This window comes from Sulfitobacter sp. 1A12056 (assembly GCF_043558125.1).
Lineage (GTDB): Bacteria > Pseudomonadota > Alphaproteobacteria > Rhodobacterales > Rhodobacteraceae > Sulfitobacter > Sulfitobacter faviae.
This window is the reverse complement of the sequence record NZ_JBIFFY010000002.1, coordinates 272,758-385,312: the sequence shown is the minus strand read 5'-3', so window position 1 is coordinate 385,312 and position 112,555 is coordinate 272,758. Positions and strand designations below refer to the sequence as shown.

Annotated in this window: 107 protein-coding genes (2 of these 107 running past the window's edge); 62 read left to right on the top strand and 45 right to left on the bottom strand. The window is 61.9% G+C overall.

Features of this window, described 5'->3' with window-relative positions:
* Positions 1–110: the beginning of a Tim44/TimA family putative adaptor protein gene (locus ACGYLD_RS06210; protein WP_394401681.1), read on the bottom strand. It extends 550 nt beyond the left edge of the window; only the first 110 of its 660 coding nucleotides appear in the window; it begins with the start codon at positions 108–110; the stop codon falls past the left edge of the window.
* Between the two features lie 104 nt (positions 111–214).
* On the opposite strand from ACGYLD_RS06210, the gene ACGYLD_RS06205 reads away from it, so the two are divergent.
* Both ACGYLD_RS06205 and secB read left to right on the top strand, forming a co-directional pair.
* Complete coding sequence (locus ACGYLD_RS06205) at positions 215–712, top strand: FxsA family protein (protein WP_394401678.1); 498 nt, start codon at positions 215–217, stop codon at positions 710–712.
* Between the two features lie 65 nt (positions 713–777).
* A complete protein-coding gene (gene secB / locus ACGYLD_RS06200) occupies positions 778–1,260 on the top strand; it encodes a protein-export chaperone SecB (RefSeq protein WP_067267736.1) in 483 nt (160 codons plus the stop codon).
* Positions 1,261–1,263: 3 nt separating this feature from the next.
* Here secB and dnaQ read toward each other — a convergent pair whose 3' ends face one another.
* Genes dnaQ through ACGYLD_RS06180 form a run of 4 tightly spaced genes read right to left on the bottom strand, consistent with a single transcriptional unit; the run spans position 1,264 to position 3,965 of the window.
* The gene (dnaQ, locus tag ACGYLD_RS06195) at positions 1,264–1,953 is read right to left on the bottom strand and encodes a DNA polymerase III subunit epsilon (RefSeq protein ID WP_271688639.1); all 690 of its coding nucleotides are present in this window, start codon (positions 1,951–1,953) and stop codon (positions 1,264–1,266) included.
* Positions 1,946–2,539 (bottom strand): dephospho-CoA kinase, encoded by a 594-nt coding sequence (gene coaE / locus ACGYLD_RS06190; RefSeq protein ID WP_271693870.1) that lies wholly within the window; start codon positions 2,537–2,539, stop codon positions 1,946–1,948. The genes dnaQ and coaE overlap by 8 nt, the downstream gene beginning before the upstream one ends.
* On the bottom strand, positions 2,536–3,369 hold the full coding sequence (locus ACGYLD_RS06185; RefSeq protein ID WP_394401675.1) for a shikimate dehydrogenase: 834 nt from the start codon (positions 3,367–3,369) through the stop codon (positions 2,536–2,538). The genes coaE and ACGYLD_RS06185 overlap by 4 nt, the downstream gene beginning before the upstream one ends.
* The gene (locus tag ACGYLD_RS06180; protein WP_394401672.1) at positions 3,366–3,965 is read right to left on the bottom strand and encodes a Maf family protein; all 600 of its coding nucleotides are present in this window, start codon (positions 3,963–3,965) and stop codon (positions 3,366–3,368) included. Before ACGYLD_RS06180 ends, ACGYLD_RS06185 begins: the two co-directional genes overlap by 4 nt.
* A gap of 406 nt (positions 3,966–4,371) precedes the next feature.
* Here ACGYLD_RS06180 and ACGYLD_RS06175 point away from each other — a divergent pair, with 406 nt between their 5' ends.
* The 7 genes from ACGYLD_RS06175 (at position 4,372) to ACGYLD_RS06145 (ending at position 11,716) form a co-directional block, all read left to right on the top strand.
* Complete coding sequence (locus tag ACGYLD_RS06175) at positions 4,372–4,821, top strand: CopD family protein (RefSeq protein WP_271692675.1); 450 nt, start codon at positions 4,372–4,374, stop codon at positions 4,819–4,821.
* Between the two features lie 124 nt (positions 4,822–4,945).
* The gene (rho, locus tag ACGYLD_RS06170; RefSeq protein WP_067267859.1) at positions 4,946–6,217 is read left to right on the top strand and encodes a transcription termination factor Rho; all 1,272 of its coding nucleotides are present in this window, start codon (positions 4,946–4,948) and stop codon (positions 6,215–6,217) included.
* 32 nt (positions 6,218–6,249) lie between these two features.
* Positions 6,250–7,536: a tRNA uridine-5-carboxymethylaminomethyl(34) synthesis GTPase MnmE gene (gene mnmE, locus ACGYLD_RS06165; RefSeq protein WP_271692674.1), complete on the top strand. Its 1,287-nt coding sequence runs from the start codon at positions 6,250–6,252 to the stop codon at positions 7,534–7,536.
* Positions 7,537–7,549: 13 nt separating this feature from the next.
* Entirely contained in the window at positions 7,550–9,412 is a 1,863-nt protein-coding gene (gene mnmG, locus ACGYLD_RS06160; protein WP_271692673.1) for a tRNA uridine-5-carboxymethylaminomethyl(34) synthesis enzyme MnmG, read from the top strand.
* The gene (gene rsmG / locus ACGYLD_RS06155) at positions 9,409–10,014 is read left to right on the top strand and encodes a 16S rRNA (guanine(527)-N(7))-methyltransferase RsmG (protein WP_271692672.1); all 606 of its coding nucleotides are present in this window, start codon (positions 9,409–9,411) and stop codon (positions 10,012–10,014) included. The genes mnmG and rsmG overlap by 4 nt, the downstream gene beginning before the upstream one ends.
* Complete coding sequence (locus tag ACGYLD_RS06150) at positions 10,007–10,804, top strand: ParA family protein (RefSeq protein WP_271692671.1); 798 nt, start codon at positions 10,007–10,009, stop codon at positions 10,802–10,804. Before rsmG ends, ACGYLD_RS06150 begins: the two co-directional genes overlap by 8 nt.
* A gap of 12 nt (positions 10,805–10,816) precedes the next feature.
* The gene (locus ACGYLD_RS06145) at positions 10,817–11,716 is read left to right on the top strand and encodes a ParB/RepB/Spo0J family partition protein (RefSeq protein WP_067267864.1); all 900 of its coding nucleotides are present in this window, start codon (positions 10,817–10,819) and stop codon (positions 11,714–11,716) included.
* Here the strand turns inward: ACGYLD_RS06145 and hemW are convergent.
* Genes hemW through rph form a run of 3 tightly spaced genes read right to left on the bottom strand, consistent with a single transcriptional unit; the run spans position 11,713 to position 14,181 of the window.
* On the bottom strand, positions 11,713–12,867 hold the full coding sequence (gene hemW / locus ACGYLD_RS06140) for a radical SAM family heme chaperone HemW (RefSeq protein WP_271692670.1): 1,155 nt from the start codon (positions 12,865–12,867) through the stop codon (positions 11,713–11,715). The genes ACGYLD_RS06145 and hemW overlap by 4 nt on opposite strands.
* A complete protein-coding gene (rdgB, locus tag ACGYLD_RS06135) occupies positions 12,860–13,471 on the bottom strand; it encodes an RdgB/HAM1 family non-canonical purine NTP pyrophosphatase (protein WP_271692669.1) in 612 nt (203 codons plus the stop codon). The genes hemW and rdgB overlap by 8 nt, the downstream gene beginning before the upstream one ends.
* Positions 13,468–14,181, bottom strand: a complete 714-nt coding sequence (rph, locus tag ACGYLD_RS06130) for a ribonuclease PH (protein WP_271688630.1) — start codon at positions 14,179–14,181, stop codon at positions 13,468–13,470. The genes rdgB and rph overlap by 4 nt, the downstream gene beginning before the upstream one ends.
* 110 nt (positions 14,182–14,291) lie before the next feature.
* Here rph and hrcA point away from each other — a divergent pair, with 110 nt between their 5' ends.
* Together hrcA and ACGYLD_RS06120 are read left to right on the top strand one after the other, a co-directional pair.
* The gene (gene hrcA / locus ACGYLD_RS06125) at positions 14,292–15,356 is read left to right on the top strand and encodes a heat-inducible transcriptional repressor HrcA (RefSeq protein ID WP_271692668.1); all 1,065 of its coding nucleotides are present in this window, start codon (positions 14,292–14,294) and stop codon (positions 15,354–15,356) included.
* A gap of 9 nt (positions 15,357–15,365) precedes the next feature.
* The gene (locus ACGYLD_RS06120) at positions 15,366–15,929 is read left to right on the top strand and encodes a nucleotide exchange factor GrpE (RefSeq protein WP_067267873.1); all 564 of its coding nucleotides are present in this window, start codon (positions 15,366–15,368) and stop codon (positions 15,927–15,929) included.
* Positions 15,930–15,960: 31 nt separating this feature from the next.
* Here the strand turns inward: ACGYLD_RS06120 and mutS are convergent, their stop codons facing one another.
* On the bottom strand, positions 15,961–18,582 hold the full coding sequence (gene mutS / locus ACGYLD_RS06115; RefSeq protein ID WP_394402043.1) for a DNA mismatch repair protein MutS: 2,622 nt from the start codon (positions 18,580–18,582) through the stop codon (positions 15,961–15,963).
* A gap of 192 nt (positions 18,583–18,774) precedes the next feature.
* Here mutS and ACGYLD_RS06110 point away from each other — a divergent pair, with 192 nt between their 5' ends.
* Positions 18,775–21,033, top strand: a complete 2,259-nt coding sequence (locus ACGYLD_RS06110) for an NADP-dependent malic enzyme (RefSeq protein ID WP_394401664.1) — start codon at positions 18,775–18,777, stop codon at positions 21,031–21,033.
* Positions 21,033–21,908 carry a ribokinase gene (locus ACGYLD_RS06105; protein WP_271692666.1) on the top strand — a complete coding sequence of 292 codons (876 nt, stop codon included), beginning with the start codon at positions 21,033–21,035 and terminating at the stop codon, positions 21,906–21,908. Before ACGYLD_RS06110 ends, ACGYLD_RS06105 begins: the two co-directional genes overlap by 1 nt.
* A 15-nt stretch (positions 21,909–21,923) precedes the next feature.
* Here ACGYLD_RS06105 and msrA read toward each other — a convergent pair whose 3' ends face one another.
* Positions 21,924–22,589 carry a peptide-methionine (S)-S-oxide reductase MsrA gene (gene msrA / locus ACGYLD_RS06100; RefSeq protein ID WP_271692665.1) on the bottom strand — a complete coding sequence of 222 codons (666 nt, stop codon included), beginning with the start codon at positions 22,587–22,589 and terminating at the stop codon, positions 21,924–21,926.
* Positions 22,590–22,743: 154 nt separating this feature from the next.
* Here msrA and ACGYLD_RS06095 point away from each other — a divergent pair, with 154 nt between their 5' ends.
* The gene (locus ACGYLD_RS06095; RefSeq protein WP_271692664.1) at positions 22,744–23,442 is read left to right on the top strand and encodes an HAD family hydrolase; all 699 of its coding nucleotides are present in this window, start codon (positions 22,744–22,746) and stop codon (positions 23,440–23,442) included.
* A 66-nt stretch (positions 23,443–23,508) separates the two neighbouring features.
* Positions 23,509–23,922 (top strand): hypothetical protein, encoded by a 414-nt coding sequence (locus ACGYLD_RS06090; RefSeq protein WP_067267884.1) that lies wholly within the window; start codon positions 23,509–23,511, stop codon positions 23,920–23,922.
* Between the two features lie 141 nt (positions 23,923–24,063).
* On the opposite strand, the gene ACGYLD_RS06085 is transcribed toward ACGYLD_RS06090, so the two are convergent.
* Positions 24,064–25,290, bottom strand: a complete 1,227-nt coding sequence (locus ACGYLD_RS06085) for an argininosuccinate synthase (RefSeq protein WP_271692663.1) — start codon at positions 25,288–25,290, stop codon at positions 24,064–24,066.
* Between the two features lie 124 nt (positions 25,291–25,414).
* Between ACGYLD_RS06085 and ilvA the strand changes: the two genes are divergently transcribed.
* Together ilvA and ACGYLD_RS06075 are read left to right on the top strand one after the other, a co-directional pair.
* Positions 25,415–26,647, top strand: coding sequence for a threonine ammonia-lyase IlvA (ilvA, locus tag ACGYLD_RS06080; RefSeq protein ID WP_271692662.1), 1,233 nt, complete (start codon positions 25,415–25,417; stop codon positions 26,645–26,647).
* Positions 26,648–26,725: 78 nt separating this feature from the next.
* Positions 26,726–27,982 (top strand): PP2C family protein-serine/threonine phosphatase, encoded by a 1,257-nt coding sequence (locus ACGYLD_RS06075; protein WP_271692661.1) that lies wholly within the window; start codon positions 26,726–26,728, stop codon positions 27,980–27,982.
* Here the strand turns inward: ACGYLD_RS06075 and ACGYLD_RS06070 are convergent.
* Positions 27,979–28,416, bottom strand: a complete 438-nt coding sequence (locus ACGYLD_RS06070; RefSeq protein ID WP_271692660.1) for an NUDIX hydrolase — start codon at positions 28,414–28,416, stop codon at positions 27,979–27,981. The genes ACGYLD_RS06075 and ACGYLD_RS06070 overlap by 4 nt on opposite strands.
* A 76-nt stretch (positions 28,417–28,492) precedes the next feature.
* Between ACGYLD_RS06070 and ACGYLD_RS06065 the strand changes: the two genes are divergently transcribed.
* The 7 genes from ACGYLD_RS06065 to ACGYLD_RS06035 all read left to right on the top strand — a co-directional run bounded on the left by ACGYLD_RS06065 (position 28,493) and on the right by ACGYLD_RS06035 (position 36,927).
* Positions 28,493–29,467: an Hsp33 family molecular chaperone HslO gene (locus ACGYLD_RS06065; RefSeq protein WP_067267891.1), complete on the top strand. Its 975-nt coding sequence runs from the start codon at positions 28,493–28,495 to the stop codon at positions 29,465–29,467.
* Between the two features lies 1 nt (position 29,468).
* Positions 29,469–30,065 carry a CoA pyrophosphatase gene (locus ACGYLD_RS06060; protein WP_271692659.1) on the top strand — a complete coding sequence of 199 codons (597 nt, stop codon included), beginning with the start codon at positions 29,469–29,471 and terminating at the stop codon, positions 30,063–30,065.
* A complete protein-coding gene (locus ACGYLD_RS06055) occupies positions 30,062–31,222 on the top strand; it encodes a CCA tRNA nucleotidyltransferase (protein WP_276153766.1) in 1,161 nt (386 codons plus the stop codon). Before ACGYLD_RS06060 ends, ACGYLD_RS06055 begins: the two co-directional genes overlap by 4 nt.
* Positions 31,223–31,388: 166 nt before the next feature.
* Positions 31,389–33,227 (top strand): ABC transporter ATP-binding protein, encoded by a 1,839-nt coding sequence (locus ACGYLD_RS06050; RefSeq protein WP_271692657.1) that lies wholly within the window; start codon positions 31,389–31,391, stop codon positions 33,225–33,227.
* Positions 33,224–35,056 carry an ABC transporter ATP-binding protein gene (locus ACGYLD_RS06045; protein WP_271692656.1) on the top strand — a complete coding sequence of 611 codons (1,833 nt, stop codon included), beginning with the start codon at positions 33,224–33,226 and terminating at the stop codon, positions 35,054–35,056. Before ACGYLD_RS06050 ends, ACGYLD_RS06045 begins: the two co-directional genes overlap by 4 nt.
* Before the next feature lie 37 nt (positions 35,057–35,093).
* The gene (locus tag ACGYLD_RS06040) at positions 35,094–36,317 is read left to right on the top strand and encodes a class I SAM-dependent RNA methyltransferase (RefSeq protein WP_394401655.1); all 1,224 of its coding nucleotides are present in this window, start codon (positions 35,094–35,096) and stop codon (positions 36,315–36,317) included.
* 112 nt (positions 36,318–36,429) lie between these two features.
* Positions 36,430–36,927 (top strand): murein L,D-transpeptidase family protein, encoded by a 498-nt coding sequence (locus tag ACGYLD_RS06035; RefSeq protein ID WP_168612924.1) that lies wholly within the window; start codon positions 36,430–36,432, stop codon positions 36,925–36,927.
* 62 nt (positions 36,928–36,989) lie between these two features.
* Here ACGYLD_RS06035 and ACGYLD_RS06030 read toward each other — a convergent pair whose 3' ends face one another.
* Complete coding sequence (locus ACGYLD_RS06030) at positions 36,990–37,487, bottom strand: CAP domain-containing protein (RefSeq protein WP_168612925.1); 498 nt, start codon at positions 37,485–37,487, stop codon at positions 36,990–36,992.
* A 168-nt stretch (positions 37,488–37,655) separates the two neighbouring features.
* Between ACGYLD_RS06030 and ACGYLD_RS06025 the strand changes: the two genes are divergently transcribed.
* On the top strand, positions 37,656–38,267 hold the full coding sequence (locus tag ACGYLD_RS06025) for a L,D-transpeptidase (protein ID WP_271692654.1): 612 nt from the start codon (positions 37,656–37,658) through the stop codon (positions 38,265–38,267).
* Between the two features lie 141 nt (positions 38,268–38,408).
* Positions 38,409–38,591, top strand: a complete 183-nt coding sequence (locus ACGYLD_RS06020; protein ID WP_067261136.1) for a hypothetical protein — start codon at positions 38,409–38,411, stop codon at positions 38,589–38,591.
* Between the two features lie 103 nt (positions 38,592–38,694).
* Here the strand turns inward: ACGYLD_RS06020 and hemH are convergent, their stop codons facing one another.
* Complete coding sequence (hemH, locus tag ACGYLD_RS06015) at positions 38,695–39,771, bottom strand: ferrochelatase (protein ID WP_271692653.1); 1,077 nt, start codon at positions 39,769–39,771, stop codon at positions 38,695–38,697.
* 54 nt (positions 39,772–39,825) lie between these two features.
* Positions 39,826–40,644, bottom strand: coding sequence for a methyltransferase domain-containing protein (locus ACGYLD_RS06010; protein ID WP_271692652.1), 819 nt, complete (start codon positions 40,642–40,644; stop codon positions 39,826–39,828).
* A gap of 14 nt (positions 40,645–40,658) precedes the next feature.
* Between ACGYLD_RS06010 and ACGYLD_RS06005 the strand changes: the two genes are divergently transcribed.
* From ACGYLD_RS06005 to ACGYLD_RS05990, 4 genes are read left to right on the top strand one after another with little or no spacing between them, the layout of a single operon-like run.
* Positions 40,659–41,390, top strand: coding sequence for a ComF family protein (locus ACGYLD_RS06005; protein WP_271692651.1), 732 nt, complete (start codon positions 40,659–40,661; stop codon positions 41,388–41,390).
* 37 nt (positions 41,391–41,427) lie between these two features.
* A complete protein-coding gene (gene grxC / locus ACGYLD_RS06000; protein WP_271692650.1) occupies positions 41,428–41,688 on the top strand; it encodes a glutaredoxin 3 in 261 nt (86 codons plus the stop codon).
* A complete protein-coding gene (locus ACGYLD_RS05995) occupies positions 41,685–42,515 on the top strand; it encodes a carbon-nitrogen hydrolase family protein (protein WP_394401651.1) in 831 nt (276 codons plus the stop codon). Before grxC ends, ACGYLD_RS05995 begins: the two co-directional genes overlap by 4 nt.
* 11 nt (positions 42,516–42,526) lie before the next feature.
* Positions 42,527–42,967, top strand: coding sequence for a MarR family winged helix-turn-helix transcriptional regulator (locus ACGYLD_RS05990; protein ID WP_067265366.1), 441 nt, complete (start codon positions 42,527–42,529; stop codon positions 42,965–42,967).
* On the opposite strand, the gene ubiG is transcribed toward ACGYLD_RS05990, so the two are convergent.
* A complete protein-coding gene (gene ubiG, locus ACGYLD_RS05985) occupies positions 42,942–43,700 on the bottom strand; it encodes a bifunctional 2-polyprenyl-6-hydroxyphenol methylase/3-demethylubiquinol 3-O-methyltransferase UbiG (RefSeq protein WP_394401648.1) in 759 nt (252 codons plus the stop codon). The two genes, ACGYLD_RS05990 and ubiG, sit on opposite strands and share 26 nt — an antisense overlap.
* A gap of 48 nt (positions 43,701–43,748) precedes the next feature.
* Here ubiG and pip point away from each other — a divergent pair, with 48 nt between their 5' ends.
* The 6 genes from pip (at position 43,749) to infB (ending at position 51,042) form a co-directional block, all read left to right on the top strand.
* Entirely contained in the window at positions 43,749–44,720 is a 972-nt protein-coding gene (gene pip, locus ACGYLD_RS05980) for a prolyl aminopeptidase (protein WP_271692647.1), read from the top strand.
* On the top strand, positions 44,717–45,580 hold the full coding sequence (locus tag ACGYLD_RS05975) for an ABC transporter substrate-binding protein (RefSeq protein ID WP_394401645.1): 864 nt from the start codon (positions 44,717–44,719) through the stop codon (positions 45,578–45,580). Before pip ends, ACGYLD_RS05975 begins: the two co-directional genes overlap by 4 nt.
* A 136-nt stretch (positions 45,581–45,716) precedes the next feature.
* Entirely contained in the window at positions 45,717–46,295 is a 579-nt protein-coding gene (gene rimP, locus ACGYLD_RS05970; RefSeq protein ID WP_067265355.1) for a ribosome maturation factor RimP, read from the top strand.
* The gene (gene nusA / locus ACGYLD_RS05965) at positions 46,295–47,923 is read left to right on the top strand and encodes a transcription termination factor NusA (RefSeq protein ID WP_067265353.1); all 1,629 of its coding nucleotides are present in this window, start codon (positions 46,295–46,297) and stop codon (positions 47,921–47,923) included. Before rimP ends, nusA begins: the two co-directional genes overlap by 1 nt.
* A gap of 20 nt (positions 47,924–47,943) precedes the next feature.
* Positions 47,944–48,564, top strand: coding sequence for an RNA-binding protein (locus ACGYLD_RS05960; protein WP_271688604.1), 621 nt, complete (start codon positions 47,944–47,946; stop codon positions 48,562–48,564).
* 9 nt (positions 48,565–48,573) lie between these two features.
* Entirely contained in the window at positions 48,574–51,042 is a 2,469-nt protein-coding gene (gene infB / locus ACGYLD_RS05955; RefSeq protein ID WP_271692644.1) for a translation initiation factor IF-2, read from the top strand.
* A 9-nt stretch (positions 51,043–51,051) separates the two neighbouring features.
* Here infB and ACGYLD_RS05950 read toward each other — a convergent pair whose 3' ends face one another.
* From ACGYLD_RS05950 to ACGYLD_RS05925, 6 genes are all read right to left on the bottom strand, one after another.
* Positions 51,052–51,858, bottom strand: coding sequence for a metallophosphoesterase (locus ACGYLD_RS05950; protein ID WP_271692643.1), 807 nt, complete (start codon positions 51,856–51,858; stop codon positions 51,052–51,054).
* The gene (locus ACGYLD_RS05945) at positions 51,855–52,772 is read right to left on the bottom strand and encodes a diacylglycerol kinase family protein (protein ID WP_271692642.1); all 918 of its coding nucleotides are present in this window, start codon (positions 52,770–52,772) and stop codon (positions 51,855–51,857) included. Before ACGYLD_RS05945 ends, ACGYLD_RS05950 begins: the two co-directional genes overlap by 4 nt.
* 79 nt (positions 52,773–52,851) lie before the next feature.
* The gene (locus tag ACGYLD_RS05940) at positions 52,852–52,974 is read right to left on the bottom strand and encodes a hypothetical protein (RefSeq protein ID WP_271688600.1); all 123 of its coding nucleotides are present in this window, start codon (positions 52,972–52,974) and stop codon (positions 52,852–52,854) included.
* 117 nt (positions 52,975–53,091) lie between these two features.
* Entirely contained in the window at positions 53,092–53,490 is a 399-nt protein-coding gene (mutT, locus tag ACGYLD_RS05935) for an 8-oxo-dGTP diphosphatase MutT (protein WP_067264286.1), read from the bottom strand.
* 4 nt (positions 53,491–53,494) lie between these two features.
* On the bottom strand, positions 53,495–54,721 hold the full coding sequence (argJ, locus tag ACGYLD_RS05930) for a bifunctional glutamate N-acetyltransferase/amino-acid acetyltransferase ArgJ (RefSeq protein ID WP_271692641.1): 1,227 nt from the start codon (positions 54,719–54,721) through the stop codon (positions 53,495–53,497).
* Between the two features lie 3 nt (positions 54,722–54,724).
* Positions 54,725–55,573 (bottom strand): peptidylprolyl isomerase, encoded by an 849-nt coding sequence (locus ACGYLD_RS05925; RefSeq protein WP_271692640.1) that lies wholly within the window; start codon positions 55,571–55,573, stop codon positions 54,725–54,727.
* Positions 55,574–55,746: 173 nt separating this feature from the next.
* Here ACGYLD_RS05925 and secA point away from each other — a divergent pair, with 173 nt between their 5' ends.
* The 3 genes from secA (at position 55,747) to ACGYLD_RS05910 (ending at position 61,102) form a co-directional block, all read left to right on the top strand.
* On the top strand, positions 55,747–58,449 hold the full coding sequence (gene secA, locus ACGYLD_RS05920) for a preprotein translocase subunit SecA (protein WP_394401639.1): 2,703 nt from the start codon (positions 55,747–55,749) through the stop codon (positions 58,447–58,449).
* 102 nt (positions 58,450–58,551) lie between these two features.
* Positions 58,552–59,523 (top strand): hypothetical protein, encoded by a 972-nt coding sequence (locus ACGYLD_RS05915; RefSeq protein ID WP_271692638.1) that lies wholly within the window; start codon positions 58,552–58,554, stop codon positions 59,521–59,523.
* Between the two features lie 19 nt (positions 59,524–59,542).
* Positions 59,543–61,102 (top strand): phosphate ABC transporter substrate-binding/OmpA family protein, encoded by a 1,560-nt coding sequence (locus ACGYLD_RS05910; RefSeq protein WP_394401636.1) that lies wholly within the window; start codon positions 59,543–59,545, stop codon positions 61,100–61,102.
* A gap of 10 nt (positions 61,103–61,112) precedes the next feature.
* Here the strand turns inward: ACGYLD_RS05910 and radC are convergent, their stop codons facing one another.
* The 3 genes from radC to dnaK all read right to left on the bottom strand — a co-directional run bounded on the left by radC (position 61,113) and on the right by dnaK (position 65,136).
* Positions 61,113–61,874, bottom strand: a complete 762-nt coding sequence (gene radC, locus ACGYLD_RS05905) for a DNA repair protein RadC (protein ID WP_271692636.1) — start codon at positions 61,872–61,874, stop codon at positions 61,113–61,115.
* A 108-nt stretch (positions 61,875–61,982) separates the two neighbouring features.
* On the bottom strand, positions 61,983–63,131 hold the full coding sequence (gene dnaJ, locus ACGYLD_RS05900; RefSeq protein ID WP_067264268.1) for a molecular chaperone DnaJ: 1,149 nt from the start codon (positions 63,129–63,131) through the stop codon (positions 61,983–61,985).
* An 82-nt stretch (positions 63,132–63,213) separates the two neighbouring features.
* Positions 63,214–65,136, bottom strand: coding sequence for a molecular chaperone DnaK (gene dnaK, locus ACGYLD_RS05895; protein ID WP_271688593.1), 1,923 nt, complete (start codon positions 65,134–65,136; stop codon positions 63,214–63,216).
* A gap of 207 nt (positions 65,137–65,343) precedes the next feature.
* Here dnaK and ACGYLD_RS05890 point away from each other — a divergent pair, with 207 nt between their 5' ends.
* Positions 65,344–65,946, top strand: a complete 603-nt coding sequence (locus ACGYLD_RS05890; RefSeq protein ID WP_271692635.1) for an alpha-ketoglutarate-dependent dioxygenase AlkB — start codon at positions 65,344–65,346, stop codon at positions 65,944–65,946.
* 51 nt (positions 65,947–65,997) lie between these two features.
* Here the strand turns inward: ACGYLD_RS05890 and ACGYLD_RS05885 are convergent, their stop codons facing one another.
* Together ACGYLD_RS05885 and ACGYLD_RS05880 are read right to left on the bottom strand one after the other, a co-directional pair.
* Positions 65,998–66,423 (bottom strand): hypothetical protein, encoded by a 426-nt coding sequence (locus ACGYLD_RS05885; RefSeq protein WP_394401633.1) that lies wholly within the window; start codon positions 66,421–66,423, stop codon positions 65,998–66,000.
* A gap of 179 nt (positions 66,424–66,602) precedes the next feature.
* Entirely contained in the window at positions 66,603–67,427 is an 825-nt protein-coding gene (locus ACGYLD_RS05880; RefSeq protein WP_067264256.1) for an ABC transporter permease, read from the bottom strand.
* 116 nt (positions 67,428–67,543) lie between these two features.
* Here ACGYLD_RS05880 and cysQ point away from each other — a divergent pair, with 116 nt between their 5' ends.
* From cysQ to ACGYLD_RS05830, 10 genes are all read left to right on the top strand, one after another.
* Positions 67,544–68,341 (top strand): 3'(2'),5'-bisphosphate nucleotidase CysQ, encoded by a 798-nt coding sequence (cysQ, locus tag ACGYLD_RS05875; protein ID WP_394401630.1) that lies wholly within the window; start codon positions 67,544–67,546, stop codon positions 68,339–68,341.
* The gene (locus ACGYLD_RS05870; protein WP_271692631.1) at positions 68,341–69,141 is read left to right on the top strand and encodes a 3-deoxy-manno-octulosonate cytidylyltransferase; all 801 of its coding nucleotides are present in this window, start codon (positions 68,341–68,343) and stop codon (positions 69,139–69,141) included. Before cysQ ends, ACGYLD_RS05870 begins: the two co-directional genes overlap by 1 nt.
* Entirely contained in the window at positions 69,138–70,415 is a 1,278-nt protein-coding gene (locus tag ACGYLD_RS05865) for a glycosyltransferase family 2 protein (RefSeq protein WP_394401627.1), read from the top strand. Before ACGYLD_RS05870 ends, ACGYLD_RS05865 begins: the two co-directional genes overlap by 4 nt.
* Positions 70,416–70,475: 60 nt before the next feature.
* Positions 70,476–71,369, top strand: a complete 894-nt coding sequence (gene galU / locus ACGYLD_RS05860) for a UTP--glucose-1-phosphate uridylyltransferase GalU (protein WP_271692629.1) — start codon at positions 70,476–70,478, stop codon at positions 71,367–71,369.
* A 17-nt stretch (positions 71,370–71,386) separates the two neighbouring features.
* A complete protein-coding gene (locus ACGYLD_RS05855; RefSeq protein ID WP_271692628.1) occupies positions 71,387–72,592 on the top strand; it encodes a glycosyltransferase family 1 protein in 1,206 nt (401 codons plus the stop codon).
* 68 nt (positions 72,593–72,660) lie between these two features.
* Positions 72,661–73,647 (top strand): glycosyltransferase family 2 protein, encoded by a 987-nt coding sequence (locus tag ACGYLD_RS05850; protein WP_271692627.1) that lies wholly within the window; start codon positions 72,661–72,663, stop codon positions 73,645–73,647.
* Positions 73,644–75,341 carry a beta-1,6-N-acetylglucosaminyltransferase gene (locus ACGYLD_RS05845; RefSeq protein WP_394401622.1) on the top strand — a complete coding sequence of 566 codons (1,698 nt, stop codon included), beginning with the start codon at positions 73,644–73,646 and terminating at the stop codon, positions 75,339–75,341. Before ACGYLD_RS05850 ends, ACGYLD_RS05845 begins: the two co-directional genes overlap by 4 nt.
* Positions 75,342–75,344: 3 nt before the next feature.
* Positions 75,345–76,772, top strand: coding sequence for a nodulation protein NodH (locus tag ACGYLD_RS05840; RefSeq protein WP_271692624.1), 1,428 nt, complete (start codon positions 75,345–75,347; stop codon positions 76,770–76,772).
* Positions 76,773–76,856: 84 nt separating this feature from the next.
* Positions 76,857–77,513 carry a YitT family protein gene (locus ACGYLD_RS05835; protein WP_067264229.1) on the top strand — a complete coding sequence of 219 codons (657 nt, stop codon included), beginning with the start codon at positions 76,857–76,859 and terminating at the stop codon, positions 77,511–77,513.
* 150 nt (positions 77,514–77,663) lie between these two features.
* On the top strand, positions 77,664–79,853 hold the full coding sequence (locus ACGYLD_RS05830; protein ID WP_394401619.1) for an NADP-dependent isocitrate dehydrogenase: 2,190 nt from the start codon (positions 77,664–77,666) through the stop codon (positions 79,851–79,853).
* Between the two features lie 108 nt (positions 79,854–79,961).
* Here ACGYLD_RS05830 and gyrB read toward each other — a convergent pair whose 3' ends face one another.
* The 8 genes from gyrB to mutM all read right to left on the bottom strand — a co-directional run bounded on the left by gyrB (position 79,962) and on the right by mutM (position 89,523).
* A complete protein-coding gene (gyrB, locus tag ACGYLD_RS05825) occupies positions 79,962–82,376 on the bottom strand; it encodes a DNA topoisomerase (ATP-hydrolyzing) subunit B (protein ID WP_394401616.1) in 2,415 nt (804 codons plus the stop codon).
* A gap of 79 nt (positions 82,377–82,455) precedes the next feature.
* Positions 82,456–83,076, bottom strand: coding sequence for a LysE family translocator (locus ACGYLD_RS05820; RefSeq protein WP_271692621.1), 621 nt, complete (start codon positions 83,074–83,076; stop codon positions 82,456–82,458).
* Positions 83,073–84,170, bottom strand: a complete 1,098-nt coding sequence (gene recF, locus ACGYLD_RS05815; protein WP_271692620.1) for a DNA replication/repair protein RecF — start codon at positions 84,168–84,170, stop codon at positions 83,073–83,075. Before recF ends, ACGYLD_RS05820 begins: the two co-directional genes overlap by 4 nt.
* A gap of 59 nt (positions 84,171–84,229) precedes the next feature.
* Positions 84,230–85,348, bottom strand: a complete 1,119-nt coding sequence (gene dnaN / locus ACGYLD_RS05810) for a DNA polymerase III subunit beta (protein WP_271692619.1) — start codon at positions 85,346–85,348, stop codon at positions 84,230–84,232.
* A gap of 162 nt (positions 85,349–85,510) precedes the next feature.
* Positions 85,511–86,872, bottom strand: coding sequence for a chromosomal replication initiator protein DnaA (gene dnaA, locus ACGYLD_RS05805; RefSeq protein ID WP_271692618.1), 1,362 nt, complete (start codon positions 86,870–86,872; stop codon positions 85,511–85,513).
* Positions 86,873–87,393: 521 nt separating this feature from the next.
* On the bottom strand, positions 87,394–87,657 hold the full coding sequence (gene rpsT, locus ACGYLD_RS05800) for a 30S ribosomal protein S20 (RefSeq protein WP_067261164.1): 264 nt from the start codon (positions 87,655–87,657) through the stop codon (positions 87,394–87,396).
* 173 nt (positions 87,658–87,830) lie between these two features.
* The gene (locus ACGYLD_RS05795) at positions 87,831–88,607 is read right to left on the bottom strand and encodes an enoyl-CoA hydratase (RefSeq protein ID WP_067261165.1); all 777 of its coding nucleotides are present in this window, start codon (positions 88,605–88,607) and stop codon (positions 87,831–87,833) included.
* A gap of 64 nt (positions 88,608–88,671) precedes the next feature.
* Positions 88,672–89,523 carry a bifunctional DNA-formamidopyrimidine glycosylase/DNA-(apurinic or apyrimidinic site) lyase gene (mutM, locus tag ACGYLD_RS05790; RefSeq protein ID WP_209216843.1) on the bottom strand — a complete coding sequence of 284 codons (852 nt, stop codon included), beginning with the start codon at positions 89,521–89,523 and terminating at the stop codon, positions 88,672–88,674.
* A 100-nt stretch (positions 89,524–89,623) separates the two neighbouring features.
* On the opposite strand from mutM, the gene ubiE reads away from it, so the two are divergent.
* Positions 89,624–90,376 carry a bifunctional demethylmenaquinone methyltransferase/2-methoxy-6-polyprenyl-1,4-benzoquinol methylase UbiE gene (ubiE, locus tag ACGYLD_RS05785; protein WP_067261168.1) on the top strand — a complete coding sequence of 251 codons (753 nt, stop codon included), beginning with the start codon at positions 89,624–89,626 and terminating at the stop codon, positions 90,374–90,376.
* Positions 90,376–91,908 carry a 2-polyprenylphenol 6-hydroxylase gene (gene ubiB, locus ACGYLD_RS05780; protein WP_271692617.1) on the top strand — a complete coding sequence of 511 codons (1,533 nt, stop codon included), beginning with the start codon at positions 90,376–90,378 and terminating at the stop codon, positions 91,906–91,908. The genes ubiE and ubiB overlap by 1 nt, the downstream gene beginning before the upstream one ends.
* A 28-nt stretch (positions 91,909–91,936) precedes the next feature.
* Here the strand turns inward: ubiB and ACGYLD_RS05775 are convergent, their stop codons facing one another.
* A complete protein-coding gene (locus ACGYLD_RS05775) occupies positions 91,937–93,118 on the bottom strand; it encodes an acetyl-CoA C-acyltransferase family protein (protein ID WP_271692616.1) in 1,182 nt (393 codons plus the stop codon).
* 115 nt (positions 93,119–93,233) lie between these two features.
* Here ACGYLD_RS05775 and ACGYLD_RS05770 point away from each other — a divergent pair, with 115 nt between their 5' ends.
* From ACGYLD_RS05770 to tdh, 3 genes are all read left to right on the top strand, one after another.
* Positions 93,234–93,800 carry a helix-turn-helix domain-containing protein gene (locus tag ACGYLD_RS05770; protein ID WP_209216998.1) on the top strand — a complete coding sequence of 189 codons (567 nt, stop codon included), beginning with the start codon at positions 93,234–93,236 and terminating at the stop codon, positions 93,798–93,800.
* A gap of 94 nt (positions 93,801–93,894) precedes the next feature.
* Positions 93,895–95,079, top strand: coding sequence for a glycine C-acetyltransferase (locus ACGYLD_RS05765; RefSeq protein WP_271692615.1), 1,185 nt, complete (start codon positions 93,895–93,897; stop codon positions 95,077–95,079).
* Entirely contained in the window at positions 95,079–96,119 is a 1,041-nt protein-coding gene (gene tdh / locus ACGYLD_RS05760) for an L-threonine 3-dehydrogenase (protein WP_271692614.1), read from the top strand. Before ACGYLD_RS05765 ends, tdh begins: the two co-directional genes overlap by 1 nt.
* 5 nt (positions 96,120–96,124) lie before the next feature.
* Here tdh and ACGYLD_RS05755 read toward each other — a convergent pair whose 3' ends face one another.
* The 3 genes from ACGYLD_RS05755 to ACGYLD_RS05745 form a co-directional block, all read right to left on the bottom strand.
* The gene (locus ACGYLD_RS05755) at positions 96,125–96,853 is read right to left on the bottom strand and encodes a metallophosphoesterase family protein (RefSeq protein ID WP_271692613.1); all 729 of its coding nucleotides are present in this window, start codon (positions 96,851–96,853) and stop codon (positions 96,125–96,127) included.
* A 135-nt stretch (positions 96,854–96,988) separates the two neighbouring features.
* On the bottom strand, positions 96,989–98,584 hold the full coding sequence (gene serA, locus ACGYLD_RS05750; protein WP_209216830.1) for a phosphoglycerate dehydrogenase: 1,596 nt from the start codon (positions 98,582–98,584) through the stop codon (positions 96,989–96,991).
* A gap of 95 nt (positions 98,585–98,679) precedes the next feature.
* Positions 98,680–99,843: a phosphoserine transaminase gene (locus ACGYLD_RS05745; RefSeq protein ID WP_271692612.1), complete on the bottom strand. Its 1,164-nt coding sequence runs from the start codon at positions 99,841–99,843 to the stop codon at positions 98,680–98,682.
* Positions 99,844–99,997: 154 nt separating this feature from the next.
* Between ACGYLD_RS05745 and serB the strand changes: the two genes are divergently transcribed.
* Complete coding sequence (serB, locus tag ACGYLD_RS05740) at positions 99,998–100,873, top strand: phosphoserine phosphatase SerB (RefSeq protein WP_271692611.1); 876 nt, start codon at positions 99,998–100,000, stop codon at positions 100,871–100,873.
* 54 nt (positions 100,874–100,927) lie between these two features.
* Here serB and ACGYLD_RS05735 read toward each other — a convergent pair whose 3' ends face one another.
* A complete protein-coding gene (locus ACGYLD_RS05735; protein ID WP_271692610.1) occupies positions 100,928–101,908 on the bottom strand; it encodes an asparaginase in 981 nt (326 codons plus the stop codon).
* A 186-nt stretch (positions 101,909–102,094) separates the two neighbouring features.
* Here ACGYLD_RS05735 and ACGYLD_RS05730 point away from each other — a divergent pair, with 186 nt between their 5' ends.
* Complete coding sequence (locus ACGYLD_RS05730; RefSeq protein WP_082851954.1) at positions 102,095–102,619, top strand: invasion associated locus B family protein; 525 nt, start codon at positions 102,095–102,097, stop codon at positions 102,617–102,619.
* A 299-nt stretch (positions 102,620–102,918) separates the two neighbouring features.
* Here the strand turns inward: ACGYLD_RS05730 and ACGYLD_RS05725 are convergent, their stop codons facing one another.
* From ACGYLD_RS05725 to ectA, 4 genes are read right to left on the bottom strand one after another with little or no spacing between them, the layout of a single operon-like run.
* Positions 102,919–104,355 (bottom strand): aspartate kinase, encoded by a 1,437-nt coding sequence (locus ACGYLD_RS05725; RefSeq protein ID WP_067261587.1) that lies wholly within the window; start codon positions 104,353–104,355, stop codon positions 102,919–102,921.
* A gap of 5 nt (positions 104,356–104,360) precedes the next feature.
* Positions 104,361–104,753, bottom strand: coding sequence for an ectoine synthase (locus tag ACGYLD_RS05720; protein WP_271692608.1), 393 nt, complete (start codon positions 104,751–104,753; stop codon positions 104,361–104,363).
* Between the two features lie 5 nt (positions 104,754–104,758).
* On the bottom strand, positions 104,759–106,051 hold the full coding sequence (gene ectB, locus ACGYLD_RS05715) for a diaminobutyrate--2-oxoglutarate transaminase (protein ID WP_271692607.1): 1,293 nt from the start codon (positions 106,049–106,051) through the stop codon (positions 104,759–104,761).
* Between the two features lie 54 nt (positions 106,052–106,105).
* A complete protein-coding gene (gene ectA / locus ACGYLD_RS05710; RefSeq protein WP_394401604.1) occupies positions 106,106–106,639 on the bottom strand; it encodes a diaminobutyrate acetyltransferase in 534 nt (177 codons plus the stop codon).
* A gap of 235 nt (positions 106,640–106,874) precedes the next feature.
* Between ectA and ACGYLD_RS05705 the strand changes: the two genes are divergently transcribed.
* Complete coding sequence (locus tag ACGYLD_RS05705; protein ID WP_271692605.1) at positions 106,875–107,375, top strand: MarR family winged helix-turn-helix transcriptional regulator; 501 nt, start codon at positions 106,875–106,877, stop codon at positions 107,373–107,375.
* 89 nt (positions 107,376–107,464) lie between these two features.
* Entirely contained in the window at positions 107,465–108,646 is a 1,182-nt protein-coding gene (gene rlmN, locus ACGYLD_RS05700; protein ID WP_271692604.1) for a 23S rRNA (adenine(2503)-C(2))-methyltransferase RlmN, read from the top strand.
* On the opposite strand, the gene ACGYLD_RS05695 is transcribed toward rlmN, so the two are convergent.
* Entirely contained in the window at positions 108,643–109,773 is a 1,131-nt protein-coding gene (locus tag ACGYLD_RS05695; protein WP_271692603.1) for an FAD-binding oxidoreductase, read from the bottom strand. The genes rlmN and ACGYLD_RS05695 overlap by 4 nt on opposite strands.
* Before the next feature lie 235 nt (positions 109,774–110,008).
* On the opposite strand from ACGYLD_RS05695, the gene ACGYLD_RS05690 reads away from it, so the two are divergent.
* The 3 genes in view from ACGYLD_RS05690 to ACGYLD_RS05680 are tightly spaced (at most 50 nt apart) and all read left to right on the top strand, a layout consistent with a single transcriptional unit that may run on beyond the window.
* Entirely contained in the window at positions 110,009–111,496 is a 1,488-nt protein-coding gene (locus ACGYLD_RS05690) for an ABC transporter substrate-binding protein (RefSeq protein WP_271692602.1), read from the top strand.
* A 50-nt stretch (positions 111,497–111,546) separates the two neighbouring features.
* Positions 111,547–112,491 carry an ABC transporter permease gene (locus ACGYLD_RS05685; RefSeq protein ID WP_271692601.1) on the top strand — a complete coding sequence of 315 codons (945 nt, stop codon included), beginning with the start codon at positions 111,547–111,549 and terminating at the stop codon, positions 112,489–112,491.
* Positions 112,488–112,555 carry the 5' portion of an ABC transporter permease gene (locus ACGYLD_RS05680; protein WP_271692600.1) on the top strand. Its footprint extends 751 nt past the window's final position, so the window shows 68 of its 819 coding nt (coding positions 1–68); its start codon is at positions 112,488–112,490; its stop codon lies beyond the right edge, outside the window. The genes ACGYLD_RS05685 and ACGYLD_RS05680 overlap by 4 nt, the downstream gene beginning before the upstream one ends.

Below are 112,555 nucleotides of genomic sequence, written 5' to 3'. Positions count from 1 at the left end.
ACCGGGGGCTTTTCAAAACCCTCACGCGTGCCAAGCACGTTTTTCAGCCGCAGGATCAGGAATACGGCGATACCGGCAAGCACCAGAAGCTGTATCAGGGGAGAATTCATCGAAACCTCATTCAGGGGTGGCATGGAAACATGCGAGTTAAGCTCTTATGTAGGTGTTCGACCGGGGCAAGTCCACTCTGCCCCCAGCGAAAGGACTCCGCCGCATGTGGCTATTGATCGCATTTATCGCCGTGCCTCTGATCGAGATCACGCTTTTCATCCAAGTCGGTGGCGCCATCGGCCTTGGCTGGACGCTGGCCGTGGTGGTTTCGACCGCCATTTTGGGCACATGGTTGGTGCGGTCTCAGGGTGCGCTTGCACTTGGGCAGTTGCGCAGTTCCTTCAATGATTTGCGCGACCCGACCGAACCTTTGGTGCATGGCGCGATGATTTTGTTTTCCGGCGCGCTGCTGCTGACGCCGGGGTTCTTCACCGATGCTGTCGGCTTTGCCTTTCTGGTGCCGCGCTTCCGCGCCGCCGCCTATCGCGCGATCCGCGACCGGGTGAAGGTGCAAAGCTTTGGCACGCCGGGCGGCATGGGCCCACGCCCCGGCCCGCAGGGCAGGCGCGACCCGCGCGGCGATGTGATCGACGGCGATTTCCATGAGATCCCCGAACAGCCGCGCCAGACCAAGGGCCCCTCGGGTTGGACTAAGGATTGAGCGGCCCGTGCCGACCTGTTAAGTCCGGGTAGATTTAAGAAATTCACCACAACAGGACACAGAAAATGGCAGAAAACGAAACCGCACAACCCAAGCAGCCGCAGATGCGCGTGCTGGGCCAGTTCATCCGCGACATGTCGTTCGAAAACATCATGGCGCAGAAGGGTGCCCCGGCGGATGTACAGCCCGACGTGCAGGTTCAGGTCAACCTCGACGCGAAAAAGCGTTCGGGCGAGAACCAGTATGAAACCGCGATCAAGCTGAACATCACCTCCAAAGCGAAAGACGGCGACGCGACGCTTTTCGTGCTGGAAATCGACTATGTCGGTATCTTCCAAGTCGAAAACGTGCCGGAAGAGCAGATGCACCCCTATCTGCTGATCGAATGCCCGCGCATGATCTTCCCCTTCCTGCGCCGCATCGTCAGCGACGTGACCCGTGACGGTGGCTTCCCGCCGCTGAACCTTGAGAACATCGACTTCCTGTCGCTCTATCGCAACGAAGTGGCACGCCGTCAGGCCGAAAACCCGCCAAAAGCCGACGCTTAAGCGTCAGCCAAGCTGTTTCCACAGCGCGTCGTCGCCCAGTTTACCGACAAATTCGGCATGGGCGGCGGCTTCGGCCTCTGTCAGACGCGAGGGCAGGGGCGTGGGCCGCGGTTTCGGGGTCCAGCGCGTCTCCGGCTCGCCCGTCTTGCGCTCCGGCGCCGAGGACAGCGCGAAGTCCGGCTGCCGCCCCCCAATCAGTTCCAGATAGACTTCGGCCAAGATCTCACTGTCGAGCAAGGCGCCGTGCAGCGTCCGCGAGGTGTTGTCGATGCCAAAGCGACGGCAGAGCGCGTCGAGCGAAGCGGGTGAGCCCGGAAAGCGTTTGCGCGCAATCTCCAGCGTGTCGAGCGCTTGTTCCCACGGGATCTGCGGCAGGCCCATCCAGCGCAGCTCAGCATTCAGGAATTTGATGTCGAAGGCCGCGTTGTGGATGATCAGCTTGGAATCGCCAATGAAATCCAGAAACTGCCGCCCGATCTGCGCGAACTTGGGCTTGTCGCGCAAAAAGTCATCGCCCAGCCCGTGCACCTGAAAGGCTTCCTCGGGCATGGAGCGTTCGGGATTGATATATTGGTGATAGGTCTCGCCCGTGGCCATGTGGTTCATCAGCTCGACCGCGCCGATCTCGACGATACGGTCGCCGCTTTCGGGGTCAAAGCCGGTGGTTTCAGTATCGAGCACGATTTCACGCATGGCGCAGTCTTTCCCTGATGTCGCGGATCACCGCCCGCACCTGCGCGCGGGCATGGTCGAGCGTGTCGGTCACTATCACATAGTCCGAGCGGGCGCACTTCTCTTCGGCGGGCATCTGCTTGGCGCGGATGGCGTCGAATTGCGCCTCTGTCATCGTGCCGCGCGCCAGTACCCGGTCGCGCTGGACCTCTGCCGGGATCGACACGCAGGCCACCGCGTCCATCGCAGCCTCGCCGCCGGTCTCGAACAGCAGCGGAATGTCCAGCACGGCAATGTCGCTATCCGCCTGCGCCAAAAACGTCGCCCGGTCTTCGGCCACCAGCGGATGCACGATGGCTTCGATCCGGGGCAGGGCGGTCGGATCGGCGGCGATGACCTCTTTCAACGCGGCACGAGAGACGCCACCGCCCTCGATAGCCTCCAGGAAAGCCGCCTGCATCGGCGCCACGGCAGCCCCGCCCGGGGCATAAAGCCGGTGCACCGCCGCGTCGGCATCCCATACAGCGCAGCCTTCCTCGGCAAACATCTTTGCCGTGGTCGATTTGCCCATGCCGATGGAGCCGGTGAGCCCGAGGTGGAACATCAGCGCAGCACCGCCGTTCGCGTGGCGCGGTCGACCTCGGGCCGCTGGCCGAACCAACGCTCGAACGCCGGGACCGCCTGATGCAACAACATGCCCAGCCCGTCGACCGTGACGCAGCCCATATTCTCAGCCGTTTCAAGCAGATGGGTGCGCAGCGGAGCGTAAACGAGATCCGTCACCACGGTGCCGGGGCGCAGCCCATCCAGCGGCACCCGCAAGGCGCCTTTGCCGATCATGCCAAGCGATGTGGTGTTCACCAACAAACTGGCGTGATCGATCATATTGCCCGCCTGCACCCAATCGACGACTTTAACCCGGCCGCCGAAATCGCGCTGCAACTGCTCCGCCCGGACGCGGGTGCGGTTTGACAGGCAGATCTCAGGCACGCCAGTATCCAAAAGCGAGGAGACAACCGCCCGCGCCGCGCCCCCCGCGCCCAAGACCGCCGCCGGTCCGGCCTTCGGATCCCAATCCGGCGCACCGGCCTTGAGATTCTCGATGAAGCCGTAGCCATCCGTATTATCCGCATGAATCTTGCCATCGGCGCGAAAGATCAACGTATTGGCCGCGCCGATCAGAGTGGCCCGGTCAGTGATGAGATCCGCAATCTCCATCACCGCTTCTTTATGGGGGATCGTCAGGTTCACCCCAACAAAGCCCATCTTGGGCAGCGTTCTCAGCACCTCTTCCAGATCATCGGGGGCGACATCAAGCGGCACATAATGCCCGGCGATGCCATAGGTCTCCAGCCAATGGCGATGCAACTGCGGGGATTTGGAATGCGCGATGGGCGATCCGATCACACCGGCGAGGGGGATTTTGGGCAGGCTCATGTCGTGAGGTCTCCGCGCAGCGTCAGGAAATTCAGCAGTTCAAGAAATGGCATACCGAGGACGTGAAAGTAATCCCCCTCAATCTGGGTGAAGAGCCGCACACCTTCCTCTTCCAGCTTGTAGCAGCCCACCGCGTGGCGAATGCTCTCCCAGTTTCGCGCGACGTAGTCTTCTATATAGGCGTCGCTGGCCTCGCGCATACGCAGCCGCACCTGACCTACGTGCCGCCAGAGCGGTTCACCGTTTTCATAAAGTACGGCGGCAGAGAGCAACGAATGCCGATCCCCGCGGAGCCGGTGAAGCTGCGCTATCGCCTCGTCCTGATCATGCGGCTTGTGCAGCATCTCTCCGCGATGTTCCAACACCTGATCGCAGCCCAGAACCAGCGCGCCGGGGTGTCGCTCGCTCACTTTTCGGGCTTTCATCTCGGCCAAGGTATCGGCGATGTCGCGCGGCTTGGCCTCTTCGGCCCGCAGCGCGGCAGTTATCATCTCTTCGTCGATCTTGGCTGGGATCACCTCATGCGGGATCGCGGCCTGCGCCAAGAGCTGCGCCCGGATCTCCGAGCCGGAGGCGAGGATGATTTTCTGCGGCATGTGGATAACCCTGTGATGATCTGGCGCAAATCTTGAGGATTTGTTCTGCGAGATAAAAGTTGACAGCACAAGCCCGCAGATCTCGCCCCGAGTCGCGGTTTTTGTCGCCGATTCCCACCCCGATGAATAGGGATAAGCCGCTTGTGCGTATAACCACGAGACTTCACCGGTTATCCCCGCTTTGATACATTTTGTCCCCCGGAAAATACGCTAGCAAGATCCTGAGAAAATTTAATATTCGCGAATCGGGGCCAGCTTATCCACAGGGGGCCGCGAAGTTTGTTCACCTGTTGATAAGCGGCGGTATAAATCATTAATCCACAGGATTCAGGCGCCCTACAATCAACTACATCTTTTCTCTTTTCTTATTTATTAAGAAAGAAGCACGCACACCGGAGCCTTCCCCATGTTCGATCTTCTCAGCCTCGCTTATCCATGGATCAAAGCGCTCCATATCGTGTCGGTCATCAGTTGGATGGCGGCGCTCTTCTACCTACCGCGGCTCTTCGTGCATCATGTCGAACAGGCGGGCTCCGGCGGGCGGATGCACAAGACTTTCGCGATGATGGAATTCAAGCTCGCTCAGTTCATCATGCGGCCTGCGATGATGGCGACATGGGTTTTCGGCCTCGCCCTCGTTCTGACGCCCGGAATCGTGGATTGGACGATGATCTGGCCATGGACCAAGGGGGCCAGTGTCATCGCCATGACGGTTTTCCATGTTTGGCTGAAAAAACAGGTCAAATCCGTCGAAAGCGGCGACAGTACCGTCACGGGCCGTCAGTTCCGGCTTTTGAACGAAGTGCCGACACTGCTGATGATCGTGATCGTCTTCTCAGTGGTCGTGAAATTCTGAGGCAATTGACTCAAGCCGCGCTGCCGCCTATATCTGCGCCACTGTCCCGTCCGGGGCGGTTTCTGCTTGCCACATTCAAATGATCGACCAGCCCGCATTCTGCTGCGGCTGAACAGGATGCTCCATGACAACCGAAACGCTGAACCTCGCTGATCTCAAGGCGCAGACGCCGAAAAACCTGCTCGCCATGGCCGAAGAGCTGGAGATCGAAAACGCCTCGACCATGCGTAAAGGCGAGATGATGTTCCAGATTCTCCGCGAACGTGCGGATGACGGTTGGGAGATCTCGGGCGACGGCGTGTTGGAAGTGCTGCAAGACGGATTCGGTTTTCTGCGCTCTCCCGAAGCGAACTACCTGCCGGGCCCCGATGACATCTACGTCTCGCCCGACATGATCCGCAAATGGTCGCTGCGCACCGGGGACACTATCGAGGGGCTGATCAAGGCGCCCGATGACACCGAACGCTATTTCGCGCTGACCGAGGTCACCAAGATCAACTTCGAGGCGCCCGAGAAGGCGCGCCACAAGGTTGCCTTCGAGAACCTCACGCCGCTTTACCCCGACGAGCGTCTGACGATGGAGGTTGATGACCCCACGATCAAGGACCGCTCCGCGCGGATCATCGATCTGGTCTCGCCCATCGGTAAGGGCCAGCGCTCGCTGATCGTGGCCCCGCCGCGCACCGGTAAGACCGTGCTGCTGCAAAACATCGCTAACAGCATCGAGAAAAACCACCCGGAGTGCTACCTGATCGTCCTGCTGATCGACGAACGGCCCGAGGAAGTCACCGACATGCAGCGGTCGGTGAAGGGGGAGGTCGTCTCCTCCACCTTTGACGAGCCGGCCACGCGCCACGTCGCCGTCTCCGAGATGGTCATCGAAAAGGCCAAGCGCCTCGTCGAGCACAAGCGCGACGTTGTTATCCTGCTCGATTCGATCACCCGTCTGGGTCGCGCCTTCAATACCGTGGTGCCGTCCTCGGGCAAGGTCCTGACCGGTGGTGTCGACGCTAATGCCCTGCAACGCCCGAAGCGTTTCTTCGGGGCCGCGCGGAACATCGAAGAGGGAGGCTCGCTCACCATTATCGCCACCGCGCTGATCGACACCGGCAGCCGCATGGACGAGGTGATCTTTGAAGAGTTCAAGGGCACCGGCAACTCCGAGATCGTGCTGGACCGCAAGATCGCCGACAAGCGCGTTTTCCCGGCGATCGACATCCTCAAGTCCGGCACCCGGAAGGAGGATCTTCTGGTCGACAAGGTGGACCTGCAGAAAACCTTCGTCCTGCGCCGCATCCTCAACCCGATGGGCACCACCGACGCCATCGAATTCCTGCTCGGCAAGCTCAAGCAAACTAAGTCGAATTCTGACTTCTTCGACTCCATGAACACCTGAGTTATTAAGTAATAACAATAGGTTAGTGAAATATGGACACGATATTCGCCCAAGCGTCAGCGCCGGGCCGTGCCGGGGTTGCGGTGATCCGCATTTCCGGCCCACAGTCCTTCGCGATTGCGCAGGAGATTTCCGGCAAACGTCCTGAAGGACGCGAAAGCGTGTTGCGAAACCTCCGCGGCACGGGCGGAGAGGTTATCGACCAAGCTCTGGTCCTAAGCTTCCCCGGGCCAAATTCCTTTACAGGCGAAGATGTAGTTGAATTTCAACTCCATGGCTCCATCGCCGTGGTCCGGGCGATGCTTTCCCTGCTGTCGACCTTCCCCGAAACTCGGATGGCCGAAGCGGGGGAGTTCACCCGCCGTGCGCTAGAGAATGAAAAGCTGGATCTCGCGCAGGTCGAAGGGCTGGCAGATCTCATCGAAGCCGAAACAGAAGCACAGCGAAAGCAAGCGCTTCGCGTTTTGTCGGGCCACCTCGGCGCACGGGTCGAAGATTGGCGAAAAGACCTGATCCGCGCCGCTGCGCTTCTGGAGGCCACGATCGACTTCGCGGATGAAGAAGTGCCCGTCAATGTCACCCCCGAGGTAGAGGCGCTGCTCTCGAAGGTCGGCAAGGAATTGCAGGCCGAAGCGGAAGGCACCTATGTCGCTGAACGGGTTCGAAATAGCTTCGAAGTCGCGATCATCGGTGCGCCAAATGCGGGTAAGTCGACGCTCTTGAATGCGCTAGCGGGACGCGACGCAGCGATCACCTCTGAAATCGCGGGCACTACCCGCGACGTAATCGAAGTTCGAATGGACCTCGGCGGGCTGCCGGTCACCCTGTTGGATACGGCGGGTCTCCGCGAGAGCGAAGATAAAGTTGAAACCATCGGGATTGAACGCGCAATCGAACGCGCCGGGGCGGCGGATCTGCGGGTGTTTCTCGCGGCGCCGGATGAGGCCTTGGCCCTTACGCCAGAGGAAGAGGATATTGTTCTCCACCCCAAGGCAGATCTCGTTGGTATTGAGGCGAACGGTATCTCAGGGAAGACCGGGCAGGGCGTGTCAGAGCTCATCGACCGCATTCAATCTACGCTCTCGGAACGCAGCTCAAGCATCGGACTTGCGACCCATGAGCGGCATCGCGTCGCCTTGCAGCAAGCCGTCTCGTGTTTGGCTGAAGTAGATGTTATCCTGACTCGGGGACCTGATTTCTATGATTTGGCCGCTGCGGAGCTTCGGTTCGCCATTCGCGCGCTGGAAACTCTAGTGGGCCGCATAGACGTCGAGAACCTGCTGGATGAGATCTTCACCAGCTTTTGCGTTGGTAAATGATGGAGTGTTTCACGTGAAACATTTTGATGTGATCGTGATCGGTGGCGGCCACGCGGGCGCGGAAGCAGCGCACGCTTCGGCACGGCTAGGCGCACCCACAGCGCTCGTCACGATGAGCCGCGATGGGATCGGCGTCATGTCCTGCAATCCGGCCATCGGCGGACTGGGGAAGGGCCATCTGGTACGAGAGATTGACGCGATGGACGGCGTCATGGGCCGCGTTGCCGATAAGGCCGGCATTCAATTCCGTCTCCTAAACCGCCGGAAAGGCCCCGCGGTTCAGGGCCCCCGTGCGCAAGCTGATCGGAAAATCTACCGGACAGAGATGCTCCGCGAAATCGACGCGCAAGCGAACCTCGACATCATTGAAGGAGAGGTTACCGACTTCGTGATGGATGGAGAAGCCGTTGCCGGCGTAGTCTTGGCCGACGGAACGACCATCAAAGCAGCGTCTGTAATTCTCACAACTGGGACCTTCCTCCGAGGTGTCATTCATATCGGAGACGTATCGCACGAAGGCGGCCGCATGGGGGACAAAGCGTCGGTCAAACTGGCCGAACGGATCGATTCCTTTAATCTCCCGATGGGCCGACTAAAGACGGGGACGCCGCCCCGTCTGGATGGCCGCACGATCAACTGGGATATATTGGAAGGGCAGCCCGGGGACGATGACCCCGTCCTGTTTTCCTTCCTCTCCGACAAGGTTTCAGCCCCTCAGGTCGCCTGCGGTATTACCCATACGAACGAGAAAACTCATGAGATCATCAGAGAGAATCTCGATAGGTCCGCAATGTATGGCGGGCATATCGATGGCGTAGGCCCGCGCTATTGTCCGTCGATCGAAGATAAGGTCGTCCGTTTTGCCGACAAAGAGTCGCATCAGGTTTTCCTAGAGCCCGAGGGCGCGGATGATCATACCGTCTATCCAAACGGCATTTCGACCTCTCTTCCGGCAGATGTGCAGGAAGCCTATGTCCGAAGCATGGTTGGCCTTGAGAACGCAACTATTCTGCAACCCGGGTATGCCATCGAGTACGACTACGTCGATCCGCGCGCTCTTTCATCAACGCTTGCGGTCCGTACCGTACCCGGCCTCTATCTCGCCGGACAGATCAATGGTACGACGGGCTATGAGGAAGCGGCCGCGCAGGGACTCGTAGCCGGCTTGAATGCCGCTCTGCGCGCCCAAGGCCGGGATGCGGTGACATTTACCCGTTCCGAAAGCTATATTGGGGTTATGGTCGATGATCTGACGACACGGGGCGTTACGGAACCCTACCGGATGTTCACTTCTCGGGCCGAGTTCCGCCTGTCGCTACGGGCGGACAATGCGGATCAGCGGCTAACTCCATTGGCGATTCAATTAGGCTGTATCTCTGACGCGCGCCGAGATAGATTCGAGGAGAAGGTTTCCTCCCTAGAGGAGACAAAGGCGAAGCTGGAAGGTACGGAGTATACGCCGAAAGAGCTTGCGAGCGCCGGTATCAAAGTCAACCAAGATGGTTCAAAGCGTAGCGGCTATCAGGTTCTCGCGTTTCCCGATGTGAAGTTTGAGGATTTGCTGCCACTTGATCGCAGCCTGGAAGAAACTCCATTCGAGATACGTCGGCAGATTGAACGGGACGCGCTCTACGCAACCTACATCGCTCGACAACAGAAAGAGATCGATGTGCTTAAGAAAGACGAGAACGTTCGTATACCGTCTGATTTTTCCTTCGATGATCTTGCAGGCCTTTCTAACGAGCTGAAGTCGAAGGTATCTTCCGCGCGTCCGGAAACAATAGCACAGGCGGCTCGCATTGATGGAATGACACCAGCCGCGCTGACTTTGATTCTTGCTCGTGTGAAGCGCGGGGCCGGAAAGAAGTCAGCATGAGCACCGAAAATGACCTCGATGTTTCACGTGAAACATTTGAAAAGCTGAAAGCCTTTGCCGAATTGGTGAGGAAATGGAATCCGAAGATTAATTTGGTTTCCAAGAGCAGCTTGGACGACCTTTGGTCTCGCCATATTCTGGATTCCATCCAAATCTTTGAGCTTGCTCCAGGGCCAGGGAATTGGGTAGACCTCGGTAGCGGCGGAGGTTTCCCGGGCATCGTTATTTCGATCCTCAATCAAGAAGAACGCAAATTCGATGTAGTCATGGTTGAAAGTGATCAAAGGAAATCGGCTTTCCTGCGGACGGCCATTCGAGAACTTGATCTTGCCGCAAAGGTGAAAACCGAGAGAATCGAAGAACTCGAATGTCTCGAAGCAGACGTGCTATCTGCCCGCGCTTTAGCCGATCTGACGAAGCTGCTAGGGTTCGCCGAGTTGCATCTTAAACTTGGAGGCATTGCACTTTTCCCTAAAGGTCAAAGCTGGAAGCGTGAAGACCTAGAGGCGCGGCAGGATTGGACCTACGACCTAGAGACGGTAACCAGCAAGACCAATTCGGACGCTGCCATTCTAAAGATTAAGGATATCGCCCGTGTCTGACCTTTCTCGTCCAGCTGGACCGAAAATCATTGCCATTGCAAACCAGAAGGGCGGCGTTGGTAAAACGACGACGACTATCAATCTTGCCGCTGCGCTTGCGGAAGCTGGGAAGCGTATTCTGGTGGTTGATCTGGATCCGCAGGGCAATGCTTCTACAGGTCTTGGGATCGAAGTCGAAGATCGCGAATTTACGACATATGATCTCTTGCTGGACGATAGCCTTCCGCAGGATGTCATTCAGCGCACCGAAACGGATGGGTTACTTATCGTTCCGGCGACGGTTGACCTCAGCTCTGCGGACATCGAACTCTTTTCGAATGAGAAGAGAAGTTTTCTTTTGCACGACGCGCTGCGGCAGACGCAGATGGATCAGTTCAAGTTCGACTATATCTTGATTGATTGCCCGCCTTCACTCAACCTATTGACGGTGAATGCGATGATCGCGGCGCATTCGGTCTTGGTGCCTTTGCAGAGCGAATTTTTCGCACTGGAAGGACTTTCTCAGCTTATGCTGACGATAAGAGAGGTCCGGCAAACCGGGAATAAAGACCTGCGAATTGAGGGCGTTCTACTGACCATGTATGATCGCCGCAATAATCTGTCGCAACAGGTTGAGAATGACGCGCGGGCGAACCTTGGTGAACTGGTGTTCCAAACCGTGATTCCGCGCAATGTTCGGGTGAGCGAGGCGCCGAGCTTTGCCATGCCCGTTTTGAGTTATGATCCCACATCGAAAGGGGCCCAAGCCTACCGCGATTTAGCGGCGGAGCTGACAAGAAACAATGGTTAATAAGGTGGCAGTATGGCAGACAAACAAGAGCGCAAACGGGGCCTTGGCCGGGGGCTTTCGGCACTGATGGCAGACGTAGCGGAGACAGAGAGCGTGGCCGCCAAGGGGGCCGCGGCGGCGGAGCAGTTCGTTCCGATCGAGCGAATTAAACCGAACCCGGATCAGCCTCGTAAGCGGTTTGAGCAAGAGCATCTTGATGATCTCGCGGCCTCAATCAAAGAAAAGGGGGTCATTCAGCCTCTGATTGTCCGCGCTTTGGCCGACGGAAACTTCGAGATCGTTGCGGGTGAGCGGCGCTGGCGGGCCTCGCAGATCGCGAAGGTCCATAGCCTTCCGGTGATCGTGCGCGAGTTCACCGATGTCGAAGTGCTTGAAGTCGCGATCATTGAGAACATCCAGCGGGCAGATCTGAACTCGGTCGAAGAAGCGGCGGGCTATCGTCAGTTGATGGATAAGTTCGGCCATACGCAGGAGAAGATGGCCGAAGCCCTCGGGAAAAGCCGCAGCCATATTGCGAACCTATTGCGTCTGCTGAACCTGCCAGATCCGGTGCAAGAGATGGTGCGCCAGAATGAATTGAGCGCGGGCCATGCGCGGGCGCTGATTCCGGCGAAGGATCCGCTGAAACTGGCGCAGCAGGTCATCAAAGGAGGCCTTTCCGTCCGCGCGACCGAGGCGTTGGTCAAGAAAGATCAGGCCGGTGAGCGCGGTAATATGGTAAATAAAGAGCGTCTCTCGCAGCGCCCAGAGAAGGATGCCGATACACAGGCGCTTGAAGGCGACCTGTCAGCCAACCTAGGTATGAAGGTTAGTTTGGACCATAAACCGGGTCAGGAAGCGGGGAAGGTGACGTTGCACTATACCACGCTTGACCAGTTGGATGAGATCTGCCGTCTCTTGGGCGGCTCTTAAGGCAGAAGCGTTTCGATCACGGCGTTTAGGACGATAACGCCCTGATCTGAAACGATTAACCTGTCTTTCTTACGCGTGGCCATGCCGATGTCTTGCAGGTGATTGACGGCTTTGTCGTCGATCTCATGCCCGGCAATATCGGCGTAACGGGTAAGGTCGACGCCTTCTTTTAGGCGCAGGCCCATCAGGAGAAACTCGGTCGCCTGTTCGCTTCGGCTCAGGGCGGTGCGGGGTTTCTCCGCTTCGCCTTTTGCGACGCCGTCGAGCCACCGCTGTGGATTGCTATAAGCAACCGTCGCGAGTTTCTCTCCGTCCAGCGTCAACCGCCCATGAGCGCCGGGGCCGATGCCGATATAGTCCCCATAGCGCCAATAGATCAGGTTGTGACGCGATTGGGTGCCATCCCGGGCGTGGTTTGACACCTCGTAAGCAGGCATTCCCATGTCATTGCAGATGTCTTGGGTCAGGGTGAACATATCCGCGCCGAGATCTTCGTCGGGCAGGCCGAGAAGTTTTCCGCGGGCGTAACGGTCGCCAAAGGCGGTGCCTTGTTCGATGGTCAGCTGATAGAGCGAAATGTGGTCTATCGCGAGGGATAGAGCCTGTTTCAACTCGGCTTCCCATTCCACGGCGGATTGGTCTTGCCGCCCATAGATTAGATCGAAGCTCACGCGGTCAAAGGTATTACGGGCGATGTCGAAAGCAGTCATCGCTTCTTTCGCCGTATGCAGACGGCCCAAACGTTTGAGATCCGGATCGTTCAGCGCCTGAATGCCCATTGAAACGCGGGACACACCAGCCTGCCGATAGGCGGCGAAGCGCCCGGCTTCGACCGAGCCGGGATTGGCTTCGAGGGTGATTTCCAGATCGTTCGCCGTAGGCCAATGGCGCCGGATCGCGCTGATGATGTCTGCAACGACATCGGGATCCATCAAGCTGGGCGTGCCACCGCCGAAGAAGACAGCATTAAGTACGCGGCCCGGTGTCTCATCCGCAGCGCGCTGAAGCTCGGCAAGATAGGCATCCCGCCAAGCGGCTTGGTCGATCTGGCGGCTAACGTGGCTGTTAAAGTCGCAATAGGGACATTTCGCCTCGCAAAATGGCCAATGGATATAGAGGCCGAAGCCGCCCTGTTGCCAATCTTCAGCCAAAACAGCCCGCAATCAGTTTCGCAAAGGCATCCGCGCGGTGGCTGATGCTGTTTTTCTGCTCGGCGTCCATTTCGCCAAAGGTGACCTCATGGCCGTCAGGTTGGAACATCGGGTCATAGCCGTGACCCTGTTCGCCGCGCATCGGCCAAACCAGCGTGCCGTTCACCTTGCCCGCGAAAACCTCATCATGGCCGTCGGGCCATGCCAGCACCAGCGTTGCGCAGAAACGCGCGCGGCGGGGGTGAGGGGCGTTCTTTTCTTCTAGCAGATTGCGCGTCTTGGTCATGGCCATGACGAAGTCGCGGCCATTCTCTGTTTCGGCCCAATCGGCGGTATAGACGCCGGGTGCATTGTCGAGCGCTTCGACCTCGATGCCGGAATCGTCGGCCAATGCGGGCAAGCCGGTCGCCTTGGCGGCGGCATGCGCCTTGATCCGGGCGTTGCCGACGAAGGTCGTCTCGGTCTCTTCCGGCTCGGGCAGGTTCATCTCTGCCGCGCCGACCACTTCAACCCCGTGGGGGGCGAAGAGCTGGCGCATCTCTGCGAGTTTGCCGGCGTTATGGGTGGCGATCAGAATGCGATTTTCGGTGAACTTGCGGGTCATGCGGTAACCGATTTTTGGATGGTGGCCAGTTCGCCGACGCCTTTTTCGGCCAGGTCCATTAGCTGGTTCATCTGGTCGCGGGTATAGGTTGAGCCTTCGGCGCTCATCTGCACTTCGATCAGCTTGCCGGATCCGGTCATGATGAAGTTGCCATCGACGCCCGCCTCGGAATCCTCGGGGTAGTCGAGGTCGAGCACCGGTTGGCCTGCGTAGATGCCGCAGCTTACCGCCGCGACCGGATCGACCAGCGGGTCAGAAACGACATCGCCCGCTTTCATCAGTTTGTTCACGGCCAGACGCAGGGCAATCCAACCGCCGGTGATGGACGCGCAGCGGGTGCCGCCATCGGCTTGCAGCACGTCACAATCGACGGTGATCTGACGCTCGCCCAAGGCTGAGCGGTCGACCCCGGCCCGCAGGGCACGGCCGATTAGGCGCTGGATCTCGACCGTGCGACCCCCTTGTTTGCCGGAGGCGGCTTCGCGGCGCATCCGCGTGTTGGTGGCGCGGGGCAGCATGCCGTATTCGGCGGTGACCCAGCCCAGACCGGAGCCTTTGATGAACGGCGGCACGCGATCTTCGATCGTCGCGGTGCAGAGCACATGGGTATCGCCCATCTTGATCAGGGCCGACCCTTCGGCATGTTTGGTGAAACCTGTCTCGATCGAGACGGCGCGCATTTCATCGAGTTTCCGGCCAGAGGGACGCATGACATATCCTTTTTGATGTTGCCCGGGGATACCGCCCCACAAGGCTTTGATGCAACCCCGATTGACGTTTGCCCGGCTTGTACCTTTATTAGACAAGAGAGCGAGCACCGATGAAAAACACGCCTGAATTGCTGAAAGACATGAATGACCGATCCCGCGAAGTGTTTCGCCGGGTGGTCGAAGGCTATCTGGAAAGTGGCGATCCGGTTGGGTCGCGCACCTTGACGCGGGACTTCAGCGAAAAGGTCTCGGCGGCGACGATCCGCAATGTAATGCAGGATCTTGAGTATATGGGTCTGCTGGACAGCCCCCATGTCTCAGCGGGGCGCATTCCAACGCAGTTAGGGTTGCGGATGTTCGTCGATGGCATGATCGAGATCGGTGATCCGACCGAGCTCGACCGGGAGAAGATTGACGCGACGCTGGGGAATAATTCCTCTGATGTAGGCGGGCTGTTGGATCGGATCGGATCGGCCCTGTCGGGCGTCACGCATGGTGCGTCGCTCGTGTTGACGCCGAAACATGAAGCGCCGATCAAACATATCGAATTCGTTTCTCTCTCGCCTGATAGAGCCTTGGTGGTGCTTGTTTTCTCTGACGGCCATGTGGAGAACCGGCTATTCACGCCGCCACCCGGGCAGACCCCCAGTTCGATGCGCGAGGCGGCGAATTTCCTGAATGCTTTCGTCGAAGGCAAAACCCTCAGCGAGTTGCAGCGCAGCATCAAGCAGGAGATCACCAAGCGCCGTCAGGAGATCGACGTGCTGGCACAGCAGCTTGTCGAAAGCGGGGCGGTGCTGTGGGACGCGGAAGGGGAGCATTCAGAGCGTTTGATCGTGCGCGGTCGGTCGAATCTGCTGGGCGGAGAGGCGGAGGCCGAAGACCTTGACCGTATCCGCAGCCTTTTCGATGATCTTGAGCGCAAGCGGGACATCGCCGAATTCCTCGAACTGGCCGAAGATGGGGACGGTGTGCGCATTTTTATCGGCTCGGAAAACAAACTTTTCTCACTTTCGGGTTCCTCTCTGGTCGTTTCCCCTTATATGAACGCTGATCGTAAGGTGATCGGCGCCGTGGGTGTCATTGGCCCGACACGCTTAAATTATGGACGTATCGTGCCGATTGTGAACTACACGGCACAACTGGTGGGAAAGCTGATTTCCGACCGGAACTAGAGGTGGAACATGGCAGAGCCGAAAGAAAACGACTTTTTGGACGAAATCGACAGCGCCGAAGCTGAAGAATACGCCGAAGACATGGCCGAGATCGACGAAGAAGCCCTTGCAGTTGAGGAACTGCGCGCCGAGCGTGACCAGTACCGCGACCGTTTCATGCGCGCGCTCGCCGATGCCGAGAATGCGCGCAAACGCTCCGACAAGGACCGTCGCGAGGCCGAGAACTATGGCGGCTCCAAGCTGGCCCGTGACATGCTGCCCGTTTATGACAACATGAAACGTGCGCTGGAAACCACCACCGATGAGCAGAAAGAGGCCTTTGGCCCGCTGCTTGAAGGTGTGGAACTGACGATGCGCGAGCTGCTGAACGTCTTCAAAAAGCACGGCATCGAAGTGATCGCGCCCGAGGTTGGCGACAAGTTCGACCCCAAGCATCACGAAGCGATGTTCGAGGCCCCGGTGCCCGGCACCGTAGCGGGCGAGATCATTCAGGTCGCCGCCGAAGGCTTCATGCTGCACGACCGTCTGCTGCGCCCGGCGCAGGTTGGGGTGTCTTCGACCCCGGCGAGCTAAGCGCGCAATCAGTCACTTTCGAAGGAGGCGGTCAGGATTTGGCCGCCTCTTTCAGTTTATAGATCAGCTCAAGCGCTTCACGTGGGGAGAGTTCATCGGGGATGATCTCAGCTAATTTCTCTTCGACCGCCGAGGTTTTCGCGGGGGCCGGTTGCGGCGGCGGGCTGGCTGCGAAGAGCGGCAGATCGTCGATCAGCGTCTTTTGTGTCGCGCCGCCTTCGCGTTCGCCTTTCTCCAATGCCTCCAGCACCACGCGGGCGCGGGCGATCACCGGGGCGGGCAGGCCCGCCAGTTGCGCCACCTGCACGCCATAAGAGCGGTCCGCAGCGCCCTTGCGCACTTCGTGCAGGAAGACGACCTCACCCTCCCATTCTTTGACCGCCACCGTGGCATTGTCGACCCCCGGCAGTTTGCCGGCCAGCGCCGTCATCTCGTGATAATGAGTGGCGAAGAGCGCCCGGGTCCGGTTCACGTCGTGCAGATGTTCCAGCGTGGCCCAAGCGATGGAGAGGCCGTCGTAGGTGGCCGTGCCGCGCCCGATCTCGTCGAGGATCACCAGCGCGCGGTCATCGGCTTGGTTCAAGATCGCGGCGGTTTCGACCATTTCGACCATGAAGGTCGAGCGGCCCCGCGCCAGATCGTCTGAGGCACCGACGCGGCTGAAGAGCTGGCTAACAACGCCGATATGCGCCGAACTCGCAGGCACGAAACTGCCCATCTGCGCCATCAGAGCGATCAGCGCGTTCTGGCGCAAAAAGGTCGATTTACCGGCCATGTTTGGGCCGGTGAGGAGCCAGATGTTCGCGGCTTCACCTTCGGCACTCAAGTCGCAGTCATTGGCAATGAAAGGCTCGCCCGATTGCTGGGTCAGAGCGCGTTCCACGACCGGATGCCGCCCGCCTTGGATGTCGAAGGCGCGGGACATATCCACGCGGGGGCGGGTCCAATTCTCACTCAGGGCGAGGTCGGCCAGACCTGTGGCCAGATCGACTTCGGCCAGCCCGGCGGAGGCTTGGCCGATCTCTGCGGCATGCTCTAGAATAGCACTCCGAAGACTTTCGTAGAGCCGCTTTTCGATCTCCTGCGCGTGGTTGCCCGCGTTGAGGATTTTCGTCTCCAACTCGGACAGTTCGACAGTGGTAAAGCGCACTTGGTTCGCCGTGGTCTGCCGGTGGATAAAGGTCTCTGACAGCGGCGGGTTCAGCATCTTTTCCGCATGGGTCGCGGTGCATTCGACGAAGTATCCCAGCACATTATTGTGCTTGATCTTCAGCGACGAAATCCCCGTGTCAGTGACGAATTGCTGCTGCATGCCCGCGATCACGCTGCGGCCTTCGTCGCGCAGCTCGCGCGCGGCGTCCAGGTCGGCGTCATGGCCGGGGGCGATGAAACCACCGTCGCGCACCATCAGCGGGGGCTCGGCCACCAGCGCGTGATCCAAAAGGTCGATAAGCTCCCCATGGCCCTGCAACCCTTCGGCAGCTTCGCGAAGCAGGTCGGGGAGATCCTGTTGTGTCAGGCTTTGGTGCAAAGCCTCGGCTTCGATCAACCCATTGCGGATCGCGGCAAGGTCGCGCGGACCGCCCCGGTCAAGCGAGAGGCGTGACAGCGCGCGGTCGAGATCAGGCACATTGCGCAGACGCTGGCGGATGTCGTCCGCGAGCCGGGCGTTATCATAGGCAAAGCTCACCGCATCGGCGCGGGAGGTCACCACATCGACAACACGCGAGGGGCTTGAGATCCGCCGCTCCAGCAGCCGCGCGCCCCCGGCGGTGACGGTATTGTCCATGATCGACAGCAAAGACCCGGCGCGGCCACCATTTAGGGAGTGGGTGAGTTCCAGATTGCGCCGGGTTGCCGCGTCAATCTGAACGGTGCGGGCCTCTGCCTCTTTCTGGGGCGGGCGGAGCAGGGGCAGCTTGCCGCGTTGGGTGATAGTGAGGTATTCTATTACCGCTCCCATGGCGGAGACTTCGGCGCGGGTGAAGCTGCCGAAAGCCTCTAGCGTTGCAATATCAAACAGGTCGCAGACCCGTTTTTCCGCACTGGTGCTGTCAAAGGCCGAACGGGCCAGACCCGTCAGTGCGATCCCGAAATCAGAGACAACCTCGTGCAATTCCGTCTCTTTCGCCTCCGAGACGATCAGTTCCGAAGGCGATAGCCGCGCCAGTTCCGGCCCCAACCGGACTTGGGCCAGCGGCATCACGTGAAACGCACCGGTCGAGATATCGACCCAAGCCATCGCACAAGCATCGCGCACCTCGGCAAAGGCCGCGAGGTAGTTGTGGCGGCGCGCTTCTAGCAGGCTTTCCTCGGTCAGCGTGCCGGGGGTGACCAGCCGCACCACGTCGCGTTTCACGACCGACTTGTAGCCGCGTTTCTTGGCCTCCGCGGGGCTTTCCATCTGCTCGCAGACCGCCACGCGAAACCCCTTGCGGATCAGCGTCAGCAGGTAGCCTTCGGCGGCATGCACCGGCACGCCGCACATGGCGATATCCTTGCCCTGATGCTTGCCGCGTTTGGTGAGCGCGATGTCCAACGCCTCTGCCGCGGCCACGGCATCGTCAAAGAACATCTCGTAAAAATCGCCCATGCGGTAGAACAGCAAGGCGTCCTGATGGTCCGCTTTAAGCTCGAGATATTGCGCCATCATTGGCGTTACTTTTTCTGTCTGCACGGCTGCCCCCTGTTGCCGCGCGGACCCTACAAAACCCCCCGGCGCAGCGAAAGGGGGTGCGGGGCCTTGGGCGGTCTTTGTCATGCGATTTGCACTGACGCGGGGCTTGCGTTGTGCTGAACTCGGATCGTGGCTAAGAAGATCCCAAAGCAGAATAAGGGTAATGTCGTGACGAGAAAGAACCGTATCACCTCTGAAGAGGCGCTTGCCTTTCACCTCGAACCGACCCCCGGCAAGTTCGAGATCTCGGCCACCGTGCCGATGACCACGCAGCGCGACCTGAGCCTTGCCTATTCCCCCGGTGTGGCCGTCCCTTGTGAGGCCATCGCCGAGAGCCCCGAGACAGCCTATGACTACACCAACAAGGGCAATCTGGTCGCCGTGATCTCGAACGGGACGGCGGTGTTGGGGCTCGGCAACCTCGGCGCGCTGGCCTCCAAACCGGTGATGGAAGGCAAAGCGGTTCTGTTCAAGCGCTTTGCCGATGTGAACTCCATCGATATCGAGCTTGATACAGAGGATACCGAGGCTTTCATCAACGCCTGCAAGCTGATGGGGCCGACCTTCGGCGGCATCAACCTCGAAGACATCAAGGCGCCCGAGTGTTTCATCATTGAGCAGCGCCTGAAGGAAGAGATGGACATTCCCGTCTTCCACGACGACCAGCACGGCACGGCGGTGATCTGTGCCGCCGGGCTGATCAACGCGTTGCACCTCTCGGGCAAGAAGATCGAGGACGTGCGCATCGTGCTCAACGGCGCGGGGGCCGCGGGCATCGCTTGTCTGGAACTGCTCAAGGCGATGGGCGCGAAACACGACAATTGCATCATGTGCGACACCAAGGGCGTGATCTACCAAGGCCGCACCGAGGGCATGAACCAGTGGAAATCGGCCCATGCCGCCAATACCGAGCTGCGCAGCTTGGAAGAGGCGATGAAGGGCGCGGATGTCTTCCTTGGCGTCTCGGTCAAGGGGGCGGTGACGCCTGCGATGGTGGCCTCCATGGCCGACAACCCGGTGATCTTCGCCATGGCCAACCCGGACCCGGAGATCACGCCCGAAGAGGCGCATGAGGTCCGCATGGACGCCATCGTCGCCACCGGGCGCTCGGATTACCCGAACCAAGTCAACAACGTGCTGGGCTTCCCCTATCTTTTCCGGGGCGCGCTCGACATCCATGCCCGGGCCATCAACGACGAGATGAAGATCGCCTGCGCCCATGCGCTGGCGCAACTGGCGCGCGAGGATGTGCCGGACGAGGTGGCGCTGGCCTATGGCCGCACGCTGAGCTTTGGCCGCGACTACATCATTCCTACGCCATTCGACCCACGCCTCATCCACCGCATTCCGCCCGCCGTGGCCAAGGCAGGCATGGACACCGGGGCCGCGCGGCGCCCGATCATCGACATGGACGCCTATGAGGTCGGGCTGAAGTCGCGGATGGACCCGACGGCGAGCATCCTGCGCGGCATCAACGCCCGCGCCCGGGCCAATCAGGCCCGGATGATCTTTGCCGAGGGGGACGATCCCAAGGTGCTGCGCGCGGCGGTCATGTACCAGCGCGCGGGCTTGGGCAAAGCACTGGTCGTGGGCCGCGAGGACGACGTGCGCGCCAAGCTCGAAGAGGCGGGCATGGCCGACGCGGTGCGCGAGTTGGAGGTGGTGAACGCCGCCAACACCCAGCATCTGGCGACCTACAAAGACTTTCTTTATGGCCGGTTGCAGCGCAAAGGGTTCGACCGCAAGGACATCCACCGCCTCGCCTCGCGCGATCGCCATGTCTTTGCCGCGCTAATGCTGGCGCATGGTCATGGCGACGGTCTGGTGACCGGGGCGACCCGCAAGTCGGCGCATGTCTTGGAGCGGCTCAACCACGTTTTTGATGCCAATGCCGAGGCCGGGGCCGCGGGCATTACGGCGCTGCTGCACAAAGGGCGCATCGTCTTTATCGCCGACACCTTGGTCCATGAATGGCCCGATGAGAACGATCTGGCGAATATCGCCGAAAGCGGCGCGCGCGTGGCGCGGCATCTGGGGCTTGAGCCGCGTGTCGCCTTCGTCAGCTTCTCGACCTTCGGCTACCCTGTCTCGGAGCGCGCCGAAAAGATGCACCTCGCGCCCGAGGTGCTGGATCAGCGCGGGGTGGATTTCGAATATGAGGGTGAGATGACCGTCGACGTGGCGCTGAACGCGGCCAGTCAGGCGAATTACCCGTTCTCGCGGCTGACCGGCCCTGCGAACATCCTCGTGGTGCCAGCGCGGCATTCGGCCAGCATCTCGGTCAAGCTGATGCAGGAGATGGCGGGGGCGACGGTGATCGGGCCGATCCTTACGGGCCTCGATAAGTCGATTCAGATCTGCTCTTCCACCTCGACGGCGAATGACATCCTTAACATGGCCATTCTCGCGGCCTGTAAGGTGGGCTGATGATCTGGAACCTCGGCTCTATCAACGCGGATAACTTCTATCTGCTGCCCCATCTGCCGGGACCGGGAGAGACCATTTCAGCCCGGAATTTCCGGCAGGGGCTGGGCGGCAAGGGGGCCAATATGTCTGTCGCCGCCGCCCGGGCCGGGACGCGGGTGATGCATGTCGGCGCGTTGGGCGCCGATGGCGGCTGGGCGCTGGAACGGCTTTTGGAATATGGGGTCGAAACGGCGCATATCACCTTGATGGAGGGCGTGACCGGTCACGCCAATATCGCCGTGGATCTGGAAGGGGAGAACAATATCGTTATCTTCCCCGGCACCAATTACGAGATTACCGATGAGATGATCGGTGCCGCGCTGAGCGAGGCTTCCTCGGGCGATTGGCTGTTGATGCAGAATGAAACTAACGGGCAGCGGTTCGCGGCGCGAACGGCAAAGACCTTGGGCCTGCGACTGGCCTATGCCGCCGCCCCTTTCGATGCGGATGCGGTGACGGCGATCCTCGAACAGATCGATCTATTGGTGCTGAACGAGGTCGAAGCGGCGCAGTTGCGGGCCGCGACGGGGGGCGAGCTGCGGCAACTGCCGATTGACGACATCGTGGTGACGCTGGGGGCGCGGGGCTGTGAATGGGTCTCTAACAAGGCACATCTGGTCGAGAGCTTCCCCGCCTATCAAGTCGATGCGGTGGATACGACCGGCGCGGGCGATACTTTTACTGGCTATCTGCTGGCCGGGTTGGACCGGGGGATGACCATGCCGCAGGCGATTGATCTGGCCATGCGCGCCGGGGCCTTGATGGTCACGCGTCATGGCACGGCAGATGTGATCCCCGATCTGAAAGAGATCCGGGATCACGATTTTCGCAGCTAGGCTTTTGGAGCGCGGTTACTTCACGAAGGGGGCCGCGCTGCCCCAAAGCTGTTTCACGCGGGCGTCACGGCCACAGCCCTTGCGGTAGCGTTTGTAGGCGACCGATTTTTTCACAGCCACGCCGACACTGCTGAACGCCAGCCGGTCGCTGCTTTTGTAGTAGTCCTGGTGATAATCATCGGCCGGGTAAAAGGGCGCATCGCCAAGGATCGGCGTCACGACCTTGGTCCCAAGGGCGGCCCGCGCTTCTGCCTTGGCAGCCTCTGCCGCGCTTTTCTGGGCGGGGCTGCCCGCGAAAATCGCGGTCCGGTAGCTTTCGCCCCGGTCACAGAATTGCCCGCCCGCATCTGTGGGGTCAATCGAGCGGAAGAAGAGATCAAGCAGTGTCTTGCGGCTGACCACATCCGGGTCGAATTGGATCTGCACCGCTTCGTAATGGCCGGTGTTGCCGCCGGTGACTTCTTTGTAGGTCGGGTTCTTGGTGCGGCCCCCGGCAAAGCCCGAGATGGCCTCTTTCACGCCTTTGACGGATTCAAAATCGGCTTCGACGCACCAGAAGCAGCCGCCCGCTACGGTCAGCACCTCGGTCTCCGCCGCCGCCGCAGGTCGGTTCTGCGCGGCGAGGCCCAGAGTGATCGCAAGGGTCAGTATGGCGGGTTTGAACATTGATTTTTGGAACATTTCGGTCCTCCTCAGGCCTAGGCTTGCCGCTGGGGCGGAGATAGCGCAAGGCCGGGGCGGGGAAAGTCACGCTCTGGTGAAGGCAATTTACTACTTGGCGCGCGGGCGCGTTCTTTCTAGCGTTCCGGGTTCAACGGCAATGGAGAAGCCTTTCATGCGTATTGCGATGTGGTCAGGGCCGCGCAACCTCAGCACTGCGATGATGTATAGTTTCGGAGCGCGTGCGGATTTCACCGCGATGGATGAGCCATTTTACGCGGCCTACCTCAAGGCGACGGGGCTGGATCATCCGATGCGCGACGCGGTACTGGCGGCGCAGGAGCAAGACCCCGCGCGGGTACCTCTTGGCTTTGTCCAACACGGCGGGCGGCATCTTTATATGAAACATATGGCGCAGCATATGATCGACGGGTTTCCGCTTGATTGGGCCGAGGACTGCGTGAACATCCACCTGATCCGCCATCCGGCCCGGGTGATCGCCAGCTATGCGGAAAAGCGCGAAGCACCCCGCCTGGCGGATATCGGGTTTGACCGGCAACTCATGCTGTTCGAGCGGTTGGGCGGACTTGTCATCGACAGCGGTGATATCCGCGCAGATCCGGAGGGGATGCTGCGCAGGCTTTGCGCCGCCATCGACTTGCCCTTTGATCCTGCGATGCTGCATTGGCCCGCCGGGCCGCGGGCGGAGGATGGGGTTTGGGCGCCGCATTGGTATGGGGCGATCCATCGCAGCACCGGTTTCGCGGGGCCGGAGGGGGAACTGCCCGAGCTTAAAGGAGCAGAGGCGGAAGTTCTGGAGGCCGCCATGCCCTACTATGAGCGGCTGTTTGCGGAACGTCTAAAAAATTCCTGAAGACCGCGAAACTATTTCGCGGAGCTGTCGTGACTACGGTGCTATTTCAAACGGAGGGAAAACCAGATGAAAAAATTTGCAAGCACCGCAATCGCCCTGTCCATGATCGCCGGTGGCGCATGGGCGGATGCCCATGCCATGGCCATGGTCGAAGCCTCGGGTCAGGATGTATCGAATGGCGTCGTCACTGCCGATAAGGTGATGGCGGGCGAGAATGGCTGGCTGGTCGTGCACCGGACCGACGCCGACATGAAGCCCGGCCCCGTAGTCGGCTACGCCCCGCTGCGCGCGGGCGAGAACATGGATGTGGTCGCGATCCTGCAAGAGGACGTGGCTTCGGGCGATATGCTGATGTTGATGGTTCATTCCGAAGATGGTGGCATGAAAACCGGCGTGTTCGAATATACGTTGGGCGCCAAGGAAGACGGGCCGATCAAACCGAATGGGGAGCTGGTGATGACGGTCGTCACTGCCGATTGATCCGGTAGGTGGCTAAGAGAAAGGCCCGGGCGGTAGCGTCCGGGCCTTTTGCGTTACTGTTTGGGGCTGGCCGCCGGGGGCGCTGCCCCCGGACCCCCGTGGTATTTGAGAAAGGATGAAGGGGGATTGGGGTCCCGTGCTTCAGCCTTTGCTGCGTTTGTCGCGGGCGGCGAGGAGTTTGAGGCGCAGGGCGTTTAGTTGGATGAAGCCTGCGGCGTCTTTCTGGTCGTAGGCGCCGGCGTCATCTTCGAAGGTCACATGGGCCTCGGAATAGAGGCTGTGATCGGACCAGCGGCCGACGGTGCGGACATGGCCCTTGTAGAGCTTGAGGCGCACGGTGCCGGTGACATGGGTTTGGCTCGCATCGATGGCGGCTTGCAGCATGGTCCGTTCGGGGCTGTACCAGAAGCCGTTGTAGATGAGCTCGGCGTATTTCGGCATCAGCTCGTCCTTGAGGTGCATGGCGCCGCGGTCGAGGGTGATGGATTCGATGCCGCGGTGCGCTTCGAGCAGCAGGGTGCCGCCGGGAGTCTCGTAGATGCCGCGGGATTTCATGCCGACGAAACGGCCCTCGACCAGATCGAGGCGGCCGCAGCCGTGTTTGCCGCCGAGCTCGTTGAGTTTGGTGAGGATCGTGGCGGGCGACATGGCTTCGCCATTGATGCTGACCGCGTCGCCGCGCTCGAAGCCGATCTCGACATATTCGGGCGTGTCGGGAGCGTCCTCGGGGTTCACCGTGCGCTGGTAGACGTAATCGGGTGCGTCGACGGCCGGGTCTTCGAGCACTTTACCCTCAGAAGAGGTGTGCAGCAGATTGGCGTCGACCGAGAAGGGCGCTTCGCCGCGCTTGTCCTTGGCGATCGGGATCTGGTTCTTTTCGGCAAAGGCTAAGAGCTTGGTGCGGCTCGACAGGTCCCATTCACGCCATGGGGCGATGACCTTGATGTCGGGGTTGAGCGCATAGGCGGCGAGCTCGAAGCGGACCTGATCGTTGCCTTTGCCGGTGGCGCCGTGTGCGACCGCGTCGGCGCCGGTTTCTTCGGCGATTTCCACGAGGCGTTTGGAGATCAGCGGACGGGCGATGGAGGTGCCCAGCAGGTAGAGACCCTCGTAGACCGCGTTGGCGCGGAACATCGGGAAAACGAAATCGCGGACGAATTCCTCGCGCACGTCTTCGATGTAGATATTCTCGGGCGCGATCCCCATCATCTCGGCCTTTTTGCGGGCCGGTTCGAGCTCTTCACCTTGGCCGAGGTCGGCGGTGAAGGTCACCACTTCGCAGCCATATTCGGTTTGCAGCCATTTCAGGATGATCGAGGTATCGAGGCCGCCGGAATAGGCAAGCACGACTTTCTTGGGCGCGGACATGACGGGTTTCCTTTCAAGTTCGCCCAGCGAGGTAGCGGTTTTCGCGGGCGCGGGCAAGATTGAAGCCCGCGTTGACCTATGCTGGCTGCGCGCCTATCGACGAATGGCAGCAAGGAGAGCACAGATGGCGGATGAATTTGCACGAAAAGCACAGGCGGCGGCAGAGGCGCTGCGGGCATTGTTCCCGGCGACACCGCTTTTGCGCAATGAGCATCTGTCGGAGCGGTTTGGCGCGGATATCTGGCTGAAACGCGAGGATCTGAGCCCGGTGCGCTCCTACAAGCTGCGCGGGGCCTTCAATGCGATGCGTAAGGTGATCCCGGGGCAGGGGGTTTTCGTCTGTGCCTCTGCCGGGAACCATGCGCAGGGGGTGGCTTTTGCCTGTAGTCATTTCGGGGTGCGCGGCGTGATTTTCATGCCGGTGACGACGCCGCAGCAGAAGGTGCAGAAGACCCGCATGTTCGGCGGTGAGAATGTCGAAATCCGGCTGGTGGGGGATTATTTTGACGCCACGCTGGCCGCAGCGCAGGATTTCTGTCGGGAGGAGGGCGCGCATTTCCTGTCGCCTTTCGATGATGACGACGTGATCGAGGGGCAGGCTTCGGTCGCGGTGGAGATTGCCGCGCAGTTGGGCCGGGTGCCGGACCGGGTGATCTTGCCGGTGGGCGGCGGCGGGCTGTCTTCGGGGGTGGTGAGTTATTTTGGTGAGGCTTGCGATTATACATTCGTCGAACCTTCCGGGGCGCCAAGCTTTGCGAGGGCGTTGGAAGTTGGGGCGCCGGTGGATGTCTCGCCGATCGATAACTTCGTCGACGGTGCTGCGGTGGCCAAGGTCGGTGCGCGGACTTTCGAGCGTTTGCGCGGGGTGAACCCGGCGGATGTGGTGCATCTGCCTGAGGACCGGATCTGCGTAACGATCAACGAGATGTTGAATGTCGAAGGCATCGTGTTGGAACCGGCGGGCGCGCTATCGATCGATGCGCTCGGTGAGGTGGCCGATCAGATTGTGGGCAAGACGGTGGTTTGCGTGGCCTCGGGGGGTAATTTCGATTTCGAGCGTTTGCCGGAGGTCAAGGAGCGGGCGCAGCGCTATTCGGGTGTGAAGAAATACTTCATTCTGCGCATGCCGCAGCGGCCCGGGGCGTTGAAGGAATTCCTGATGCTGCTGGGGCCGGAGGATGACATTTGCCGTTTCGAGTATTTGAAAAAATCGGCGCGAAACTTTGGCTCGGTCCTGATCGGGATCGAGACGCGGCGGCCTGAAAATTTCAAACCGTTTCTCGAGCAGTTGGGGCAATCGGGCTTTACCTATACGGATATCACCAACGACGAAACCTTGGCGCAGTTCGTTCTGTAGGGGCGGAAGACCGGAAGGATTCACCTTCTGGAAAGGCTTGGTAGGTTAACTCGACAGGGTCTGTCAGGATCGTGTCGCATGAAATTGGATATCCCCAGCCTTTCCGAAGCAGTGGCGACACCTGCTGTGGCGTCTTTGGTTTTGGTGGTCGAGGGGGATGAGACCCGGCGGGCCTGTCTTTCGACCGCGTTGAAGGGATGGGGATATGAGGTGGTTTCTGCCGCCTCGGAAGCCGACGCGTTCGCCCTTTGCGTGCAGCGGGGGCCTGATATCGTGCTTTGCAGTTGGGCGATATCGGGACTCGATTTTTGCCGGACTTTTCGGGAGCTCTCGGAAGCGCGCCGCAGTTATCTCATTCTGTTGGCCGACAGTCATGAGCGGGTGGTGGACTGCGCTCTTGATGCAGGGGCTGATGATGTTTTGATACGGCCCGCCGGTCTGCCGGAGCTACGCGCGCGTCTTATGGCGGGGGCGCGTTTTCTGGCCATGCAGCGGGACCTGACGCAGAAAAATCAGCTGATCACCGAGACTTTGGATATTCTGCGGCAGGTGCATGCGCGGATCGACAAGGATTTGGTCGAGGCCAAGAAATTTCAGCAATCGCTGCTTCGCGAGCGTTATCGCGCCATGGAGGGGGGCAATCTGTCGATGATGCTGCGCTCTGCCGGGCATGTTGGCGGGGATTTGGTGGGGTATTTCCCGGTGCGGCCGGGGGTCGTGGGGCTGTTTGGCTTGGATGTGTCTGGGCATGGGATCAGTTCGGCCCTGATGACGGCGCGGCTGGCGGGGTATCTGTCGGCGGCCACGCCGGATCAGAACCTTGCGCTCACGCTTTTGCCCGGGGGGACCTACGCGGCGCGGCCTCCGGGTGAAGTGATCGCGGAACTGAATGACCTCGTTCTTCATGAGATGGAGACGGAGCATTATTTCACCCTGATGCTCGCGATTGCGGACCTTATGACCGGGGAGGTCACTGTCGCCCAGGCGGGGCATCCGCATCCTGCCTTGCTGCGCTCGGATGGGCGGGTCGAACAATCGGGCACCGGGGGTTTTCCTGTCGGGCTGCTCTCTGGGGTGGGGTTCGAGGACTATAAACTTCAGATGGCGCCGGGGGATCGTTTGTTGATCCTATCCGATGGGGTGACGGAATGCCCCGATCCGGATGGGGAGATGTTGGGCGAAGAGGGTTTGGCCCGCATGTTGGGCGAATTGCGCCGGTTCAGCGGCCCGGCGCTGCTGAGTGCGCTGGTTTGGAAGCTGTCGGAATTCGCTGGTAGCCGCGATTTCCCCGATGATGTCTCGGGGATATTGCTTGAGTATCACGGCAACGCCTAGCCTAGGTGGCGTTGCAGAAACAAACGGTCACCTTCATTGGCGAGGGTTGCCAGCGCCTCGCTGGCCGATAGCACCAGCGTGGCGTGATGCGGCTCTGTCGGGGCGGCGATCTGGCGCACGGGATGGGCGACATAGATATGGCAGATCTTCTGCGCCCACAGGTCGTAGTCCTTCATATAGGTAAAGCGGCGGAAGGCCCCCAATCGGCGCGGGCGGGCGATGCGCCAGCCGGTTTCCTCCAGCACCTCGCGGTGCAGCGCTTGAAGCGGGGATTCCCCCGCCTCGATACCGCCGCCGGGGAGTTGCACCTCAGTCTCCTCAGCCATTTCCAGCGTCATCAGAAAGCGGCGTTGCAGCGGCAAAATGGCATAGACGCCGGGGCGCGGCGTGTAGCGTTGACCGGGCTCTGGTGTCTCACCTGTACGTCGGATCATGTGCTGCCCCTTTTTCCATGGGTTGCTGCGCCTATATAGACGCGGTATGCCAAGCGGCCCCCGATAAGGAAACCCGATGACCCAAGGAACTAAAATCGCGTGGGACGATACCGTTCTGCCCTTTCAGCTTGATGATGTCGACATGCGCGGCCGCGTGGCGCGGCTTGATGGCGTGTTGGAAGGCATCCTGAAACAGCACGACTATCCGCCGCAGGTCGAAGCGCTGGTGGCCGAGATGGCGTTGCTGACCGCATTGATCGGCCAGACGATCAAACTGCGTTGGAAGCTGTCGCTGCAGGTGCAGTCCAAAGGTGCCGTTCGGATGATCGCGACGGATTACTACGGCCCCGAGAAGGAAGGCGAGCCTGCGCGCATCCGCGCCTATGCCAGCTATGATGCGGACCGGCTGACCGACGACGCCCCGTTCGAGCAGGTCGGCGAAGGCTATTTCGCGATCATGATCGACCAAGGACAAGGCATGACCCCCTATCAGGGCATCACGCCGCTGGCCGGTGGGTCTCTGGCCGCCTGTGCCGAAGCCTATTTCGCCCAGTCCGAACAGTTGCCGACCCGCTTTTCCCTGAGCTTTGGCAAATCGTCCGGCCCGGATGAACCGGAGCATTGGCGCGCCGGTGGCATCATGTTGCAGCATATGCCCAAAGCCTCGCCGTTGGCAGCGTCGGGCGAGGGGAGCGGTGACATCCTCAAGGCCGATGACTTGGTCGAGGGCGATGAGGCCGAGGATTGGAACCGCGTGAACATCCTGCTCGGCACCGTTGAGGATTTGGAGCTGATCGGCCCCAGCGTTCCGCCGACCGATCTGCTGCTGCGATTGTTTCACGAGGAACAACCGCGAGTCTATGACCCCCAGCCGGTGCGTTTCGGCTGCACCTGTTCCGAAGACCGCGTGCGGCAAAGCCTGTCGATCTACTCGGCCCGCGATATCGAAAAGATGACCACGGACGAAGGTCGGGTTACCGCCGATTGCCAATTCTGCGGCGCGCATTACGACCTTGATCCGGCCACGGTCGGTTTCGACGCCAAGGCCTAAGGTGAGCGACCGGTTCCATTCTTTTCGCAGGGCGCTTGCCCAGACCGGGGTGGAATCCTCTGATTTCGATCTGAACCCAGAGGTTACCCTCCCCGAGGGGCGCGTCCTGCGCCCTGCGGGGGTGCTGGCCCCAGTTGTGGATACCGGTGCGCGGCTGGAGCTGATCCTGACCAAACGGTCTTCGGCGCTGAAACATCACCCTGGGCAGATCGCCTTTCCGGGCGGCAAGCAAGACGGCGGGGATGCGGATGTCATCGCTGCCGCCCTGCGCGAAGCTCGCGAAGAGATCGGCCTGCCGAGCGATAGCGTGGATGTCTTGGGCGTGCTTCCGGCTCATGAGACGGTCACCGGCTTTAGCGTGACGCCTGTGATCGGCTATGTGACGCGCGATTTTACCGTGGTGCCTGAGCCCGGTGAGGTCGAAGAGGTGTTTCGCGTGCCGCTCGACCATGTACTCGACCCCAGCAACTACCTTGTGCATTCCCGGCGTTGGCGCGGCCAGCGGCGGTATTATTACGCCGTTCCCTACGGCCCCTATTACATCTGGGGTGCGACCGCGCGTATGTTGCGGGCATGGGCGACACGAATGAACAAATGATTCCGACCGGCACGCGCTGGCTCCAAGACGAAGACGCACAGCGGGTTTGCCGCGTGGTGCAGGATGGTGGGCATCCTATCTATTTCGTCGGCGGCTGCGTGCGCGATGCGCTGCTGGGACTGCCAGACAGCGACGTTGACCTCTCCACCGAAGCGACACCTGAAACGGTGATGGCGCTGGCAAAGGCCGCCGGGGTCAAGGCCGTGCCGACTGGGATCGACCATGGCACAGTGACGCTGGTCTCGGGTGGAAAACCCTTTGAGATCACCACCTTTCGCCGCGATGTACAGACTGATGGCCGTCGGGCTGTCGTCGCCTTTTCCACCGATATCGCCGACGATGCGCGTCGTCGGGATTTTACGATGAACGCGCTCTATGCCACGCCTGAGGGCCGTGTGATCGACCCCTTGGGCGGGCTGCCCGACCTGCGCGCGCGCCGGTTGCGTTTCATTGAGGACGCAGGTCAGCGTATCCGCGAAGATTACCTGCGCACCCTGCGCTATTTCCGCTTCATGGCGTGGTATGGTGACCCTGAAGTGGGGCCAGAGCCGGAGGCGCTCGATGCCATCGCGTCGAATTTGGATGGGCTCGAGACACTCTCGGCGGAACGTGTGGGGCAGGAGTTCAAAAAACTCCTCCGCGCGCCTGATCCTGCCCCCGCACTGGCTTTGATGCGACAAACCGGTGCTTTGCCCGTGCTTTTGCCGGGGAGTAATGACCGTTGGATTTCCATGCTGGTCCATTTCGAACAAGAGCTTGGCCTTGGCCCCGATTGGCTGGTGCGTCTGGCCGCGCTGGGCGGGGAGGCTGTGGCAGACCGTCTGCGGCTGAGCAAAGCTGAGGCCAAACATCTCACCCAGCTGCAAGAGCAGGTTTTCGCAGGGCCACCATTGCCTGAGCTTGCCTATCGTCATGGGGCGGATGTGGCCATTGGCGCGGCTTTGCTGCGGGGCTGTATGGCGGAACAGATGCCCGAAACCGCCATGTTAGAGACGATAAAAAGCGCCGCGGCGGCTCGTTTTCCAGTAACGGCCACAGACCTAATGCCCGCGTTCAAAGGCCCGGCCCTGGGCCAAGAGCTTGCCCGGCTGGAGCAGCTTTGGATCAACTCAGGCTTCACCTTGACCCGGGCGGACCTATTGGCCCGGCGCAGCTAGGTCGACATCGCGGGGAAATTCGTCTACCCAAAGCGCATTACAAGGGAGATGGGCGAAATGTACCGCGGGATCTGGTTCAGCTAAGCTGGCATAACCATTGCCGCGTTTGCGGCTCTGCTATTGGGCAGCGCCGAACATTTTGCACGTCTATTTCCAAGGTCTTCCCATGTTCCGCTTTTTTGAAAACCTCGTTGATCCCTATGTCTCCTATCGCGAGAAGGATGTGCCGCCCCAAGGGCTGTGGCCCTTCCTGCGGGACTATGCACAGCCGTTCAAAAAGGTATTTGCCCTCGCCGGGCTGATGGCGGTCCTTGTCGCCGGGATCGAGGTTGGCCTGATCTACTACATGGGCCGCATCGTCGATCTGCTGGGCAGCGATCCTGCGCAGATGTGGGCGGAACACCGGACCGAGCTGATCCTCGTGGCGCTGGCCGTGCTGTTGCTGCGGCCCATGGTGCAGGCGGTCGATGTGATGCTTTTGAACAATGCGATCTTGCCGAACTTCGGCACGTTGATCCGTTGGCGGGCGCATCGCCATGTCTTGCGGCAATCGGTGGGCTGGTTCGAGAATGACTTCGCCGGGCGTATCGCCAACCGGATCATGCAGACCCCACCGGCAGCGGGGGAGGTCGTCTTTCAGGTCTTTGATGCGATCTCTTACTCGCTGGCCTATATGATCGGCGCGGCGATCCTGCTCTCTACCTCGGATATCCGGTTGTTAGTGCCGCTTCTGGGGTGGTTCATCCTCTATGGCGGCTTGGTGGCGTGGACGATCAAACGGGTCGGCCCTGCGTCCAAAGCCGCGTCGGACGCGCGGTCGCAGGTGACGGGGCGCGTGGTGGATGCCTATACCAATATCCATTCGGTCAAAATGTTCGCGCATCATGATCTGGAGGTCGATTTCGCGGGTGAAGCCATCGAAGAGGCGCGGCGCACGTTTCAAGGTGAGATGCGTATCTTCACCATCATGGATGTGGTGCTCACCCTTCTCAACGGCATGTTGATCGTGGGCGTCGTCGGCTGGGCCTTGGTGCTGTGGATGGGGGCCGAGGCAAGTGTCGGTGTTGTCGCCGCCGCCGCCGCGCTGGCGCTGCGGCTTAATTCCATGACCGGCTGGATCATGTGGGCGCTGTCGAGCTTTTTCCGCGAATTGGGTGTCGTTGCCGAAGGGATGGAGACCATTGCCCAGCCCCTCGCCCTCACCGACCGCCGCGATGCGCCGCCGCTGAAGCTCACCGAAGGGCGGATCGAAATGGCGGGGCTGAGCCATCACTACGGGCGCGACAGCGGCGGGGTTCAGGACATCAATATCACCGTGCAGCCGGGTGAGAGGATTGGCCTTGTGGGCCGCTCGGGCGCGGGAAAATCGACCCTCGTGAAGCTGATACTGCGGTTCTACGACGCCGAAACGGGCGAAATTCGGATCGACGGGCAGGACATCGCACAGGTCCGGCAAGACAGTCTGCGGCGGCATATCGGTGTGGTGCAGCAGGATTCCTCGCTGCTGCATCGCTCGGTGCGCGAGAATATCCTTTATGGCCTTCCCGACGCCAGCGAGGCCGAGATGATCGCGGCGGCGAAACAGGCGCAGGCGCATAAGTTCATCCTCGATCTGACCGATCCTGAGGGGCGCTCGGGCTATGACGCGCGGGTGGGCGAGCGGGGCGTGAAACTGTCCGGCGGGCAACGGCAGCGCATCACGCTGGCGCGGGTGATCCTCAAGGACGCGCCGATCTTGTTGCTGGATGAGGCGACAAGCGCGCTCGACAGTGAGGTGGAGGCGGTCATTCAGGAAACACTCTATGGCATGATGGCGGGCAAGACCGTCATCGCCATCGCGCACAGGCTGTCGACGATCGCCGAGATGGACCGAATTCTGGTTCTGGATCAAGGTCGTATCGTCGAAGAGGGCAGCCATGACGCGCTTTTGCAAAAAGCTGGCCTATATGCAGCTTTCTGGCACCGTCAGTCGGGCGGTTTTCTCGCATTGGATGACAAGACGTGAGCATTTCGAACTGGATCAACCCGTTTCGCCCCGCCGAGGGGCCCCCACCGCAGACCCTCTGGGCCTTCATCCGCTGGTGCCTTGCTGGCGCTTGGCCGGTGCTCTGGCTCGCCGCCTTTCTATCTGCCGCCGCTGGCGCGATGGAGGCGGGCACAGCGTGGATTTTGGGCAAGGTGATCGATGCCACGGTCAGCGCAGGGCCGGAGCGGTTTTTTGAGGGCAGCAGTCTGGTTCTGGTCTTGGGCGCGATTGCGTTTTTCCTTGTGGCGCGTCCCGTGCTGTTTGGCCTCTCCTCGGCCTCCAACGCGATCATGGTGCAACCCAATGTAAACCCGCTGGTGTTGTCGCGGCTGCACCGTTGGACGCTGGGGCAGAACGTCAATTTTTTTGACGAAGACTTCGCCGGGCGCATTGCGCAAAAGCAGATGCAGGCCGCGCGGGCGGTGACGGATGTGGCCGCCGAAGTGATCAACGTGGTGGCCTTTGCGCTTGCCTCTCTGGTGGGGTCGGTCGCCTTGCTTTTGGCGATCGACTGGCGTGTGGCGGTTGGGTTTTCCGTCTGGCTGGTGATGTATCTGGCGCTGATCAACTGGTTCTTGCCGCGCGTGCGCAAACGGGCCGCGGGGCGGGCCGGGGCGCGGGCGATGGTGTCGGGGCAGGTGGTCGATACGATCACCAACATCAAAACGGTGAAGCTCTTTGCGCATGCCGATCACGAAGACCGCGCCGCACTTTCCGCGATGCAGAGCTTCCGTGCCCGGGCCTTGGAGTTCGGCTATCTCGCCGCCGGGTTCCGTCTGGCGCTGATGAGCCTTGCGGGTCTTTTGCCGGTTCTGTTGCTGGGCGGGACGATCCTGCTGTGGCAGCGCGGATTGGCGAGCGAGGGCGATATCGTCGCCTCCGGCGCCATCGCGATCCGTATCGCGCAGATGACGGGCTGGGTCTCATTCACGCTGATGGCGATCTATTCCAATATTGGGGAGGTCGAAGACGGCATGCGCACCCTGACGCCGCGCGTGCGGCTGGATGATGAGCCTGATGCGCAGGAACTGGTCGTCGAGGCCGGAGAGATCGAGTTGCGCGATCTGGGCTTTGCCTATGGCCGTCAGACTGGCGGCATCGACCGCATCTCGCTGACCATCCAACCGGGTGAGAAGCTTGGCATCGTCGGTGCTTCGGGGGCGGGGAAATCGACCCTCGTGGCGTTGCTCTTGCGGCTCTATGAACCAGAACAGGGCAAGATATTGATCGACGGGGTGGATACCACGACGGTGACCCAAGAGAGCCTGCGCCGCAATATCGGCATGGTCACGCAGGAGACGGCGATGTTCAATCGCTCCGCGCGGGACAACATCCTGTATGGCCGCCCCGACGCGACCGAGGCCGAGGTCATCGCCGCCGCCGAACGCGCCGAGGCGCATGAGTTCATTCAGCAGCTCGAAGATCACAAAGGTCGCCGCGGCTATGCCGCGCATCTGGGGGAGCGTGGGGTGAAGCTTTCGGGCGGCCAGCGCCAGCGCATCGCCTTGGCCCGCGCCATCCTGAAAGACGCGCCGATACTGGTGTTGGACGAGGCGACGAGCGCCCTTGATAGCGAGGTGGAGGCCGCGATTCAGCAGACCCTAGATCGTGTGATGGAGGGCAAAACGGTCCTCGCCATCGCTCACCGTCTGTCGACCCTGACCGAGATGGACCGCATCATGGTGCTGGACGCAGGCCGCATTGCAGAGATTGGCAGCCATGCCGATTTGCTTGCCCAAGACGGGCTTTATGCGCGCTATTGGCACCGGCAGTCGGGCGGGTTTCTGGATGTGAAGGCGGCGGAATAGGCTTTCCCAGTCGCCTTTGCCGCGCTATGGGCAGGCTATGACAGAACATGAAATCTTGCGTCTCGGCCACCACGGCGACGGCATCGCCGAAGGTCCGATCTTTGCCCCGATGACCCTGCCGGGGGAAACCGTCACCGGCGTTGTCGATGGGCAGCAGCTTCGCGATGTGCGGATCGTCACCCCCTCCGACCAGCGGGTCGCACCGCCCTGTCGCCATTTCAAATCCTGCGGCGGCTGCCAGTTGCAGCATGCCACGGATGATTTCGTGGCGGCTTGGAAGGTCGATGTGGTGCGCAACGCGCTTTCGGCTCATGGGGTAGAGGCAGAATTTCGCCCCATCCAAACCTCCCCCGCGCAATCGCGCCGTCGGGCGATCTTTGCCGCGCGGCGGACGAAAAAGGGCGCTATGGCGGGCTTTCATGGCCGCGCCTCTGACGTGCTGATCGAGGTGCCGGGCTGTCAGTTGGTCGATCCCGCCTTGCTGCCGGGGCTGAAGGTCGCCGAAGAACTGGCGCTGATCGGCACCAGCCGAAAGGCCGAATTGGCCGTCACGGTAACACTTTCGGAAGAGGGGCTGGACGTCTCTGTCGCCAATGGCAAACCGCTCGACGGGCCGCTGCGCCAGCAATTGGCACAGGCTTGTGAGGCTCTATCTCTGGCTCGGCTGACATGGGATGGCGAGGTAATTGCGATGCGCGCGCCGCCAGCGCAGCGCTTTGGCGATGCGCCGGTCACGCCGCCGCCGGGCGCCTTCTTGCAGGCCACCCGCCATGGCGAAGCAGCTTTGCTGGAGGCGGTCGGAGACGCCGTGGGCGAGGCGGAGGTCGTGGCCGATCTTTTCGCGGGCTGCGGCACCTTTGCCCTGCCCTTGGCGCAGCAGGCGCGGGTGCACGCAGTGGAAGGCGATGCCGAGATGATCGCCGCGCTGGAAGGAGGCTGGCGTCGGGCCAAGGGGGCAAAACCGCTCACCGCCGAGGCACGCGATCTGTTTCGCCGACCGCTCCTTCCGGATGAACTGGACAAGATCGATGCCGTGGTGCTCGACCCGCCCCGCGCGGGGGCCGAAGCGCAGGTGGCCGAGATCATCCGCGCCGAGGTGCCGCGCGTGGCCTATGTCTCCTGCAATCCGGTGAGCTTTGCCCGCGATGTGCAGAACATGGTCGCGGCAGGCTATCGGCTGGACTGGGTACAGGTGGTCGACCAGTTCCGCTGGTCGTCCCATGTGGAACTCGCTGCCTGTCTGACCCTGCCTGAAAGCTGAGCCACGGCCCCATATGACGCCGCGGATCACCGCTTTTTGAGTGAAATTAATCCCTCTCTATGGTAACGCGGATAAAAAGGGCCGGAATGGCCGGGGCGTTGAGGGCACAGTGATGAAACGCAGGACGATGATACTTGGCGGCACCGCTATGGTGGCGCTTGGCGCGTGCAGTAGCAGTAAGTTCAAACGCTACACCGGTCCCGAAGTGACCTATGTGGTTGTGAACAAAAGCCAACGCCGCATGATGCTGTTGCACCATAACCGCGTGCTCGAAGATTACCGGATCAAACTGGGCTTCGCTCCGGTGGGCCACAAAGCCTTTGAGGGGGATGGCCGCACGCCCGAAGGGCTGTATCGAATCGACCGTCGCAACCCGAACAGTCGTTTCCATCTTTCTGTCGGGATCGATTACCCGAACGCGCGCGATATCGAAAACGCCCGCGCCATGGGCAAAAGCCCGGGGGGCGATATCTTTATCCACGGGCAGAAAGACCCGCGGAAGAAAGAAAAGCACGATTGGACTTGGGGCTGTATCGCGGTCACCAACAAGGAAATCGAAGATGTCTACGCGATGGTGCGTGACGGCACGCCGATCCTGATCACGCCCTAAGGGCCGCTTGATACGACACCGGCCCCCGCAGGGGCCGGATCGGTCGGTTAATTAGACAAAGATCAGTTGCCGACGACCAGCGTCCACCAGATCTTGCCGCCGTTTTCCTGATGCCATGCGAAACCCATCTGGCGGCCATCGGGGGCCATCAGAATGCGGCGCGTGTCGGGCTGTTCCATCCACGCGGCGAGGGTCTCAAGCTCGGTCTCATAGGTTTCCGAGATCACCTCGCCGACCAGACCGCCGGTATAGCCCACGCGCTGGATGCGATCGATGGGCGAGGACCCGTCAGAGCCGAAATGCCAGGGGCGGTTTTGCACCGCCATATCGCGCGAATGGGTGGCGGCCGCGGCGTTCAGCTTGGCATCCAGCGCCAGCGGCGTCACCCCGGCAGAGCTGCGCAGCGCATTGACGGAGTCGAGCATGCGGAATTGGATCGTACCCGCGTCGGAGCGGCTGATACGGTAGGTGCCGCCGGCTTTGCCGCCGGTCGTGCTGGACGGGGTACAGGCAGATAGCGCAACCGTCAGCGCCAGTAGAATGGACAGGATACGGATCATATGAGCGCTCCACGCAATGAAGTTTTTTCTGCCTTACATCGGGGCGCGTTGCAGTTCAAACGCACATAGGCATGACTCTGCCGTGCGGCCCCGGTTTCAATTGAAACTGCGTCTTTCGAGCCATATAACTGGCAATAATTAGCATAATTTCAGTTTTGGAGACGCTCCATGTCCGCTCACCGTTTTTCGATCAAGAGCCGCCGTGGCTTCCTTGCTGGCAGCGCCGCGATGCTTGCCACACCCGCTCTGGCGCAAAGCACCTCTTCCTTCAACTCCACCGCCACGACCGAGACAGAGCGTGACCTGACCGAAGCGGTCAAACGCAATGTCTCGAGTTTCCGGATGCTGGATTGGCGCCCCTATTTCAGCAACACGCGCAACGGCGCGGTGCTGGTCGATATCGACAGCCGGGCGGTGCACTACTGGTCCGAGGACCAGAGCGTTTACAAGCTCTACCCCTCATCGGTTCCGCTGACCGAAGACCTCACACGCCGTGGCCGGACCCGTGTCATCAAAAAGGTCGAGGGGCCAAGCTGGCGTCCCACGCCGTCGATGCTCAAGCGCAATCCCGAATGGCCGCCCTACGTCGGCCCCGGTCCGGACAACCCACTGGGCACCCATGCGCTGTACCTCAGCTGGACCTACTATCGTATCCACGGAACCCACGACACACGAAAAATTGGACGTAAGTCTTCCAATGGTTGCATCGGGCTCTATAACGAACATATCGCCGAACTTTTTGCCCTGACAAAGGTTGGCACGCAGGTGTTGCTTATTTGACGACATCCCCCTGATTCCTTGATGCAATAGCTGATTCCGGGTTTGCAAACTTTTGCCGATACTGTTTAGAACAGGATTACGAGGTAAGTCTTGGGTGCGTGTATGTATATGATACAGCACGCCTATTCTGGAGGTTATGTTATGAAGAAACTCGTTCTCGCCGCTGCTCTGTCCGCTGCTGCATCGACTGCTTTTGCTGGTTCGCTGGCCGAGCCGATCGTCGAAGCACCGGTCATCGTGGAAGAAACAACAGGTTCGTCCTCGGGCATCCTGGTTCCCCTGATCCTGCTGGCCCTGGTTGCCGCAGCTGTTGCTTCCGACTAATCGGAACTGACGATCAAACGGAAAAGGCGGTGCAATGCACCGCCTTTTTTGTTTTCTGCGCGTGGTTCTGAAAAAGGGGCCGCCGCAGCGACCCAAGGCGGGCTTAGTCCAGCCAGCCGCCCAAGTTCTCGGTGATGATCGTGGTCAGCGTTTCGATATGCGCCGCATCGTCGTTCAGGCAGGGAATATAGGTGAAATCCTCGCCGCCTGCCTCTTCAAAGCTTTCCTTGATCTCTTCGTTGATCTCTTCCAGCGTTTCGATGCAATCGGCTGAGAATGCAGGCGCGCAGACGGCGATGCTTTTCTTGCCTGCCTTGGCCTGACGCGCGACCTCTTCAACCGTATAGGGCTGCAGCCATTCCTCGGGGCCGAACTGTGACTGGAAGGTCGTGATGATCTCGCTGTCCTGCCAGCCCAGACGTTCCTTCAGCAGGCGCGTCGTTTTCTGACATTGGCAGTGGTAGGGGTCACCCTCCATCAGATAGCGCTGCGGCAGACCGTGGTAGGAGCAGACCAGCAGATCGGGCTTCTTGTCCTTCGCGGCATAGGCCCGTTCGACCGATTGCGCCAGCGCTTCGATATAGTCAGGCCGGTCGAAATAGGGGGCCACGGTGCGCGAAGCGGGTTGCCATTTTTCCTTCGCCAGAGCGGCAAAGAAAGCGTCATTCGCCGTTGCCGTGGTCGCCCCGGCATATTGCGGATAAAGCGGGAAAAACAAGATCTTCTGGCATCCGGCGGCGACCATCGCCTCGACCTTGGAGCGGGTCGACGGGTTGCCATAGCGCATGGCGTAATCGACCATCACGTCGGCCCCGTATCGTGCTTTGAGCGCCGCTTTGATTTTGGCGGTTTGCGATTTGGTGATCGTCGCCAGCGGGCTTTCGTTCTCTGCCTCGTTCCAGATGGATTTATAGGCCGCGCCGCTGGCAAAGGGGCGTTTGGTGAGGATCACCGTCTGCAACAGCGGTTGCCATTTCCACGGGCTGTAGTCGATCACCCGGCGGTCCGAGAGGAACTCGCTCAGGTAGCGGCGCATCGACCAATAGTCATAGCCGTCCGGCGTGCCAAGGTTGGCGAGCAAAACGCCAACTTTGGGACGCGGGACTTTGGGGTGATCGGTGGGGCCGTGTTCGGGTTGGGTGGCGTCGGCTTGGGCGGATTGGGGCTGGGCTGCCTGCATGGGGGTTTCCTCGCACATGTGATCCGCGCAGAGATAGCCGCTTTGCCGATTGGGTCAATCGGGGAGGGGTTCCTCGCGACTATTCAGCGCATCTGCCAGCCGTTGCTGCGCTGATCCAGGGCGCAAAGGTTTCTGCTGGCTTTCGTCCGGTGCCCAACCGGCAAGGAAGATCATGTCGAAAGTCGCCATGATCCGGCCCGAGGCGGCGGTGAAATGCGTGGCGTAAAGCTCGGCCGCGCGTATCAGCACGGCGCGGCCCGTGGGGCGGCGCAGACGGGCTTGCAGGGCGTTGGTCTCTCCCATTTCGCGCAGGTCGCGCATCAGGGCCCATGCGTCATCATATTCCACGGTCAGCGGTTGGCTATCGGCCACGGGCAGGGCCAGCCCCGCGCGTTGCAACAGCGCGCCGAGATCGCGCAGTTCCCCCATCGGGGCGATGCGGGGCGACAGGCCGCCAGTCACTTCGGCTTCGGCCTGACCAAGGCAGGCGCGCAGCTCATGCAGGGTTTGCCCGCCAAGCGCCACGGCCTGTAACAGCCCGTCAGGACGCAGCGCGCGGCGACATTGGATCAACTGGCCAATGGGGTCATTCGCCCAATGCAGCCCCATGGCGTGGATCACTAGATCATGCGCCTGCGGTTCCAGCGCCAGCACCTCGGCCTCGGCGACGATCTTGGCCTTGGGGAACGCCTCTGCCCAGACTGGGGGGAAGGCGGTCACGATGGCCGGTGCGGTAAACGTTTTCTTAACCAAACTCAGCCGATCCTGAACCTCTTCGGCGGCTGCCTGTTGCAGGAACATGCCCCGTGTCGTCGCGCGGGCGCGGTGCTGGGCGAGGGCCTTGGGGTCGGTCAGGGTGGGCTGTGCTGTCATGGGGAACACATAGAATGCCGCCACGGGGACTTCAAACAGCAGTGTCGCTTATCTACCCGCCGCGTTGTCTGGGCTGCGGGGGGCTTGTCGATGCGGATTTTGGCCTCTGCGGCGCTTGCTGGCGCGACACAGCCTTCCTCGGCGGGACGGTTTGCGATGCCTGCGGTGCGCCCTTGCCGGGGGGCGGGGATGTGGGCTCACCCCATTGTGATGCCTGTCTCGCGATGCCGCGCCCATGGGCGCAGGGACGCACGGCACTGCTCTACCGCGATATGGGGCGCAGGCTGGTTCTGGCGCTCAAGCATGGCGACCGGCAAGAGATCGCCCGCCCCGCGGCCCGCTGGATGGCGCAGGCGGCGCAGGGCATCCTGCCGCAAGAGGCGCTGATCGCGCCGGTGCCGCTGCATTGGCTACGCTTGCTAAAACGGCGTTACAATCAATCGGCTCTGCTGGCCAAGGCGCTGTCGGCGGAAACCGGGCACCGCTGGTGTCCCGATCTGTTGCAGCGGGTCCGGCATACGCCCTCGTTGGAGGGTTTGGGCCGTGCAGCCCGGTATCGGGTGTTGGAACAGGCGATCCGCGTGCATCCGCGACGGCGGCACCGTATCATCATGCGACCGGTGATTTTGGTGGACGATGTCTTTACCTCCGGCGCCACATTGACCGCCTGCACGCAGGCCTGTCTGGCCGCCGGGTCCGGCCCTGTTTTCGTGCTGGCACTGGCGCGCGTGGCCAAAGAGACCTAGATCACTGTGCAACGTTAACTGTTCAAAGGGTGATCCTATGCAACCTGTCGAAATCTACACGTCGCCGCTCTGCGGTTTTTGCCATTCCGCCAAACGCCTGCTGACCCAAAAGGGCGCGGCCTTTGACGAAATCGACGTGCTGTCGGAGCCTGAGCGCAAGAAAGAGATGATCCAGCGCGCCGGCGGTGCCCGCACCGTGCCGCAGATTTTCATCGGCGATGTGCATGTCGGTGGATGCGATGAGCTTTATGCGCTGGACCGTGCCGGCAAGTTGGATGCATTGCTGAGCGACAGATGAAAATCGCGCTGCTGCAACTCAACGTCTCGGATGACCCCGCCGCCAATCTGATCGAGACCCGCGCCCTGCTGCGCGAGGCGGTGGCGGGCGGGGCCGAGTTTGTCCTGACCCCCGAGGTGACGAATTGCGTCAGCACCAGCCGCAGCCACCAGCAGGCCGTGCTGGCCTATGAGGAAGACGATGTCACCCTTGCCGCTCTGCGCGAAGAGGCGGCAAAGGCGGGCATCTGGCTGCTGATCGGCTCGCTCGGTCTGAAAACGCGCGGGGGGGACGGGCGCTTTGCCAACCGGTCTTTCCTGATTTCCCCACAGGGAGAGATCGTCGCGCGCTATGACAAAATCCATATGTTTGATGTGGATATCAACGAAACCGAAAGCTACCGCGAGTCCGCAGGCTACCGCCCCGGCGACAAGGCCGTGGTGGCCGAGACGCCGTTTGGCAAGATCGGCATGTCGATCTGCTATGACATGCGTTTTCCGGCGCTTTATCAGTCATTGGCCGAGGCCGGTGCGCGTATCTTGACCATGCCAGCGGCCTTCTCTCCGGTCACCGGGGCCGCGCATTGGCACAGTCTGCTGCGGGCGCGGGCGATCGAGAATGGCTGTTATGTGCTGGCCCCGGCCCAGACGGGCACCCATGCCAGCGCCGCGCATAAGACCCGCGACACCTACGGGCATTCACTGGTCGTGGCCCCTTGGGGGGAGGTGGTGTTGGATGCCGGGACAGCCCCCGGCGTTTACTTTTGTGACATGGACATGGAAGAATGTGACAAGGCCCGCGCCAAAGTGCCCAGCCTTGCCAACCGCCGCCCCTTTGCCGCGCCCTGACCGGACTGAAAATGACCGACGATAAAAACACCCTTGCGATCATGTTGTTCGGAGAATTGCTGGCCGCCGACCAATCGGTGCGCAGTCGCCTGACACGGGTACTGCCGCGGGGGATGGAGATCTCGCATTTCTCGGTGCTGAACTCGCTTTCATGGCACGGCGGCGAACGCTCGCCCGCGCAACTGGCCGAAACCTTCAACGTCACGCGTGGGGCGATGACGAACACATTGAGCAAGCTCGAATGGGCCGGTTACGTTCATATCCGCCCCGATTGGGACGACGCGCGGCGCAAGATGGTCGCGATCAGCCCCGCCGGGCGGCAGGCGCGGGATGCGGCGGTGAATGCGATCACGCCGATGATCTCGAACGTGGTGGGGGAGCTTGGCGAAGAACAGGTTCGCGCCACGCTCCCGATCCTGCGCGCGCTCAGGCGTCAGTTGAGCCAGGGTTGAGGCTGGCTGTAACGTAGTTCACGCTCAAATCCCGATCCGAAAGCCGCCACGACCATGCGACGGGGTTAAAGACGAAACCTTTGCGGTCCACAGGCTCAAGCCCCGCGCGGCTCAGCAGGTCGAAAAGCTCATCTGGGGTGATGAACTTGTTCCAGTCATGGGTGCCCTTGGGCAGCCAGCGCATCACATGCTCGGCCCCGACAATCGCCATCATAAAGGACTTTGGATTGCGGTTCAGGGTCGAACAGATGTGCAGCCCGCCGGGTTTCAGCAGGCGGCGGCAGGCGATCAGATAGTCGATGGGAGAGGCGACATGTTCGACCACCTCCATGTTCAGCACCACGTCGAATTTCTCACCAGCATCGGCCATGTCTTCGGCGGTGGTGTGGCGGTAGTCGATCTCTAGCCCCGATTGCTGCGCGTGGATCTGCGCCACGGGGATATTCCCCGCCGCCGCATCTGCGCCCACCACTTCGGCCCCGAGCCGCGCCATCGGTTCGGACAGCAACCCGCCGCCGCAGCCGATGTCGAGGATCCGCAGGCCTTTGAACGGCGTCTCGGCCTTCAAATCGCGGTCAAACTCCCCCGCGATCTGGCTGGTGATATAGTCCAACCGGCAGGGGTTCAGCATGTGCAGCGGCTTGAACTTGCCGTTCAGATCCCACCATTCGGCGGCCATCGCTTCGAATTTGGCGATCTCGGCGGGGTCGATGGTTGATTGATCCGCTTGCATTCTGATCTCCCTGTGCTCTTTTGGGTTCAATGACTATATAGGGCGGCAATGGACAAGTATCCCGACCAAAAACGCGGCGCGCCGCATCTTTATCCGCCGGTTGAGCCTTTCGACCAGCGGATGCTGTCCGTAGGGCAAGGGCATCAGGTCTATGTCGAGCAATGTGGCAACCCCGATGGCATCCCCGTTGTCGTGCTGCATGGCGGCCCCGGAGGCGGTTGCAGCCCGGCGATGCGGCGGTATTTCGACCCTAAGGTCTACCGTGTGGTGCTGTTCGATCAGCGCGGCTGCGGGCGTTCCACTCCGCATGCCTCGGTCACGGACAACACGACATGGCATTTGGTCGCCGATATCGAGCTGATTCGCACCACGCTCGGCATCGACAAATGGATGGTTTTCGGGGGGTCTTGGGGGGCGACGCTGTCGCTAATCTACGCTCAAGCGCACCCAGAGGCCGTGCGCCATCTGATCCTGCGCGGCGTGTTCCTGATGACGCAGGCCGAGCTTGATTGGTTCTACGGCGGTGGCGCCGGGCGGTTCTGGCCCGAACTTTGGGCGCGGTTCGTGAACCTGATCCCCGAAGACGAGCGTGACGATCTGATCGCGGCCTATCACCGGCGGCTGTTCTCGGGCGATTTGCGGGTCGAGCAGGACTATGGCCGCGCATGGGCCGCTTGGGAGAACGCGCTGGCCTCGGTGCATTCCGATGGGGTGTCGCATGGCGGGCCATCGGCCTATGCGCGGGCCTTTTCGCGGTTGGAGAACCATTATTTCACCAACAATGGCTTTTTGGAGTTCGACGGTCAGATCCTCGAACATATGGGGCGGATCGCGCATATCCCGGGGGTCATCGTGCAGGGGCGCTATGACATGATCTGCCCGCCTGCGGGGGCCTATGCGCTGGCGGAACGTTGGCCCAATGCCGACCTGCGGATGATCCGGGATGCGGGCCATGCCCTGTCGGAGCCGGGGATCAGTTCCGAATTGGTGCGCACGATGGATAGGATCGGACAGCGATGAGTGGGCGCAACTCTCTGCTGGATCGCCGGGCGCTTTTCACCACCGGTGCGGCGGCGGCCCTGCTGGCCGCGACAGGTGCTAGCGCGGGGGAGCCGCCCCGGCGCGGGGGCCGTCTGCGGCTGGCGCTTTCAGGTGCCACGCGAGAGGATACTTGGGTCCATGGCGATGGGCTCTTCATGCAGGTCGCGCGGCAGGGGATGATCTTTGACACGCTGACCGAAGTCACCAGCAATGGCATCCTCAAGGGTGAGTTGGCGACCGGTTGGCAGGCCAGCGATGGCGCCCGGCAGTGGCAGTTCGACCTGCGCCCCGATGTGCGTTTTCACGATGGCAGCCCCCTGACCGCCCGCGATGTGGTGGCCAGTCTGCGCGGTCTTCTGGCCGGGGCCGAGGTCGCCGTTCAGGACGATCTGCAAGTGCAGGTCACATTGGCGGCGGCGAATCCCGACCTGCCGCTCCTGCTGGCGCAATCGCGCTATGTGATCCGCCCCGCCCATGCGCCCGAGGCCGGGATTGGCACCGGGCTTTACCGTCTGCGGCGCTTTTCCGCCGGACGTCAGGTTTTGGCCGAACGGGTAGAGACGCATTACAAGGACGGCACCGCCGGGTGGTTCGATACGGTCGAACTGGTGTCGCTCCCCGCCCGCGAGGTGCGGGCGCAGGCGCTGAGCGAAGGGCTTGTTGATGCAGCGGATTTACCCGCGCGGCCCCGTTACCACGACCGGGGGGATGTGACCCTTCAGGCCGATAGCGCCGGTGGCGTCAGCGCTCTGTCGGGCGATCTGCGCCAGCCGCCGAACCCCGGACGCCAAGCGCCGATGGACAACCTGCGCGCGCCCGAGCGGTGGTGGTTCGGCTGAGAGGGGTTGCAGTTTCGCCGCATTCGGCCTATATCCCCTTCAACAGCGGCGCTTTCGGGTCCACACCGAAGGCTCCACCGAATTCGTGAACGGGCCGCGCGCCCGTTTTTTTGTGCCCAGTGAAAATGGATGTCTCATGTCGAATGACCTGATCGCCAAAGCCGCCATCGACCGCCGCCTGGCCGAGATCATCACCCCGGTGATCGAGGACATGGGCTTTGAACTGGTGCGCGTGCGCCTGATGTCGGGCAAGTCCACCACCCTGCAAGTCATGGCCGACCGGCCCGAGGGTGGGATCGAAGTGGATGAATGCGCCAAGATCTCGCAGGCCATCGGCGCCGTGCTGGATGTCGAAGATCCGATCTTGGATGAGTATTCGCTCGAAGTGTCGAGCCCCGGCATCGACCGACCGCTGACGCGGCTCAAGGATTTCGACGCTTTCGAAGGCTATGAGGCCAAGATCGAGACGACCGAACTGATTGACGGCCGCCGCCGCTTTAAGGGTGAGTTGGCAGGTGTCGAGGGTGGCGAGGTGCTGATCAACGTCGAAGAGGGCACCATCGGATTGCAGTTCGACTGGCTCAGCGATGCCAAGCTCGTGCTGACCGACGACCTGATCAAGGAAATGCTCCGCCAGCGCAAAGCGTCTGGTGCGATCGACGAAACCGATTTTGATGATATCGAGACTGAAGAGTCTGCTGAGGGAGACACCTAATGGCCATTACATCTGCAAACCAGCTTGAGCTGTTGCAAACCGCCGAGGCGGTGGCGCGCGAGAAGATGATCGACCCCGGTCTGGTCGTCGAAGCGATGGAGGAATCCCTCGCCCGTGCCGCCAAGTCCCGCTATGGCGCCGAGATGGACATCCGGGTCGACATCGACCGCAAGACCGGCAAGGCCACCTTCACCCGCGTCCGCACCGTGGTCGAGGATGATGAGCTTGAGAACTATCAGGCCGAGTTCACCGTAGAGCAGGCCAAGCAGTACATGGCCGACCCCAAGGTTGGCGACACTTTTGTCGAGGAAGTACCTCCGGTTGAAATGGGCCGCATCGCGGCGCAGTCGGCCAAGCAGGTGATCTTGCAAAAGGTCCGCGAAGCTGAGCGTGACCGCCAGTACGAAGAATTCAAAGACCGCGCCGGGACCATCATCAACGGTCTGGTCAAGCGCGAGGAATATGGCAATGTCATCGTCGACGTGGGTGCCGGCGAGGCGATCCTGCGCCGGAACGAGAAGATTGGCCGCGAAAGCTATCGCCCGAACGACCGCATCCGCGTCTATATCAAAGACGTGCGCCGCGAGCAGCGCGGCCCGCAGATTTTCCTGAGCCGCACCGCGCCTGAGTTCATGGCCGAGTTGTTCAAGATGGAAGTGCCGGAGATCTACGACGGCATCATCGAGATCAAAGCGGTTGCCCGCGACCCCGGTTCGCGCGCCAAGATCGCCGTGATCTCGCATGACGGTTCCATCGACCCCGTCGGTGCCTGCGTCGGTATGCGCGGCAGCCGCGTGCAGGCCGTCGTGAACGAGCTTCAGGGCGAGAAGATCGACATCATTCCGTGGAACGAAGACCAGCCCACCTTCCTTGTGAACGCGCTGCAGCCTGCGGAAGTGTCGAAAGTGGTTCTGGACGAAGAAGCCGGTAAGATCGAAGTCGTCGTGCCCGAAGAGCAACTGTCGCTCGCCATTGGCCGCCGTGGTCAGAACGTGCGTCTTGCCAGCCAGTTGACCGGTCTCGACATCGACATCATGACCGAAGAGCAGGAAAGCCAGCGCCGTCAGGCCGAGTTCGAACTGCGCACCAAGCTGTTCATGGACAACCTCGATCTCGACGAATTCTTCGCCCAGCTTCTGGTCTCCGAAGGTTTCACCAACCTCGAAGAAGTGGCCTATGTCGAAGTCGACGAGCTGCTGGTCATCGACGGTGTGGACGAAGACACGGCGGGTGAGTTGCAGGCCCGCGCCCGTGACGTGCTCGAAGCGCAGAACAAAGCGGCGCTTGATAACGCCCGCGCATTGGGTGTCGAAGACAGCCTGGTTGAATTTGAGGGGCTGACCCCCCAAATGATAGAAGCGCTGGCCAAGGACGACGTCAAAACGCTGGAAGATTTCGCCACCTGTGCCGATTGGGAACTGGCTGGCGGCTGGACCACGGTCAACGGCGAGCGTGTTAAAGACGACGGCGCGCTTGAGCCCTTCGATGTTAGCCTCGAAGATGCGCAGGCCATGATCATGACCGCCCGCGTCATGCTGGGCTGGGTCGACCCGACCGAGCTTGAGGACGATGCGGAAGAAGACGACGTAGAAACAGACGGCGAAACCGCCGAGGAGGCCGAGGCCTAAGCGGGCCTCGGGGGTTGCACATGGGACGCGGTGGCGCCTCGAATGACCGCTCAGACGGTGCGGAACGCAAGTGCATCGCCACGGGCGAGGTGCAGCCGAAACATGGGTTGATCCGTTTCGTGGTCGGCCCGGACAATCAGGTTTACCCGGATATTCTGGGTAAACTGCCGGGTCGGGGCATCTATGTCGCGGCGGATCGTGCGGCGCTGGAATTGGCCATCAAGAAAAAGGCTTTTTCCCGCTCGGCGAAACAGCCGGTCACCCTGCCCGACGGGCTGGTCGACGAGGTCGAGCAGCAGTTGGCCCGCCGGGTGGTCGAGCTGATCTCGCTACAGCGCAAGGCGGGCAAGGCGGTCGCCGGTTACGAAAAGGTCAAGGGTTGGTTGCAAACCGAAGAGGCCGAAGTATTGATACAGGCCGTAGACGGGTCAGGGCGCGGTAAGTCCAAGCTGAGCACCCCACACTATGGTCATTACATCGGTTGGTTGACAGCCGATGAATTGGGTTTGGCATTCGGTCGCCAAACTGTGATACATGGGGCGCTCGCCTCTGGTGGACTCACGCAACGTGTTGTAGAGGAAGCCGGTAGACTTAAAGGCGTGCGCGTAAACGAGGGTGGCAACGGCCATCCGAAAGGATAGACGAGCTTCATGAGCGATAGTGACGGCAAGAAAACATTGGGTCTGCGCGGTGGCGCACGTCCGGGGAACGTAAAGCAAAGCTTTAGCCACGGGCGTACCAAAAACGTTGTGGTCGAAACCAAGCGCAAGCGTGTTGTGGTGCCCAAACCGGGTGGCCAGAAATCAACAGGTCCGGGCGCCGGGCCGATTGGCGATCCCAAGAAGCGCCCCGCAGGCATCACCGATGCCGAGATGGAGCGCCGTCTGAAGGCCGTTCAGGCCGCCAAGGCCCGTGAGGCCGAGGAAGCCGCGCAGCGTGAAGCCGAGGAAAAAGCCCGCGCCGAAGAGCGTGAGCGTCGCCGGGCCGAGATTGAGGCCAAGGAACGCGAAGAGCGTGAGCGCGAAGAAAGCCTTAAAGCCAAGGCCGAGGAAGACGCCCGTCGCAAGGCAGAGGCCGAAGCGGCTGCTGCTGCCCCCGCGCCTGAACCTGCCGCTGCACGCGAGCCGGGCAACAAACCTGCGCCCGCCGCGACACCGCGCAAAACCACCGACCGTGACCGTGACGACAGCAAGAAGCGCAGTAAAGGTGGCGACAGCCGCCGCGCGGGCAAGCTGACCGTCAATCAGGCGCTTGCCGGTGGCGAAGGTGGCCGCCAGCGTTCCATGGCGCAAATGAAACGCAAGCAGGAACGTGCCCGTCAAAAGGCAATGGGTGGTCAGGTCGAGCGTGAAAAGATCGTGCGCGACGTGCAACTGCCGCCCGCCATCGTGGTCTCAGAACTTGCCAACCGTATGGCCGAGAAGACCGGCGCGGTGGTCAAGGCGCTGATGCAAAACGGCCTGATGGTGACCCAGAACGAAACCATTGATGCCGATACAGCCGAGCTGATCATCGAGGAATTCGGCCACAAAGTGGTGCGCGTTTCCGACGCCGACGTCGAAGATGTCATCAAAGAGGTCGAGGACGATCCGAAGGATCTGCAATCGCGTCCCCCGGTCATCACGATCATGGGCCACGTCGACCACGGCAAAACCTCGCTTCTGGACGCGATCCGCAACGCCAAGGTTGTGGCGGGCGAAGCCGGTGGCATCACCCAGCACATCGGCGCCTATCAGGTGAAAACCGACAACGGCACCGTGCTGTCCTTCCTCGACACGCCGGGTCACGCGGCCTTCACCTCCATGCGTTCGCGCGGGGCTCAGGTCACGGATATCGTGGTTCTGGTGGTCGCGGCGGATGACGCCGTGATGCCGCAGACGATCGAAGCGATTGCCCATGCGAAGGCGGCCAAGGTGCCGATGATCGTGGCGATCAACAAGATCGACAAACCCGCCGCCAATGCCGACAAGGTCCGTACCGATCTGCTTCAGCACGAAGTCATCGTCGAGAAGATGTCGGGCGATGTGCAAGACGTCGAAGTTTCGGCAGCGACAGGCCAAGGTCTGGACGATCTGCTCGAAGCCATCGCGCTGCAGTCGGAAATCCTCGAACTCAAGGCGAACCCGAACCGGGCCGCCGTGGGTGCGGTGATCGAAGCGCAGCTTGACGTGGGCCGCGGCCCTGTGGCGACTGTGCTGGTTCAGAACGGCACGCTGCGTCAGGGCGATATCTTCGTCGTGGGTGAGCAGTACGGTAAGGTTCGTGCGCTGATCAACGACCAAGGCGAGCGCGTCAAAGAAGCCGGGCCTTCGGTGCCGGTTGAGGTGCTGGGCATCAACGGCACGCCCGAGGCCGGTGACGTGCTGAACGTGACTGAGACCGAAGCGCAGGCCCGTGAGATTGCCGAGTATCGTGCGCAGGCCGCCAAGGACAAACGCGCCGCTGCCGGTGCCGCCACGACGCTGGAACAGCTGATGGCCAACGCCAAGGCGGACGAGAACGTCAGCGAGCTGCCGATCTTGGTCAAAGCCGACGTGCAAGGTTCTGCCGAAGCGATCGTTCAGGCGATGGAGAAAATCGGCAACGACGAAGTCCGCGTTCGGGTTCTACACTCCGGTGTGGGCGCGATCACCGAAACGGATGTCGGCCTTGCCGAAGCCTCCGGCGCGCCGATCATGGGCTTCAACGTGCGTGCCAATGCCTCGGCCCGCAACACGGCCAACCAGAAAGGCGTTGAGATCCGTTACTATTCGGTCATCTATGACCTTGTGGATGACGTCAAAGCGGCTGCAAGCGGCCTGCTGAGTGCCGAGATCAAAGAGAACTTCATTGGCTATGCCAATATCAAAGAAGTTTTCAAGGTTACCGGTGTGGGCAAAGTCGCAGGCTGTCTGGTCACCGAGGGCGTCGCCCGCCGCAGCGCCGGTGTGCGTCTGCTGCGCGACAACGTCGTGATCCACGAAGGCACGCTGAAAACGCTCAAGCGCTTCAAAGACGAAGTGCCCGAGGTTCAGTCCGGTCAGGAATGCGGCATGGCATTCGAGAACTACGAAGACATCCGCCCCGGCGATGTGATCGAGATTTTCGAGCGCGAAGAAGTGACCCGCACCTTGGCCTAAGCCGAGTGCTTACAAGACGAATTCCCCAGAGGCCCGGTCGAATTGCCGGGCCTCTGCTTTTGTGAAGGCCTTTTTGCTGTCGTCGAAACTGATCCGCGCCAGATTGACGTGCAGAGGCGAAATATCGATTAGGTTGAAGTCATTCGGCTCCCCCCGCTGGCGCGAAGACAGGCTGGTGCCCGCGTGCAGTTGGATTGCCAGATGACCGTCATGCTCAGGCGCTGGATGGGCAAAGGTGCCTGCGTGCCAGATGTGCAGATGCCCCGAGAGGATCAAGTCGGCGCCGCAGTCCAAGAGCCGTCTCAGCGCGCGTTTCGCGCCGGGAATGGGCTTTTTGTGAGTCTCGTTGGGGTGATCCAGCGGATGGTGGCAAACGGCGATGCGCAGGGTCTTTTCCCCCCCGCGTGACAGGGCGCGGCAGGCGCGGCCCAAACGGCGCAGGCCCAGTTTGCCGGTCTGCCATTTGAACCGGTCGACGGTGTTGATCCCCACGGCGACAAAATCCGCCCCCTCATGCACCGGCGTAAGGTCGTGATCGATCCAACGCCGGTAATAGCGCCACGGGGCGAAAAACCGGGTAAAGGGGCGGTGCAGCGGAATATCGTGATTGCCCGGCACGCTCAGCACCGGTGCGTTGATCCTGTCGATAAAGGCCCGCGCGGCGCGATATTCCTTTTCCCGCGCCCGTTGGGTCAGGTCGCCCGAGATGATCACTAGATCGGGGTCATAGCCATTCACCGCCTCTAGGAGCGGCACCAATAGGTCGGGGCGGTCTTTGCCGAAGTGCAGGTCGGATAGATGGATCAAACGGCTCATCGCACGGCCTTTCCAGCCGTGGAGGGCACAAAGATATGGATGGGCGAACTGGCGTGGGTGAGCCGATACGGGCCGCGCATCACCGCAATCTCCCCGTCCCGCGCGACATAGCGTTTGCGCTGCTTCATGCGTATCTCAATCTCGGACCCGCAGAGCATTTCATAGTCCGTGTGGTGTTTCGCGCGACCTGTCGCCAACGCCACCGCATGGCGCAGCAGGCCGAAACGATAGGTGTCAGGGGCGACCAGCAGCACCATATCGCCGCGCGCGATGCAGTCCTGCCCATCAAGCCCCATTTGATCCAGTTGAAACGCGTTGTTCACCGCGAAAACGAGCGGGGTGCGCAGCTGGGTCTCTTTCCCGTCGACCACGATGGTCAGTTTGAGCGAGGTGCGGAAATCCATCAAGGCTTTGATCACCGACCAATAGGCGGCGATCCGGCTGCGTCCCCAACGGCGGTAGATGCCTTCGCGGGTTTTGAGGATGGCGGGATAAGCCCCGATGCTGGCGTTGTTCAAAAAGGTCTCACCGTTGATCGTCGCCACATGCACCGGGCGGCTGTCGCCAGCGGCGATGACGTCGACCGCCTCTTCAAGGTTCTCTGGAATGCCCATCGACCGCGCGAAATAGTTGAAGGTGCCTTGCGGGATGATGCCGAGCGGACGGTCGTGGTCAACCATCGCCGAGGACGCGCCCGAGATTGTGCCATCCCCGCCCGCGACGGCGATGATCCCCTCGCCGCTAGACAGCGCCTCCCGCGCGGCGCTGGCAGGGTCGTTGCGTTTGTCGATGTGAATGAATTCCGCCGTGATCCCATGCCGCGCAAAGGCGGATCGGATCGTGTTTTCGGCTTGGTCACCGTCTTGACGGCCTGAACCGCGGTTCAGAATGACGATAGCGCGCTTCGATGACATAAGTTCCCCTGCCAAATGCTCGGGGAAAACGCGGTGGAACGCCTATTTGTTCACCTCAATAGGCGTTCCGATGGGATTTTCAAACAGGCTTGCCTTCGAAAATCTTCCCGTCGACCTGAACGGCCATGCGACCGCCAGCCAACATTTTTACAAAGATACCCTGAACGTAAATGGAACTTCCGATTGCGATGGTTCTCAACATGTCGGCACCCTTTCATACAGATGTTACAACTCTGCCTCAGGATGGTGCGCATTCGGTTAAAAAATCCGCAACATGCTGAGCGATTGGCGATCACTAGTGCAATTCTGCCACTCTGCGCTAGAGCCAATCACGCAATATTGATATGAGCGGCACGTCTGCCTCGGGCATCGGATAGGCGCGCATTTCGTTCGGGCGCACCCATTTCAGGGTCTGCCCCTCGCGCGAAACCGGTGTGCCGCCCCATTTGCGGCAGGCAAACAGCGGCATCAGAAGGTGGAAATCACTGTAGCTGTGGCTGGCAAAGGTCAGCGGGGCAAGACAGGATTCCCATGTCTCGATCCCCAGTTCCTCATGCAACTCGCGGATCAGCGCCGCCTCTGGCGTCTCTCCGGGTTCGATCTTGCCGCCCGGAAACTCCCAAAGGCCCGCCATCGGCTTGCCTTCGGGGCGTTGGGTCAAAAGCACGCGGCCATCGATGTCGATCAAGGCCGCGGCGGAAACCAGCACTGTCTTCATCTGGTCAGGACCGATAATCGGCGTTGATGTCGATATAGCCGTGGGTCAGGTCACAGGTCCATACGGTGCACTGCCCCTCGCCAAGGCCCAGATCGACCCCGATGGTGATGTTCTGACCCTTCATATGCGCGGCGGCATCCTCTTCGGAGTAGTCGGGGCTGCGCCACCCGTCGCGCGCGACTTCGATATCGCCGAAACGGATCGACAGACGGTCACGGTCCGCTGCGGCCCCGGATTTCCCGATGGCCATGACGACGCGGCCCCAGTTGGGGTCTTCGCCCGCGATGGCGGTTTTGATCAGGGGGGAGTTGGCGATGGCCATGGCGTGGATTTTGGCTTCGTCATCGTTGGAGGCACCGGTTACGGCCACTTCGACGAATTTCTGCGCGCCTTCGCCGTCTTTGACGACCTGATGCGCGAGGTCCATCATCACGTCCCGCAGCGCCGCGTCGAAGGCTTCATTGCCCGATACATCGACACCGGAGGCGCCTGTTGCGGCCATGATCAGCGCATCGGAGGTGGAGGTGTCGCTGTCCACTGTGATGCAGTTGAACGTCGTTTCGGTATGGGTCGAAAGGCGTTGCTGCAATTCGTCGGTCGCGAGTACCGCATCGGTAAAGATATAGACCAGCATGGTCGCCATATCGGGCGCGATCATGCCCGAGCCTTTGGCGATCCCTGCGATAGAGACGGTCTTGCCGTCAATCTCGACCGTCGCGCTGGCCCCTTTCGGGAAGGTATCCGTCGTCATGATGGCCCGTGCGGCGTCTTCGATGCCCGCAGGGTCAAGTTGATCGTACAAATCGCCCAGCACGGCAGTGATGCGTTCATGCGGCAGGGGTTCGCCGATGACACCCGTGGAGGAGGTGAAGACCCGAGCTTGCGGCACGCCGCAGGCTTCGGCAGCAGCGGCGGTGATCGCCTCGACCGCGTCGGTGCCGCCCCGCCCGGTAAAGGCATTGGCGTTGCCCGAGTTCACGACAATGGCTGCGCCTTCGTCCGAGGCGCCGCCAATTTTTGCCTGGCAGTCCAGCACCGGGGCCGCGCGGGTGGCGGAACGTGTGAACGCCCCCGCCACGGCGCTGCCCGGCACCAGTTTCGCCAACATCACATCGGTGCGCCCTTGATAGCGCACGCCCGCGGCGATGGTGGCGAAAGTCACGCCGTCGATAACCGGCAGGTCGGGAAAACGGGCCGGGGCGAGCGGCGAGACAGCCAGGGATTTAGCCATGAGTTAGTTCAGCCATTCGATGTTGTTGAGAACGGAAGGGTCGATGCCTTCGGCCGCGCTGCGGTCCACCTCGGCGGAGTTGGTCAGGCTTTCGATGGCCTCTTGCACCTTGGTCTGGCGGATTTGGGTTTCCAGCTCTTCACGCACGTCTTCCAGTGCGGGGGCTTCGGCGGTGCGCGTCTCGTTCAGTTTGATGACATGCCAGCCGAACTGGGTTTCCACCGGTTCCGACACGCTGCCGGCTTCCATGCCAGCGACGGCCTCTTCAAAGGCAGGAACCATCATGCCGGGGCCGAACCACCCCAAGGAGCCGCCACCGGGGCCGGAGGGACCGGTCGATTTCTCTTTGGCAAGCTCGGCAAAGTCCGCGCCACCGTCAAGTTCTGCCTTGATCGCGTCGGCTTCTTCCTTGGTTTCAACAAGGATATGCGAGGCGTTGAACTCGGGCTCAGGCTCTGCGTCGCTGTATTGCGCGTCATAGGCCGCTTGCAGCTCTTCGTCGCTGACCGGCTCTGCCATGACGCCTTCGATCGCCTCACCGGCGGTAAGCGAGCGGGTCTCATTCTCGAGCGACAGGGTCACGCGCGGCGGCAGTTCGCCGGTAAAGCTGTCGGCGAGGGCCGTCTGTTGCACAAGCTGGTCCAGAAGACCTTTGAACAGCACGTCCTCGGGCAGTTGTTGGTACTGCTGGGGCAGGCTCGCGCGGGCGACGATCATATGCCCGAGCGTGATTTCAGTGTCGTTGACGGTGGCAACAACCGTGTCGAGACCCGGTTCGTCCTGGGCGGCCACAGGCAGCGCCACAGCGGCGGCAAGCGCCAAAGACGACAGAAATGTGAGGGGTTTTTGCATGGTTGGGTCCAATCGCTTCCTTCGTAGCAGGGCTGCTACATTGACAGTGTATGGCACGCCCCTTACATCGCCTTATGGCGCTGAGAGGCGCGGGCTCATCCACTATCTATGGGCTGCCATGGCGCTCGGCAACCAGATCGGCGCAAGACATCATAACTTCGGCGGGAGATTACATGCTGGGTATCGGAACAATCGCCAAAAAGGTCTTTGGCACGCCAAACGACCGGAAGATCAAGGCGACCCGGCCGCTTGTGGCTCGGATCAACGCGCTGGAGCCTGAGTTCGAAAAGCTGAGCGACGAAGAGATCAAGACGCGCACCGAGGAGTTGGCCAAACGGGCCGATGCGGGCGAAAGTCTTGACGATCTGTTGCCCGAAGCCTTTGCCAACTGCCGCGAAGCGGCCCGCCGCACCCTTGGCCTGCGCGCCTTCGACACCCAGCTTTTAGGCGGGATTTTCCTGCATCAGGGCAATATCGCCGAGCAAAAGACCGGTGAGGGCAAAACCCTGACCGCGACCTTCGCGGCCTATCTTAACGGGCTCACGCATAAAGGCGTGCATGTGGTGACGGTGAACGAATACCTTGCCAAACGTGACGCCGAATGGATGGGCAAGGTCTTTGCCGCGCTTGGGCTGACCACCGGCGTCGCCTATTCCGGCATGCCCGAAGACCAGAAGCGCGCGGCCTATGCCTGCGACATCACCTATGCCACCAACAACGAACTCGGCTTCGACTACCTGCGCGACAATATGAAGTCGAACCTGTCGGACATGCTGCAACGCGGCCATAACTTTGCCATCGTGGACGAGGTCGACAGTATCCTGATCGACGAAGCGCGGACGCCGCTGATCATCTCCGGCCCCTCGCAGGACCGCTCCGAGATGTACCAGATCATCGACGCGCTGATCCCCTCGCTCACCGAAGAGCATTTCGAGCTGGACGAGAAGACCCGCAACGTCACCTTCACCGACGAAGGCAATGAGTTCCTCGAAGAGCAGTTGCGCGCGCGGGAACTGATCGAAGAGGGGATGACCCTTTACGACCCCGAAAGCACGACAATCGTGCACCACGTCAACCAAGGTCTGCGCGCGCATAAGCTGTTCCAGCGCGACAAGGACTACATCGTGCGCGATGGGGCGGTGACGTTGATTGACGAATTCACGGGCCGCATGATGCCGGGCCGCCGCCTGTCGGACGGTCTGCACCAAGCGATCGAAGCCAAGGAAGGCGTCGACATCCAGCCCGAGAACGTGACCCTCGCCAGCGTCACTTTCCAGAACTACTTCCGCCTATACGACAAACTGGGCGGCATGACCGGCACGGCCCTGACCGAAGCCGAAGAATTCGCCGAGATCTATGGCCTCGGCGTGGTCGAAGTGCCGACCAATGTGCCAATCGCCCGTGTGGACGAAGACGACGCCGTCTATCGCACCGCGCGTGAGAAATACGAGGCGATGATCGAACGGGTCAAAGAGGCCCATGCCAAGGGGCAGCCCTGCCTTGTCGGCACCACTTCGATCGAAAAGTCCGAACAGCTCAGCGCCATGCTGACTGCCGCCGGGATCGAGCACAATGTGCTCAACGCCCGCCAGCACGAGCAAGAGGCGCAGATCATCGCCGAAGCGGGCAAGCTGGGCGCGGTGACCATTGCCACCAACATGGCGGGCCGCGGCACCGATATTCAGTTGGGCGGCAACGTCGAGTTGAAAGTGCTCGACGCGCTGGATGCCGATCCTGAGGCCGACCCGGCCAACATCCGTGCCCAGATCGAAGCGCAGCACGCCGAAGAAAAGCAGAAGGTGCTGGAGGCCGGTGGTCTCTACGTTCTGGCCTCTGAGCGTCACGAGAGCCGCCGCATCGACAACCAGTTGCGGGGCCGTTCGGGCCGTCAGGGTGACCCGGGCCGCACCTCTTTCTTCCTGTCGCTCGAAGATGACCTGATGCGCATTTTCGGTTCGGAACGGCTTGAGAAAGTGCTGACGACGTTGGGCCTGAAAGATGGCGAAGCCATCGTGCACCCATGGGTCAACAAATCGCTGGAGCGTGCGCAGGCCAAGGTTGAGGGCCGCAACTTCGACATCCGCAAGCAGCTGTTGAAGTTCGACGACGTGATGAACGAGCAGCGCAAGGTGATCTTTGGCCAGCGCCGCGAGATCATGGAGGCGGACAACCTCAATGAGATCGTTACCGACATGCGCGAGCAGGTGATCGACGATCTGATCGACACCTATATGCCGCCCAAGACCTATGCCGATCAGTGGGACACCCAAGGTTTCTATGCCGCGGTGATCGAACAGTTGAACGTCGACGTGCCGATCATCGCATGGTGCGAAGAGGACGGCGTGGATGATGAGGTGATCCGCGAACGTCTAATGAAAGCCACGGATGAGCTAATGGCCAAGAAGGCCGAGGCCTTTGGCGAAGAGAACATGCGCAACATCGAGAAACAGTTGTTGTTGCAGGCCATCGACACCAAATGGCGCGATCACCTGCTGACGCTTGAACATCTGCGCTCGGTCGTGGGCTTCCGCAGCTACGCGCAGCGCGACCCGCTGAACGAGTATAAGAACGAAGCCTTCCAATTGTTCGAGACGATGCTCGACAGTCTGCGGCAGGACGTGACCCAAAAGCTGGGCCAAATCCAACCGATGAGCGAAGAGCAGCGCCGCGAGATGATGCAAGAAATGGCCGCCCGTCAAGCTGCCATGCAGGCTGCGGCGAGCGAGGCGGCGGATGAGGCCTCTGAACAGGCGGAGGCCGCAGCCCCCGGCTTTGACGAGAACGATCCGTCCACATGGGGCAACCCGGGCCGGAACGATCCCTGCCCCTGCGGCTCTGGCAAGAAGTTCAAACACTGCCACGGTCAGATCACCTGAGCGGCGTCACCTTTTCGCCCATAACTTGGCGGATCAGGGCCATACCCCGGCCCTGATCCGCGCCCATAAAGTCTCTAACGAATCCGTTGAAGGAGACTTGTCATGTGGCGCACGAAAGAAATTCTGACAGCTGTCGGCACTCTGGCCTGTGCGGCGGGCATTGGCTATGTCATGCAAAGCTCCGACACCGCGCAGCAGCGCTATGGCGCGGCTGAGGCGCAGCGCCCGGTGGCCGACAATGGCGCCTTGCTTGAGGTTGAAGGCATCACCCTGACCTCTGCCGCGCTCGACAGCCCCATCGCGCTGCCGACATTGGATGACCGCGTGGTCAAGGCCGCAGCGCCTCAAAGCCTGCCGCCCGCCCCGGAAAGCCACGGCGCCGCGATCCCCGCGGCCTGCGATATCATTGCCGAAGCGGATGCCGTCGCCGCTGCGATGGTGAAACTCACCCTCGATGCCGCCTGCCTGCCGAATGAGCGGCTGACCGTGCACCACAACGGGATGATCTTTACCGAAGTGACCGATGACCAAGGGCAGTTGTCCGTCACCGTCCCGGCCTTGGCGGAAGAGGCTGTTTTCATCCTCGCTTTCGGCAACGGTGATGGCGCGGTGGCGCAGACTTCGGTCCCTGAACTCTCTGATTTCAACCGCGTCGTGCTACAATGGAAAGGCACCGCAGGGTTCGAGCTTCACGCCCGCGAGTTTGGCGCGGATTACGGTGAGGCGGGCCATGTCTGGTCCGGTGCGCCGCGCGATATGACCGCCGCGGTGCTGGGCGAAGGGGGCTTCATGACCCGCAATGGCGACATTGAGGCTTCTGAGGCGCTGATAGCCGAAGTCTATAGCTTCCCGGTCGCCAAAACGGCGCAGGAGGGCGATGTCGCGCTTAGTGTTGAGGCCGAGGTGAGCGAGGCGAACTGCGGGCTTGAGATCGAAGCACAGGCGCTGGAGCTGCGCGGCGATGATCCGGTGAAAACCCAGAACCTGACCCTCGCCGTGCCGGACTGTGATGCGGTCGGCAACTTTCTGGTGTTGAATAATTTGCTCCAAGACCTGAAAGTCGCGCAGAACTGACGCAACCGGGTAGGTCTAGATGAACGGGTTGAAACGTGCGGCGATCAGCGCCGCACTTTTGCTTTTTACGGCGGGCGCATCCGCGGCGCAGGACATCGCACTGACCTCGCGCGATGGCAGCGTCGAACTCAGCGGCACCCTGCTGGGGTTCGACGGCGAATTCTACCGCGTCGAGACGGACTACGGCGAGTTGACCGTCGACAGCAGCGGTGTGTCCTGCGCCGGGCCGGGTTGCCCCAACCTTGCGGATTTCGTGGCCGAGGTGCGCTTCTCGGGCTCCGCCACCATGGGGGCGGTGCTGATGCCCGCGCTGATCGAAGCCTTTGCCGCGCGGCAGGGCTATACCGTCAGCCGCGAAGAGGGGGACAGCGGGCGCTTCGCGCTGCTGCTCTCGCGTGAGGATGACGGCAAGCTTGCCGCGCGGTTCGATTTCCGGGCGAGCAATACCAACGAAGGCTTTGCTGATCTGCTGGCGGATGAGGCCGATGTCGTCATGGCCCTGCGCGAGGTGCGCCGCGAGGAGCGGATCAATGCCCGTGAGGCGGGCTTGGGTGATCTGACCGGAGCCAATCGCAGCCGGGTTCTTGCGCTCGATGCGGTGGTGCCCGTGGTCGCCCCGTCCAATCCGGTCAAACAAATCTCGCCGCTGACCTTGGCGCGGGTGTTCTCGGGCGAGATCAAGAATTGGCAGCGCCTCGGCGGGCCGGACGCACCGATTGAGTTGCATCTGCCCACCGCCGACAGTGGGTTGAGCCAAGCGATCGTGGATCAGGTGCTCACCCCCGCCGGGCTGGAACTGAGCGCCGATGTCACCCGCCACGCCATGCCCGATGCGCTGGCCGAGGCGGTCGCGCGGGATGTTTTTGCCCTTGGAATCACCAGCTATGCCGAACAGGGTGAGACCGAGGTGCTGACCCTTGGCGGCAACTGCGGTTTTGCGCTGGATGCCGCACGGCGCACGATCAAAACCGAAGACTACCCGCTGACCGCGCCGATGTTCCTCTATTTCCCCGCCCGGCGCTTGCCGTTGATCACGCGCGAGTTTCTGGCCTTCACCCGCGGCCCTTCGGCCCAGATCGTGATCCGCCGGGCCGGTTTCGTAGATCAAACGCCCGAGGAAATCCCGGTTGAGGAACAGGGCAACCGCTTTGCCAATGCAATCATCACGGCGGGGGTCGAAACCCCGCTAGAGGAGTTGCAGCGCATGACGGCGACGCTGGTGCCGATGGCGCGGCTCACCACCTCTTTCCGCTTCGAGGCGGGGTCGATCCGGCTTGATGCGCAGTCGCGGTCCAACGTGCAGCAATTGGCGCGGGCCTTGGAACAGGGGCAGTATGATGCGCGGCGATTGATGTTCGTGGGCTTCAGCGATGGCGAGGGGGCCGCGCGGGCCAACCGCGAAATCGCCTTGCGCCGGGCCGAAGCGGTGCAGCGCGCGGTCAGCGCGGCTGCGGTCACGGCCAATCTGTCGCGCATTGATCTGCGGGTCGATGCCTTTGGGGAGGCAATGCCGATTGCCTGTGACGACAGCGAATGGGGCCGTCAAGCAAACCGGCGAGTCGAGGTTTGGGTGCGCTAACCGCACCCCGCTATAGATGCCCCTCACTGCGAAAGCTGAGCTCGCGCGATTTGCCGATGATCAGATGATCATGCAGGGTCAGCCCCAAGGCGTCACAGGCGGCGGCGACCTGTCGGGTCATGTCAATGTCGGACCGTGACGGGCTGGGGTCGCCCGAGGGGTGATTATGCACGAGGATGATCGCGCTGGCGTTCAACTCAAGCGCACGTTTGGCAACCTCGCGCGGGTAGACCGGCACATGGTCCACCGTGCCCTTCGCCTGTTCCTCATCGGCGATGAGGATGTTTTTCCGGTCGAGGTAGAGGACGCGAAACTGCTCCATCTCCAGATGGGCCATGGTGGTGTGGCAATAGTCCAGCAGCGCGTCCCATGAGGAAACGATATGCCGTTGCAGCACCTTCGCTCGGGCTAGCCGCTGTGCCGCGGCTTCAATGATCTTGAGTTCGACAATCACCGCTTCACCGACCCCTTTGACATCGCGCAGCCGGGCGGCGGGGGCGGTAATGACGCGGTTGAAATCGCCGAACCGGTCGAGCAGTTCGCGCGCCAGCGGTTTTACGTCCCGGCGCGGGATGGCACGGAAGAGGACAAGCTCCAACATCTCGTAGTCCGGCATGGCGGCCGCGCCGCCATCGATAAAACGGCTGCGCAGGCGTTGGCGGTGATCCGCGATATAAGAAGGTTGCTTGCCCGTATTGGACGGCGGGCTGTGCGCTTCGTCCAGCAGATAGGGGAGGGGCTGATCAGCCAAGGTTCTCGGGGCACGGGTCATGCCCGGAGTGTCGCGCCAAAGTGGTTATTATTCGGTTAACGGACGGTTAAAACTTCGTTCACCACGCTGCCTAAAAAGGGGAGCCGCATCCACGGCTCCCCCCAATGGTTAACCCTTCATCGAATCCCAGAAGGATTTGACGGAAGAGAAGAAGTTGCTGCTCTCGGGGTTGTTGTTCTGGGCCTCGCCCTCGAACTCCCGCAGCAGTTCTTTCTGCCTATTGGTCAGGTTCACCGGGGTCTCGACCGCCAGTTCGATGATCATGTCACCCACGCCACCGCCACGCAGCGGCGGCATGCCTTTGCCGCGCAGACGCATCTGGCGGCCCGATTGGCTGCCCGCGGGGATCTGCACGCGGCCACGGCCCCCGTCGATGGTGGGCACTTCGATATTGCCACCCAGAGCGGCAGTGCTCATCGACACCGGAACACGGCAGAAGAGGTTCGGCCCGTCGCGTTCGAACAACTCGTGATCGGCCACCTCGATAAAGATGTAGAGATCACCGGACGGCCCGCCACGCATGCCCGCTTCGCCTTCGCCAGCGAGACGGATGCGGGTGCCGGTTTCGACGCCCGCGGGGATGTTGACCGAGAGCGTGCGCTCTTTCTCAACCCGGCCCGCGCCGCGGCATTTCTTGCAAGGATTCTTGACGATCTGCCCCATGCCGGAACAGGTCGGGCAGGTCCGCTCGACGGTAAAGAAACCTTGCTGCGCACGCACCTTGCCCATGCCCGAACAGGTGGGGCAGGTCGAAGGTTCCGCGCCGCCTTCGGCACCGCTGCCGTCACAGGCGTCACATTGGACGGAGGCCGGGACGGTGATCGACTTTTGCATGCCCGAAAAGGCATCTTCGAGCGAGATGCGCAGGTTATAGCGCAAATCAGCCCCGCGTGCGGCACGGCGTCCGCCGCCACCGCCACGTTGGCCCATGAAGTCACCGAAAAGATCGTCGAAGACGTCGGAAAAGGCCGAAGAGAAATCGCCCTGACCGCCGCCCATACCGCCGCCGGGACGCCCGCCGCCCATGCCACCTTCGAAGGCGGCGTGGCCATAGCGATCATAGGCGGCTTTCTTGTCACCGTCTTTGAGCACGTCATAAGCCTCGCCCACTTCTTTGAACTGGGCTTCGGCTTGGGGGTTGTCTTTGTTGCGGTCGGGGTGGAGGTCCTTCACCTTGCGGCGATAGGCTTTCTTGATCTCGTCGGCAGAGGCCCCTTTGGCAACGCCAAGCACCTCGTAGTAGTCACGTTTTGCCATGGGTTATCATGCTCCTGCGCTGGAACGTGATAGGCCGGCCCGTCTGACGGACCGGCCCTTTCACAGGTTCCGTTTCACACGCTTACGCGCGCTTGTCGTCGTCCAGATCTTCGAACTCAGCATCAAGGATGTCGTCATCGCCACCTTGGGCTTGCTGAGCATCCGAAGGCTGCGCCGTGTCCTCACTGCCGCCCTCTTCCTGAGCGGCCTTATAGATGGCTTCGCCCAGTTTCATGGCGGATTCGGTGACGTTCTGGATGCCGTTCTTGATCTTGTCGGCGTTGTCTGTTTCCAGCTCGTCTTTCAGCGCGGCAATGGCCAGTTCGATCGCCTCGACGGTGGTCGGGTCGACCTTGTCGGAATGCTCTTCCAGCGACTTCTCGGTCGAGTGGATCAGCGATTCCGCCTGGTTCTTCGCTTCGATCAGCTCGCGACGGGACTTGTCCGCCTCGGCATTCTCTTCCGCGTCCTTGACCATCTGTTCGATGTCCGCATCCGACAGACCGCCCGAAGCTTGGATCGTGATCTTCTGCTCCTTGCCGGTGCCTTTGTCGAGCGCGCCGACCGACACGATGCCGTTGGCGTCAATGTCGAAGGTCACTTCGATCTGCGGCATGCCGCGGGGCGCAGGCGGGATGTTCTCAAGGTTGAAGGCACCGAGCATCTTGTTGTCGGCAGCCATCTCACGCTCACCTTGGAAGACCCGGATGGTCACGGCGTTCTGGTTGTCTTCGGCGGTCGAGAAGACCTGAGACTTCTTCGTCGGGATCGTGGTGTTACGGTCGATCAGACGGGTGAAGACACCACCGAGCGTCTCGATACCGAGAGACAGCGGAGTCACGTCGAGCAGGACCACGTCCTTCACGTCGCCTTGCAGAACACCGGCCTGAATGGCGGCACCAAGGGCCACGACTTCGTCCGGGTTCACACCCTTGTGCGGCTCCTTGCCGAAGAATTTGGAGACCTCTTCGGCCACCTTCGGCATACGGGTCATACCACCCACGAGCACGACTTCGTCGATGTCGGACGCGGACAGGCCGGCATCCTTCAGCGCGGCGGCGCAGGGCTTCATCGAGGCTTTGATCAGGTCACCAACGAGGCTTTCCAGCTTGGCACGGGTCAGCTTCATGACCATGTGCAACGGCGAGCCATCCTTGCCCATCGAGATGAAGGGCTGGTTGATCTCGGTCTGGCTGGAGGAGGACAGTTCGATCTTAGCCTTCTCTGCCGCTTCCTTCAGACGCTGCAGCGCCATCTTGTCTTGCGTCAGGTCAACGCCGTTGGCCTTTTTGAACTCTTCCGCAAGGTAGTTCACGATGCGCATGTCAAAGTCTTCACCACCGAGGAAGGTGTCGCCGTTGGTGGATTTCACTTCGAACAGGCCGTCGTCGATCTCAAGAATGGTCACGTCGAATGTACCGCCGCCAAGGTCATAGACCGCGATGGTTTGCGTGTTCTCTTTGTCGAGACCGTAGGCCAGCGCGGCGGCTGTCGGCTCGTTGATGATGCGCAGCACTTCGAGACCGGCGATCTTGCCGGCATCTTTGGTGGCCTGACGCTGGGCGTCGTTGAAGTAGGCAGGCACGGTGATAACCGCCTGAGAGACTTCCTCGCCCAGATAGCTTTCTGCGGTTTCTTTCATCTTGCCGAGGATGAAGGCCGAGATTTGGCTTGGGGAGTATTTCTCACCCTTGGCTTCGACCCATGCGTCGCCGTTGCCGCCGTCGATGACGTTGAACGGCATGTTCTTTTTGTCTTTGGCCAGGTCCGCATCGTCGTTGCGGCGGCCGATCAGGCGCTTAACGCCAAAGACTGTGTTTTCGGGGTTGGTGACCGCCTGGCGTTTCGCCGGCTGGCCGACAAGGCGTTCGTCGTCGGTGAAGGCGACGATCGACGGCGTGGTGCGCGCGCCTTCGGCGTTTTCGATCACACGCGGCTGGCTGCCATCCATGATGGCGATACAGCTGTTGGTGGTGCCAAGGTCAATACCGATTACTTTGGACATGTTTCGATCCCTCTTTGAATCTAAGGCGATGACACGAGGCGCGGACCCGTTTTGGCATCCTGCCCCGATCTGTTGACATCGAAGACCACGTGCCTTCGACGGTTCGGAGCGTATATAGGGAGGGTATTTGCACCCTGCAACCATTGGCTGGTCTGGATGGTCGCGATTCCGTGATGTTTTTGCTAAACGAGTGAGGAAGAACGAAAAATGACTGCTTTGCGCCTCCGGGGCTTTGATATTCACAAGGAATTTCTAGGAAGAGCGGCCCAGCAAGAGGTGCTGGAGGCAGTGCGCGGCGTGGTGCGCAAGGCGCCGTTCTTTCGCCCCGAAGTGCCGCGCGGCGGGCGTATGTCGGTCCGGATGAGCGCGGCAGGGCGCTATGGCTGGTTTTCGGATCGGCGTGGGTATCGTTACGTCACCGAACATCCCGACGGTGAGCCTTGGCCCGAGATCCCGGCACCGATTATGGCGATTTGGGATCAGTTGACCGAGTTGGAGCGCCGCCCGGAATGCTGCCTGATCAACTACTACGATGCCGATGCGCGTATGGGGCTGCATCAAGACCGGGACGAGGCGGATTTTCAGTGGCCGGTCGTCTCAGTCTCTCTGGGCGATGACGGGCTGTTTCGGATCGGCAACCTGACCCGAGGGGGCAAGACGGAATCGATCTGGCTGCAGTCGGGCGATGTGGTGGTGATGGGCGGTGACGCGCGGCTGACCTATCACGGCGTGGACCGGATCAAACCCGGCACCTCGACATTGCTGCCCAAAGGCGGACGGATCAACTTGACGCTGCGCGTGGTGGAGTGACGTTTTCTTTGAAAGAAAACGGAGACGGACTTTTTCAAAAAGTCCGTCGCTTCAGTGGCTAAGCGAACAACACCCTGTCTGATGTTGCCAGCCATCATTTCCCTGCAAAAGGAAGTCGACCGCTAGCCCATAGCCGCGATCCGACATGCCATCGCTACAGGCACGCGCCGCAAGCGTAGCGATGGCCGCGCCCTGCGGCCCCTCGGCGATCATGTGAAAACTGTCACGCCGCCCCTGCGCCGGGCCAGACTGCGTGATGCGGTAATCGCGTGCGCCGCCCGCCATGGCATCGTAGCTCAACGTCTCGCCGGTCACCTCAAAAGACCAAAACGGCTCTGTCCCGCCGCAATGGGCCACGGGTGGTATCGCACCGGCCCATTGGCCCGCTTGCCGGGTAAGGAAACGCAGAGAGACCCAGCCGCTCCCTTCGGCCGTATTTACCAGGCCCCAGCCGCGATGGTCATCGGGGTGGATCACTTCGATGTTCTGGGCGTCAGGCTCGAAGCTGCCGATGATCGGGGCGCTGGCACTCGGGGCTTAGCGAATGTTCAATACATCATCCGCCCCGACACCGCTGACGTCATGCAGGGCGGGCCATGCATCCTGCGTCGCCCAGACAGGTAATGCCCGAAGGCAGAGGAAGAGCGCCAGAAGTCTCATCGCCGGGCGTTCCAACTGATCGACGCATGGCGGCGGGTATAGAATTCGCCCATCAGCCCAATCATCAAAAGCACCAGACCCACCCAAAGCGGATATTCCCAACTGGTGTAGCGCGGGTTGTAATTGATGAAGGCAAAGCCGCGCGCTTGGTCGATGCTGTGAAACAGCGGGTTCCAGTCAAACATCGCCAGCATATAGCCGGGCAGGGAGTTGGCGAGGAACATCTTCCCCGAGGCGATCATATTGGCGCGTTGATAGACGGTAGAGAAAATCGTCACGAAGGACGGAAACCACGGTTTGATCGCCAGCATCACCAGCCCGAGGGCGCAGCCTGTAAACCACGCGGTCAGCATCATCCCGAAAGCGGCAAAGGGCTGGTCTATGGTGATCGGGGTGACTGCCACATGATAGATGAACAGGATCACGAAGAGCGACAGCACTTGGATATAGAGCGAGCCCACTGCCGCCGATGCGATGGCGATGATCGTGTTCATCGGGGCGTGCTGCATCATCGGGCTTGCCGGTCCCTCAGACCCCGCGACCGCGCCCAGAGCCTTCACATGGGTGAGGTAGAGGAAAATCCCCGACATCAGATAGATGAGGAAGTCTCCGCGCACGGCAGAGCCGCGCATCCCGAGGATCGAAAACATCACATAGAAGGCCAGTACGAACATCACCGTTTGCAGCATGTTCATCGCGATGGCGATGAAGGCATTGTTGTGCTGTTTGCGTACGTTGCGCACCACGGAATGGTAGACCAGTTCCGCGATGGCGAGGGCAGAACCGATGCCGGATTTCGGCTTTCTGGAAGACTGGAACATGCGCGCGTCCTTGACGAAGCCCTAGCGTGGCACGGAATTCTTGCTGTTCCGTTAGCTCCGCAGCATAAGGGAAACAGTAAATTGAAGCAACGACAGCCCGCAGGGCCGGAGGCAAAATGGATTACGAGAAACTGGTCGCGGAAATGCGGCGGCTGGCATTGGAAGCCGGGGACAAGATCATGGAGATCTACGGTCAGGACGATTTCGAGGTGAAATCGAAATCCGACGACAGCCCCGTTACCGCCGCCGACGAAGCCGCCGATGCGATCATTTCCGACGGACTCCGCGCGGCTTTCTCCGATGTCATGTTGGTGACCGAAGAGCAGGCTGCGACCCATTCCGCTAAAGGCGATACCTTTCTCATCGTCGATCCGCTGGATGGCACCAAAGAGTTCGTCCACCGCCGCGGGGATTTCACGGTGAACATCGCGCTGGTCGAAGGCGGCGTGCCGACGCGCGGCGTGGTCTATGCCCCCGCCAAAGCCCGGATGTTCTTTACCCAAGCCGACGGCCAGTCGGTCGAAGAGGCCGGCGCATTCGACAAGGGGCAGGTGGGGGAAACCAAAGCGATTTCGGTCTCTAACCCCGACAATGCGGCCCTGATGGTCGTCGCCTCCAAATCCCACCGCGATCAGGCGACCGATGATTATATCGGCAAATACGCCGTGCGGGACATGACCTCGGCGGGGTCGTCGCTGAAATTCTGTCTCGTCGCGACCGGAGAGGCCGATCTCTACCCGCGTCTTGGCCGCACGATGGAGTGGGACACTGCCGCGGGCCATGCGGTGCTGAACGGGGCAGGCGGCGCGGTGGTGCGCTTCGATGACCTCTCGCCCCTGACCTACGGCAAAGAAGATTTCGCGAACCCTTTCTTCATCGCCCATGCCCCGGGCGTTGAGTTGAAGGCGGGCTGATGTCGGTCCTGATCGTCATTCCCGCCCGCTATGCCTCCACCCGCTATCCCGGCAAGCCGCTGGTGGCCCTCACCGGGGCGTCGGGCCAGAAACAGACCCTGATCGAACGCAGTTGGCGGGCCGCCAGCGCAGTGTCGGGCGTCGACCGCGTGGTGGTGGCCACCGACGATGACCGCATTCGGGAGGCCGCCGAAGGCTTCGGCGCCGAGGTCGTGATGACCTCGGAAAGCTGCGCCAACGGCACCGAACGCTGTGCCGAGGCCCATGCCGCATTGGGTGGGGGCTATGACATCGTGGTGAACCTGCAAGGTGACGCCCCGCTGACGCCGCATTGGTTTGTCGAAGGGCTGGTGCAGGGGTTGACAGACAACCCCGAGGCCGAGATCGCCACCCCGGTTCTGCGCTGCGACGGGGCCACGCTGAACAGTCTTCTGGCCGACCGCAAAGCGGGCCGCGTGGGGGGGACCACGGCGGTTTTCGGCGCCGATAATCAAGCGCTCTACTTCTCGAAAGAGGTCGTTCCCTATACCGGAAAGCCCTACGCAGAGACGGATATGACCCCGGTCTTCCACCACGTCGGCGTCTATGCCTACCGCCCCGATGCACTGGCCCAATACCCAAGCTGGCCCGTCGGCCCCTTGGAGCAGTTGGAAGGGTTGGAGCAGTTGCGTTTTCTTGAAAATGGCCGCGCCGTACTCTGTGCGAAGGTCGAGGCCAAGGGGCGCGAGTTTTGGGAGTTGAACAACCCCGAAGACGTGCCAAAGCTCGAAGCCATGATGGCGAAAATGGGTCTGGAATGACCCCCACCCCCGTCAGTGCCACGCTCGAAAGCGGCGTGCCTGTCAGCATCGTGATCGTCAGCCGGAATCGGCCCGAAGCATTGCGGCGCTGCCTGACGGGGGTAGAACAGCTTCAATATACCCCTTTCGAAGTCATCATCGTGGCCGATCCTGCCGGGATTGCCGTGGCCCGTGCCATGCATTTCGCCGGGGCGTTGAAACTGGTCCCTTTCGACAGGCCGAATATCTCTGCCGCGCGCAACCTTGGGATTGCCGAGGCCGCGGGGGAGGTCGTGGCCTTTATCGACGATGACGCGGTGCCGGAGCCGCAATGGCTGCGCCACCTACTGGAGCCTGCGCAACGGCCAGAGGTCGCGGCGATGACCGGCTTCATCCGGGGGCGAAACGGCATCTCGTTCCAATATCGTGCGCGCCGGTTGAATGGTCTCGGAGAGCCGGAAACGCTCGATGTCGACCCTGAAACTCCGAGCATCCTGCACCCTTCGCCCGGGGGGGCAATCAAGACCGAAGGCACCAATATGGCCTTTTGGCGCGAAGTCTTGGTGGAAATGGGCGGCTTTGACCCGGCCTTTCACTACTATCTTGATGAGACCGATCTGAATATGCGGCTGGCGCGGGCGGGCCATGCCACGGCAATCGTGCCACTGGCCGAGGTCCATCACGGTTTCGCCGCCAACGCCATGCGAAGCGCCAACCGCGTGCCGCGCGATCTTTTCGATATCGGGGCAAGCTGGGCCGTGTTCCATCGCAAACATCTGCCCGCGCAGGACCGTGCCGCCCATTGGGCGCATCTGCGCGCCCAAGAGCGCCGCCGTCTGCTGCGCCATCTGATAAGCGGCGGGTTAGAGCCACGTGATGTGCCAAGGTTGCTGCGCAGGTTGGATGATGGACACGCCGAAGGGGTGGAACGCCCCATCGCCAGCGTCTCCCTGCCTGAGAAGGCCGACAGCGCTTTCCGCCCTTTTCCGGCCCGTGCCCGGCGCAGCGTGGCCATGTTCACCCGGCCTATTAATCTGGCGCGAGACCGGGCAAAGGCTGCAAAACGGGCATTATCGGGTGAGATCGTGACCCTGATCAACCTTTCGCCGACGGCGCTTTATCATCGCGTTGCCTTTGATCCGGCCTACGCTATCTGGCTGCAAACAGGTGGAATATACGGAAAGTCCACACGGGATGACGCGGTTTTCCGCTTAACTCGTCGCCTCGACAGGCTGCAAAGGGAAGTTAAGCGAGTTGCCAGACAGCGCGGTTTCGGCGAGGATTGTCGCCGATAGGAAGCGCAGGTGGATTGACCGTGGCGTTCTGTATATTTCGAATAAGTGGTAAGGATTAAAATGCGCAAGAAGGTTACAAAAGCGATTTTCCCGGTTGCAGGCATGGGGACACGCTTTCTGCCCGCCACCAAATCGGTGCCGAAAGAGATTATGACCCTCGTCGACCGGCCCTTGGTTCAATATGCAATCGACGAGGCGCGCGCCGCCGGGATCAAAGAGTTCATCTTCGTAACCTCACGCGGCAAAGGCGCGCTGGAGGATTACTTCGATCACGCCCCGCAGCTTGAGCAGGAGTTGCGCAAAAAGGGCAAGACCGAGCTTCTGGAGACGCTGCAAAGCACCAATATGGACAGTGGCGCAATCGCCTATATCCGCCAGCACAAGGCGCTGGGCCTTGGCCATGCGGTCTGGTGCGCGCGCCGTTTGATCGGCAATGAGCCCTTTGCCGTTATGCTGCCGGATGACGTGATCGCGGCGGAAAAACCTTGTCTTCAACAGATGGTCGAGGCCTATGAAGAAACCGGCGGCAGCATGGTCGCCGCGATGGAGGTGGAGCCTTCCCGCACATCCTCTTACGGCATTCTCGATACCAGCGAAGAACGCAGCGATTTGGTGAAGGTCAACGGTATGGTTGAGAAGCCTGCCGTCGACGAAGCACCATCGAACCTCGCGGTGATCGGGCGCTATATTCTGGCGCCGACCGTTTTGAAGAACCTGAACAAGCTGAAATCCGGCTCGGGCGGTGAAATTCAATTGACCGATGCGATCGCACAAGAGATTGAGCAAGACCGCGATGTCTATGGCTTCCGTTTCCGCGGGCAGCGGTTCGATTGCGGCTCAAAAGCGGGCTTTCTGCAAGCGACAGTGGCCTTCGGCCTTGCCCGTGAAGAATTGCGCGACGATCTTTCGGCCTATCTGCAAAGCATTTCCCAGATCGACCGGGCGGCGCAGTAGGGGCAAGAAGCGGGCCCTTGGAAAAGCCTCAGTCTTTCCCCACGCGGCTGTTGGACCTGACGCGCAGTCTGCGTCGGGTTGGGCGGGGCGCGACGGGGGTGGATCGGGTCGAACTGGCCTATCTCTCACATCTTTTGACAGAGGACGCGCCGCTTTTTGGAGTAGCGCGCACCGCTTTGGGCTATGTTCTGCTGGACCACGGTGGGATGCGGGGCTTTCAGGATCGGCTTGCGGGGCGCGTTCCTTGGGGGCGGGCGGATCTGCTTTCGCGTCTGCCGCGGGGGCGTACTGTGTCGCTCAGCCGGGCGGAAAGCGACTTGCGGCGTTTGGCGGTCGCGCGCTGCGTTCCGGCCGGGTTGCCCGCGATGCTTGCGCGGCATCTGCCGCCGGGTTTTGCCTATCTGAATGTCGGGCACAGCAATCTGACGGATCGGGTTTTGGGCGCCGTGAAACAGGCGCGGGGGCGAAGTGCCGTTCTGATCCATGACGTGATCCCATTGGAATATCCCGCCTATCAACGCCCCGGCACTGTCGCGCCGTTTCGGGCCAAGATCGACCGGGTGAGCGCGCAGGCCGATCTGGTGATTTACAACTCACAAGACACGCGGCAGCGCAGCGAGGCGCAGATGCGGGGGCGGATACCGCCCTCCGTGGTCGCACATCTGGGGGTCGACCTGCCCGACCCCGATGCTGGTGAATTGTCTGCGGGCCTGCCGCCAAACCGTCCCTATTTCGTCGTTGTGGGCACAATCGAGCCGCGCAAGAACCATGGTTTCTTGCTGGACCTCTGGCAGCAGATGGACCCGGACGCGCCGCTTTTGCTGGTTTGCGGCGCGCGGGGGTGGAACAACAGCGCGGTCTTTGACCGGCTAGGTCGGCTGCCACCCAATGGTTCTGTGCGAGAGCTGCCGGGCCTCAGCGATAAAGCTCTCGCAGCAATGGTGCAGGGCGCGGCGGGGATGCTTTTCCCCAGCCATGCAGAGGGGTTTGGCCTGCCCCCGGCAGAGGCGCTGAGCCTTGGAACGCGTGTTTTATGCAACGATTTGCCGGTCTTGCATGAGGTCTTGGGCGACAAAGCCGTTTACGCGCCCCTGAGCGAACCCTATTCATGGATCAGAATAATCGAAGAATGGGCCGCATCTGTGCCAGACCCGCGCCCAGCGACGACTTTTATCGCGCCAACATGGGCCGAACACTTCAAGACAGTGTTAAAGTCGACGTGATAGCGCGGTAGAGGGGCGGTCAGACGCGATAGGTAAGGGGCGGTTTGGGCTTAATACAGTCATATCGGTTGCGGCTGCAACGCAAGCGCTGGCGCATCCGCGCCTTCCGCAAGCGGCGCGAGTTAACCTCTGTGGCGAACCGGACGGCGCAGATCAAAGCTGACGATATTCTGCTGTTCTGCACGCAGCGCAACGAAGCGATCCGGCTGCCCTATTTCCTGAAATACTACCGCGAGATGGGCGTCGGGCATTTCTTCTTTGTCGATAATGACAGCGACGATGGCGCGCTCGACTATCTGGCCAAGCAACCCGATGTCTCGGTCTGGAGCGCCAAGGCCAGCTACAAACGCGCCCGCTTTGGGGTGGATTGGCTGAACTGGTTGCAGATGAAATACGCCCACGGCCATTGGGCGCTGACGGTCGATCCGGATGAATTTTTGGTCTACCCCTTTTGTGACACGCGCCCCCTGCGGGCGCTGACCGATTGGCTCGATGCCTCTTCGATCAAGAGCTTTTCGGCGATGTTGCTGGATATGTATCCCAAGGGGCGCCTTGACGAGGAGCCCTATAAGGCGGGGCAAAACCCGATTGAGATTGCCGCATGGTTCGACAGTGGCAACTACACCATTTCGCGCAACCGGCGGTTTGGGAACCTGTGGATTCAGGGCGGGCCACGGGCGCGGGTGTTCTTTCCCGACGCGCCCGCAAAAGCGCCCGCGCTCAACAAGGTGCCGCTGGTGAAATGGGACCGGCGCTATGCCTATGTCAGCTCGACCCATATGCTGCTGCCGCGCGGGCTTAATCAGGTTTATGACGAATGGGGCGGAGAGAAAGCCTCGGGCGTCCTCTTGCACGCCAAGTTCCTCGACACCTTCGGGGCCAAGGCGGCGGAGGAGTTGCAGCGTAGCGAGCATTACGCGGCTTCTGTCGAATACAAAGCCTATGCTGAACAGCTGAAGGACGACCCGCAGCTTTGGTGCAAATGGTCGGAACGCTATATCAATTGGCGGCAGCTTGAGATCCTCGGCCTCATGTCCAAGGGGAACTGGGCATGAGCGTCGGGATCGTCATGTTGGTGCACAACGCTTTTGACCGGGCCGAGCAGGTCGCGCGGCATTGGGCGGCGGCGGGCTGTCCGGTGGTGATCCATATCGACAAGGCGGTGCCCCGGCGGGCGCATGATGCCTTCGTGGCGGCGCTGTCGGATCTCAAGGATGTCTGCTTTAGCCTGCGCAAACGCTGCGAATGGGGCACTTGGGGGATCGTTGCCGCCTCTCAGGGGGCGGCGGAGATGATGCTCTCGCGCTTTCCCAAGGTACGCCATGTCTATCTGGCCTCCGGCTCTTGCTTGCCGCTGCGCCCGGTGCAGGAGTTGATCGACTATCTTGAGGACCGCCCCCAGACCGACTTCATCGAAAGCGCCACCACGGCGGATGTGCCTTGGACCGTGGGCGGGCTGGATGCAGAGCGGTTTACCCTGCGCTTCCCCTTTTCATGGCGGCGCAATCGCTATCTGTTCGACCGCGCGGTCGAGATGCAGCGCCTGCTGCGGTTGAAACGTCGGATGCCGCGCGGGATCGTGCCGCATATGGGCTCGCAATGGTGGTGCCTGACCCGGCGCACCCTGTCGGCGATCTTGCAAGACCCCGACCGGCCCACCTACGACAAGTTCTTTCGCCATGTTTGGATCCCGGACGAAAGCTATTTCCAGACCCTTGCACGGCTCTATTCCAGCAAGATCGAAAGCCGGTCGCTGACCCTGTCTAAGTTCGATTTTCAGGGCAAGCCGCATATCTTTTACGACGATCACCTCCAGCTTTTGCGCCGCTCGGATTGTTTCGTGGCACGCAAGATTTGGCCTCATGCGGACAGGCTCTATGATGCCTTTCTGACCGACCCTGCCGGCGCGATGAAAAAGACCGAGCCGAACCCCGGCAAGATCGACCGCATCTTTGCCAAGGCGGTGGAGCGGCGCACCCGGGGCCGTGCGGGGCTTTATATGCAAAGCCGTTTTCCCAACGAGGATTGGGAGAATGGCGTCACCGCCGCGCCCTATTCGATGTTTCAGGGCTTTACCGAGATTTTCGAGGATTTCGAACATTGGCTCAGCCGGGCCAGCGGGGCGCGCGTGCATGGGCATCTCTTTGCGCCCGACCGGGTGCATTTCGCGGGCGGGGAAACCGCGCTGAATGGTGCGTTGTCGGATAACCCGGTGCTGCGCGATCACAATGCCAGTGCGTTCTTGACCAATCTGATTTGGAACACCCGGGGCGAGCGTCAGTGCTTTCAGTTCGGCCCGATGGACAATCAAGACATCAACTGGCGTGTGGCCAAAGACCCGAATGCGCATATTTCGGTGATCACCGGCGCTTGGGCGGTGCCTCTGTTCCGCTCGAACCTTGATTTCGCAGATATCCGCCGTCTGGCCGCCAAGTTGCAAAAGACGGAAAGCACGCATTTGGATGTACTGAATTCGCCCTATACCAAGGCGCGTGTGCGGGTCTGGACCATGGCCGATTTCATCGAAGCGCCGATGGAGCCTTTGCAAGATATCCTTGACGAAATTGGGCGCCCCCGTCTGCGCCGCCTGTCAGAGGCGCCGCGCATGGTTGATCTGAACGGCTTCGGCCAGTTCCTCCAGAATCTCAAGAACCAAGGCATGCACCCCTATCTGGTCGGCGATTTCTCGGTGGCCCAAGGGGGCAGCGCCGATGCCAAACCTTCCCCCAAACCCTATCTGGTGAAATAATCCATGCGCGACAAATTCGACAGTTTCGTGGTCTTCGCCGAGATGCGGACCGGGTCCAACTTCCTAGAGGCGAACTTGAACGCCTTTGCCGGGATCGCCTGTCATGGGGAGGCGTTCAACCCTTTCTTCATAGGGTATCCCAAAAGCGAGCCCATCCTTGGCGTTGATCAGGCCACGCGGGACGAAAACCCCAAAAAGCTGCTGGCGGAGATCCGGGGGCAGCAGGATGCTTTGGGCGGCTTCCGCTATTTCCACGACCACGATCCGCGTGTTTTCGATGAGATCATCGAGGATCAGCGCTGCGCCAAGATCGTGCTCACGCGCAACCCGGTCGACAGCTATGTCAGTTGGAAGATCGCGCAGGCCACCGGGCAGTGGAAACTGACCGATATGAAGGCGCAGAAGGTGGCGCAGGCCGTCTTCGATGCCGATGAGTTCAGCGCCCATTTGGATGCCCTCCAGCAGTTCCAGATCACGCTGCTGAACCGTTTGCAAACTTCCGGCCAGACGGCATTTTATGTAGCTTACGAAGACCTGCAAAGCGTTGAGGTGATGAACGGGCTTGCACGCTATCTTGGCGTGGATGAGCAGTTGGAGGGGCTGGACAAGAACCTCAAGAAACAGAACCCCAGCCCGATCTCGGCCAAGGTCAGCAACTATGACGAGATGCTGGAGGCGCTGGCGCGGCTCGATCGTTTCGATCTGACCCGCACCCCAAATTTCGAGCCACGGCGCGGGCCGAACGTGCCCTCTTATGTGGCGGCGGCGACCAGCGGCTTGATCTATCTGCCGATTAAATCCGGCCCGCAGGATCAGGTGCTGGACTGGCTCGCCGCCCTCGATGGCGTCCCGCGTGAGGCGCTGCGCGGTAAGATGTCGCAAAAAGAGCTGCGGCAGTGGAAACGCAAAATGCGCGGGCATCGCGGCTTTACCGTGCTGCGCCATCCCGCCCTGCGCGCGCATGATGCCTTTTGCCGCCATATCCTGACCACGGGGGAGGGCAGTTACCGCCAGCTGCGCAACACGCTGATGCGCCGCTACAAGGTGCCGCTGCCAAAGGATGGCCCCGACGCCGAATATGATCGAGACGCGCATCGCGCAGCCTTTGTTGCCTTCCTCAAGTTTCTCAAAGGCAATCTGGCCGGGCAAACTTCGATCCGGGTGGATGCTGCATGGTGTTCTCAGGCCCAAGCCATTGCGGGGTTCGGGGCGTTCTGCCTGCCCGACCGCATCCTCCGCGAAGAGGAGTTGGCCAGCGAACTCCCCGCTCTGGCTGCGGGGCAGGGCCATGCCACCGTCCCCGCCGTGCCCCAGATGGTGGAACCCGGCCCCTTCACGCTCGGCGATATCTATGACGATGAGATCGAGGTCCTGACGGCGGAAGCCTATCAGAAGGATTATATGACCTTCGGCTTTTCGCGCTGGCGGTGAGGGGTACAGGCTAGATTGACCTTGCCGGTTCTGACGTAAACTGGAACAACAGGGCATCTTGAGCATCCCGCCAAAGGTCGCGCCGTGAGTTTCCTGTCTGTCACCTCTGTTCCCCGGCTGCGGTGGAGTTCGCCGAAAGCCTTCACGCTCAGGCCGCCATTGGCCTCGATGGTGTTTCTGGTTCTGGGACTGGTGATGTTTGGCTTGGGCGAGGCGCTTTTGGTCACTGCGGGCGTCGGCGTCAGCCCTTGGACCGTCTTCGCCGAAGGGGTGACCCGCATCACGGGGTGGAGCCTTGGCTTTGCGACCTTCCTGATCAGCGCCGTGGTTCTTTTGCTCTGGATCCCGCTGATGCAGACGCCCGGTATCGGCACCATTCTGAACGCGGTGATCGTGGCGCTGGTGCTGGAATATGCGCTGCCGATCCTGCCCCACTTCGACAGCTATCTGGCGAATGCCGTGCTGGCGCTGACCGGCGTCTTCGTGACCGGCTTTGGCGGCGCGATCTACCTTGTGGCAAACCTTGGCCCCGGGCCGCGGGACGGGTTGATGACGGGGCTGCAACGGGTCACCGGGAAACCCATCGCGCTGGTCCGCATGAGCATCGAATTGTCCGTCGTCGCCATCGGCTGGGCCTTGGGCGGCACCCTGGGCCTCGGCACGCTGCTTTTCGCGGTGGGGATCGGCCCGGCCATGGCGATTGGGATGCAGATTCTGCAACTGCGCAGCGTGGCCCGCTAGGCGGCAGCGCGCGGGTTGCGCTAGGTGGCCCGTGCAAAAGGCTGAAATCCGCTTTTTCCTGAAACGACCCCACCGCATACTGCGGTATACCGTCGACCTTCGCCGCCTCTTCCGCTATCAGGGCAGCAAATGCAGCAATTTGGAGCAATCATGTCCGATATCATCTACACCAAAGTTGACGAAGCGCCGGAGCTGGCCTCTGCCTCGCTGTTGCCGATCATCAAAAAGTTCGCCGAAGCCGCTGGTGTGAGCGTCGGCACCAAAGACATCAGCCTAGCAGGCCGCATCCTCGCGACCTTCCCTGAGCACCTGACCGAAGAACAGCGTCAGTCCGACGATCTGGCCGAGCTGGGCCGTCTGGTGAAGACGCCCGAGGCCAATGTCATCAAGCTGCCGAACATCTCTGCCTCCGTGCCGCAGCTGGTTGCCGCGATCAAAGAGCTTCAGGCCCAAGGCTACGCGCTACCCGACTACCCCGAAGAGCCGAGCACAGACGAAGAAAAAGCCGTGCGCGCCAAATATGACGGCATCAAAGGCTCCGCCGTGAACCCGGTCCTGCGCGAAGGCAACTCCGACCGCCGCGCGGCCAAGGCCGTGAAGAGCTTTGCCCAGTCCAACCCGCACCGCATGGGGGACTGGACCGCCGACAGCAAGACGCATGTCTCGTCGATGTCCGGCAATGATTTCTTCTCCAACGAAGTATCCGCCACGCTCGACGCCGCCAGTGGCGCGAAGATCGTGCTGGAAACGGCGGATGGCGAGAAGGTGTTGAAAGACGGTCTGGACTATCCCGCCGGCACCGTGGTCGACGCGACCTTCATGAGCGCCGCGGCGCTGAAAGACTTCCTCAGCACCCAGATCGAAAAGACCAAGGAAGAGGGCATCCTCTTCTCGCTGCACCTCAAGGCGACGATGATGAAGGTCTCTGACCCGATCCTTTTCGGCCACGCGGTCAAAGCCTATCTTGCGCCGGTGTTTGAAAAGCACGGGGAAAAGCTGAAAGAACTCGGCGTGAACCCCAACTCTGGCCTCGGCGATCTGCTGGAGCGTGTGAAGGGCGAGAGCGAGATCATGGCCGATATCGACGCCTGCATGGACGCGCGCCCGCCGATGTATATGGTCGATTCCGACAAGGGCATCACCAACTTGCATGTCTCTTCCGACGTGATCATCGACGCCTCCATGCCCGCGCTGATCCGCGCCGGCGGCAAGGGCTGGGGCCCGGACGGCAAAGAGCATGACGCCAACTGCGTGATCCCCGACAACTCCTATGCGCCGGTCTATGACGAGGCGATCAACTTCTTCAAAGAGAACGGCAAGCTCGACCCGGCGACCGCAGGCACGGTGCAGAACATCGGCCTGATGGCGCAGAAGGCCGAGGAATACGGCTCCCACCCCACCACCTTTGAACTGGCCGAGGCGGGCACCGTCAAAATGATCCTCGACGACGGCACCGTGCTGCACCAACATAAGGTTGAGGCCGGTGACATCTGGCGCTCCTCCTCTGCGCGAAAGGCGCCGATCGAGGATTGGGTCAACCTCGCCATCTCGCGTCAAAAGGCTGAAGGCTGCCGCGCGATCTTCTGGCTGGACGCAAACCGCGCTCATGACGCCGAGCTGATCTCCTACGTCAAGCCCATCCTTGAGGCACAGGGCGTGGCCGACAAGTTCGAGATCATGGCCCCCCGCGAAGCCACCCGCGCCTCGCTTGAGACCATCACCAAGGGCGAGAACACCATCGCGATCACCGGCAACGTGCTGCGCGACTATCTGACCGACCTCTTCCCGATCTTGGAACTGGCGACCTCGGCCAAGATGTTGTCCATCGTGAAGCTGATGAACGGCGGCGGGTTGTTCGAGACCGGGGCGGGCGGCTCGGCCCCCAAACACGTGCAGCAGCTGGTGGAAGAGAACCACCTGCGGTGGGACAGTCTTGGCGAATTCTGCGCCCTTGGGGAGAGCCTGAAGTTCCTCGCCGATGCCCGTGGCAACGAAAAGGCGCGCGTGCTGGGCGATGCCGTGGAAACCGCGACGCAGGGCATCCTCGATCACGGTCGTTCCCCTTCGCGCAAGGTGGGTGAGCCCGACAACCGCGACAGCCACTATTGGTTCGCGCGCTACTGGGCCGAAGCCGTCGCCGCGCAGAGCGATGACGCGGACCTCGCCGCAGAGTTCGCGCCCGTCGCCAAGGAACTGGCCGACAAGGAAGCCGACATCCTGTCCGAGCTTGCAACGGCCCAAGGCACGGCTGTCGATCTGGGCGGCTACTACCACACCGACGCGGAGAAAACCGCCCGCGTGATGCGCCCCTCCGAGACGCTGAACGGTATCATCGGGTAACTCGCCTGATATAAAAAAATCCGCCGCGCCGCTGTTTAAGCGGCGCGGCGGATTATCGTTTTAAGACTTGGCAGCGGCGCTGGCGCTTTGCGGGCGCCTACAACCCCCTCAAAAATCCAAATTCTCCACGCTCAGCGCGTTCTGCTGGATGAACTCGCGGCGCGGTTCGACCACGTCACCCATCAGCTTGGTGAAGAGATCGTCCGCCTCGGCCATATCCTCCACGCGGACCTGCAGCAGCGTGCGCGCGTCCGGGTCGAGGGTGGTTTCCCACAGCTGGTCGGGGTTCATCTCGCCCAGACCCTTGTAGCGCTGCAGCGACAGGCCTTTCTCGCCCTCGGCAAGGATCGCGTTGAGCAGGTCCATGGGGCCGTAGATCATCTGGCTGCGGTCCTTGCGGATGAGCTTAGCGGGCTGGTCGTAGACCTCCTGCAGGTGCTGGGTGAAGCTCCCGGATTTCTTCGCCTCACCCGAGCGCAGCATGCGGCCGTCGAGGGTGCGCACCTCTTCCACGCCGCGCAGGATGCGGGCGAGGCGGATGCCGTGGTCTTGGGTGATCCGGCCCTGCCAGCCGCGCTCGTATTCCAGCGCGATCAGGTTCAAACGGTCGGCGATCTTGTCGGCCACGCCCTGCAGGTCGCTGTCCACCGCGCCCTCGACAAAGGCACCGGCGATGGCGGCCTGTTCGAGGATGTGGCGCGGGTAGTGGGTCGGGAAAGCCTCCAGCACGCGTTTCAGCTGGCGCGCCATGTCGACCACGCGGGTGAGGTCTTGGCCGGTGATTTCTTCGCCGTTGCCTTGGCGCAGCATGGCGCCGTCGACACCCTGCTGGATCAGGTAGTCCTCCATCGCGGCCTCATCCTTGAGGTAGACCTCGGACTTGCCGCGCGAGACTTTGTAGAGCGGCGGCTGCGCGATGTAGAGGTGGCCGTTCTCGATAAGTTCGGGCATCTGGCGGTAGAAGAAGGTCAGCAAGAGTGTGCGGATATGCGCGCCGTCGACGTCAGCATCGGTCATGATGACGATTTTGTGGTAGCGCAGCTTGTCGATGTTGAACTCGTCGCGCCCGATCCCGGTGCCGAGCGCCATGACGAGGTTGCCGATCTCTTGGCTGCCCAGCATCCGGTCGAAACGCGCGCGTTCCACGTTGAGGATCTTACCCTTGAGCGGCAGGATCGCCTGCGTCTGACGGTCGCGCCCGGTCTGGGCCGAGCCGCCCGCGCTGTCCCCCTCGACGAGGAAGACTTCGGTCTTGGCCGGGTCTTTCTCCGAGCAATCCTTGAGCTTACCAGCGAGGAAGTTGACGTCCATCGCCGTCTTGCGCCGGGTCAACTCGCGTGCCTTGCGGGCGGCTTCGCGGGCCTGGGCAGCCTCGACGATCTTGCCGACGATCTGCTTGGCCTCGTTGGGGTTCTCCTCGAACCATTCGGCGAGACGCTCGTTCATCAGCCCTTCGACCGCCGGGCGCACCTCCGACGAGACCAGCTTGTCCTTGGTCTGCGATGAGAACTTCGGATCGGGCACTTTCACCGACAGCACGCAGGTCAGACCCTCGCGGGCGTCGTCGCCGGTGAAGGAGATCTTCTCCTTCTTGGCGATGCCGCTGGTCTGGGCATAGGCGTTGATCGTGCGCGTCAGCGCGCCGCGGAACCCCGCCATATGGGTGCCGCCGTCGCGCTGCGGGATGTTGTTGGTGAAGGGCAGCACGTTCTCGTGATAGCTGTCGTTCCACCACATGGCGACCTCGATGCCGATGTCGTCCCGCTCCCCGGTGATGAAGATCGGCTCGTCCATGACCGCATGCTTGTGCCGGTCGAGGTATTTGACGAATTCCTTCACGCCGCCTTCGTAGTAGAGCTCGGTTTGCAGCGGCTCGACGGGGCGTTCGTCCTTCAGGATGATGCGCACGCCGGAGTTCAGGAAGGCCAGTTCGCGCAGGCGCTTTTCCAGCGTCTCGAAGCTGTATTCGAGGTTGGAGAATGTCTCGGTCGAGGCCATGAAACGGACCTCGGTGCCAGTGCGGTCGGTCTCGCCCACGACTTCGAGGTGCTTGGTGGTGAAACCGCCCTCAAACCGCGCGATATGTTCTTTGCCCTCGCGCCAGATGCGCAGTTCCAGCCAGTCCGAGAGCGCATTCACGACCGAGACGCCGACCCCGTGCAGACCGCCGGAGACCTTGTAGGAATTACTGTCGAACTTCCCGCCCGCGTGCAGCTGGGTCATGATGACCTCGGCCGCCGAGACGCCCTCTTCCTCATGGATGCCCACGGGGATGCCGCGACCGTTGTCGCTGACCGATACGCTGGAATCCGCGTGGATCGTGACCGTCACCGCGTCGGCGTGACCGGCCAGTGCCTCGTCGATGCCGTTGTCCACGACCTCGTACACCATGTGGTGCAGGCCCGAGCCGTCATCGGTGTCCCCGATATACATGCCGGGGCGTTTGCGAACAGCCTCCAACCCTTTGAGAACCTTGATGGAATCGGCACCGTATTCCTGTGGTGTCAGATCAGTGTCGGACATGCGGAGAAAACCCTTATCGTTTGCCCGATTTATAGTGGTTTGGCAGGGGATTGTCACGCGAATGACACAAGATTTTGTGTCAGGCGAAGGGGACGATCAGGCCCACGAAAACCAGCATCGCGCCGGAGATCAGATTGATCCGTCGCAGGGTGCGCGGAGCGGTCAGAAAGCCACGCAGATGGCCCACTAGGAGGGCGATCACGAGGTTGCCGACGAGCGGCACGATGACCGAGGCGGCGAGGATCAGCCCGATGTCGGGGGCGGTGACCGCGCGCAGGTCGAAAAAGCCGGGCAGCACGCCCATGTAGAACAGCACCGCCTTGGGATTGCCGAGGATCGCGATGAGCCCGGCGATGAAACCGGGCCACATGCCGGGGCGGGTGAGGCGGCTGTCGGTGTCGATCTTCGCGCCCGCCTGCCGGATCAGGCTCAACCCCGTGGCGATGAACACCAGTGCAGCGGTCCAGCGCAGCACCTCCATAAGCGTGTCGAAGGCCGAGACGATCCAAGTAATCCCCAGCACCGCCACCAGTGGCCAGAGCATGTCGCCGATCGCGACACCGAGCGCCAGCGGCCACGCCGCTTGAAACCCGCCCGAGAGTGCCCGGGCCATCATCGCCAGCCAGACCGGGCCGGGGGTGAGAAACAGGATCAGCAGCGCGCCGCAGTAAAGAAGCAGGTCGGTGGGCGAGAGGGTCATGGCTGACGCACCACTTGCGACAGGCCCTCATCCTCGGTCACTTCCACATATTGCGCGCGGTCCCCAAGGCTGTCGAAAAGCTCCGGCCCCGTGCCGGTCATCCAAGCCTGCGCGCCGAGCGCCGTGATCTCGTCGTAAAGCGCCGCACGGCGGCCCGCGTCGAGATGCGCGGCCACCTCGTCCAGCAGCAGGATCGGCGGCGCGCCGAAATCGGCGGCGATGGCGCGGGCATTGGCGAGGATGAGCGAGACCAGCAGCGCCTTCTGCTCCCCGGTGGAGCAATCCCGCGCGGCGATGCCCTTGGCGGCATAGGTGCCTTCCAGATCGGCGCGGTGAGGGCCGATCAAAGTTCGCCCGGCGGCGACATCGCGCATCCGGTTGTCCGACAGCGCCCGGCGCAGCCCCTCGGCACTGTCGGGCATGTCGTTTTGGAGCATCAGCGTGGCGATGGGGAAGGCGGTCTGCGCCTCCTCCTGCGCGCTCGCGAGGGCCGTGAGGGCCTGTTGCCGGTTGGCATGGATCTGCGCCCCGGTCTCGGCCATGCGGTCTTCGAGGGCGGCGTACCACGCGGGCTCGCGCACCATGTCCTTCAGCAGACGGTTGCGCTCGCGCATGGCCTTTTCATAGCTCAGCGACAGTTCAGCGTGATCGGGCAGCATCGACAGGGTCACCCGGTCAAGAAACCGCCGCCGCCCCTCGGCGCCTTCGGTCCAGAGCCGATCCATCGCGGGAATGAGCCAGAGCACGCGGGCAATGCGGCCAAGCGCTGTCTGGGCCGCGGCTTTGCTGTCGATCTTGGTCTGCCGGGCGGCACCGGCTTCGGACCAGATGTCGACCTCATGCATCACGCTCGGCCCATGCAGCAGGCCGGTGATCTTCCAGCCCAAGGCCTCGGGGCGGCGGGCCATGTCCTGCGCGCTGCTGCGCCGCAGCCCGCGCCCGGGGGAGAGAAGCGAAATCGCCTCAATCACATTGGTCTTGCCCGCACCATTGGGTCCGTAAAGCGCGACGGGCCGCGCGTCCACGTCGATCACCGCGCGTTTATGCGAGCGGAAATGCGAGAGGCCGAGATTGGAAAGATACAGCTGCGCCATTCAAAGCCCGTTTTCTTTGAAAGAAAACGGCGCGGGAATTTCAAAAATTCTCGCCCAAGTCACACGCGCATCGGCATGACGACGTAGACTGCCGAAGTGTCGGTGCCTTCGCGCATCAGGGTCGGATCGCCCGAGGAGTTGAACAGGAAAACGGCGTTCTCGCGGTCCACTTGGCTTGCGATTTCCAACAGGTATTTCGCGTTGAAGCCGATTTCGAGACGCTCGTCGCCGTAAGCCACGGCAAGCTCTTCTTCGGCAGCACCGCTGTCGGGCGCGTTGACGGACAGCACCAGACGGTCTTCGTCCAGTTGCAGTTTCACGGCGCGCGAACGCTCGGAAGAAACGGTCGCCACGCGGTCCACCGCGCGGGCGAAATCGGCGGCGTCGACTTCCATCTTGCGGGTGTTCCCCTGCGGAATGACGCGGGTGTAGTCGGGGAAGGTGCCGTCGATGACCTTCGAGGTCAGGGTGATGGCCGGGGTGGCGAAACGGATCTTGGTCTCGGACACGGACACCGCGATTTCCATCTCGTCATCGTCGAGTAGTTTGCGCAGCTCGCCCACGGTCTTGCGCGGGACGATCACGCCGGGCATCTCAGACGCCCCCTCGGGCATCCCAGCGTCGATCCGGGCCAGACGGTGACCGTCGGTGGCCACGCAGCGCAGCGCCTTGCCGCCCTCGGCATCCGCCACATGCAGGTAGACCCCGTTGAGGTAATAGCGCGTCTCCTCGGTGGAGATGGCGAATTTCGACTTGTCAAACAGGCGGCGCAGCACCGGGGCCGGGGCCGAGAAGTTCGAGGCATATTCCGAAGACGCCATGACGGGGAAATCCTCGCGCGGCAGGGTGGCCAGCGAGAAGTTGGAGCGGCCCGCTTCGACCGTCAGGCGGCCAGCAGCGGTGTCGGCGGTGAGGCTGATCAGCGCGCCGTCGGGCAGCTTGCGCACGATTTCATGAAGCAGCGTGGCCGAAACGGTGGTGGCGCCTGCGCGCTCCACTTGGGCGGCGACCTTGTCGACCACCTCGATATCCAGATCGGTGGCGCGGAAGGAGACATCGCTGCCCTCGGCCTCGATCAGCACGTTGGCGAGGATCGGAATGGTGTTGCGGCGCTCGACCACGGATTGGGCTTGCGAAACGGCTTTGAGCAGTGCCGCGCGTTCGATGCTGAATTTCATATGCCTTCTCCCATACCGACTGCCGGGAGAGGCAAACTACCCGGTTCCCACGCTTACACAAGAACTTTTGTGGCTTTGTTGAAGTGAATGCAAGAGGGGCGCAAGCTGCGCCCCCGATCACTGTTTGACCGTGTCCTGAGGACAACCCTCAGGCCGCTATGCTTAGGATTCGAGCGCCCGGCGCAGCAGTTCCAGATCCTCGGCGATCTGACCGTCCGAGACCTTGAGTTCTTCGATCCGGCGCACCCCGTGCATGACGGTGGTGTGGTCGCGCCCGCCAAAGCGGCGGCCGATCTCGGGCAGAGAACGGCTGGTCATCTGTTTGCACAGATACATCGCCACCTGACGCGGGCGCGCGTAGCTGCGCAGGCGCTTGGGGCCGATCATGTCGCTCAGGCGGATGTTGTAATGGTCGGAAACCTTGCGCTGGATTTCCTCGACCGAAATCTTGCGCTCCGAGGCGCGCAGCACGTCGGCCAGACAATCCTGCGTCAGCCCCATGTCGATCTCGCGGCCCACCAGCGATGCGAAGGCGAAGAGGCGGGTCAGCGCACCTTCGAGCACGCGGACGTTCGAGGTGATGCGATGCGCGAGGAATTCCAACACTCCGTCGGCGACTTCGAGGTCGGGGTAGGTCTTGCGCTGCACGTCGACCTTGCTTTGCAGAATGCCGAGGCGCAACTCGTAGTCCGTGGGGTGCAGATCGACGATCAACCCGCATTGCAGGCGCGATTTCACGCGGTCTTCGAGATCCTTGATCTCACCCGGGGCGCGGTCGGCGGAGATGATGATCTGCTTATGCTGGTCCACAAGCGCGTTGAACGTGTGAAAGAACTCCTCCTGCGTGGAGTCTTTGCCCGCGATGAACTGCACGTCGTCGACCATCAGCACATCGACCGAGCGGAAGATTTCCTTGAAATCCATCATCTTACGGTCGCGCAGGGCCTGCACGAAACGGTACATGAACTGTTCAGCCGAGAGGTAGAGCACGTTCATCTCGGGCTTGCGCTCATGCAGCTCGCGGGCGATCGCGTGCATCAGGTGGGTCTTACCAAGGCCGACGCCCCCATAAAGGAACAGCGGGTTGAAGGTGACGGGGCCGCCTTCGGCGACACGGCGGGCGGCGGCATGGGCCAGTTCGTTGGGCTTGCCGACGACGAAATTGTCAAAGCTGAAGCGCGGGTCGAGCGGGGCGGTGCTGAGCTGCGAATTGGCGGCAGGTTTCGCGGCGGCCGAGGTCTGACGCGCAGCCGGGGCGGGCTTTTCGGCGGCAGAAGTAGGCTGCTGATTCAGGGCAAAGTTCAGACGCGTGGCATCGGTGCCGGTCGCGTTGATCTCATGCAGAATCAGGTCCGAGAAGTTCTGGCTGACGTAGTTGCCGAAGAAATTCGTCGGCACTTTGAGTGTCACGATTCCGTCTTCGACGGCGCCGGGCACAAGCGGTTCAATCCAGGTGGTGTAGTTGTTCTGCCCCACGGTCTTTAGAAGCCGCTCTTTGATCTCGCCCCAGTGATCTAATGTCATCGTGCCTTACGTCCCGCTTTGCTCTTCGCACAGAGGCCGAGTGGATCCCGGCCCTTAATACTGTTTCACCCGGCAACAGGTCATCCACCCGGTCCCACACGGATGACCGACCTGTGTCCTTCGGACTTTTAAAGAATGGCCTGCCCATGAGCCTTCTGTGCCGTAAACCGGCGCAAGAGGCGCTGAACGAACCGTTCGTGTTCTCATCGACAGGGTAAACGTGCTGGCAGCAGCATTCACGATGGTGCGCGGAACCGTCTGTGAACGGTCACTTGCACCCCCCTGAATTTGGCATTCTGCCAGTTGGCTGACGCCGTGTTCAGGGCCTGTCCCCCCAAGCGAAATGAATCGCTGGACCTTTGGTAGCAAGTGTTTCCGGTTCGCTTCAACATATCTTCCATCTTGACTCAGAGATTGCCGGAAAAGAATCTCTGGCGTGTTTTTTTCGCTGCACCCGCACGAAAAAAGGCGCCGCAATGCGGCGCCTCTTGTGTTTCTAAGGGCTTGGCTATGAAGCCAAATTAGCCCAGTGCTTTGACCCGCGCGGACAGGCGCGACATTTTGCGCGACGCGGTATTCTTGTGGAAAACGCCTTTGGTGACGCCGCGCATCAGCTCGGGCTGGGCGGCTTTCAGAGCGGCGGTTGCGGCTTCTTTATCACCGGAGGTGATCGCCTCTTCGACCTTGCGCAGGTAGGTGCGGATGCGCGAACGGCGTGCTTTGTTGATCGCAAAACGCTTTTCGTTTTGACGGGCGCGCTTTGCGGATTGACGGGTGTTTGCCATGAGTATCAGCCTTCGGGTTCATATGTTGCGTAGCAATGCGTGACGCCAACCCGACCGGAAATCCGGACCCCCTTGAGGTAGGTGATTCTAGCCAGAGCGGGCTGCACGCGCATGTATTGGTGCCGCCTATAAGGCAGCGGGCGCGGCAATGCAAGCCGCGCCGGGGGCGACGCTTATTTGTCGCGGAATTGCGCTTCGCGCTTTTCGAGGAAAGCGGACATGCCCTCTTTCTGGTCTTCGGTGTTGAACAGCGAATGGAACATGCGGCGTTCGAACAGCAGCCCCTCGCTCAGCGGCACCTCATAGGCGCGGTTCACGCATTCCTTGACCACGGTGGCCGAGATCATGGATTTCTCGGCGATCTTGGCAGCGGCGCCCATCGCCTCTTCCATCAGCTTTTTCACCGGCACCACGCGCGACACGAGGCCCGAGCGTTCGGCTTCTTCGGCATCCATGAAGCGGCCCGTGAGGTTCATGTCCATCGCTTTGGACTTGCCCACCAGACGGGTCAGACGCTGGGTGCCGCCGATGCCCGCCACGACGCCGAGGTTGATCTCGGGCTGGCCGAACTTGGCGCTTTCCGAACAGATGATAAAGTCGCACATCATCGCCAACTCGCAGCCCCCGCCGAGGGCATAGCCCGACACAGCGGCGATGATCGGCTTGCGCACGCGCAGAATCTGATCGGTCTCGGGCGTGAAAAGATCCCCCATGAAGACGTCGACAAAGCTTTTCTCGCGCATCATCGCGATATCGGCCCCGGCGGCGAATGCCTTCTCCGAGCCGGTGATGACGATGCAGCGGACCTTGTCGTTTTCCTGCGCGCTTTTCAGCGCCTTGGCGAGTTCACCCAGCAGCGCCTCGTTGAGCGCGTTCAGCGCATCCGGGCGGTTCAGGGTGATCAGGGCCACATGGTTGTCCACGTCCACGGTGATCGTTTCGTAAGCCATCAAGAATGCTCTTTGTTGTTGCGCTCAGGGGAATGTGCATACCACGGCACCCCCATGTTTCAAGTTATCTTTGGCAACGCGGACAATAGAAGGAAGAGCGTCCGCTTTGCACGATGCGCGCGATTGCCCCGTCGCAACCCGGTCTGCGGCAGGCTTGGCCCTCGCGGCCATAGACATCGAAACTATGTTGGAAATAGCCCAATTCGCCATCCGCCTGCCGAAAATCCTTGAGCGACGATCCCCCCGCCGTGATCGCGTCGGCCAGCACTTGGCGGATGATCGGCACCAGCCCGGCGACCCGCGTGGCCGAGATGCGCCCGGCCTTGCGGGCCGGGTGAATCCCCGCGCGGTAAAGCGCTTCGCAGACATAGATATTGCCCAAGCCCGCCACGATCCGTTGATCCAGCAGCGCGGATTTGATCGGCGTGTTGCGGCCTTTTAGCGCGGCGACCAGATGCGCTTCGTGAAAGTCGTTGCCCAAGGGTTCCGGCCCGAGCGAGGCCAGCAGCTTGTGCGTCTCGGCCCCGGCGGTGGGCATCAGATCCATCGCGCCGAAACGGCGCGGGTCGTTAAAGGTGATCCGCGCACCGTTACCCATATGCAACACGACATGGTCATGTTTCTCAGGTGCGGGGTGGTTGTGCTGAAATTGCCCCAGAGGGTCGCCCGAAACCAGCATCCGCCCGGACATGCCCAAATGGACCAAGAGCGATTCCCCGCTCGCCAGATCGGCGAGGATGTATTTCGACCGCCGCCGCAGCAAGCCGACGCGCTGCCCGGTCAGCCGCTCCGCCATCCGCTCGGGGAAGGGCCAGCGCAGATCGGGGCGGTTCACCTCGGCGCGGGCGATCACTTGGCCCTCCATCGCAGGGGCCAGCCCCCGGCGGACGGTTTCGACCTCTGGCAGTTCCGGCATCTCGGTTTCCCCTCTGGCTTGCCTGTGACAAAAGGCACGCATTGTCCCTGCCCCCCGGCACCCTATAACAAGGGACAGAACCAGAGGATCGCAAGAGCAGATGACCCAGGACGCTGACAAAACAACCCATTTCGGTTTCGAGACCGTGCCCGAACATGAAAAGGCCGGGCGCGTGCAGGGTGTGTTCAACTCCGTCGCCAGCAAATACGACATCATGAACGATGTGATGAGTATGGGGATCCACCGCGTCTGGAAAGAAGCGATGATGGACTGGCTCGCCCCGCGCCCCGGTCAGAAACTGCTCGATGTGGCGGGAGGCACTGGCGATGTGTCTTTCAAATTCCTCAAACGTGCCGGACACGGCCATGCCACGGTGCTCGACCTGACCGAGCCGATGCTGGTCGAAGGCCGCCAGCGGGCCGAGGCGGACAGGCTGACCGGCAGCCTCGATTGGGTCGTGGGCGACGCCATGGCGCTACCGTTCCCCGACAACACCTTCGACGTTTACACAATCAGCTTCGGCATCCGCAACGTGACCCGCCCGCAAGAGGCGCTGAACGAGGCGTACCGCGTGCTGCGCCCCGGTGGCCGTCTGATGGTGTTGGAGTTCAGCCAACTGCCCAATCCGGCGATGCAGAAGGCCTATGACCTCTACAGCTTCAATGTGATCCCGCGCATGGGCCAAGCCATCGCGGGCGACCGCGACAGCTATCAATATCTGGTCGAATCGATCCGCAATTTCCCCGATCAAGAGACCTTCCTGTCGATGGTCCGCGCGGCGGGCTTTGGTCAGGCCAAATATCGCAACCTGTCGATGGGGATCGCGGCGCTGCATTCGGGTTGGAAGCTCTGATGCGCGGTCCGCACAACATCTGGCGGTTGATCCGCACGGGCGCGACCTTGGAACGCGCCGGGGCGATGAATGTGGTGCTGGATGCTTTCGATGCCTCCCCGCCGCTGCGTTTCGTGGCCCGCGCGCTTGGCCTGCCGTTCAAATGGCTGGGCTACAAGGGCGACCCGACGATGCCGCCCGCCACCCGCGCGCTCACGGCGCTTGGCCCGGCCTACATCAAATTCGGTCAGGTGCTGTCGACCCGCCCCGATGTGGTGGGCGACGATCTGGCGGTGCAATTGCGCGTGTTGCAAGACAAGTTGCCGCCCTTCGACATGGCGCTGGCCCGCAGCGCGGTCGAGCAAGAGTTGGGCGAGCCGGTCAGCGCGATCTTTTCCGAGTTCAGCGAACCCGTCGCCGCGGCCTCCATCGCGCAGGTGCATCACGCGCGGCTGGCCGAGGCCGGCGAAGAGGTCGCCGTCAAAGTCCTGCGGCCCGGCATCGAAAAAGCCTTCCGCAAGGACATTGACGCCTTCTACCTCGCCGCCCGCATGGCCGAGATTTTCTCGCCCGGGTCGCGCCGCCTGCGCCCGATGGAGGTGATCGAACATTTCGATGGCGTCGTGCGGGGGGAGTTGGACCTGCGGCTCGAAAGTTCCGCCGCGTCGGAGTTCGCCGCCAACACCAAGGATGACGCCGGGTTTCAACTGCCCGAGATCAAATGGAATTATTCGGGCCGTCGCGTGATGACGCTGGGCTGGGCCGATGGGCTGCCGCTGGGCGACAATGCCGCGCTGGATGCGGCGGGGCACGACCGTGTGGCGCTGTCGGAGCGGGTGTTGCAACTCTTCCTTCAGCACGCCCTGCGCGACGGTTATTTCCACGCCGACATGCACCAAGGTAACCTCAAGGTCGCGGCCAACGGCGATATCATCGCCTATGACTTCGGCATCATGGGCCATATCGACAGCTACACCCGCCGGGTCTATGCCGAGATTCTCTATGGTTTCATCCGCCGCGACTACCAGCGCGTTGCCAAGGTGCATTTCGAGGCGGGATATGTCCCCGCCGATAAGGATGTCGATGAATTCGCCCGCGCCCTGCGTGCGGTGGGCGAGCCGATTTTCGGCATGGACGCCACCCGCATTTCCATGGCGCGGCTGCTGACCTATCTGTTTGAGGTGACCGAGCGTTTCGGCATGGAAACCCGGACCGAGCTGATCTTGCTGCAACGCACCATGGTCGTGGTCGAGGGCGTGGCCCGCTCGCTCAACCCGCATATCAACATCTGGGAAGTCGCCAGCCCCATCGTGACCGACTATATCACCAAGTCGCTCGGTCCGCGGGCCATCGTCTCTGATCTGCGCGACACGGCGATGGTCATGGCCCGCTTCGGCCCCCGCCTGCCCGGGCTGGTCGAACAGGCGCTGAACCGTCAGACCGAAGAGCAGCCCGAGCGCCAACCGCGTTTCTGGCGCTATATCGCGGCGACTGCGGTGATGTCCGGTGTGGCCGGGGCCACCACAATCGCCCTGATTGACGCACTGCTTTAGGGCAGGGGGCCGCGCGGCCCCCCGGCCTTCAGGCGATACGTTCGATGGCCATGGCGATGCCTTGCCCGCCGCCGATGCACATGGTGATCAACGCGCGTTTGCCGCCAATCCGCTCCAATTCATACAGCGCCTTCACGGTGATGATCGCCCCCGTCGCGCCGACCGGGTGGCCAAGCGCGATGGCCCCGCCGTTGGGGTTTACCTTTGCAGGATCGAAGCCCAGTTCCTTGCTTACGGCCAGCGCTTGGCTCGCGAAAGCCTCGTTGCTTTCTATCACGTCGAAGTCATCGGCCTTCAGGCCCGTGCGCTCCAGCAAACGGCGCACGGCAGGGACCGGGCCGATGCCCATGACCTCGGGGCGCACGCCGGCGTGGGCATAGCCGAGGATGCGGGCGCGGGGCGTCAGCCCGGCAGATTTCGCTGCCTCCGCGCGGGCCAGCACCAGCGCCGCGGCCCCGTCGTTGATGCCGCTGGCGTTGCCCGCCGTGACGCGGCCATCTTTCTGGAAGACGGGGCGCAGCCCGGCCAGCGCCTCGGCGGTCGTGGATTTGGGGTGTTCGTCGGTGTCGAAGGGCACCATGTCGCGCTTCACCTTCACATCGACCGGCACGATCTGGTCCTTGAAATGCCCTGCCGCGATGGCCGCCGCCGCGCGTTCCTGGCTTTGCAGGGCGAAGGCGTCCATTTCCTCGCGGGTGATCGTGTGTTCATCCGCCACGTTCTCTGCCGTCACGCCCATATGCCCGGTGCCGAAGGGGCAGTTCAGCGTGCCCAGCAGCATGTCGAGGCTGCGTGCATCGCCCATCTTCTGGCCCCAGCGGGCGTCGGGCAGCACATAGGGCGCGCGCGACATGCTTTCGGCACCACCGGCCAGCGCGAAGTCTGCATCGCCCAGCATCAGGCTCTGGGTGGCCGAGACCAGTGCCTGAACGCCCGAGCCACAAAGACGGTTCACATTCATCGCCGGCACCTCGTCGGGCACGCCCGCGTCGCGCGCGGCGACGCGGCTGAGGTACATGTCGCGCGGCTCGGTGTTGATGACGGTGCCAAAGACGACATGGCCGATCTGCGCCGGGTCAACGCCCGCGCGCTCCATCGCCGCCGCCGCGACGGTGCTGCCCAGCTTGGTGGGCGGTGTGGCGGCAAGGTTGCCGCCGAAAGTGCCGATGGCGGTGCGTGCGCCGCTCAGGATGACGATATCGTCTGACATGAAACTCTCCTCTGTCATTTGCCGGCACTATGGGCCGGGTACGCGGCAAAGTCAGCGGGAACGTCCCGTCATGCGGCGCCTTGACAGGAGCGGGGCGCCGCGCGACATATCCGCCATGACGGACAACACCGACAAGATCCTGACACAGCTGCCCGCCCGCCTGAAAGAGGCGCGGCAGGGGCAGGGGTTATCGCTCGACGCCGTGGCGAAGCTCTCAGGCGTGTCGCGCTCCATGGTCAGCCAGATCGAGCGCGGCGAATCGAGCCCCACCATCGCGACGCTGTGGAACCTCACCCGCGCGCTTCAGGTGGATTTTGCCGGTCTTCTCGACGCCGCCCCCGGCGAGCCGCAGATCGAGGTGCTGCGCAGTGCCGCCGTGCCGACGATCAGTAATCTGGGCGACGGTTGCCGCATTCGCATCCTGTCGCCGCCCGAGGAAGCCGGGCATCACGAGGTCTACGAGTTGCTTATCGCGGAGGGCGGCGTGCTCGACAGTGCGCCCCACACCCGCGGCGCGCGCGAGCATCTCAGTGTCTTCGAGGGCGCGGTGGAGGTCACCAGCGGCACCGGGACCGAGCGGCTGCAGGCCGGCGACACCGCGCGCTATGCCGCCGACGTGCCCCATGCGATCCGCGCGACAGAGGGGCCGGTGCGCGCCTTTCTGGTGGTTCAGGACGCCTAGTTTCCGCAATATCGGAAAAATTCCGCCATTCCGGAAATCCTCTATTTCGGAACCGCCTCCGTTATGGTAGACGCTCCCTGAAAAGGAGAGCCTCATGACCCAAGCATTTCTATCCCATGTCACCGACACCCTAGCCGAGATCGACGCCGAGGGCATGATGAAGCGCGAGCGGCTCATCACCACCCCGCAGGGCGGCGAAATAGCGGTGGGCGACCGCGAGGTCATCAACCTCTGCGCCAACAACTACCTCGGCCTCGCCGATCACCCCGAGCTTATTGCCGCCGCCAAGGAAGCGATGGACGAGAAGGGCTTTGGCATGGCCTCGGTCCGTTTCATCTGCGGCACGCAGGACATCCACCGCGAGTTGGAGCAGAAGCTGGCCAGCTTCCTGGGTCATGACGATTCGATCCTCTTCGCCGCCTGTTTCGACGCCAACGGCGGGCTCTTCGAGCCGCTGCTGGGGCCGGAGGACGCGGTGATCTCGGATGCGCTGAACCATGCCTCGATCATCGACGGCATCCGGCTCTGCAAGGCCAAGCGCTACCGCTATGCCAACAGCGACATGGCGGATCTGGAGGCCAAGCTGAAACAGGGCCGCGAGGATGGCGCGCGCTTCATCATGATCGCGACCGACGGGGTCTTCTCGATGGACGGCTATCTGGCAAAACTGCCAGAGATCGTGGCGCTGGCCGAGAAATACGAGGCGCTGGTGATGGTCGACGACTGCCATTCCACCGGCTTCATGGGGCCAAAGGGTGCCGGCACCCCGGCGCATCACGGGGTCAAGGTGGACATCGTGACCGGCACGCTGGGCAAGGCGCTCGGCGGGGCCATCGGTGGCTATATCGCGGGGCCGCAGCCGGTGATCGACCTGCTGCGCCAGCGCGCGCGGCCCTATCTATTCTCGAACTCGCTGCCGTCCTCCATCGTGCGCGCCGGCATCCGGGCGCTGGAACTGGTCGAGGAGGGCGACGACCTGCGCGCGCGTCTGTTCGAGAACACCGAATACTGGCGCGCGGGGCTGGAGAAGCTGGGCTTCGATCTGCTGCCCGGCGAGCATCCCATCGTGCCGGTCATGCTGGGCGAGGCGCAGGTGGCGCAGGACATGGCGGCGAAGCTTTTCGAGGAAGGCGTCTATGTCTCGGGCTTCTTCTTCCCGGTGGTGCCGCGCGGTCAGGCGCGCATCCGCACCCAGATGAACGCGGCGCTGGCCCGCGAACAATTGGACCGCGCGCTGAAAGCCTTCGAGACGGCCGGCAAGGCCTGTGGGGTGATCTGATGGCGGCGAACGAGATGAAGGCGCTGGCCAAACTGCACCCCCGCGAGGGGCTGTGGATGACCCATGCGCCGGTGCCCGAGATCGGCCCTGAGGACGTGCTGATCAAGATCAACAAGACCGGCATCTGCGGCACCGACATTCACATCTGGAACTGGGACGACTGGGCCGCCGGGACCGTGCCGGTAGGGCTGATCACCGGCCATGAATTCGCCGGCGAGATCGTGGAGCTGGGCCGCAATGTCGAGGGGCTGGAGATCGGCCAGCGCTGCTCGGGCGAGGGGCATCTGATCGGCAAGCAGTCGCGGCAGAGCCGGGCGGGCAAGTTCCACCTCGATCCCGCGACGCGGGGCATCGGCGTCAATGAACAGGGGGCCTTTGCGCAATACCTCAAGCTGCCCGCCTTCAACGTGGTGCCGCTGCCGGACGAGATTTCCGACGACATCGGCGCGATCCTCGATCCTCTGGGCAATGCGGTGCATACCGCGCTGAGTTTTGATCTGGTGGGCGAGGATGTGTTGATCACCGGCGCGGGGCCCATCGGCATCATGGCCGCCGCGGTGGCGCGGCACGTCGGCGCGCGGCATGTGGTGATCACGGATGTGAACCCCGACCGGCTGGCGCTGGCGGCGAAGGTCGCCGATGTGGTGCCGGTGAACGTCGCCGAGGAGGATTTGGCTGATGTGATCCCGCGGCTGAAGATGAAACAGGGCTTTGACGTGGGCCTAGAGATGTCGGGCAACCAGCAAGCGCTGGACCAGATGGTGGAGGCGATGACCATGGGCGGGCGCATCGCCATGCTGGGCATCCCGCCGGGCAAGTCGCCGGTGGACTGGAGCCGGATTGTTTTCAAGGCGATCACCATCAAGGGCGTCTATGGCCGCGAGATTTTCGAGACCTGGTACAAGATGATCGCCATGCTGGAAAACGGGCTGGACGTCTCGGCCATCATCACCCACCGCTTTGGAGTCGATGAGTTCGAACAGGGGTTCGCCGCGATGAAATCGGGGCGGTCAGGCAAGGTGGTGCTGGACTGGACCTGAACCGCTCACGGGCGCAGGCGATTGCGCCCCTGTTGCGTGAGAACCCAAACGTCTTCCCCTTCGAACACCGCTGCGCAGAGCGGTTTGCCATAGCCCGCCCCGGTGTCGAGGTTCACCCGGTTGCCATAGTGCATGGCGCTGTCGACCGGCGTGTGGCCATGGACGATCAGCTTGGGATGCGGCGCGGTGTATTGGTGAAACTCCTTGCGGATCCACAGCAGATCATTCTCGCGCTGATCATCCAGCGGCACCTCCGGGCGGATGCCCGCATGGGCAAAGAACAGGTCGGGCGTTTGATGTGATAGGGCGAGGGTCTTGAGGAAATCCACATGGCTCTGCGGCACCGCTGCGCGGGCTTTCTCATGCACCTCTGACATCCGGTCGCGCCCGCTGACCGATACGCCGTAGGACCCCAGCGTCGTGTCGCCGCCCAAACGCGGGTTCAGCCAGTTAAGCTCAACCAGCAGCAGCGGATCGTGACGAGGGAAATCCTCCATGAACCAGCTGAACATGCGGTCGTGATTGCCCATGAGGAAGGTCCAGTTGCGGCCCTCGGCTTTGCCCTGCGCAAGCCGTTCGATCACCGCTTTGCTGTCGGGGCCGCGGTCGGTGTAATCTCCGAGGAAAACGATGCGCGCGCCCGGCCCGCCGTCTTCTTCGATCAGGGTCAAAACGCGCTCAAGCTCGGCGGCGTAACCGTGGATGTCTCCGATGGCATAGATGGGGCTGGGCATGATCGTTCCTGTCCTTCTGCACCCCCTCGTGATGCCGCAAAGCGGAGGGGAAGGGAAGGCTTAGGCCCGACAATGCCCCAAAAGCAAAAGCGCCCCGCGAGGGGGCGCTTCCAGATTGTGCAGGTCGTGCGGGCCTTAGGCCACGTCGAATTGCAGCGGCTTGATCTGCCGGAACATGCCGGTGTCGCGCAGCTTGCCGATCACTGTCTCGGGCACTTGATCATCGACATAGAGCAAGGCAATCGCCTCGCCCTTGGCGGTGTGGCGGCCAAGAGTAAAGTTGGCGATGTTCACGCCGTTCTCGCCCATGGTCTGGCCCAATGTGCCGATGATGCCCGGCACGTCTTCGTTGGTGGTGTAGAGCATATGCTCCCCGATCTCGGCGTCGATGGTGATGCCCTTGATCTGGATGAAGCGCGGCTTGCCGTCCGAGAAGACGGTGCCCGCGATGGAGCGCTCGCGCTTCTCGGTCACCACGGTCACCTTGACATAGCCGTCAAAGACGCCGGATTTGTCTTGGTTGGTGGTGCTGATCTGGATGCCCTTTTCACGGGCAACCACGGGGGCCGAGACCATGTTCACGTCCGGGTTGGCGCGCTTCATGATGCCCGCGACGACGCCGCAGTTCAGCGCCTTGAGGTTCATCTTTGCGACCGAACCGTCGTAGAGGATGTTGATCGCCTTGATCGGCTCGTCCGTCATCTGTCCGATGAAGGCACCCAGATGCCCGGCTAGTTTGACCCATGGGCCCATGACCTTGGCCTCTTCGGCGGTGACCGAGGGCATGTTCAGCGCGTTGGTAACGGCGCCGGTCAGCAGGTAGTCGGACATCTGCTCGGCCACCTGCAGGGCCACGTTCTCCTGCGCCTCGGTGGTCGCGGCGCCGAGGTGCGGGGTGCAGACCACGTTGGGCAGATTGAAGAGCGGGTTCTCCTTGGCCGGTTCCTCGGCGAAGACGTCGAAGCCCGCGCCCGCTACATGGCCCGACTTCAGCAGGTCGGCCAGCGCTTCCTCGTCCACCAAACCGCCGCGGGCGCAGTTGATGATGCGCACGCCGGGCTTGGTTTTTTCGAGGTTCTCGCGGCTCAGGATATTCGCGGTCTGCTCGGTGTACGGCACGTGCAGGGTGATGAAGTCGGCGCGGGAGAGAAGCTCGTCCAGTTCGACCTTCTCGACGCCCATCTTCTCGGCCTTCTCTTCGCCCAGGAAGGGGTCATAGGCCACGACCTTCATCTTCAGCCCGCGCGCGCGGTCGCAGACGATGCCGCCGATGTTGCCCGCGCCGATCACGCCAAGGGTCTTGCCGGTCAGCTCGACCCCCATGAACTTGGACTTCTCCCATTTGCCCGCATGGGTGGAGGCGCTTGCCTCGGGGATCTGCCGCGCCACGGCGAACATCATCGCGATGGCATGTTCGGCGGTGGTGATCATGTTGCCGAAGGGCGTGTTCATCACGATCACACCCTGTTTCGAGGCGGCTTCCTTGTCGATGTTGTCGGTGCCGATGCCCGCGCGGCCAATCACCTTGAGGTTCGGCGCATTGGCGAGGATCTTTTCCGTCACCTTGGTGGCCGAGCGGATGGCGAGGCCATCATAGTTGCCGATGATCTCGGCCAGCTTGTCTTTGTCCTTGCCCAGATCGGGCTGAAAATCCACGTCGATGCCGCGGTCGCGGAAGATCTGAACGGCAGCTTCGGAGAGTTTGTCGGAAATGAGTACTTTGGGGGCCATGTGTCTGGTCCTTCATAAACGGGGTCAGCGGTGCGCAGAAACGCGCAGCCGACGAGAGGGGGGAGTAGGGTGCGCGATCCTCGCGCACCATCGCATCACGCGTTGATTTCGGCTTCAAAAGCCCATTCGAGCCAAGGCAGCATCGCCTCGATGTCCGCCGTCTCGACCGTGCCGCCGCACCAGATGCGCAGGCCCGGAGGGGCATCGCGGTAGGCGCCGATGTCCAGCGCCGCGCCCTCATCCGCCAGCCGCTTGGCCACGGCCTTGGCGAAGGCCGCACCGTCCGCGATGCGGTCGTCGGTGAACTTCAGGCAGACCGATGTGTTGGAGCGTGTCGCGGGATCGGTCGCGAGGAAGTCGATCCAGTCATGCGCCTCGACGAAATCGGCCACGGCCTTGGTGTTGGCATCGGCCCGCGCGATTAGGCCTTTCAGGCCGCCCACGGATTTGGCCCAGTCCAGCGCCAGCAGGTAATCCTCGACGCAGAGCATCGAGGGCGTGTTGATCGTCTCGCCGCGGAAGATGCCCTCGTTCAGCTTGCCGCCCTTGGTCAGGCGGAAGATCTTGGGCAGCGGCCACGCGGGGGTGTAATTCTCCAGCCGCTCGACAGCACGCGGGCTGAGGATCAGCATGCCATGCGCTGCTTCGCCGCCCAACACCTTCTGCCAAGAGAAGGTTGTCACATCGAGCTTGTCCCACGGCAGGTCCTGCGCGAAGGCGGCGGAGGTCGCGTCGCAGAGCGTGAGCCCCGCGCGGTCCGCCGGGATCACGTCGCCCGTGGGTACGCGCACGCCAGAGGTCGTGCCGTTCCAGGTAAAGCAGACGTCGTTGTCATAATTCAGCGCGGCCATGTCGACGATCTCGCCATACTCAGCGGTGTGGACCTGAGCCTCGATCTTCAGCTGCTTGACCACGTCGGTGACCCAGCCCGCGCCAAAGCTTTCCCAAGCGACCATCTCGGCCGGGCGTTCGCCCAAGAGCGACCACATGGCCATCTCGAAGGCGCCGGTGTCGGAGGCAGGCACGATGCCGATGCGGTAGTCGGCGGGCACGCCGAGCACTTCGCGGGTGGTCTCGATCGCCTCTGCGAGCTTGGCCTTGCCGGGCGCGGCACGGTGGCTGCGGCCCAGCGGTGCATCCGCGAGCTTGGTCAAATCGAATGTGGGGATTTTGGCGCAGGGGCCGGAGGAGAAACGCGGGTTTGCCGGTACGGCAACAGGTTTCGCTTCCGGGCGCGGTGCCGGTTGGTTCATAGCCATTGATGCTACCCTCTCAGATATTCGCCCTTCGTTGGGGAAGGGTGTCCCACTTGCCGGGATACGCGGGGAGGCCGGGCTGGCGCAAGTCGCAAAATGACGCTAGGACGCCGGTCATGTCGCTTTGCGCGGCGCGAATGATGCGGATCGGAAACTTATGTTCACGGCAATCTTGTTGACCTCCCCCACCAACCCCAGCCTCGACCCCGCGCTGGTGGAAAGCCTGCGCAATGCTTGGGGCGGGGGTGACGCGCTTTGGCTGGCCCCGGATGAGGCGGCGGAGTTCTCGCTGGCGCAGATGCCGGAAAACCGTTGGGATGTCTGGGAAAGCTGCCAATCCATGGGGGTCGATCTGGTGATCGTGCCGACAGAGGGCCGCCGCAAGAAGATGCTGCTGGCCGATATGGACAGCACGATGATCCAGCAAGAATGTATCGACGAATTGGCCGATGAAGCAGGCGTCGGGGAGCGCGTGAAAGAGATCACCGCCCGCGCCATGAACGGTGAGTTGGATTTCGACGGCGCCCTGCGCGAACGGGTCGGCCTGTTGAAAGGTTTGGAAGCCAGCGTGATCGACAAGGTCTTGGCCGAGCGGATCACCCTGATGCCCGGCGGCGGGGCGCTGGTGGGCACAATGAAGGCCAATGGCGGCTATGCCGCGCTGGTCTCGGGCGGGTTCACCGCCTTCACAGCCAAAGTGGCCGAGATGCTGGGCTTTGATGAGAATCGCGCCAATACGCTGCTGGTTGAACAGGCCGCGCTGACGGGCGATGTGGGGCTTCCGATCCTTGGGCGCGAGGCCAAGGTCACCGCGCTGGAAGAGATCACGGCAAAGCTGGGGATCACCGAGGATCAGGTCATCGCCGTGGGTGATGGGGCCAATGATCTGGGCATGTTGGGGCGCGCTGGCATGGGCGTTGCGCTGCATGCCAAACCGTCGGTTGCGGCGGAATGCGACATCCGCATCAACTTCGGCGATTTGACCGCGCTGCTGTTCGTGCAGGGCTATGCGCGTACCGAATTCGCGGGCTGAGACTGCCCGTGTGGCGCTGCCGCTTCGTTTCAGCAAAGCGGCAGCGCGAGAGGCTTAAAGCAGCCCCGCCGCCGGTTTCAGCATCCCGGTCTCAAGCCCGCGCCAGTTCTTGATCGACGCGTTCATCCGCTTGAGCGCGGCGGGGTGGTTGGCGTCCAGCGCCCCCAGTTTGACCATCAGCGCGGTGATCGCACATTCGGCGGCACGGGTGGTGCCGCAAGCGGCTTTCAATGCAATGCCCAGCTTACGCTCGGGCCAGATGGCAATGAAGAACCCTTCGGCCCCGGTTTTCAACGCGACCTTGCCGTCCATCGCCCGCATCAGTTCTGTGCAGGCACGGCCTTCGCCCGCGACGAGTTCGGGGTGCAGGCGCATGGCTTCGTGCAGGCGCGCCTCGGCAGAGCCTTCGGGGGCGGCGGCGAAATGGGCCATGGCGCGGGCCATACCGTGCAGGGTGCAGGCGTAATTCGGGGCCGAGCAGCCGTCGATCCCATAGCCGGGGGAGGTTTCTTGCGTGACCGTCTCGAAAGCCTCAAGGCAGGCTTTTTGCACCGCATGGTCCGGCTTTTCGTAATCGGCACCGCCGCCCAGATGTTGGTTCAGCGTCAGGAAGCCTGCGTGTTTGCCCGAGCAGTTGTTGTGGATTTGGCAGGGTTTCTCATGAGCGCGGATCAGCCCCTCCATCGCGTCGCGGTCGGCGGGCTCCTGCGGGCCGCAGCGAAAGGCGTCGTCGTCCAGACCCAGCGTGTCGAGCCAGACGCCCACCCGGTCGGTGTGGATGGCGGCCCCCTGGTGCGAGGCGCAGGCCAGCGCCAGTTGCTCGGTGCTTAGCCCCGCCTTATCCGCCGCGCCGGAATTGATCAGCGGCAGCGCTTGGATCATCTTGGAAGAAGAGCGCGGCAGAATGACCTTTTCCGGGTCGCCCCAAGCCTCGACAATCTGGCCGCTGGCGTCGCAGATCACGGCGTGACCGGAATGCACGCTTTCCAGAAAGGGTCCGCGCCAGATTTCCGCAAAGGGGGCTGCTTTGGTCATGAGGTTCATCCTGTTTCTGGGCGAAAACCTGCCAATCAGGGTTTCGTCGGTCGCGCGTTTGCCGTTATTGTGGTTGGTGTCGAACAGATAACAGACACCCGCAAGAGAGCAACCCGCCCGAGGTTGCCCGGTTGGGGTCTGTGGACGTGTTGAGGTCAAGGACGGCTGGAGGCTGGACAGATGGGAATGATGAAGACATGTGGTCTTGCACTTGGGGCGCTCGCCCTTGTGGCGAGCGGCGCAGTGGCGCAGGAGCAGAGCACCAACCGGGTGGCGGCCAAGACCGACTGGAGCGTCTTTGTAGAAGATAACCCGACGGAATGCTGGGGCGTCTCGACGCCCAAGGAAGTCGTGAACACACGCGATGGGCGTGTGGTGGCGGTGAACCGGGGCCAGACATTGCTGATGGTATTCTATCGTCCTTCGGCAGAGGCCAAGGGTCAGGTTGCTTTCACCGGCGGCTATCCTTTCGCCTCGGGCTCGACCGTGACGATGAGCATTTCGGGCAATACCTATGAGCTGTTCACCGAAGGCGAATGGGCATGGCCCGCGACAACGGCGGATGACGCCAAGATCATCGCCGCGATGAAACGCGGTGCGGATGCGACGCTGGTCGGCAAGTCTTCGCGCGGGACGCAGACCAAGGACACATTCTCGCTGCTGGGCTTCACCGCTGCGGTTGAAGATGCGGAGAAGCGCTGCGGGGGGTGAGCCTCTGCGATTTGAGAGTTTGGGACGGCCTCGCGATTGCGGGGCCGTTTTTGTTTGGGGCGAACGTGCCACCCGGGCCCGGGACAAGCCGCAGGCGCCGGGCCATCGCCTGCCCTCCCCCCGGGTAGGCGATTTGGTGAGGCTGTGCGTGACTTCGCGTGCGCACATCATGGTTGAGGCATAAAGTGGTATCGAAAATATGTTGGTTCGCCGACCCGCGGGCAGGCGATGGCCCTCGCACGAAAAGCCGCGGCTTCCTTTCGGGAGCCGCGGCTAAGAATACGTCGTATATTTCGGCGTCAGGCCGCCCGCGAGAGCGGCGCCGCCACTTCTTCCTCGATAAACGCGCCATGCAGCGCCTTGATCACCGGTTGCAGGCTCTCCCGCTCGACGATGAACTGCACGTCCACGTTGCGTGGTCCTTGGCTCGCGCCGATCGCCGTCTCGCCAGCCTCGGCGATGGCCACAAGGCCCCGTTGCAACACCGACAAGCCGTTCAGATCGCGCCCGATGACCGAGGCCATGGACAGCGTGCGAGTGGTGATCTCGGCGGTGGGGTAGATCTCTGCCAGATCCTTCTCCACCCGGCGCATCGTTTTCAGCGAGGCGTCCAGATAATGGGTGATCGTATTGGCATTCGAGACCTTCGAGACGATCCGCACGTTGTGCCGCGTCAGCACGTCGAGGATCGCGGTGTCATAGCCTTTGACGCCGACCATGTCCTGCTCGAAGAGTTCCAACGTGACGATGTCGAGACCGGTCACGATTTCTACCGCGGGCGCTTCGGCCTGACGGTCGTCGATCAGCGTGCCGGGGTCTTCGGGCTCGAAAGCATTGGTCACGCGCAGCGGCACGTCGGCCTGACGCAGGGTCTTGGCTGCCTTGGGGTGGATCGCCTCCATCCCCATGTTCGAGAGTTGGTCCGCCACGTCGTAGTTCGTGCGGCCGATCTTCTTGACGGCATGCTCGCCCACCAGTTTCGGGTCACAGGACGACAGGTGGAACTCCTTGTGAATGATCGCCTCGCGCGCGCCGGTGAGGGCGGCAAGCTTGGAGAAGGTCACCTCGGAATAGCCGCGGTCGAACTCGCGCATCAGACCTTCGGCGCATTGCGCATAGCCGGTCACGATGGGCATTTCCGTATGAGGGTCGATGCCCTCCATCGCCTGCGCGATGCGCTCGTCGAGGGTCACGTTGCCCTCGTCACGCCACCCCGAGAGGTCGACGAAACGGGCGTTTACGCCAGCGCGTTGCAGCAGGATTGTGGTGACGAAGGCGGAATGCGCCTCGCCCAGACCGGACAGCAACTCGCGGATTTGCAGCATATGCTCCGACAGGCGGAAGTGGCCATAGGCGCAAAGGCGCTGCAGGTCGATCAGGCAGTTGCGGGCACCATGGGTGCGCTCGGACACAAAGGCGTCGGCCTGTTCGATGTCGCCGGGATGCTCCAGCACCTCGCGGTGCACGCGCTGCATCTCGGCCGAGACGCGGGTCAGCGCCTCGTGCCAGCCGTGATCGTTGCTGGCATTGGCCAAATGGGCGTACACGCCCGGCTCGCCGGATTTCTTATGCTCCAGCAACAGGTTCGTGATCCCGCCAAAGGCGGAGACCACGAAGACGCGCCCATAGATGTCCGCGCCCTTACGGTCACCGACAAAGAGCGTATCTTTGAGTTGGTTCACGCGGGACATGGACGTCCCGCCGATTTTTTCGACAGTGTGGGACGGTTGAGTCATAAAACTTAAGCGACCTCCTCGGCAGGCGCATAGGAACCATCTTCGCGGTGCACTTCGTTGCCGGTGACCGGCGGGTTGAAGCAGCACGCCATGTGCAGTTCTTCCTCTGCGCGCAGGGTGTGTTTGTCGTTCAGGTTCAGGGCGTACATCACGCCGGGGGTGATCTCATGCGTCTCCCCGGTGGCGAGATCGGTGATCGAGCCTTTGCCCTTCATGCAATAGACGCTCTCGAAGTGATGCTTGTAGTGGAACGTGTGTTCCGACCCGGCCTCAAGAACGGTGATGTGGAAAGAGAACCCCATCTTGTCATCAGCCAGAAGCATCCGTGTGGAGGTCCATTTCGCATCCGCCACGTGACGGTCTGTGCCCTGAAGTTTGTTAAAATCGCGTACAATCATCGGTATTACTCCGCTGCCAGTTTCATGTTGCCCGTCACATCGCGGGTCGCTTGAAGAAGGATATCAAAGCCTTCGCGCATAACCTTCTCCGGCGTGGTGAGCGGGGCAAGATATTTTACGATCTCGTCGTTCGCGCCCGATGTTTCGATCACGAGGCCCAATTCATAGGCACGCGCGCAGATGGCACCGGCCAGCTCGCCCGAGCCGACGTCGACGCCCTGCATCAGGCCGCGGCCTTTCAGTGTGGCGCCGTCGACCAGATCGGCCACATCCTTAAGCGCGGTGGTCAGCAGCACGGCCTTCTCGGCCAGCGACTTTTCGAAGGTGTCATCGGACCAGAACTTTTCGATCGCGACGCGGGCGGTGACGAAGGCATGGGTGTTGCCCCGGAAGGTGCCGTTGTGCTCGGCTGGCTTCCAGATGTCATGCTCCGGCGCGATCAGCAGGGCTGCGAAGGGCAGGCCGAAGCCGGAAAGCGATTTCGCTTGGGTGATCATGTCAGGCTTGATGCCGGATGCTTCGAACGAGAAGAAGCTGCCCGAACGGCCACAGCCGGCCTGAATGTCGTCGATGATCAGCAGCGCGCCGTGTTTGCGGGCGATCTTCTCGATGCCCTGCATCCATGCGTCGGAGGCCGCGTTCAGACCGCCTTCGCCCTGGATCGGCTCAAAGATAAAGGCCGCAGGGGCGTCGATGCCCGAAGACGGGTTCGACAGCATCGCGTCGATCATCTCCAGCGTGTCGACGTTTTCGCCCAGCGAACCCTCAAACGGCATATGGGTCACATCCGCCAGCGATCCACCGCCCGCGCCGCCGCGCTTGCCAGCGTTGCCGGTGAGCGCCAGCGCGCCCATGGTCATGCCGTGAAAGCCGTTGGTGAAGGAGATGACGTTCTTGCGGCCGGTCACCTTGCGCGCGAGTTTGATCGCGGCTTCGACGGCATTGGTGCCGGTCGGGCCGGTCATCATGACCTTGTAGTCCATGCCGCGCGGCTTGAGGATTTTTTCCTCATAGGCAGTCAGGAAGGCGGCCTTCGTCTCACTGTGGAAGTCGAGGCCATGGGCGATGCCGTCATTGGTGATATGCTCGATCAGCGCGGCTTTCATGTCCGGGTCGTTGTGACCGTAGTTCAACGAAGAGCAACCGGCGAGGAAGTCGATGTAGCGGTTGCCCTCGGCGTCGAACATCTCCGACCCGCTGGCGCGGGTGAAAACGGCGTTCATGCCACGGCAGTAGGAGCGGGCTTCGCTCTCGCGGCGGGTAAAGATGGTCGTGTTCTGTGCCATGTCTTTAGGCATAGGGATATCCTTTCTCTTTGAGAGAATTCATCGTGTCGATTGTCAGAAGGGGGTTTAGGCCGCGCGCTTGACCGCATCGCTGCTGGGCAGCGTGATGGTCACCATATGCTCGGTGTCATGGGCGCCGTCGAAATGGGCGTCCTTGGTGAAATGCGGCGCATCGGAAAGCTCGCCGCCCACGGTATTGGCAAAGCTGCGGAACAGGCCCCAGGAGGCGTCGTTGTCGCGGGTGATCGTGGTCTTGAGGGTTTTCGCGTCCGCGGTCTCTACGCGGTTGACCAGTTCAAGGAGCATCGTCTTGCCCAGTCCCAGCCCGCGGGCTTTCTCGCTGACAGCGACCTGCCAGACAAAGAAGGCGTCCTGTGACGGGATCATATGGCCGGAAATCCAGCCCACGATCTCACCGTCCAGTTCCGCCACCACGCAGGTGTCGCGGAAGTGGTCGGCCTGAATGAGGTTCGCATAGAGCGAGTTTTCGTCGAGCGGCTTGCAGTCGCGGATCAACCGCCAGATCGCGGCTCCGTCCTCGGCATCTGGCTTACGCAACTTGGGTGTGCGGGCTTTTGTCATGTCGAGTTTCTTCTGCATCCGTTCGGGGCTCCCTTGATTGTTCGATAGGCTAAGTAAGCCATCCGCGGTATTAGTTCAACAATCAAAGCAAAATACCTGAAAATACGCTAATAGCGTGGTTTGGCAGCCATACTGATGTGCATTTTTGTTTCGATTTTTGAATGAAGTTTGCCTGTTTCGCTTAGGTGTACTAAGCGTTTTCGAGCCGTTTTCACCGATTGCCGGAAATGCCCCCAATGTGCGAGGATGCACCATGACGCAAAAACACCCCGACCGGGTCGACGAATCCCTGATCGCCCTGCGCCGCATCCTGCGGGCCACTGAACTTTATGCCCGTGACCTCGCGCAGGCCGCAGGGGTCACGCCCGCGCAATTGCGGGTCTTGCAGATCGTGGGCGAGAAGACGGACCCGACAGCCAAGATGCTCGCCACCCAGATGGGGGTGAGCCAGGCCACGGTGACTGCGCTGGTAGACAAGCTCGTGGCCCGGGGCCTCGTGACGCGTCTGACCTCGGCGCAGGATCGGCGGCAAACCAACATCAGGCTGACCCAGCAGGGCGAAGATGTGCTGGAGGAAGCCCCCGATGCGTTGCAGCAACGCTATGTCCGCGCCTTTGCCGATCTGGCCGATTGGGAACAGGCGCAGCTTGTTTCCTCACTCGAGCGTGTCGCGGCGATGCTGAACGTCGACGACCTTGATGCGGCCCCGGTGCTGGCGACCGGCGAATTGCGCACCACCAAGAAGGCTTACTGAACGGGCTAGCCCGCGCGCCGGGCCAAACCCTTTTGCAATTTGCGCCATTCCCTATATAGAGACCCATCCCTAGCCAGTGAGTCTTTGCAATGTCCGCTTCCGCGCCCATCACTCAAGACGTGATGACCATCCCCCGCAAGCAGCCCGAGGGACCGATCAACCTTGTCGGTCTGACCCGTGACGCCATGCGCGACGTGTTGATCGCCAATGGCACGCCCGAGAAACAGGCGAAGATGCGCGTGGGTCAGATCTGGCAGTGGATCTACCAGTGGGGGGTGCGGGATTTCGACTCCATGACCAACCTCGCCAAGGCGTACCGCGCTCAATTGGCTGAAAAATTCGTGATCGAAGTGCCCGAGGTTGTGACCCGCAAAGTGAGTGAGGACGGCACCCGCAAGTACCTCGTCCGGATCGCGGGCGGCCATGAGGTCGAGGTGGTCTATATCCCCGAGGAGGGCCGCGGCACGCTTTGCGTCTCAAGCCAAGTGGGCTGCACGCTGACCTGCTCCTTCTGCCACACCGGCACCCAGAAACTGGTGCGCAACCTCACGGCGGGCGAGATCATCGGCCAAGTCATGGTGGCGCGCGACGATCTGGGCGAATGGCCCGAAATCGGTGCGCCCAAGGATGAGACCCGGCTTCTGAGCAACATCGTGCTCATGGGCATGGGTGAGCCGCTCTATAACTTCGAGAACGTGCGCGACGCGATGAAGATCGCCATGGACGCCGAGGGCATCCAGCTTTCGCGCCGCCGTATCACGCTTTCGACCTCGGGCGTCGTGCCCGAGATCCACCGCACCGCCGCCGAGATTGGCTGCCAGTTGGCCGTGTCTTTCCATGCCACCACCGACGAGGTGCGCAACAAGCTGGTGCCGATCAACAAGCGCTGGAACATCGAGGCACTGCTCGAAGCCCTGCGCGCCTATCCCAAGGTGAGCAATTCCGAACGGATCACCTTTGAATACGTGATGCTCAAGGACGTGAACGACAGCGACGAAGACGCGCATCGCTTGGTCAAGCTGATCGAGGGCATCCCGGCCAAGATCAACCTGATCCCCTTCAACGAGTGGCCCGGCTCGCCCTATGAGCGGTCGTCGAACAACCGCATCCGGGCCTTCGCCAATATCATCTATCAGGCCGGCTATGCCTCGCCGATCCGCACACCGCGGGGCGAAGACATCATGGCGGCCTGCGGTCAGCTCAAGTCGGCGACCGAGCGCGCGCGCAAGTCGCGCAAACAGATCGAAGCGGACGCGGGTCTGGGCGGTTAAACCAGCCCGGCGCGGTCCCGCGAAAGCGCTTCTTCAGTAACACCCTCGGCGGCGATGTCGCCGGGGATTTCCGCGCCTCGCACCAATGCCGCCGCGGCGCGGGCGAGCGCCGGGGCGGTCTGGATGCCATAGCCGCCTTGGCCAGCAAGCCAGAAGAACCCCTCACCCTCAGGATCATAGCCCGCCACCGGATCGCCATCGGGCAGGAAGCTGCGCAGCCCGGCCCAGCGGCTTTCGATGCGCGGACGTTCGAGGTCGAAGGCGGTTTCGATCCGGTCGATGCAGATCGCGATATCCAGTTCCTCGGGCTGCGCGTCGCAGGGGGGCGAGGGCGTGGCGTCAGCCGGAGAGATCAGCAGCTTGCCCGCATCGGCCTTGAGGTAGAACTGCTCGTCAATATCCACGACCATCGGCCAACGGTCCGGCACCATGCCCTCGGGCGGGGCCACCGTCAGCGCCGTGCGGCGTTTCGGGGTGAGGCCCGCAGGTTTTAACCCGGCCAGCGTGGCGATCTCATCCGCCCAAGCCCCTGCGGCATTGACGATCACCGGCGCGTGGAAGGTGCCTTGGTTTGTGTCGACCTGCCAGTCACCCTCTTTGCGAAGCGCCTGCACCTCGGCCTTGGTTTGCAAAACGCCGCCCGCCACGCGGAAGGTCTTGAGGTAATGTTGATGCAGCCCGTTCACGTCGATATCCGCCGCCGAAGCGTCCCGCAGCCCGCCGGTGGCATAGCCTTTGCGCAGCAGCGGCACGAGCGTAGCCACCTCGGCCCCGCTCAGCGGGGTGACATGGGGGCCCAACTCCTCGGCGGTGCGGGCGAGCGATGTCTGCTGGTCCTGCCGCGCGACGAAGACCGCGCCGCGGGGTTCCAGCAGCGGATGCGCCAGATGCGGGCTGGCAGGGTCGTGAAAGAACGCGGCAGAGGCACGAGAGAGGGCGCGGATCACCTCAGGTCCATAGGTCACCGTAAACAGCGCGGCAGAGCGGCCCGTGGTGTGATAGCCCGGCTGGCTTTCGCGCTCCAGCAGCAGCACCCGGCGGTCGCTGGACAGTTCAGCGGCGACAGAGGCGCCCGCAATGCCCGCACCGATCACGATGCAATCGAAACCTGTCGTTGAATTGTTCATACTCTGCCCTCTCTGCGCAGAGGCTAGCACCGCCCGCGGCGGGGCAAAAGGGCCGAAGCGCGGTCCGCCTCTGCCCCTGCGGGCAATCGGATGAATCCGCCATATTGTTGCAATTGCATGAAATTTTCGCCCGGCGCGGCAAAGCCGTTGACCGAACGCCCCGCCCGGCGCAGTCTGTCACAAAGGGCGCATGCGGTGATGCCGAACGCGCCCCGACCCACAGGAGTGCTGCCCCATGTCCGAACCGACCCTTTCCAGAACCCTTCCCGCGCTGACGCTGGCCTTTGGCCTGATGGCCTCGGCTTCCGCCGCTGCCGAGCTTGTTCTCGGCATGCAGCAGGAGCCCACGTCGCTCGATCCCACGGCGGATGCCACCGCCTCCATCGACAGCATGATGACGCAGAACGTCTTCGAATCGCTGACCATCGTGGCCGAGAACGGGGAAGTGCAACCCAATCTCGCGACGTCTTGGGAGGTGTCGGAAGACGGGCTGACCTATACCTTCACACTGGCCGAAGGCGTGACCTTCCACGACGGCAGCACGCTCGACGCCGACGATGTAGTCTATTCCTTCGACCGCGCCATGGGTGAAGACAGCGTGAACCCGTCGAAGGACATTTTCGAGCCGATCGAAAGCGTCAAGGCCGTGGATCCCCAAACGGTCGAGATCACGCTCACGAACAAGGATGCCTTCTTCCTGTTCAACATGGGGCAGGGTGACAGCGCCATCGTGGCTTCGGAAAGCGTGGAGACCAACAACGCCAATCCGGTGGGCTCCGGCCCCTTCAAGTTCGACAGTTGGACTCGCGGCGACCGGCTGACGCTGGTCAAGAACCCCGATCACCGCGATGCGGATGACGTGGCGCTCGACAAGGTGGTCTTCCGCTTTATCTCCGACCCCGCAGCCGCCACTGCGGCGATGATGGCCGAAGAGCTCGACGCTTTCCCCGGCTTCCCCGCGCCGGAACTGCTGCCGCAGTTCGAGGCCGACCCGCGCTTCCGCGTCAACGTCGGCTCGACTGAGGGCGAAGTGATCCTCGCCATGAACAACGCCAAGCCGCCCTTTGACAACGTCGAGGTGCGCCGCGCCGTGGCCACCGCCATCGACCGTGACGAGATCATCGAGGGCGCGATGTATGGCCAGGCCGTGCCGATCGGTAGCTTCTACCCGCCGCATGGCACCGCCTATGTCGACCTGACGGACGCCTATCCGCATGACAGCGCCAAGGCCGAGGAGATGTTCGAGGCGGCGGGGGTCGCGGGGGCCACCATGACCCTGCGCGTGCCGCCGTTCCCTTACGCCACTCGCTCGGCCGAAATCATCCAGAACCAGCTGTCGGAGGCCGGGATCGACGCTAAGGTCGAGAATGTCGAATGGGGCTTCTGGATCGATGAGGTCTACAAGAAGAAGAACTACGACATGACCATCATCGCCCACACGAGCCCCAACGACATGGGCAACTTCGCCCGCGGCCCGGACTACTTCTACGGCTACGACAATGCCGAGATGACCGCGCTTTGGGAGAAGATCCAAACTGAGGTCGACGCCGAGGCGCGCAATGAACTGCTCAAGCAGGGCCAGCAGATGCTGTCCGACCAGTCGGTGCATGGCTTCCTGTTCCAGCTGCCTCTTTTGGGCGTCTTCCGTCAGGAGGTCGAAGGCTACTGGTCCTCCTCGCCCGTGCTCTACATGCCGCTGAAGAACGTGCGCATCGCCGACTGACCTGAAACGGCCGCGGTGCCCCCGGCACCGCGGCTCTTGGACCTGACTTCGTGGCCTATTTCCTCTTCCGCCGCACGCTCGGTTTCGTGCTGACCCTGCTCGCCGTCTCGCTCGTCGTCTTTGCCGTGATGAACGTGCTGCCGGGCGATCCGGCGCTGACCATCCTTGGCATGGACGCGAGCGAGGATGCCATCGCGGCACTGCGCGAACAGCTGGGGCTGAACGAGCCGCTGGTGACCCGCTATGTTTCGTGGGTCTGGAACGCGGTGCAGGGGGACTTTGGCCTCAGCCATTCCTTCCGCGTACCGGTCTCGGAGCTCATTGCCGAACGACTGCCGATGACGATCTCTCTCGCCGTGGCGGGGATGCTTGTAACGCTGGTGCTGGCGCTGGGCCTTGGCATCACGGCGGCGGCGCAGCATGGGCGCGCGGGCGACTGGGGGGTGATGTTTCTGAGCCAGCTCGGCATCGCGGTGCCCGCCTTCTGGCTGTCGATCCTGCTGGTGATGCTCTTTGCCGTGAAGCTGCGCTGGCTGCCGCCCGGGGGCTTTGCGGGCTGGGACGATCCGGGCGCGGCGCTGCGGTCGCTCATCCTGCCCACGGTGGCGCTGGCGCTGGTGCAATCGGCGGTGCTGGCGCGGGTCACGCGCTCCTCGGCGCTGGAGGTCATGCGGCAGGACTTCGTGCGCACCGCGCGGGCCAGTGGGTTGTCGCGGCGGCGGGTGCTTTGGCGGCATGTGCTGCCCAATGCGCTGGTGCCGATCGTGACCATCGTGGGCATGCAATTCGCCGCGTTGGTCACCGGCACCATCGTGATTGAGAACGTCTTTTACCTGCCGGGGCTGGGGCGGCTGATTTTTCAGTCCATCGCCAACCGTGACCTGCCCACGGTGCAGGCGCTGGTGATGCTTTTCGCCGCCATCGTGGTGACGGCGAATTTCGTGGTCGACCTGCTTTACGTGGTCATCGACCCCCGGCTGAAGGCGCGGGCATGAAGCGGCTTCCGGCGAATTTCCTGCTGGGGGCACTGCTGGTCAGCCTCGTCGTCGGGGTGGCGGC

Coding starts and splice junctions, on each gene's coding strand:
- ACGYLD_RS06205 (WP_394401678.1), top strand. CDS start 215: ATGTGGCTATTGATCGCATTTATCGCCGTGCCTCTGATCGAGATCACG.
- secB (WP_067267736.1), top strand. CDS start 778: ATGGCAGAAAACGAAACCGCACAACCCAAGCAGCCGCAGATGCGCGTG.
- dnaQ (WP_271688639.1), bottom strand. CDS start 1,953: ATGCGTGAAATCGTGCTCGATACTGAAACCACCGGCTTTGACCCCGAA.
- ACGYLD_RS06185 (WP_394401675.1), bottom strand. CDS start 3,369: ATGAGCCTGCCCAAAATCCCCCTCGCCGGTGTGATCGGATCGCCCATC.
- ACGYLD_RS06180 (WP_394401672.1), bottom strand. CDS start 3,965: ATGCCGCAGAAAATCATCCTCGCCTCCGGCTCGGAGATCCGGGCGCAG.
- ACGYLD_RS06175 (WP_271692675.1), top strand. CDS start 4,372: ATGTTCGATCTTCTCAGCCTCGCTTATCCATGGATCAAAGCGCTCCAT.
- rho (WP_067267859.1), top strand. CDS start 4,946: ATGACAACCGAAACGCTGAACCTCGCTGATCTCAAGGCGCAGACGCCG.
- mnmE (WP_271692674.1), top strand. CDS start 6,250: ATGGACACGATATTCGCCCAAGCGTCAGCGCCGGGCCGTGCCGGGGTT.
- rsmG (WP_271692672.1), top strand. CDS start 9,409: ATGAGCACCGAAAATGACCTCGATGTTTCACGTGAAACATTTGAAAAG.
- ACGYLD_RS06145 (WP_067267864.1), top strand. CDS start 10,817: ATGGCAGACAAACAAGAGCGCAAACGGGGCCTTGGCCGGGGGCTTTCG.
- rdgB (WP_271692669.1), bottom strand. CDS start 13,471: ATGACCCGCAAGTTCACCGAAAATCGCATTCTGATCGCCACCCATAAC.
- rph (WP_271688630.1), bottom strand. CDS start 14,181: ATGCGTCCCTCTGGCCGGAAACTCGATGAAATGCGCGCCGTCTCGATC.
- hrcA (WP_271692668.1), top strand. CDS start 14,292: ATGAAAAACACGCCTGAATTGCTGAAAGACATGAATGACCGATCCCGC.
- ACGYLD_RS06120 (WP_067267873.1), top strand. CDS start 15,366: ATGGCAGAGCCGAAAGAAAACGACTTTTTGGACGAAATCGACAGCGCC.
- mutS (WP_394402043.1), bottom strand. CDS start 18,582: ATGATGGCGCAATATCTCGAGCTTAAAGCGGACCATCAGGACGCCTTG.
- ACGYLD_RS06105 (WP_271692666.1), top strand. CDS start 21,033: ATGATCTGGAACCTCGGCTCTATCAACGCGGATAACTTCTATCTGCTG.
- msrA (WP_271692665.1), bottom strand. CDS start 22,589: ATGTTCCAAAAATCAATGTTCAAACCCGCCATACTGACCCTTGCGATC.
- ACGYLD_RS06095 (WP_271692664.1), top strand. CDS start 22,744: ATGCGTATTGCGATGTGGTCAGGGCCGCGCAACCTCAGCACTGCGATG.
- ACGYLD_RS06090 (WP_067267884.1), top strand. CDS start 23,509: ATGAAAAAATTTGCAAGCACCGCAATCGCCCTGTCCATGATCGCCGGT.
- ACGYLD_RS06085 (WP_271692663.1), bottom strand. CDS start 25,290: ATGTCCGCGCCCAAGAAAGTCGTGCTTGCCTATTCCGGCGGCCTCGAT.
- ilvA (WP_271692662.1), top strand. CDS start 25,415: ATGGCGGATGAATTTGCACGAAAAGCACAGGCGGCGGCAGAGGCGCTG.
- ACGYLD_RS06075 (WP_271692661.1), top strand. CDS start 26,726: ATGAAATTGGATATCCCCAGCCTTTCCGAAGCAGTGGCGACACCTGCT.
- ACGYLD_RS06070 (WP_271692660.1), bottom strand. CDS start 28,416: ATGATCCGACGTACAGGTGAGACACCAGAGCCCGGTCAACGCTACACG.
- ACGYLD_RS06065 (WP_067267891.1), top strand. CDS start 28,493: ATGACCCAAGGAACTAAAATCGCGTGGGACGATACCGTTCTGCCCTTT.
- ACGYLD_RS06055 (WP_276153766.1), top strand. CDS start 30,062: ATGATTCCGACCGGCACGCGCTGGCTCCAAGACGAAGACGCACAGCGG.
- ACGYLD_RS06050 (WP_271692657.1), top strand. CDS start 31,389: ATGTTCCGCTTTTTTGAAAACCTCGTTGATCCCTATGTCTCCTATCGC.
- ACGYLD_RS06040 (WP_394401655.1), top strand. CDS start 35,094: ATGACAGAACATGAAATCTTGCGTCTCGGCCACCACGGCGACGGCATC.
- ACGYLD_RS06035 (WP_168612924.1), top strand. CDS start 36,430: ATGAAACGCAGGACGATGATACTTGGCGGCACCGCTATGGTGGCGCTT.
- ACGYLD_RS06030 (WP_168612925.1), bottom strand. CDS start 37,487: ATGATCCGTATCCTGTCCATTCTACTGGCGCTGACGGTTGCGCTATCT.
- ACGYLD_RS06025 (WP_271692654.1), top strand. CDS start 37,656: ATGTCCGCTCACCGTTTTTCGATCAAGAGCCGCCGTGGCTTCCTTGCT.
- ACGYLD_RS06020 (WP_067261136.1), top strand. CDS start 38,409: ATGAAGAAACTCGTTCTCGCCGCTGCTCTGTCCGCTGCTGCATCGACT.
- hemH (WP_271692653.1), bottom strand. CDS start 39,771: ATGCAGGCAGCCCAGCCCCAATCCGCCCAAGCCGACGCCACCCAACCC.
- ACGYLD_RS06010 (WP_271692652.1), bottom strand. CDS start 40,644: ATGACAGCACAGCCCACCCTGACCGACCCCAAGGCCCTCGCCCAGCAC.
- ACGYLD_RS06005 (WP_271692651.1), top strand. CDS start 40,659: ATGCCGCCACGGGGACTTCAAACAGCAGTGTCGCTTATCTACCCGCCG.
- grxC (WP_271692650.1), top strand. CDS start 41,428: ATGCAACCTGTCGAAATCTACACGTCGCCGCTCTGCGGTTTTTGCCAT.
- ACGYLD_RS05995 (WP_394401651.1), top strand. CDS start 41,685: ATGAAAATCGCGCTGCTGCAACTCAACGTCTCGGATGACCCCGCCGCC.
- ACGYLD_RS05990 (WP_067265366.1), top strand. CDS start 42,527: ATGACCGACGATAAAAACACCCTTGCGATCATGTTGTTCGGAGAATTG.
- ubiG (WP_394401648.1), bottom strand. CDS start 43,700: ATGCAAGCGGATCAATCAACCATCGACCCCGCCGAGATCGCCAAATTC.
- pip (WP_271692647.1), top strand. CDS start 43,749: ATGGACAAGTATCCCGACCAAAAACGCGGCGCGCCGCATCTTTATCCG.
- ACGYLD_RS05975 (WP_394401645.1), top strand. CDS start 44,717: ATGAGTGGGCGCAACTCTCTGCTGGATCGCCGGGCGCTTTTCACCACC.
- rimP (WP_067265355.1), top strand. CDS start 45,717: ATGTCGAATGACCTGATCGCCAAAGCCGCCATCGACCGCCGCCTGGCC.
- nusA (WP_067265353.1), top strand. CDS start 46,295: ATGGCCATTACATCTGCAAACCAGCTTGAGCTGTTGCAAACCGCCGAG.
- ACGYLD_RS05960 (WP_271688604.1), top strand. CDS start 47,944: ATGGGACGCGGTGGCGCCTCGAATGACCGCTCAGACGGTGCGGAACGC.
- infB (WP_271692644.1), top strand. CDS start 48,574: ATGAGCGATAGTGACGGCAAGAAAACATTGGGTCTGCGCGGTGGCGCA.
- ACGYLD_RS05950 (WP_271692643.1), bottom strand. CDS start 51,858: ATGAGCCGTTTGATCCATCTATCCGACCTGCACTTCGGCAAAGACCGC.
- ACGYLD_RS05945 (WP_271692642.1), bottom strand. CDS start 52,772: ATGTCATCGAAGCGCGCTATCGTCATTCTGAACCGCGGTTCAGGCCGT.
- ACGYLD_RS05940 (WP_271688600.1), bottom strand. CDS start 52,974: ATGTTGAGAACCATCGCAATCGGAAGTTCCATTTACGTTCAGGGTATC.
- mutT (WP_067264286.1), bottom strand. CDS start 53,490: ATGAAGACAGTGCTGGTTTCCGCCGCGGCCTTGATCGACATCGATGGC.
- argJ (WP_271692641.1), bottom strand. CDS start 54,721: ATGGCTAAATCCCTGGCTGTCTCGCCGCTCGCCCCGGCCCGTTTTCCC.
- ACGYLD_RS05925 (WP_271692640.1), bottom strand. CDS start 55,573: ATGCAAAAACCCCTCACATTTCTGTCGTCTTTGGCGCTTGCCGCCGCT.
- secA (WP_394401639.1), top strand. CDS start 55,747: ATGCTGGGTATCGGAACAATCGCCAAAAAGGTCTTTGGCACGCCAAAC.
- ACGYLD_RS05915 (WP_271692638.1), top strand. CDS start 58,552: ATGTGGCGCACGAAAGAAATTCTGACAGCTGTCGGCACTCTGGCCTGT.
- ACGYLD_RS05910 (WP_394401636.1), top strand. CDS start 59,543: ATGAACGGGTTGAAACGTGCGGCGATCAGCGCCGCACTTTTGCTTTTT.
- radC (WP_271692636.1), bottom strand. CDS start 61,874: ATGACCCGTGCCCCGAGAACCTTGGCTGATCAGCCCCTCCCCTATCTG.
- dnaJ (WP_067264268.1), bottom strand. CDS start 63,131: ATGGCAAAACGTGACTACTACGAGGTGCTTGGCGTTGCCAAAGGGGCC.
- dnaK (WP_271688593.1), bottom strand. CDS start 65,136: ATGTCCAAAGTAATCGGTATTGACCTTGGCACCACCAACAGCTGTATC.
- ACGYLD_RS05890 (WP_271692635.1), top strand. CDS start 65,344: ATGACTGCTTTGCGCCTCCGGGGCTTTGATATTCACAAGGAATTTCTA.
- ACGYLD_RS05880 (WP_067264256.1), bottom strand. CDS start 67,427: ATGTTCCAGTCTTCCAGAAAGCCGAAATCCGGCATCGGTTCTGCCCTC.
- cysQ (WP_394401630.1), top strand. CDS start 67,544: ATGGATTACGAGAAACTGGTCGCGGAAATGCGGCGGCTGGCATTGGAA.
- ACGYLD_RS05870 (WP_271692631.1), top strand. CDS start 68,341: ATGTCGGTCCTGATCGTCATTCCCGCCCGCTATGCCTCCACCCGCTAT.
- ACGYLD_RS05865 (WP_394401627.1), top strand. CDS start 69,138: ATGACCCCCACCCCCGTCAGTGCCACGCTCGAAAGCGGCGTGCCTGTC.
- galU (WP_271692629.1), top strand. CDS start 70,476: ATGCGCAAGAAGGTTACAAAAGCGATTTTCCCGGTTGCAGGCATGGGG.
- ACGYLD_RS05845 (WP_394401622.1), top strand. CDS start 73,644: ATGAGCGTCGGGATCGTCATGTTGGTGCACAACGCTTTTGACCGGGCC.
- ACGYLD_RS05840 (WP_271692624.1), top strand. CDS start 75,345: ATGCGCGACAAATTCGACAGTTTCGTGGTCTTCGCCGAGATGCGGACC.
- ACGYLD_RS05830 (WP_394401619.1), top strand. CDS start 77,664: ATGTCCGATATCATCTACACCAAAGTTGACGAAGCGCCGGAGCTGGCC.
- gyrB (WP_394401616.1), bottom strand. CDS start 82,376: ATGTCCGACACTGATCTGACACCACAGGAATACGGTGCCGATTCCATC.
- ACGYLD_RS05820 (WP_271692621.1), bottom strand. CDS start 83,076: ATGACCCTCTCGCCCACCGACCTGCTTCTTTACTGCGGCGCGCTGCTG.
- recF (WP_271692620.1), bottom strand. CDS start 84,170: ATGGCGCAGCTGTATCTTTCCAATCTCGGCCTCTCGCATTTCCGCTCG.
- dnaN (WP_271692619.1), bottom strand. CDS start 85,348: ATGAAATTCAGCATCGAACGCGCGGCACTGCTCAAAGCCGTTTCGCAA.
- dnaA (WP_271692618.1), bottom strand. CDS start 86,872: ATGACATTAGATCACTGGGGCGAGATCAAAGAGCGGCTTCTAAAGACC.
- rpsT (WP_067261164.1), bottom strand. CDS start 87,657: ATGGCAAACACCCGTCAATCCGCAAAGCGCGCCCGTCAAAACGAAAAG.
- ACGYLD_RS05795 (WP_067261165.1), bottom strand. CDS start 88,607: ATGGCTTACGAAACGATCACCGTGGACGTGGACAACCATGTGGCCCTG.
- mutM (WP_209216843.1), bottom strand. CDS start 89,523: ATGCCGGAACTGCCAGAGGTCGAAACCGTCCGCCGGGGGCTGGCCCCT.
- ubiE (WP_067261168.1), top strand. CDS start 89,624: ATGACCCAGGACGCTGACAAAACAACCCATTTCGGTTTCGAGACCGTG.
- ubiB (WP_271692617.1), top strand. CDS start 90,376: ATGCGCGGTCCGCACAACATCTGGCGGTTGATCCGCACGGGCGCGACC.
- ACGYLD_RS05775 (WP_271692616.1), bottom strand. CDS start 93,118: ATGTCAGACGATATCGTCATCCTGAGCGGCGCACGCACCGCCATCGGC.
- ACGYLD_RS05770 (WP_209216998.1), top strand. CDS start 93,234: ATGACGGACAACACCGACAAGATCCTGACACAGCTGCCCGCCCGCCTG.
- ACGYLD_RS05765 (WP_271692615.1), top strand. CDS start 93,895: ATGACCCAAGCATTTCTATCCCATGTCACCGACACCCTAGCCGAGATC.
- tdh (WP_271692614.1), top strand. CDS start 95,079: ATGGCGGCGAACGAGATGAAGGCGCTGGCCAAACTGCACCCCCGCGAG.
- ACGYLD_RS05755 (WP_271692613.1), bottom strand. CDS start 96,853: ATGCCCAGCCCCATCTATGCCATCGGAGACATCCACGGTTACGCCGCC.
- serA (WP_209216830.1), bottom strand. CDS start 98,584: ATGGCCCCCAAAGTACTCATTTCCGACAAACTCTCCGAAGCTGCCGTT.
- ACGYLD_RS05745 (WP_271692612.1), bottom strand. CDS start 99,843: ATGGCTATGAACCAACCGGCACCGCGCCCGGAAGCGAAACCTGTTGCC.
- serB (WP_271692611.1), top strand. CDS start 99,998: ATGTTCACGGCAATCTTGTTGACCTCCCCCACCAACCCCAGCCTCGAC.
- ACGYLD_RS05735 (WP_271692610.1), bottom strand. CDS start 101,908: ATGACCAAAGCAGCCCCCTTTGCGGAAATCTGGCGCGGACCCTTTCTG.
- ACGYLD_RS05730 (WP_082851954.1), top strand. CDS start 102,095: ATGATGAAGACATGTGGTCTTGCACTTGGGGCGCTCGCCCTTGTGGCG.
- ACGYLD_RS05725 (WP_067261587.1), bottom strand. CDS start 104,355: ATGACTCAACCGTCCCACACTGTCGAAAAAATCGGCGGGACGTCCATG.
- ACGYLD_RS05720 (WP_271692608.1), bottom strand. CDS start 104,753: ATGATTGTACGCGATTTTAACAAACTTCAGGGCACAGACCGTCACGTG.
- ectB (WP_271692607.1), bottom strand. CDS start 106,051: ATGCCTAAAGACATGGCACAGAACACGACCATCTTTACCCGCCGCGAG.
- ectA (WP_394401604.1), bottom strand. CDS start 106,639: ATGCAGAAGAAACTCGACATGACAAAAGCCCGCACACCCAAGTTGCGT.
- ACGYLD_RS05705 (WP_271692605.1), top strand. CDS start 106,875: ATGACGCAAAAACACCCCGACCGGGTCGACGAATCCCTGATCGCCCTG.
- rlmN (WP_271692604.1), top strand. CDS start 107,465: ATGTCCGCTTCCGCGCCCATCACTCAAGACGTGATGACCATCCCCCGC.
- ACGYLD_RS05695 (WP_271692603.1), bottom strand. CDS start 109,773: ATGAACAATTCAACGACAGGTTTCGATTGCATCGTGATCGGTGCGGGC.
- ACGYLD_RS05690 (WP_271692602.1), top strand. CDS start 110,009: ATGTCCGAACCGACCCTTTCCAGAACCCTTCCCGCGCTGACGCTGGCC.